The organism is Shewanella holmiensis (genome assembly GCF_025370255.1).
Taxonomy (GTDB): Bacteria; Pseudomonadota; Gammaproteobacteria; order Enterobacterales; family Shewanellaceae; genus Shewanella; species Shewanella holmiensis.
In genome coordinates, this window is the sequence record NZ_JAMTCD010000002.1 from 1 (window position 1) to 115,343 (window position 115,343).

98 protein-coding genes and 2 riboswitches (1 of these 100 running past the window's edge) are annotated in these 115,343 nt (G+C 41.7%); of the genes, 46 read left to right on the forward strand and 52 right to left on the reverse strand.

The genetic code is table 11. The features are described from left to right. The first annotated feature begins 916 nt into the window (after positions 1-916). Positions 917-1,909: a catalase family peroxidase gene (locus tag NE535_RS01610; protein WP_261296954.1), complete on the forward strand. Its 993-nt coding sequence runs from the start codon at positions 917-919 to the stop codon at positions 1,907-1,909. A 75-nt stretch (positions 1,910-1,984) separates the two neighbouring features. Here the strand turns inward: NE535_RS01610 and NE535_RS01615 are convergent, their stop codons facing one another. Continuing rightward, positions 1,985-3,205, reverse strand: coding sequence for a M24 family metallopeptidase (locus NE535_RS01615; protein WP_261296955.1), 1,221 nt, complete (start codon positions 3,203-3,205; stop codon positions 1,985-1,987). A 237-nt stretch (positions 3,206-3,442) separates the two neighbouring features. Between NE535_RS01615 and NE535_RS01620 the strand changes: the two genes are divergently transcribed. Both NE535_RS01620 and NE535_RS01625 read left to right on the forward strand, forming a co-directional pair. Beyond that, complete coding sequence (locus tag NE535_RS01620) at positions 3,443-5,236, forward strand: aminopeptidase P family protein (protein ID WP_261296956.1); 1,794 nt, start codon at positions 3,443-3,445, stop codon at positions 5,234-5,236. A gap of 231 nt (positions 5,237-5,467) precedes the next feature. Continuing rightward, on the forward strand, positions 5,468-6,769 hold the full coding sequence (locus tag NE535_RS01625; RefSeq protein WP_261296957.1) for a DEAD/DEAH box helicase: 1,302 nt from the start codon (positions 5,468-5,470) through the stop codon (positions 6,767-6,769). A gap of 72 nt (positions 6,770-6,841) precedes the next feature. On the opposite strand, the gene NE535_RS01630 is transcribed toward NE535_RS01625, so the two are convergent. Together NE535_RS01630 and NE535_RS01635 are read right to left on the reverse strand one after the other, a co-directional pair. Beyond that, the gene (locus NE535_RS01630; protein ID WP_261296958.1) at positions 6,842-7,216 is read right to left on the reverse strand and encodes a nuclear transport factor 2 family protein; all 375 of its coding nucleotides are present in this window, start codon (positions 7,214-7,216) and stop codon (positions 6,842-6,844) included. Positions 7,217-7,268: 52 nt separating this feature from the next. After that, positions 7,269-7,487 (reverse strand): DUF6500 family protein, encoded by a 219-nt coding sequence (locus NE535_RS01635; RefSeq protein WP_261296959.1) that lies wholly within the window; start codon positions 7,485-7,487, stop codon positions 7,269-7,271. Positions 7,488-7,589: 102 nt separating this feature from the next. Between NE535_RS01635 and NE535_RS01640 the strand changes: the two genes are divergently transcribed. The 5 genes from NE535_RS01640 (at position 7,590) to NE535_RS01660 (ending at position 14,298) form a co-directional block, all read left to right on the forward strand. Then, positions 7,590-8,219 (forward strand): peroxiredoxin-like family protein, encoded by a 630-nt coding sequence (locus tag NE535_RS01640; RefSeq protein WP_261296960.1) that lies wholly within the window; start codon positions 7,590-7,592, stop codon positions 8,217-8,219. A 163-nt stretch (positions 8,220-8,382) separates the two neighbouring features. Further along, positions 8,383-10,404: an ATP-binding protein gene (locus NE535_RS01645; RefSeq protein WP_261296961.1), complete on the forward strand. Its 2,022-nt coding sequence runs from the start codon at positions 8,383-8,385 to the stop codon at positions 10,402-10,404. A gap of 23 nt (positions 10,405-10,427) precedes the next feature. Continuing rightward, positions 10,428-12,731, forward strand: coding sequence for a bifunctional diguanylate cyclase/phosphodiesterase (locus NE535_RS01650; protein ID WP_261296962.1), 2,304 nt, complete (start codon positions 10,428-10,430; stop codon positions 12,729-12,731). Positions 12,732-12,829: 98 nt separating this feature from the next. Continuing rightward, entirely contained in the window at positions 12,830-13,459 is a 630-nt protein-coding gene (locus tag NE535_RS01655) for a DUF2913 family protein (RefSeq protein ID WP_261296963.1), read from the forward strand. Between the two features lie 134 nt (positions 13,460-13,593). Beyond that, positions 13,594-14,298, forward strand: coding sequence for a substrate-binding periplasmic protein (locus NE535_RS01660; RefSeq protein ID WP_261297226.1), 705 nt, complete (start codon positions 13,594-13,596; stop codon positions 14,296-14,298). Positions 14,299-14,311: 13 nt separating this feature from the next. Here the strand turns inward: NE535_RS01660 and NE535_RS01665 are convergent, their stop codons facing one another. Next, positions 14,312-14,881, reverse strand: a complete 570-nt coding sequence (locus NE535_RS01665) for a DsrE family protein (protein WP_261296964.1) — start codon at positions 14,879-14,881, stop codon at positions 14,312-14,314. Positions 14,882-14,971: 90 nt separating this feature from the next. On the opposite strand from NE535_RS01665, the gene NE535_RS01670 reads away from it, so the two are divergent. Genes NE535_RS01670 through NE535_RS01685 form a run of 4 tightly spaced genes read left to right on the forward strand, consistent with a single transcriptional unit; the run spans position 14,972 to position 16,625 of the window. Further along, on the forward strand, positions 14,972-15,478 hold the full coding sequence (locus tag NE535_RS01670; RefSeq protein WP_261296965.1) for a GNAT family N-acetyltransferase: 507 nt from the start codon (positions 14,972-14,974) through the stop codon (positions 15,476-15,478). Positions 15,479-15,481: 3 nt separating this feature from the next. Further along, complete coding sequence (locus NE535_RS01675; protein WP_261296966.1) at positions 15,482-15,829, forward strand: DMT family protein; 348 nt, start codon at positions 15,482-15,484, stop codon at positions 15,827-15,829. A 17-nt stretch (positions 15,830-15,846) separates the two neighbouring features. Beyond that, the gene (locus NE535_RS01680) at positions 15,847-16,104 is read left to right on the forward strand and encodes a DUF2960 domain-containing protein (RefSeq protein ID WP_261296967.1); all 258 of its coding nucleotides are present in this window, start codon (positions 15,847-15,849) and stop codon (positions 16,102-16,104) included. A gap of 11 nt (positions 16,105-16,115) precedes the next feature. After that, the gene (locus NE535_RS01685; RefSeq protein WP_261296968.1) at positions 16,116-16,625 is read left to right on the forward strand and encodes an RDD family protein; all 510 of its coding nucleotides are present in this window, start codon (positions 16,116-16,118) and stop codon (positions 16,623-16,625) included. A 92-nt stretch (positions 16,626-16,717) separates the two neighbouring features. Here the strand turns inward: NE535_RS01685 and NE535_RS01690 are convergent, their stop codons facing one another. From NE535_RS01690 to lptF, 3 genes are read right to left on the reverse strand one after another with little or no spacing between them, the layout of a single operon-like run. Then, complete coding sequence (locus tag NE535_RS01690; RefSeq protein ID WP_261296969.1) at positions 16,718-17,158, reverse strand: hypothetical protein; 441 nt, start codon at positions 17,156-17,158, stop codon at positions 16,718-16,720. 48 nt (positions 17,159-17,206) lie between these two features. After that, positions 17,207-18,271, reverse strand: a complete 1,065-nt coding sequence (gene lptG, locus NE535_RS01695) for an LPS export ABC transporter permease LptG (protein ID WP_261297227.1) — start codon at positions 18,269-18,271, stop codon at positions 17,207-17,209. Beyond that, positions 18,271-19,383, reverse strand: coding sequence for an LPS export ABC transporter permease LptF (lptF, locus tag NE535_RS01700; RefSeq protein WP_261296970.1), 1,113 nt, complete (start codon positions 19,381-19,383; stop codon positions 18,271-18,273). Before lptF ends, lptG begins: the two co-directional genes overlap by 1 nt. 274 nt (positions 19,384-19,657) lie before the next feature. On the opposite strand from lptF, the gene pepA reads away from it, so the two are divergent. The 6 genes from pepA (at position 19,658) to NE535_RS01730 (ending at position 30,187) form a co-directional block, all read left to right on the forward strand. Next, a complete protein-coding gene (gene pepA, locus NE535_RS01705; RefSeq protein WP_261296971.1) occupies positions 19,658-21,166 on the forward strand; it encodes a leucyl aminopeptidase in 1,509 nt (502 codons plus the stop codon). 157 nt (positions 21,167-21,323) lie between these two features. After that, positions 21,324-21,773, forward strand: coding sequence for a DNA polymerase III subunit chi (locus NE535_RS01710; RefSeq protein ID WP_261296972.1), 450 nt, complete (start codon positions 21,324-21,326; stop codon positions 21,771-21,773). Positions 21,774-21,805: 32 nt separating this feature from the next. Further along, a complete protein-coding gene (locus tag NE535_RS01715; protein WP_261296973.1) occupies positions 21,806-24,718 on the forward strand; it encodes a valine--tRNA ligase in 2,913 nt (970 codons plus the stop codon). A 169-nt stretch (positions 24,719-24,887) separates the two neighbouring features. Then, positions 24,888-27,896 carry an ImpA family metalloprotease gene (locus tag NE535_RS01720; RefSeq protein ID WP_261296974.1) on the forward strand — a complete coding sequence of 1,003 codons (3,009 nt, stop codon included), beginning with the start codon at positions 24,888-24,890 and terminating at the stop codon, positions 27,894-27,896. Between the two features lie 247 nt (positions 27,897-28,143). Next, the gene (locus NE535_RS01725) at positions 28,144-28,479 is read left to right on the forward strand and encodes a PBPRA1643 family SWIM/SEC-C metal-binding motif protein (protein WP_261296975.1); all 336 of its coding nucleotides are present in this window, start codon (positions 28,144-28,146) and stop codon (positions 28,477-28,479) included. A gap of 175 nt (positions 28,480-28,654) precedes the next feature. Beyond that, complete coding sequence (locus NE535_RS01730; protein ID WP_261296976.1) at positions 28,655-30,187, forward strand: MFS transporter; 1,533 nt, start codon at positions 28,655-28,657, stop codon at positions 30,185-30,187. 213 nt (positions 30,188-30,400) lie between these two features. Here NE535_RS01730 and NE535_RS01735 read toward each other — a convergent pair whose 3' ends face one another. From NE535_RS01735 to NE535_RS01745, 3 genes are all read right to left on the reverse strand, one after another. Continuing rightward, positions 30,401-32,689: an OmcA/MtrC family decaheme c-type cytochrome gene (locus NE535_RS01735; RefSeq protein WP_261296977.1), complete on the reverse strand. Its 2,289-nt coding sequence runs from the start codon at positions 32,687-32,689 to the stop codon at positions 30,401-30,403. A 320-nt stretch (positions 32,690-33,009) separates the two neighbouring features. Beyond that, on the reverse strand, positions 33,010-33,978 hold the full coding sequence (locus tag NE535_RS01740) for a LysR family transcriptional regulator (RefSeq protein WP_261296978.1): 969 nt from the start codon (positions 33,976-33,978) through the stop codon (positions 33,010-33,012). Between the two features lie 505 nt (positions 33,979-34,483). After that, positions 34,484-35,206, reverse strand: a complete 723-nt coding sequence (locus NE535_RS01745) for a 16S rRNA pseudouridine(516) synthase (RefSeq protein WP_261296979.1) — start codon at positions 35,204-35,206, stop codon at positions 34,484-34,486. A 78-nt stretch (positions 35,207-35,284) separates the two neighbouring features. Here NE535_RS01745 and glnD point away from each other — a divergent pair, with 78 nt between their 5' ends. The 3 genes from glnD (at position 35,285) to NE535_RS01760 (ending at position 39,238) form a co-directional block, all read left to right on the forward strand. Further along, on the forward strand, positions 35,285-37,933 hold the full coding sequence (gene glnD / locus NE535_RS01750; protein ID WP_261296980.1) for a [protein-PII] uridylyltransferase: 2,649 nt from the start codon (positions 35,285-35,287) through the stop codon (positions 37,931-37,933). Between the two features lie 265 nt (positions 37,934-38,198). Further along, positions 38,199-38,699, forward strand: a complete 501-nt coding sequence (locus NE535_RS01755) for a YcxB family protein (RefSeq protein ID WP_261296981.1) — start codon at positions 38,199-38,201, stop codon at positions 38,697-38,699. Between the two features lie 182 nt (positions 38,700-38,881). Next, positions 38,882-39,238, forward strand: a complete 357-nt coding sequence (locus NE535_RS01760; RefSeq protein ID WP_261296982.1) for a hypothetical protein — start codon at positions 38,882-38,884, stop codon at positions 39,236-39,238. 86 nt (positions 39,239-39,324) lie between these two features. On the opposite strand, the gene NE535_RS01765 is transcribed toward NE535_RS01760, so the two are convergent. The 6 genes from NE535_RS01765 to NE535_RS01790 form a co-directional block, all read right to left on the reverse strand. Then, positions 39,325-40,110 carry a CsgG/HfaB family protein gene (locus tag NE535_RS01765; protein ID WP_371931121.1) on the reverse strand — a complete coding sequence of 262 codons (786 nt, stop codon included), beginning with the start codon at positions 40,108-40,110 and terminating at the stop codon, positions 39,325-39,327. Between the two features lie 28 nt (positions 40,111-40,138). Beyond that, entirely contained in the window at positions 40,139-40,540 is a 402-nt protein-coding gene (locus tag NE535_RS01770) for a curli assembly protein CsgF (protein ID WP_261296984.1), read from the reverse strand. A 10-nt stretch (positions 40,541-40,550) separates the two neighbouring features. Continuing rightward, complete coding sequence (locus NE535_RS01775) at positions 40,551-40,922, reverse strand: curli production assembly/transport protein CsgE (RefSeq protein WP_261297228.1); 372 nt, start codon at positions 40,920-40,922, stop codon at positions 40,551-40,553. A 274-nt stretch (positions 40,923-41,196) separates the two neighbouring features. Then, positions 41,197-41,580 (reverse strand): MAPEG family protein, encoded by a 384-nt coding sequence (locus NE535_RS01780; RefSeq protein WP_261296985.1) that lies wholly within the window; start codon positions 41,578-41,580, stop codon positions 41,197-41,199. Positions 41,581-42,009: 429 nt separating this feature from the next. Continuing rightward, entirely contained in the window at positions 42,010-42,819 is an 810-nt protein-coding gene (locus tag NE535_RS01785; protein WP_261297229.1) for a cobalamin-binding protein, read from the reverse strand. A 132-nt stretch (positions 42,820-42,951) separates the two neighbouring features. Then, complete coding sequence (locus NE535_RS01790) at positions 42,952-43,968, reverse strand: DUF2235 domain-containing protein (RefSeq protein ID WP_261296986.1); 1,017 nt, start codon at positions 43,966-43,968, stop codon at positions 42,952-42,954. A gap of 132 nt (positions 43,969-44,100) precedes the next feature. Between NE535_RS01790 and NE535_RS01795 the strand changes: the two genes are divergently transcribed. The 8 genes from NE535_RS01795 to NE535_RS01830 all read left to right on the forward strand — a co-directional run bounded on the left by NE535_RS01795 (position 44,101) and on the right by NE535_RS01830 (position 52,106). Continuing rightward, the gene (locus NE535_RS01795) at positions 44,101-44,643 is read left to right on the forward strand and encodes a hydrolase (RefSeq protein ID WP_261296987.1); all 543 of its coding nucleotides are present in this window, start codon (positions 44,101-44,103) and stop codon (positions 44,641-44,643) included. Between the two features lie 56 nt (positions 44,644-44,699). Continuing rightward, positions 44,700-46,046 (forward strand): ABC1 kinase family protein, encoded by a 1,347-nt coding sequence (locus tag NE535_RS01800; protein ID WP_261296988.1) that lies wholly within the window; start codon positions 44,700-44,702, stop codon positions 46,044-46,046. A 68-nt stretch (positions 46,047-46,114) separates the two neighbouring features. Then, positions 46,115-46,969 carry a DIM/SIM/IMP family subclass B1 metallo-beta-lactamase gene (gene blaDIM / locus NE535_RS01805; RefSeq protein ID WP_261296989.1) on the forward strand — a complete coding sequence of 285 codons (855 nt, stop codon included), beginning with the start codon at positions 46,115-46,117 and terminating at the stop codon, positions 46,967-46,969. Between the two features lie 57 nt (positions 46,970-47,026). Next, positions 47,027-47,404, forward strand: a complete 378-nt coding sequence (locus tag NE535_RS01810) for a VOC family protein (protein WP_261296990.1) — start codon at positions 47,027-47,029, stop codon at positions 47,402-47,404. Positions 47,405-47,513: 109 nt separating this feature from the next. Beyond that, positions 47,514-47,894 carry a VOC family protein gene (locus NE535_RS01815; RefSeq protein ID WP_261296991.1) on the forward strand — a complete coding sequence of 127 codons (381 nt, stop codon included), beginning with the start codon at positions 47,514-47,516 and terminating at the stop codon, positions 47,892-47,894. A 183-nt stretch (positions 47,895-48,077) separates the two neighbouring features. Beyond that, positions 48,078-49,784: an RluA family pseudouridine synthase gene (locus tag NE535_RS01820; protein WP_261296992.1), complete on the forward strand. Its 1,707-nt coding sequence runs from the start codon at positions 48,078-48,080 to the stop codon at positions 49,782-49,784. Between the two features lie 323 nt (positions 49,785-50,107). After that, positions 50,108-50,530 carry a DUF4339 domain-containing protein gene (locus NE535_RS01825; protein WP_261296993.1) on the forward strand — a complete coding sequence of 141 codons (423 nt, stop codon included), beginning with the start codon at positions 50,108-50,110 and terminating at the stop codon, positions 50,528-50,530. Positions 50,531-50,591: 61 nt separating this feature from the next. Continuing rightward, a complete protein-coding gene (locus NE535_RS01830; protein ID WP_261296994.1) occupies positions 50,592-52,106 on the forward strand; it encodes a DUF4339 domain-containing protein in 1,515 nt (504 codons plus the stop codon). Between the two features lie 760 nt (positions 52,107-52,866). Here the strand turns inward: NE535_RS01830 and NE535_RS01835 are convergent. From NE535_RS01835 to NE535_RS01875, 9 genes are all read right to left on the reverse strand, one after another. Beyond that, complete coding sequence (locus tag NE535_RS01835) at positions 52,867-54,045, reverse strand: patatin-like phospholipase family protein (protein ID WP_261296995.1); 1,179 nt, start codon at positions 54,043-54,045, stop codon at positions 52,867-52,869. An 870-nt stretch (positions 54,046-54,915) separates the two neighbouring features. Then, entirely contained in the window at positions 54,916-55,542 is a 627-nt protein-coding gene (gene cobO, locus NE535_RS01840) for a cob(I)yrinic acid a,c-diamide adenosyltransferase (protein ID WP_261296996.1), read from the reverse strand. Beyond that, positions 55,542-57,125 (reverse strand): cobyric acid synthase, encoded by a 1,584-nt coding sequence (locus NE535_RS01845; protein ID WP_425347435.1) that lies wholly within the window; start codon positions 57,123-57,125, stop codon positions 55,542-55,544. Before NE535_RS01845 ends, cobO begins: the two co-directional genes overlap by 1 nt. Next, the gene (cobU, locus tag NE535_RS01850; protein WP_261296997.1) at positions 57,122-57,727 is read right to left on the reverse strand and encodes a bifunctional adenosylcobinamide kinase/adenosylcobinamide-phosphate guanylyltransferase; all 606 of its coding nucleotides are present in this window, start codon (positions 57,725-57,727) and stop codon (positions 57,122-57,124) included. Before cobU ends, NE535_RS01845 begins: the two co-directional genes overlap by 4 nt. Next, a complete protein-coding gene (locus NE535_RS01855; protein ID WP_261297231.1) occupies positions 57,727-58,509 on the reverse strand; it encodes an adenosylcobinamide-GDP ribazoletransferase in 783 nt (260 codons plus the stop codon). The genes cobU and NE535_RS01855 overlap by 1 nt, the downstream gene beginning before the upstream one ends. Positions 58,510-58,516: 7 nt before the next feature. Beyond that, positions 58,517-59,563, reverse strand: coding sequence for a nicotinate-nucleotide--dimethylbenzimidazole phosphoribosyltransferase (gene cobT, locus NE535_RS01860; protein WP_261296998.1), 1,047 nt, complete (start codon positions 59,561-59,563; stop codon positions 58,517-58,519). Between the two features lie 49 nt (positions 59,564-59,612). After that, on the reverse strand, positions 59,613-60,689 hold the full coding sequence (locus tag NE535_RS01865; RefSeq protein WP_261296999.1) for a FecCD family ABC transporter permease: 1,077 nt from the start codon (positions 60,687-60,689) through the stop codon (positions 59,613-59,615). Continuing rightward, positions 60,686-61,588, reverse strand: a complete 903-nt coding sequence (locus NE535_RS01870; RefSeq protein WP_261297000.1) for an ABC transporter ATP-binding protein — start codon at positions 61,586-61,588, stop codon at positions 60,686-60,688. The genes NE535_RS01865 and NE535_RS01870 overlap by 4 nt, the downstream gene beginning before the upstream one ends. A gap of 126 nt (positions 61,589-61,714) precedes the next feature. After that, positions 61,715-61,842, reverse strand: a riboswitch (cobalamin riboswitch). Between the two features lie 6 nt (positions 61,843-61,848). Continuing rightward, a complete protein-coding gene (locus NE535_RS01875; protein ID WP_261297001.1) occupies positions 61,849-62,571 on the reverse strand; it encodes a histidine phosphatase family protein in 723 nt (240 codons plus the stop codon). A 191-nt stretch (positions 62,572-62,762) separates the two neighbouring features. Here NE535_RS01875 and metH point away from each other — a divergent pair, with 191 nt between their 5' ends. Further along, entirely contained in the window at positions 62,763-66,479 is a 3,717-nt protein-coding gene (gene metH / locus NE535_RS01880; RefSeq protein ID WP_261297002.1) for a methionine synthase, read from the forward strand. Between the two features lie 136 nt (positions 66,480-66,615). Here the strand turns inward: metH and NE535_RS01885 are convergent, their stop codons facing one another. From NE535_RS01885 to pbpG, 3 genes are all read right to left on the reverse strand, one after another. Next, complete coding sequence (locus NE535_RS01885; RefSeq protein ID WP_261297003.1) at positions 66,616-67,806, reverse strand: GGDEF domain-containing protein; 1,191 nt, start codon at positions 67,804-67,806, stop codon at positions 66,616-66,618. Positions 67,807-67,891: 85 nt separating this feature from the next. Next, positions 67,892-68,536 (reverse strand): cupin domain-containing protein, encoded by a 645-nt coding sequence (locus tag NE535_RS01890; RefSeq protein WP_261297004.1) that lies wholly within the window; start codon positions 68,534-68,536, stop codon positions 67,892-67,894. A 286-nt stretch (positions 68,537-68,822) separates the two neighbouring features. Beyond that, the gene (pbpG, locus tag NE535_RS01895) at positions 68,823-69,710 is read right to left on the reverse strand and encodes a D-alanyl-D-alanine endopeptidase (protein WP_261297005.1); all 888 of its coding nucleotides are present in this window, start codon (positions 69,708-69,710) and stop codon (positions 68,823-68,825) included. A 323-nt stretch (positions 69,711-70,033) separates the two neighbouring features. On the opposite strand from pbpG, the gene NE535_RS01900 reads away from it, so the two are divergent. Both NE535_RS01900 and rpiA read left to right on the forward strand, forming a co-directional pair. After that, entirely contained in the window at positions 70,034-70,285 is a 252-nt protein-coding gene (locus NE535_RS01900; protein ID WP_261297006.1) for a hypothetical protein, read from the forward strand. A 248-nt stretch (positions 70,286-70,533) separates the two neighbouring features. Then, positions 70,534-71,196 (forward strand): ribose-5-phosphate isomerase RpiA, encoded by a 663-nt coding sequence (gene rpiA, locus NE535_RS01905; protein WP_188840390.1) that lies wholly within the window; start codon positions 70,534-70,536, stop codon positions 71,194-71,196. 67 nt (positions 71,197-71,263) lie between these two features. Here the strand turns inward: rpiA and NE535_RS01910 are convergent, their stop codons facing one another. The 3 genes from NE535_RS01910 to rsuA all read right to left on the reverse strand — a co-directional run bounded on the left by NE535_RS01910 (position 71,264) and on the right by rsuA (position 74,611). Continuing rightward, on the reverse strand, positions 71,264-73,126 hold the full coding sequence (locus NE535_RS01910) for a methyl-accepting chemotaxis protein (RefSeq protein WP_261297007.1): 1,863 nt from the start codon (positions 73,124-73,126) through the stop codon (positions 71,264-71,266). A 325-nt stretch (positions 73,127-73,451) separates the two neighbouring features. Beyond that, positions 73,452-73,688, reverse strand: a complete 237-nt coding sequence (locus NE535_RS01915; RefSeq protein ID WP_261297008.1) for a cytochrome c3 family protein — start codon at positions 73,686-73,688, stop codon at positions 73,452-73,454. 230 nt (positions 73,689-73,918) lie between these two features. Continuing rightward, complete coding sequence (gene rsuA, locus NE535_RS01920) at positions 73,919-74,611, reverse strand: 16S rRNA pseudouridine(516) synthase RsuA (RefSeq protein ID WP_261297009.1); 693 nt, start codon at positions 74,609-74,611, stop codon at positions 73,919-73,921. A 546-nt stretch (positions 74,612-75,157) separates the two neighbouring features. On the opposite strand from rsuA, the gene NE535_RS01925 reads away from it, so the two are divergent. The 4 genes from NE535_RS01925 (at position 75,158) to NE535_RS01940 (ending at position 79,349) form a co-directional block, all read left to right on the forward strand. After that, a complete protein-coding gene (locus NE535_RS01925) occupies positions 75,158-77,254 on the forward strand; it encodes a M13 family metallopeptidase (RefSeq protein ID WP_261297010.1) in 2,097 nt (698 codons plus the stop codon). Between the two features lie 140 nt (positions 77,255-77,394). Beyond that, positions 77,395-78,192 (forward strand): RelA/SpoT domain-containing protein, encoded by a 798-nt coding sequence (locus tag NE535_RS01930; RefSeq protein WP_261297011.1) that lies wholly within the window; start codon positions 77,395-77,397, stop codon positions 78,190-78,192. 222 nt (positions 78,193-78,414) lie between these two features. Next, on the forward strand, positions 78,415-78,816 hold the full coding sequence (locus NE535_RS01935) for an SMI1/KNR4 family protein (RefSeq protein ID WP_261297012.1): 402 nt from the start codon (positions 78,415-78,417) through the stop codon (positions 78,814-78,816). A 32-nt stretch (positions 78,817-78,848) separates the two neighbouring features. Beyond that, positions 78,849-79,349 (forward strand): DUF4447 family protein, encoded by a 501-nt coding sequence (locus tag NE535_RS01940; protein ID WP_261297013.1) that lies wholly within the window; start codon positions 78,849-78,851, stop codon positions 79,347-79,349. 72 nt (positions 79,350-79,421) lie between these two features. Here the strand turns inward: NE535_RS01940 and NE535_RS01945 are convergent, their stop codons facing one another. Both NE535_RS01945 and NE535_RS01950 read right to left on the reverse strand, forming a co-directional pair. Beyond that, on the reverse strand, positions 79,422-80,054 hold the full coding sequence (locus NE535_RS01945) for a glutathione S-transferase family protein (protein WP_261297014.1): 633 nt from the start codon (positions 80,052-80,054) through the stop codon (positions 79,422-79,424). A gap of 104 nt (positions 80,055-80,158) precedes the next feature. Next, on the reverse strand, positions 80,159-82,747 hold the full coding sequence (locus NE535_RS01950) for a TonB-dependent receptor plug domain-containing protein (protein WP_261297015.1): 2,589 nt from the start codon (positions 82,745-82,747) through the stop codon (positions 80,159-80,161). Positions 82,748-82,980: 233 nt separating this feature from the next. Between NE535_RS01950 and NE535_RS01955 the strand changes: the two genes are divergently transcribed. The 3 genes from NE535_RS01955 (at position 82,981) to NE535_RS01965 (ending at position 86,863) form a co-directional block, all read left to right on the forward strand. Further along, positions 82,981-84,264, forward strand: a complete 1,284-nt coding sequence (locus tag NE535_RS01955) for an Nramp family divalent metal transporter (protein ID WP_425347436.1) — start codon at positions 82,981-82,983, stop codon at positions 84,262-84,264. A 269-nt stretch (positions 84,265-84,533) separates the two neighbouring features. Further along, complete coding sequence (locus NE535_RS01960) at positions 84,534-84,998, forward strand: YehS family protein (RefSeq protein WP_261297017.1); 465 nt, start codon at positions 84,534-84,536, stop codon at positions 84,996-84,998. A 176-nt stretch (positions 84,999-85,174) separates the two neighbouring features. Further along, complete coding sequence (locus NE535_RS01965; protein WP_261297018.1) at positions 85,175-86,863, forward strand: NAD-dependent malic enzyme; 1,689 nt, start codon at positions 85,175-85,177, stop codon at positions 86,861-86,863. Between the two features lie 84 nt (positions 86,864-86,947). On the opposite strand, the gene NE535_RS01970 is transcribed toward NE535_RS01965, so the two are convergent. Both NE535_RS01970 and NE535_RS01975 read right to left on the reverse strand, forming a co-directional pair. Beyond that, on the reverse strand, positions 86,948-87,376 hold the full coding sequence (locus tag NE535_RS01970) for a DUF3069 domain-containing protein (protein WP_261297019.1): 429 nt from the start codon (positions 87,374-87,376) through the stop codon (positions 86,948-86,950). Positions 87,377-87,394: 18 nt separating this feature from the next. Continuing rightward, complete coding sequence (locus NE535_RS01975; protein ID WP_261297232.1) at positions 87,395-87,907, reverse strand: phosphatase PAP2 family protein; 513 nt, start codon at positions 87,905-87,907, stop codon at positions 87,395-87,397. A 286-nt stretch (positions 87,908-88,193) separates the two neighbouring features. Here NE535_RS01975 and NE535_RS01980 point away from each other — a divergent pair, with 286 nt between their 5' ends. Further along, positions 88,194-90,071, forward strand: coding sequence for a GGDEF domain-containing protein (locus NE535_RS01980; protein ID WP_261297020.1), 1,878 nt, complete (start codon positions 88,194-88,196; stop codon positions 90,069-90,071). Here NE535_RS01980 and NE535_RS01985 read toward each other — a convergent pair. After that, positions 90,068-90,847, reverse strand: coding sequence for a substrate-binding periplasmic protein (locus NE535_RS01985; protein WP_261297021.1), 780 nt, complete (start codon positions 90,845-90,847; stop codon positions 90,068-90,070). The two genes, NE535_RS01980 and NE535_RS01985, sit on opposite strands and share 4 nt — an antisense overlap. 144 nt (positions 90,848-90,991) lie before the next feature. On the opposite strand from NE535_RS01985, the gene queG reads away from it, so the two are divergent. After that, positions 90,992-92,185: a tRNA epoxyqueuosine(34) reductase QueG gene (gene queG, locus NE535_RS01990; protein WP_371931120.1), complete on the forward strand. Its 1,194-nt coding sequence runs from the start codon at positions 90,992-90,994 to the stop codon at positions 92,183-92,185. A gap of 79 nt (positions 92,186-92,264) precedes the next feature. Here the strand turns inward: queG and metE are convergent, their stop codons facing one another. Then, a complete protein-coding gene (metE, locus tag NE535_RS01995) occupies positions 92,265-94,556 on the reverse strand; it encodes a 5-methyltetrahydropteroyltriglutamate--homocysteine S-methyltransferase (RefSeq protein WP_261297023.1) in 2,292 nt (763 codons plus the stop codon). Between the two features lie 154 nt (positions 94,557-94,710). On the opposite strand from metE, the gene NE535_RS02000 reads away from it, so the two are divergent. After that, positions 94,711-95,616, forward strand: coding sequence for a LysR family transcriptional regulator (locus tag NE535_RS02000; protein WP_261297024.1), 906 nt, complete (start codon positions 94,711-94,713; stop codon positions 95,614-95,616). Here NE535_RS02000 and NE535_RS02005 read toward each other — a convergent pair. The 6 genes from NE535_RS02005 to NE535_RS02030 form a co-directional block, all read right to left on the reverse strand. Further along, positions 95,596-96,336, reverse strand: a complete 741-nt coding sequence (locus NE535_RS02005) for an HDOD domain-containing protein (RefSeq protein ID WP_261297025.1) — start codon at positions 96,334-96,336, stop codon at positions 95,596-95,598. The two genes, NE535_RS02000 and NE535_RS02005, sit on opposite strands and share 21 nt — an antisense overlap. 204 nt (positions 96,337-96,540) lie before the next feature. Beyond that, a complete protein-coding gene (locus NE535_RS02010; RefSeq protein ID WP_261297026.1) occupies positions 96,541-98,520 on the reverse strand; it encodes a TonB-dependent receptor in 1,980 nt (659 codons plus the stop codon). A 121-nt stretch (positions 98,521-98,641) separates the two neighbouring features. Further along, positions 98,642-98,833, reverse strand: a riboswitch (cobalamin riboswitch). Positions 98,834-98,961: 128 nt separating this feature from the next. Next, positions 98,962-99,627, reverse strand: a complete 666-nt coding sequence (locus NE535_RS02015; RefSeq protein WP_261297027.1) for a hypothetical protein — start codon at positions 99,625-99,627, stop codon at positions 98,962-98,964. Positions 99,628-99,784: 157 nt separating this feature from the next. Next, positions 99,785-100,093, reverse strand: a complete 309-nt coding sequence (locus tag NE535_RS02020; protein ID WP_261297028.1) for a DUF3622 domain-containing protein — start codon at positions 100,091-100,093, stop codon at positions 99,785-99,787. Positions 100,094-100,169: 76 nt separating this feature from the next. After that, positions 100,170-102,083, reverse strand: coding sequence for a peptidase U32 family protein (locus tag NE535_RS02025; protein ID WP_261297029.1), 1,914 nt, complete (start codon positions 102,081-102,083; stop codon positions 100,170-100,172). Positions 102,084-102,205: 122 nt separating this feature from the next. Next, positions 102,206-102,772: a phosphoribosyltransferase gene (locus tag NE535_RS02030; protein ID WP_261297030.1), complete on the reverse strand. Its 567-nt coding sequence runs from the start codon at positions 102,770-102,772 to the stop codon at positions 102,206-102,208. 179 nt (positions 102,773-102,951) lie between these two features. Between NE535_RS02030 and NE535_RS02035 the strand changes: the two genes are divergently transcribed. Then, positions 102,952-103,608: a DNA-J related domain-containing protein gene (locus NE535_RS02035; protein ID WP_261297031.1), complete on the forward strand. Its 657-nt coding sequence runs from the start codon at positions 102,952-102,954 to the stop codon at positions 103,606-103,608. A gap of 146 nt (positions 103,609-103,754) precedes the next feature. Beyond that, positions 103,755-104,411, forward strand: coding sequence for a thiol:disulfide interchange protein DsbA/DsbL (locus NE535_RS02040; RefSeq protein WP_261297032.1), 657 nt, complete (start codon positions 103,755-103,757; stop codon positions 104,409-104,411). 76 nt (positions 104,412-104,487) lie between these two features. Here NE535_RS02040 and NE535_RS02045 read toward each other — a convergent pair whose 3' ends face one another. From NE535_RS02045 to NE535_RS02070, 6 genes are all read right to left on the reverse strand, one after another. Next, positions 104,488-105,069, reverse strand: a complete 582-nt coding sequence (locus NE535_RS02045) for a hypothetical protein (RefSeq protein ID WP_261297033.1) — start codon at positions 105,067-105,069, stop codon at positions 104,488-104,490. Between the two features lie 118 nt (positions 105,070-105,187). Continuing rightward, positions 105,188-105,703: a cytochrome b/b6 domain-containing protein gene (locus tag NE535_RS02050; protein ID WP_261297034.1), complete on the reverse strand. Its 516-nt coding sequence runs from the start codon at positions 105,701-105,703 to the stop codon at positions 105,188-105,190. Positions 105,704-105,707: 4 nt separating this feature from the next. Continuing rightward, on the reverse strand, positions 105,708-106,229 hold the full coding sequence (gene hemG, locus NE535_RS02055; RefSeq protein ID WP_261297035.1) for a menaquinone-dependent protoporphyrinogen IX dehydrogenase: 522 nt from the start codon (positions 106,227-106,229) through the stop codon (positions 105,708-105,710). Between the two features lie 204 nt (positions 106,230-106,433). Then, positions 106,434-108,059, reverse strand: coding sequence for a di-heme oxidoredictase family protein (locus NE535_RS02060; protein ID WP_425347437.1), 1,626 nt, complete (start codon positions 108,057-108,059; stop codon positions 106,434-106,436). A 73-nt stretch (positions 108,060-108,132) separates the two neighbouring features. Further along, positions 108,133-109,296 (reverse strand): imelysin family protein, encoded by a 1,164-nt coding sequence (locus tag NE535_RS02065; RefSeq protein WP_261297036.1) that lies wholly within the window; start codon positions 109,294-109,296, stop codon positions 108,133-108,135. 57 nt (positions 109,297-109,353) lie between these two features. After that, positions 109,354-110,769 (reverse strand): OprO/OprP family phosphate-selective porin, encoded by a 1,416-nt coding sequence (locus NE535_RS02070; RefSeq protein WP_261297037.1) that lies wholly within the window; start codon positions 110,767-110,769, stop codon positions 109,354-109,356. 197 nt (positions 110,770-110,966) lie between these two features. Here NE535_RS02070 and NE535_RS02075 point away from each other — a divergent pair, with 197 nt between their 5' ends. Both NE535_RS02075 and NE535_RS02080 read left to right on the forward strand, forming a co-directional pair. Next, on the forward strand, positions 110,967-112,181 hold the full coding sequence (locus NE535_RS02075) for an MFS transporter (protein WP_261297038.1): 1,215 nt from the start codon (positions 110,967-110,969) through the stop codon (positions 112,179-112,181). 35 nt (positions 112,182-112,216) lie between these two features. Further along, a complete protein-coding gene (locus NE535_RS02080) occupies positions 112,217-113,044 on the forward strand; it encodes a TIGR03899 family protein (protein WP_261297039.1) in 828 nt (275 codons plus the stop codon). A 23-nt stretch (positions 113,045-113,067) separates the two neighbouring features. Here the strand turns inward: NE535_RS02080 and NE535_RS02085 are convergent, their stop codons facing one another. The 3 genes from NE535_RS02085 to NE535_RS02095 form a co-directional block, all read right to left on the reverse strand. Next, complete coding sequence (locus NE535_RS02085) at positions 113,068-113,676, reverse strand: hypothetical protein (RefSeq protein WP_261297040.1); 609 nt, start codon at positions 113,674-113,676, stop codon at positions 113,068-113,070. A gap of 201 nt (positions 113,677-113,877) precedes the next feature. Next, positions 113,878-114,555 carry a type 1 glutamine amidotransferase domain-containing protein gene (locus NE535_RS02090; RefSeq protein WP_261297041.1) on the reverse strand — a complete coding sequence of 226 codons (678 nt, stop codon included), beginning with the start codon at positions 114,553-114,555 and terminating at the stop codon, positions 113,878-113,880. Positions 114,556-114,610: 55 nt separating this feature from the next. Beyond that, positions 114,611-115,343, reverse strand: the 3' portion of a protein-coding gene (locus NE535_RS02095; RefSeq protein ID WP_261297042.1) for an NADP-dependent oxidoreductase. Its footprint extends 302 nt past the window's final position; 733 of the gene's 1,035 nt are visible here — the last part of the coding sequence; its start codon lies beyond the right edge, outside the window; it ends in the stop codon at positions 114,611-114,613.

Here is a 115,343-nt window from a genome sequence, read left to right on the forward strand (position 1 = left end):
TGAGTTACAGACACCCACAGTCTAATTCATTTATCTCTGCTCAATTATGGAAGACCATAGCGTCAATCTAACCCATTGCCTGCCGCAGGGATGTTCAGGATGAACAAAATGTCGCGATCACATGGATGTGAAAGAGCGACATTATGTGCAGATAATCCAGCGAGACGCCGCAAGCGCATCCATGTGGGCTTAACCAAAACATCCATGTTTTGGATACTCGCTGGCTCATCTGCACCCGAAATTTTCACATCTTCGATGTAACTTCATTCGTAACAATTCCATAAGAAAAGCTTGGATGTTCGGTTTGAATTGAGGTCATCGAAAAAAAGGCTGTGAGCTTGGCATGGATGCCACGCTAGCTTTCGTTGGGCCATGGACGGCCCATCGGAAGCGTTAGGATATTTTTTATATTAGGTGACAATGGCCGAAGCGGACTACATTTGAGGTTTAAAGCTGGATCGTACCCCATCGAAAATTATGCGCTTTTCAGCATTTTTCGTCTGGGGCGCTGAGGGTTTCCAAAGGGCTTCTTTTGTAAAAAAAGCGTGCGTTTTGCCCCTTTGGTCTGGTGTGGGCGAAGCGCCACGACGTTAGTGGCCGTAGGCCATATTCCAAACAAAAAGTGGGGCATAACCAATTCCAACGCAGCTAGACACTAAACCAAAACTGCTCACACTGCTCACACTGCTCACACTGCTCACACTGCTCACACTGCTAACTCTGCTAACTCTGCTAACTCTGCTAACACTGCTCACACTGCTCAGCCAAACATAAAAAATATAACAAACCAACATTACTTATCATGGTAAGTTTAGATTGTTTGTCATCAAGCATTTTATTTTTGTAATGGTGAAATAAATATCACCTTAAGCCTTTCTTTATCCTGTACCCAGAAAAACTATGCAAAAGGATTACTATGCAAACTCGCACACTGTCAATGCTAGTCAAAGCAAGTCTGTTTACTGCCATTCCCATGTTGATGTTACCTGCTGCAGCCACAGAAAGAACAATCTCTGAATTAGTTGATGCCGTAAACGGTACCCCTGATAACCTCAGTCGCGATGCGGGTAAAAAAGTGAAATTACGCAATCATGCCAACGGATTTTGTACTTCTGGTGTGTTTAAGCCCAATCCTCAAATCACTGATACATTCGCGATTGAGTTTTTCACGCAAGCCAATATTGATATCGTTGCCCGTTTTTCATTAGGTGGCACCAATCCCCAATCATCAGATAAAACTGCAGGTCGCTTCATGTCACTAAAGCTAAATGGTGATACTGAAAGCCTACAGTTTGTCACCTCAAATGCCGAGGTGTTTTTTGCCAGTAATCTTGAGGATTTTTTTACATTTCAAACCAAAGTAAAACAAGGTAATGATGGCAAACAATGGTTGATTGACAATAAACCTGATGCTAAGGCTTTTTTTGATTATATAAAAAAGCTGCCGCCGACGATCAGTTATGCAGACAACCGCTATTTTGGTGTCAATAGCTTTATGTTCAACTCAAAAAATGGTGCACCAGTTGCCGGAAGATGGATTTTTGAGCCAGCTAATGGCGTGATAACCGCATCAGCCGATGAGCTAGCTCAAAAGCCAGATAACTTTTTACACAAGGAATTGATTGAGCGTATTAGCACGACACCAGCAACCTGGGATCTGTTTGTTCAACTTGCAGAAAAACAAGATAACGTCAATGATCCCACCATAGTTTGGCCTACCTCTAGACCACGACTATTAATCGGCCAAGTGATTATTAACGGTCAGCATGACGATGCAAAAGCCACGCTTGAGTGTGATAAAGGTATTTTTAACCCACTACAATTGCCTAAAGGCATAGCGCCGTCGGCTGATCCGATATTGAATGCTCGCTCCGCTGCTTATATTGAATCTTTTATTAGACGTAACTAAACAACGCACCAGATAAAAAGCCTCCATCAACTTAGGCTGATGGAGGCTTATATATTGCCAATTGACTCGCGTTAGTTATCCAAGGTAAAAAGGATCATCAATCGATTTGGCGGGTAAGGTAAACCACTTAGCCCCATCTGCAGTCATGTAAAAATGATCTTCATGACGAATACCAAATTCCCCTGGTACGCATAACATAGGTTCATTACTAAAACACATCCCCGCGGCTAAAGGCGTGCGATCGCTTTTCACCAAATATGGCCACTCATGAATATCTAAACCTATACCATGGCCAGTACGATGCGGTAATCCTGGTACGGCATAGCCAGGGCCAAAGCCTGCTTTTTCTAATACTTGTCTTGCCGCCGTATCAACATCACCACAGGGTAAATCAACTTTAGCGATATTAAACGCCGCAAGCTGAGCTTGTTGTTCTAATTGCCATAATTCACGTTGACGGGCACTGGGTTCACCAAACACATAAGTACGGGTGATATCTGAGTTATAGCCTTCTAACTGGCAACCTGTATCAATTAGCACCGTATCATTTTTGGATAAAGCTTTAGGCGACTTAACGCCATGTGGATATGCGGTATCTTCGCCAAACAACACAATGCAAAAATAAGAACCACGACTCGCCCCCACTTTTCGGTGCGCAGCATCGATAAAGGCTGCCACTTCATCAGTTGTAATGCCTTCGTGTAAAATACTGGCCGCAGCTTTATGCACCTCAAGGGTCATATTCATCGCCTGTTGAATCAACGCTAGCTCTGTCGATGATTTAATCATCCGACAACCTGCCGTAACCGTTTTAGCATCAACCAGGGTTAATTGTGGCGCGGCTTTAGCAATACCATTACTGATAAAATAGGATGTTGACTCATCGATGGCTAATTTTGCCCGAGTAATATCAAACCCCATTTGATTAAGCCTCGTCGCAACTAACACATAAGGACTTTCATCTTCATGCCAGGTATTCACCTCGCCTTTTACCACCATGAAGCCCTGCAATGTATCAAGCTCAAAAGCTGGAGCAATATATTGCACCTTTCCAGTAGCCGGTAAAATGGCACCCACTAAGCGCTCGCTGGCGTACCAACGGGTTCCGGTAAAGTAATAAAGATTGGTACCCGCATTTAAGTAAACCGCATCAATACCTTGTTGCTGCATAATAAGCTGCGCTTTGGCGATACGCGCCTCAAACTCTGATAAGGCAATAGGTGCAACATCTTGAGTCATATTATTTAAGCCATCAAGGGCTTGTTGTGGACTAACACCGCCAATACCTATTGTCATTTTTACTCCAATATAAAGTGAATAAGTAACTGATATCCTCTGTTCAAACTACCATATACAGGTGTTTGATGGGGGATAATAATACTATGTGTTGTACGATTGAAATTGTATACAATATAAAGTTACAATTGGTTAGGTCAAGTTAAAATACAGTTAACTTGCAACATAACATCCGAGCTTGAGATAATCAGGCCACGTTACTTTCTTGCTCAATCCTACCACTGGAGCCAACTCTTTATGTCCCAATCAGCTGTTATTGCAGAACGTTTAAGCGCTATTCGCCAGCAACTTACCCTAGAAAATATCGATGCTTTCATTATTCCTCGCGCTGATGAATATCTCGGTGAATACGTTCCAGTGAGAAATGAACGACTTCGTTGGGCCACAGGTTTTACAGGCTCTGCAGGCATGGCCATTGTGTTAAAAGACACAGCGGCCATCTTTACTGATGGCCGTTATACCGTTCAGGTTCCGCAGCAAGTTGACGGTACTTTGTTCCAGTATTTAAGCCTTACTGATGACCCTCAGATTGAGTGGCTAGTTGACACATTAGGCGCGGGAAGCAAAGTGGGTATTGATAGCCGTTTACATACCTTAGCCTGGTACCAACAAGCTAAAGCGCAATTTGATAAAGCTGACATTGAGTTAGTCGATGTAAAGCAAAACCCGATTGATGTGCACTGGCAAGATCGTCCACAACTGCCAACCTCTCCTTTCACACTTTTCAGCCATGAGGGAGCAGGAAGAAACAGCCTAGATAAGCGTCAGCAAATAGGCGCTTTAGTTAAAAAACAAGGTGCTGATGTCGCGCTTATTGCTGCACTAGATTCTTTTTGCTGGTTACTTAATATTCGTGGCAACGATGTCCCTCGCTTGCCGGTGATTTTAGGTAGCGCATTACTCGCAACCAATGGCGACATGACCTTATTTACCGACCTAAGCAAAGTGCCTAGTGGTTTTACTGAACACGTAGGTCAAGGCGTAACAGTAAAAGATGAAGCCGAACTGGCAACAGCATTAGCCGCATTAACAGGCGTAAAATTACTAGCCGACCCGCATTCAGCCAACGCATTTTCACAGCTGCAAGCTCAGGCTGCTGGCGCAAAACTGATTGCCGGACTTGATCCTGTTGCTTTACCCAAGGCACAAAAAAATGCTGCTGAGCTAGCGGGAATGAGAGCTTGTCATGTGCGTGATGGCGTTGCCGTTTCACGCTTTTTAGCTTGGCTAGATAACCAAGTTGAACAAGGCATTATGCATGATGAGGCCGTATTAGCCGCGCAATTAGAGAGTTATCGTTTACAAGATTCACTTTACCGCGAGCCAAGCTTCGACACGATTTCAGCTACTGGTCCAAACGCTGCGATGTGCCATTACAATCATAATAATGGCACGCCTAGCACCATGACAATGAACAGTATCTATCTAGTGGATTCTGGTGCGCAATATTTAGATGGCACTACGGATGTTACCCGCACAATTGCCATTGGCGATGTCAGCGACGAACAACGAAAAATGGTCACCTTGGTGTTAAAAGGCCATATTGCATTAGATTTAGCCCGCTTCCCTAAAGGCACTTCAGGTCAACAGCTTGATGCCTTTGCACGCCAACACTTATGGCAACATGGTTTTGATTATGATCATGGCACTGGGCACGGTGTTGGTCACTTTTTAAGTGTACATGAAGGCCCACAGCGTATCGGTAAAAACGTCAACAATGTCGCTTTAGTACCTGGCATGGTGTTATCGAACGAGCCTGGTTACTACCGTACAAATGGCTTTGGTATTCGTATAGAAAACTTGGTGATAGTACAACACTGCGCGGCGTTAACTGGTAGCGAGCGTGAAATGTATGAGTTTGATGCAATTACATTGATCCCAATAGACGCCCGTTTGATTGACAAGTCATTACTCACTACAGCTGAAATCAACTGGTTTAATCAATATCACGCCAAAGTACGTGAAACCTTAACACCATTTATGCAAGGTGATGATTTAAAATGGTTAAATAAAGTAACCGCGGCAATTTAAGTCGATAAAATTTATCAACACACCACGGCGATCCTCATCAGATCGCCGTTTTTATTTGATAAAGCGCAAGAACTATACAAACTCTATCCAAAAGTTTGGTATACTCCGCGCCCGTCAAAAACGAACAGTTATGGCATGAATATGCCAAGCTATGACGTGATATATACACAAAAATGCCAACATCCCCGCCGAATAGACAGTCGGCTTGCTGCTTAATTAGGAACTGAAACCATGAAATTTGAATCTTTTAGCTTCGCACCTGAACTACTCCGCGCGATCGCTGAATGCGGTTATCAGACAATGACCCCTATTCAGCGTCAAGCCATTCCAGCCATTCGCCGTGGTTCGGATGTGTTAGCCAGTGCCCAAACAGGTACAGGTAAAACCGCTGCATTTGCTTTACCTATCTTACAAAAAATGATGGAAAAGCCTAAAGATAGAATCGCCTCAAACACCCGCGTACTGATTTTAACGCCAACACGTGAATTAGCCGCTCAAGTTGCTGACAACATTACTGCCTACGGTAAATACATGGATATCAATGTATTGACCATTTATGGCGGCGTAAAAATGGACAGCCAAGCCGTTAAAATGAAACGGGGTACCGATGTGATTGTGGCAACACCAGGTCGATTACTAGAACACATTTTATCGTGTAACTTAAGTTTATCCCATGTCGACTTTTTAGTATTAGATGAAGCAGACCGCATGTTAGATATGGGCTTTAGTGCCGATATTGAAAAAATTATGCAAGCCGTGAATAAAAATCGTCAAAACTTACTGTTTTCTGCCACCTTCTCTACCGCGGTTAAAAAACTGGCGAATGAGATGTTAGACAAGCCTAAAATTATTGCGGCGAACGACCAAAACAGTACCGCTGACACTATTAGTCAGGTGGTTTACCCTGTCGAGCAACGTCGCAAACGCGAGTTATTATCTGAACTTATCGGCACCAAAAATTGGCATAAAGTCATGGTTTTTAGCGCCACACGAGAAGACTGTGACCGCTTAGTAACTGAACTTAATTTAGATGGTATTCCTACCTCAGTGGTTCACGGCGAGAAAGCCCAAGGTAGTCGACGCCGTGCATTACGTGAGTTTACGGAAGGTAAAATCCGCGTCTTGGTTTCAACCGAGGTGGCGGCTCGCGGCTTAGACATTCCTGATTTACAGTACGTTGTAAATTACGACCTACCTTTCTTAGCCGAGGATTATGTCCACCGTATCGGTCGCACAGGCCGTGCTGGAAAATCAGGTATTGCTATCTCATTTGTAAGCCGTGAAGAAGAACGTACCTTAGCTGATATTGAAAAACTCATCGGTCAAAAAATTCGTCGCATTACTGTACCTGGCTATGAAGTGAGTAACCGCGAGTTGTTACTGAAGCAGATCCAAAAACGCCGCAGCTTTGCAAAAAGTAAGCAACGTGATGACGGCGCTAGCGCACAGATGATTGCAGAAAAAAGTATGCAAGGTCGACGTGTTACCGTGGGTAAAACCAAAGATTCGGTAAAATATAAAAAGATTAAGTAACTTCAATCTTGGTTGAATTAAGCTATAAAGCGCGACCTTTGGGTGGCGCTTTTTTATTATAAAAGCATATGGTTAGCCCATAAAAGTTACTCGCCGAATAAGACCATGTTCAACTTCATAGGCGGCAATCACTTTGACACTTCTATCAATGTTATTTTCATCTTCACTGGCAGACTCAGCTAACTCATGGTCAACCAAATACTGGCCATGTACAATCCGGGTTAGTGATGTGGCATGTAAATATTTAAGCCCAGCAAACTTAGCAGCGTATTTTGCTTTTAAGATCTCCTTGCCCTGATATTGCAGCCCACCGACTAAAGTAAAAACTTCAATTTCATCATGATAAGTAGCCACAAAGGCTTCAATATCTCTGGCATTGTAAGCATCTAACTGTTTGTCTATCAGTGCAATAGTCGCTAACTCCTGTGCACTATAATCGCTTGGCATCTATCATATTTCCTTAATGGTTAACCCACAAAAATCATTTATCTTCATTAATCTATTTCCCATCTTTAACCAAAGCCATAATCTTTACCGCCTTTTCAAAATGGTCTAGTTGATGGGTTTGTATCCACCAAGTAGCCGCCTCCATTAACAGTTCAGGTTGATCATTTTTATTGGCAAAAAAGGCATAAAAGGATAAGCCAACATTGTCACCTTTTTGCTGGATTTTACGCTGACACACGGCTATCACAGTTTTTCTTAATGTTTGACGCATTTTATCTCCTTGTTGTCATCAATTTTTACTATTGCTGAAAGTTTTTATTCCATCTTCTGGTCTATAGCATTAATCCACACTTTTACACTTTCAGGACACTGTATGCTTTCTAAATTAATCATCACTGCTGCGATAGCGCTTTCTAGTTTCATCACCATAGCCAAACCAATCGCAATAGATGAAAACAATATAAGCCCATTGCTAAACGGTCATGAGATCCCAAACATCAGCTTGCAAACCGTTGAAGGTGAAGATGTTAATTTAAAAGAGTTAGTTAGCCATAAAAATACCGTATTGTTTTTTTACCGTGGCGGCTGGTGTCCGTTTTGCAACGTTCAAATGGGACAACTGCAAGCCATTGAATCTAAGTTGTTGGCAATGAATATCCAGTTAGTGGGTATTTCTCCTGACTCTCCAGAAAAACTCAAAGCTTCAATTACCAAAAATAAACTCAATTATCTATTGTTGTCCGATGAAAAAATGCAGGCAGCTCAATCATTTGGCTTAGCATTCTATACTAGTGATAAGGTCACAAAAATGTATCAGGCAAAGTTAGGGGTTTCTAACACCTTATTTAACCTGCCTACGGGGGAAGCGCGATTAGTGTTACCTGTACCTGCTATTTATATGAGCGACAAAACAGGTCTTATTCAATTTATGTATGCCAATCCAAATTACAAGGTGCGCCCCGCACCAGAGTTGATTTTATCGGCAGCCCGTTTACTAAAATAACCTAAACACTGTTTAAGGAAATAACCTCAAATTCCACCTCACTTCCATGCTCCACTTTGGGTATAACAACAGTATTTGTTATACCTTTTTTTTGTGTTTATTTTATTTCCTTTTAAATATCCTTTGCTACACTTAAGCCATTCAATATTCTACAAATATGGCTATGGCTCGCAAATCAATCCTGACCCAGCTTAACAAGGTCTTTATTTCGATTACATTACTGGTCATTCTTATTGCCAGCATTTTTGCTTTTACAAGCCAAAAAATGCTGCTAACCAGTAATGCCATTTTGCATGCAGATTTACCACTAGAAATCGCCATCACATCGATGAACTCCACGCTAAAAGGTATGCAAACCAATGCTGCCTTGTATCTGCTTGGTTATGAAGATCAAAAACAGCAGTATCAAGTTAATTTAAGCATTCTACAATCGATTAAAGATAACATTTCCCAACAAAAGCTATTAACCAACGATGAACAAGTAACCGCTTTTAACCATGTCAATCAATTGAGTAATACACTCAATAATCTATATCAAACGCTTATATTTAATACTTACAATCCTGTCGATGAAAGAGCCGCTAAAAACATTGCGACCAACTTACTCGAGACGACCGCGACACCATTAGAAAAGATTCTGGATTTACGGGCAAAAGATGAAATAAAAGGCTCTCAAGAAAGTTCGGATGAGGATGAATTACGCCACGATGATATTCCTGCCATTGAATATTATCTTCGGTTAGTCGATGACGCTGGCGACATGCAGAATGCATTAACACGCTACTTACTGAATGATAAGAATGCGCAACAAGAATTTGATGAGAATGCACAAGAGTTTGTTAAATGGCTAAAACTGCTCGAACCCTTAGAGCAAGATGATGATGAAATAGCTGATATAGCTTATATAAAGCAGCTATTTAAGCAGTTGCTTGACGACGGGCATCGATTATTTAAATTATATAACCCTGAATCATTGTCATCGGCAACCCATGCATTTCATAAAATGAAACAAACACAAATCGCTGACATTGAACAACAAATGACATTACTCATCAACAGCACATCTAACCAAGTTATTAACCAGCTTGAAGATCTAAAAAGTACGAATGTCGGCAGTATTATTTTGTTAGCACTGTGTGCCATGATAACTATCATTTTATTAATATCATTAAGTTTTTATACTAAACGAACAATTTACTTACCGATAGAAAAACTGGCTAAATCAGTCGATGCTTTACGCCTTGGCGAGCGAAACATTCAATTTATCCATAATGATGATGAGCTAGGTGATGTATTCAATAATGTCGAAAAGTTTCAGCAGGACTTACGTCAGCTTGACGAATTACAACACAATGAAACTCAATATAAACAGCAACTAGAACTTGAACGCGACAAGTTACAGCAAGCGTTAAATACCTTACAACAAGCTCAGAAAAAATTGATAAATAGTGAAAAAATGGCCGCTCTCGGGGCATTGGTCGCCGGCATAGCTCACGAAATTAATACTCCGATAGGCATTGCGGTAACCATTAGCTCAACATTTGAATCCCGAGTAAAAGAGTTCGTGACTCAAGCCAAAACGGGACAACTAAATTTATCTGATTTAGAAATGTTCGAACAAGAAAGTCTGGAAGGTTTGGTGATCATGCAGCGAGCACTTAATCGTGCAGCTGAACTAATCCATAGCTTTAAACAAGTGGCAATAGATCAATCAAGTGATAAACGTCGAACATTTTTACTCGATGACATGCTCAATGAAGTGTTCAATACCTTAAAACATCAAATTAAGCGTTCTACTTATACCATTTCAATTGATTGCCCATCAGACATTATGATGGACAGTTTTCCTGGGCCTTTTGGTCAGGTCATCACCAATTTATTTAATAATGCCATTATTCATGGATTTGATGGCGCAAAAAATGGTGACATCAATGTCAAAGTTAACCTGGAACAGAACGATAGAATAAAGCTGCAATTCAGCGACAATGGCGTTGGGATCCCCGCTAGTCACATAGATAAAATATTTGATCCCTTCTTTACCACCAAACTTGGTCAAGGTGGATCGGGTCTCGGTATGAATATTGTCTATAACATAGTTAATAATATTTTAGGCGGCGATATTAGTGTCGCTAGTCACAATGGCACCACCTTTACCCTTATTATACCTATCAGTGCACCCAAGTAATTACCGCACAAGGAGCGTGAGTAATGAGCGATTTTTTCTTAAAAATAATCAACGATAAACCAGATAGTACTGATACACCGGCATCGACAAACATCATTGAGCAACAAACAGTACAAAAAGCTGAACCTTGGATTATCGGGATTATTGATGATGAGCCTGGCATGCATGAAGTGACTAAACTGGCGTTATCTCGGGTAGAAATACTCGGGCGACCTTTGGCATTTGTGAGTGCCTATGATGCCACTGAAGGCTATAACATCATCAAAGATAATCCCAATATGGCATTGGTACTGCTTGATGTAGTGATGGAAACCGATGATGCAGGTTTAAAGCTAGTAAAACGTATTCGGGAAGAGCTTAAAAACAAATTCGTGCAAATCATTTTACGCACAGGTCAACCTGGTTTTGCCCCCGAAGAAAAAGTCATTATTGATTATGAAATTAATGCCTACAAAACCAAAAGCGAACTTACACGTGCCAAACTCTTCACCGCACTAGCTACTGGCATTCGCAGTTATCGACAAATCACCGCGTTAGAAAAAAGCCGTCAAGGGTTACGCGCCATTATTGATGCTTCATCCAATTTACTGCAAGAGCGCTCTGTTTTTGATTTCTCTAGCGGCGTATTAAATCAAATAGGGGCACTATTTGATATTGAAGCAGAAAGTATTTTTTGTGTATCTCAGCGGCCGCAAAATGGCCCGTCAGCCATTATTAGCAGCCAAAGTGATGATTATGTCGTGGTGGCGGCCAGCCATAAATATCAACCCCTCTTTGGTAAAGGGTTAACAAAGCTAGATAGTGAAGACCGTGCTATTCAAGCGGTACATCAGGTACTAAAGCAAAAAGCGCATCTTTTTAATGACGACTTCAGCTGCCTGTATTTGTCGACACCTTCACTTTGGGAAGGTGTTATTGTGGCTGAAAAAGCAGCAAAGCTAAAACTTGTTGACCAGGAGCTATTGCAGGTTTTTTGCATGAATGTCGCTGTAGGCCTAGAAAATGCCAAATTCTTTAACTATTTGAACAAAGCCGCCTACTATGATGACGTAACTGGTTTGTACAGCCGCGCAGGTTTTATCGATTATGCGCGCGCCTACCATCACCAACATGGCGATAATATTTGCCTATATTTAATTGATGTTGATTACTTTCATAACATTATTGAAAGTCTGGGCTATGAGTTTGGTAATAAAATCCTCAAACGCATCGCAACCCACTTAATATCATCTTATGGTGATGAAGTGTTGCTCGCCCGCTTGCATTCTGATGTGTTTGCATTGCTACTGCCCAACGGCCGAACTAAAGCACAAGATATAGCCCTAAGAAGTTCATTCCCTTTCAACATTGACGAACACTCCATTCGTTTAGGTGTCACGGTTGGTGCCGCTCAGTATTCTAAAGAATATATTCAACATCCACCTCAAGATAGTCGTCATGATATTGAGCCCAGTTTTGATGCTGGGTTACTGCTTCGCCATGCTGAAATTGCATTGAAAGTTGCCAAAGAAAACCGCAGAGGCTCTGGCGAGCTGTTTGATTCTGGTTATGAAGTTGACTCCTACAATAGAATGAACTTACTCAACGACTTGCGTAATGCAATTACCCATCAAGAACTCTTCTTAGTGTTACAGCCTAAAGTTCATACACCAGATGAAACTATCATAGGTTATGAAGCTTTACTGCGCTGGAATCATGCAGAAAAAGGCGCTATTCCACCAGGTGCATTTATTCCCGCTGTCGAGAAGTCAGGCTTATATTATGATGTCGATTTATACGTGGCTAAAGCCACCTGCAAAATGCTTAATGACTACCCTCAAATTACCCATCCTATTTCAATTAACTTGTCAGCAAATTCACTTAACCATGAAACCTTTGTTGATGATCTTTTCGCTATTTTTAGACAGGCCAATATTGGTTTAGATAGGGTGGAGCTAGAAATCACTGAGAATGCCTTAATTCATTCTGATTCCGCGATCAGAGAATTAGACAGACTGGCGGATTATGGGTTTACTGTGTGCCTGGATGATTTTGGGGCTGGTTATTCATCTTTAGGGTATTTACTAAGATTACCTTTAAATACCATCAAAATTGACCGTGCATTTGTGTCTCATTTAGTCGACAACAAAAATGCCCAAATCGTTCTAGAGGGTATTATTCATATGGGCGTCAAACTTGGCAAAGAAATGATTGTTGAAGGCGTCGAAACAGAGCAGCAACTTGCCGTTGTCAAAAAGATGGGCGTTAATGTGATTCAAGGTTTTTATTTTTTCAAACCATTAACTATCGAACAAGTTCTCAACTTATCAGCACAATATCAGATATAAGCATGTCGAAATGAATCCACTCAAAGTACACTATGCATCATATAACCAAACCGACTATGCATTAATGATAAAACATCTGCATTGGAATAGATAAAAGCATGATTGAAACTTATAACGCAGCAGTACTCGAATTGGCTTTAGCGGGTATTCACGATTTAACCGAATCCAATAAATCGCATAAAGGCCAACGTACCTTAGCACAAGAAAGCCACTTTTTATGCAGTTGGATGGTCGATGCCCTTAAAACAAAACGTTTTTCAAAACTGGTAGCTGATGATTTAACTCAGTGGATTCGTTTAGGTCGAAGTCAAGGTGCTGGAGCACAATTGAAGCTGCTTCTTGAGCGCATCATTTTGCAATATCAAACCGCTAAAACGACAGAACTAGCGATGGCCTTAGAGGCAATGCTTGCTGACTTTAAACAACAAAATTGGTTAGTGGTGACAGATACACCATTATCAACCAAATTAAAGTTAGAAGGTGATGGGCAATCAAGTGTCGTTATTTGTAGTGAACAACTTCAATTGCACTGTAAAGAGTCTCAAATCATTAAACCTATCGCACTTTATGTTAGAGGTAATGAAAACACACTAGCAAAAAATGCTTTAGCTCACGGATTGTTGCTAAGTCAGGCGAATAAAAAGAACAGTCTCATCAAACATCACAAAACTTACTTAGTCACCCCCCAAAACCAACACCAAAGCCTGTGTTTATTAGCGATAGAGTAAGACCAAAGTGAGTATAACCAACAACTAAAAAGGTTGAATATTTATCTTAAACTGATATACCTAATACATAGGTTGTTTTCAAAAAAGGATAATCATTGAAACCTTTATTTTGTGCCTTAGGGTCATTTGTACTTATGCTTGTCTGCAGCAACGCTGTTGCAGACGTCGTATTAAAATATAATATTAATGGCTCGAGTAGTTGGGTGCCTTATTACATCCCAAACCAACCAGAACAACCTGGCATTTTAGCGGAAATTGTCCCGCAAATTTTAATGTTGGCACAAATTAAAAATGAGAAGCATAACTACCCCCCCAAGCGCACTAATCAAGCGTTAGAAACTGGTTTATTGGATTTTGATTTAGTCAGTCCGAGTTGGTTTCCAAATGAAGATATGGGCACAAGCTTTGTTCAATCAGATGCAATCATTCAAATAAAAGAAAACGTCATTACCCTTGAAGAAAATGAACAGAAATGGGCTAATATTCAAGTCATAAAAGATCAGCCCATCGGTACGGTCAGGGGGTACCTGTATCACGATGACAGTCTGTTTACTCGGGTTGATTTTACCTCAGAAAGAGAACTGATTAAGGCGTTACACAAAAATAGAATTCAAGCGGCTATTTCTGGCGACCTGCCAGCGCTTTATTGGAGCAATAAACTTAATCAAAAAGTGGTCCTTGCTGCAGTACATTCTAATGGCGTGCTAGTGATGCGTTTGCGCAAAGAACATCAGGGATTATTACCGCAAATCAATACGGCCATTGCCCAACTTAAAGCAGATGGCACCATTGATACCATTATCGATAAGTACACCAAGAAAATAGTCCTCACTCAGTAATCCATTTTGATGGTTAAAATGGATTTAGACTATAACCTTGCTGAGCCAAAATTGCGTGGGCAGTTAATGCCGATAACGCCATATTGACACCAGGAAGTAAGTCCTCGACATCGATTCCATAATACGCAGCAGTTTGTCCACACACATAAAATCTCACCTGATGCTTAGTTAATTCAGCGATTAAAGCTTGATTAGCATTTAAGGTACCTTTATTACGCTTTTGATATAAATTCCCTGTCATATCCATTGCCGCTTTACCATGAACAACCATAGCCAACTCTATATCCTCCAATTTAACCCCATTGGCCACATGCATATTGATAAACCGAGCTAAAGTGTCTATTTGTCGATTAATTTTCCCTTCATCCGCAGCCAGTCCCAAATCAAACGCCACCTTAAATTTCATATCTTCAGGAATAGGTAGCTGATTATTTACCGCCGCTATCCTGCCAAAATCTTTGATCACCGTTCCGGGGTTAAATGCCGAAAGTCCAGACTCCGCATGACTCCCAATACTGAAAGTTAACAAGATTAAATAAGCAAGATTAAGTATTTTATTGACGGTTTGAGGCAAAGTTTTCATCGTGTTCCTTGAATGCATTAAAGGGCCAGTTGTTTATCCGTTATCATCAAAGATATACTAGCAGCTGATTTTTTGATGTGTAGTACTAAAATGAACATAAGACAAATTACCGCTAACGATTGGCCTGCAATAATGGCGATACAGCAAAATTGTTATCACGATATTGCTCCAGAATCACTTCAAAGCATGCAGAGTAAATGGTTAGTGTCACCAAATTCTTGCATGGTGTATGAACACCAGAATCAAATAATGGCTTATGTGTTGACTCACCCCTGGCAAAAAGGCGATGCCCCTAAGCTAGATAGTGTTTTTACCTCTATTGAAGATGCCTGCTCCCTGTATATTCACGACATGGCCGTATCACCTTCCGCCCAAGGTTTAGGGGTTGCCAAAAAAATGATAAGTCATGTTGTTCAAATATCAACAAGATTAGGGTTTTCTGGTATTGGCTTAATCGCTATTCAAGGAGCAACCGAGTTTTGGCAACGCTTTGGCTTTCAGCCTGTTAATAACGTTAGTGAGCCTTTATTAACATCATTAGCCAGTTATAGTGATGATGCCTGCTACATGTACCTACAAGCGGATAAGGCTAAATAAGGCATGCACCCCACTGCAATAACCATAGGTCTTCTTTGCCTGAGCAATATCTTTATGACATTTGCTTGGTACGGACACCTCAAAACGATGAACAGCAAACCCTGGATTATCGCAGCGTTAGTTAGCTGGGGAATTGCGTTATTCGAATATTTATTACAGGTTCCTGCAAATCGTATTGGTTATACGGTTATGAACGTGGGACAATTAAAAATTCTGCAAGAAGTAATTACATTAAGCATATTTGTGCCTTTTGCGGTCTGGTACCTCAAAGAGCCGCTTAAACTAGATTATCTTTGGGCAGGTTTATGCATTCTCGGTGCAGTGTATTTTATTTTTAGAAGCGATATGTGATCGCGTGAGGATTGTTAATGGCACGCCAAGTAATTTATACCTACAAAGGTAAAACAAAAACCATAGCCTTTAGTTACGACAAACACCATGACCTATACGAAGCGGCAGCTGAGGCTGAAGGTATCGACTTAACGGGTTTTCTTGCGATGGAAAAACAAGTGGCATTAACCTCTAAAAAAGGCGCCAAAGCGGAAAAAGAGTTTCGACAAACCGAATTTAGCCGTTTTGGTTTCACCAGCATCAAATTTGTTCGCGATGAAGATGAAGCGAAATAAGGCGCATTAATATGTTAAATACAGAACATGCCAATTTCCCTCGCGCGAGTTTTTTTCGCCGCCTAGGGGCTATGATTTATGATTTATTGCTGGCAGTTGCAGTTTATATGATTGCTGGGGCATTAGGTTTTGGCATTTTTTACGGTTTACATACCATGGGAATTGTCTCACTCGGCGGCTATGAACATATCTCTGACACCTTGAATCATACGCCGATGTACAAAGGAATTTACCAGTTATGGCTGGCATTATGGGTATGTGGTTTTTATGCGCTATTTTGGAGTAAAGGCGGTCAAACCCTAGGGATGCGAGCTTGGCGATTGAAAGTACAGCATCCTAATGGACAAAACCTCAGTTTCATTACGGCTTGTGCCCGTGTGGTATGGTCTTTAGCGGGGGTAGGCAACCTGTTTATTCTACTAAATAGTGACAAACTCGCGCTACAAGATAAGCTAACCCGCTCTGAAGTGGTGGTGTTGTCTGTTGAAGCGAACCAAATGCGGAATTGGCGCGGAGCTTAACATCCTAGCCTAAAAACTCATGGCTTCAAAAATGATAAACAATAAAAAACGCGCATTAAGCGCGTTTTTTATTGTTTCAATAGTTTGATATTTTAACGTTTTAAAATATCGATAATTTCACGTGTGTTTTCCATGACACGAATGACAGTGCCATCGACATTTACCGATACTCTTCCATCTCTATCTCGGGGAGAAACAATTTCACCGCGAGAGAAAATATCACGACTTAATATATCCCCTTTAGCGAGCTTTTTTTGCCAACCTGGTGGTAATGGCTTGCCTTCAGCAACCTTTTTCTGCAACCCTGGTGGAAGTGATTTATTGTTATCGTTATAATCATCTCTGTCATAACGATCGTCTCTTTCTTTGTCTTTCTTTTTATCTTTCTTTTTGTCGTTATCTTTCTGTTTATCGCTATATTTTTCGCTGTATTTGTCACTTTTCTGGTCGTTTTGTTTGTCGTTTTTAGCCATAGCTGCAGGCATCATTAATGCAGCGATAACAACAGCGACACAAGAGTAATAAATTTTCATGCCAATTTCCCTTTGACTAAAGTTTTAACCGATGTGAATAAGTTAAGACTATTTTCGAATGTAATACAAAGCAATGCCAGTAAATAAGATACTCGGCGCAACCGCCCCAACCATTGCGGGTAAGTTATATACCATGCTCATTGGACCAAAAATTTGGTTACTTATGTAAAAACTGAACCCCGCAACCACACCGAGTAACACCCTCGCCCCCATGGTAACTGTGCGTAATGGGCCAAATACAAACGACAAGGCAACCAGCATCATCACCGCAACTGTGACTGGCTGCATAATTTTACGCCACAGGGCTAACTCATATCGACTGGCGTCTTGTTGGTTGACTTCTAGGTATTCTAAATATCCTAATAGCCCTTGAATAGATAAAGCTTCTGGTTTTACTGATACGACACTGAGTTTGTCAGGCGTTAAGGTTGAACGCCATTGTTCAGAAGATGTCTCAACCAATTCAATTCGCTCATCTGATAACAGTGTGGTGGTGACATCGGTTAAACGCCACTCATCTTTTTCATGTTCAAACTGAGCTTTTTTTGCTTGGGTTAATTGTACTAATTTCGATTGTGAATCAAATTTATATAAGGTGATATTATTTAATTTATCAATATCTTGTACTTCAGAAATATTAACAAATAAATCGCCATCTTTAGCCCAAATCCCGCGTTGTGACTTAATTAAACTGCCACCCGATATCTTTGTTGCCTGCAGATCTTTGGCAGATTGCTCCGCTACTGGAGCGCCCCACTCGCCTAATGCCATCACCATAATCATCAAAGGAATAGCCGTTTTCATGGCTGACTGAGTGATTTGCAACCTAGACATGCCGGACGCCTGCATTACCACTAGCTCTGAATTTGACGCTAACATCCCCATACCAATTAAGGCACCAAGTAACACCGCCATAGGGAAGAACATCTCAACATCACGAGGGATTAAATACAGTACATAAACGCCAGCGTCCATCATGGTATAGCTGCCGCGACCAACAACCCTCAGCTGATCAACCCATTTAATAATGCCCGATAACCCGGTGAGTACCAGTAAACACAATGCTGACGTACTGAGAATGACACGTGAAATATATAAATCGATAATGTTCATCATGCCACCTGCTTGTTGGATTTAAACAGGCTAAGTAACTTCAATTTTGAAGGGCGCTCTTTACCCAACAGCAAAATCCCCATAATTAGCGCGCAAGCATGGATCCACCACATACCTAAATAAGCAGGAATAACCTCATCTTGTAGTGCTTTACGACCAGCTACCATTAAGCCAAAGTACCCTAGGTATAATAGAATCGCAGGGAACATTTTCGCAAACTTCCCCTGACGTACATTAACCCTTGCTAATGGTACTGCAATGAGAGTCAACAGCGGAATAGACAATGGAATAGCTAAACGCCACTGAAATTCAGCAACGGCTTCAGGGCCTGTAGAATCCAGTAACTGTTCAATCGGCATCGCGGAAAGCTTACGGCCGCGCTCATCGACCTCTTGTTCTTTAATTTCCATTTTATAACCACCAAACTCAATAATTTGATAGTTCATGGCATTAGGACGGCCTTGATATCGCAAGCCACTTTTAAGTTGTAACTGTTGACTACCATACTCATCTTCAATCACCTTACCTTGTTGCGCGACAACAATATTCGTTAAACCATTTTCATCATTTCCATCTGGCAACTGAGCAACAAAAACTTTATCTAACTGATTGTCTTTGCTTATTTTCTCAACAAAAAGCACCGCACGGCCGTTAGGGCTGGTTTGAAAACGGCCTTGAGTTAATGCCGCTAACCCCGCTTCAGATTGAGCATGCTCAAGCACTTGGTTTTGCCTTTCTTCAGCCCAAGGGGCCACATAAAGCGCTAAATATGCTGTGAACAGCATATTTACAACAGCAAGGATTAATGTCACACGAGTCACGTACCATTCGCTGACACCAACACCATGCAATACCACCATTTCATTTTCGGCATACATTCGCCCGTGGGCCAATAAAATACCCAAAAAGAAACTTAACGGTAAAATTAATACAGTAAGTTGAGGCAGATTTAGCCCCAATAATGTCATCACTAATGATGCCGGAAATTCGCCATCTGAGGCATCGCCTAAAACACGGACAAATTGTTGGCTAATAAAAATAGTTAACAGCACGCTAAGTACGGCTAATTGTGCTTTTAAAACTTCGCCAATCAAGTATCTAAATACAATCACAAATAGGATCCAAGGGCTAAACGTATCTTTTTACTGGTATCAGAGTTACTTTCATGTAAACTGTCTACTTTTAGCAGTTTTGATAGTTTTCTGACCAGCTCGGAAGGTGCTAAACAGCTAAGGTTCAGGCCAATTAAGTCGTCTCAGTTATAACGCTTATTTTGCCTACATGCCAGTAGCTTATCACTTTAAAGTTGATCTGCGGCCATTCGGCCCGAAAGCAAACATTATCTTATAAATATAAAAATTTGTCTTTAAGAATCTAGGAGTGCTCATGGAGTTTAGCGTAAAGAGCGGTAGCCCCGAAAAGCAACGTTCAGCGTGTATCGTTGTTGGTGTATACGAACCTCGCCGTCTATCTGGTATCGCAGAGCAGTTAGATAAAATCAGTGAAGGTTACATTAGTAATCTTCTTCGTCGTGGCGACCTAGAAGGTAAGCCAGGGCAAATGTTATTACTACACCACGTACCTAACGTGTTGAGTGAACGTGTATTACTAGTTGGATGTGGCAAAGAGCGCGAGTTAGACGAGCGCCAATACAAACAAATTATCACTAAAACCATTAATACATTAAACGAAACAGGCTCAATGGAAGCTGTGTGCTTTTTAACTGAGCTGCACGTTAAAGGTCGCGACACCTATTGGAAGGTTCGCCAAGCGGTTGAAACCACTCACCAGAGCTTATACAGCTTTGATGCATTGAAAACCCGTAAAGGCGAAACTCGTCGTCCGTTACGTAAAATGGTATTTAATGTTCCTACTCGTCGTGAATTAACCATTGGTGAAAAAGCGATTGAGCATGGCGCTGCAGTATCTGAAGGTATGACACTGTGCCGTGATGTGGCTAACATGCCACCAAACATCTGTAACCCAGCCTACCTTGCTTCTCAAGCTCGCCAAATGGCAGAAACTTACGAAACACTAAAAGTATCAACCGTAGGTGAAGAACAGATGGCTAAACTAGGTATGAACTCATACCTTGCAGTAGGCCGTGCCAGTGCTAATGAATCCATCATGACTATTATGGAATATCAAGGCGCTGTCGACAGCACTCAGAAGCCGATTGTCCTTGTGGGTAAAGGGTTAACCTTTGACTCAGGTGGTATCTCATTAAAACCAGGCGAAGCCATGGACGAAATGAAGTACGACATGGGTGGCGCAGCAGGTGTTATTGGTGCGATGAAAGCACTGTGTGAAATGAAGCTGCCAATTAATGTTATCGGCGTGCTTGCGGGTTGTGAAAACATGGTTTCAGGTAGTGCGTACCGCCCTGGCGATATCCTTACTACTATGTCAGGTCAAACCGTAGAAGTATTAAATACTGACGCTGAAGGCCGTCTAGTGCTATGTGATGTATTAACCTACGTTGAACGTTTTGATCCTGAGTTAGTAATCGATACAGCTACCTTAACCGGTGCTTGTGTGATTGCACTGGGTAAGCATGCTTCAGGTTTATTCAGCTCACATAACCCGCTAGCCCATGAGATTTTAAATGCCGGCGAGCAAAGTGGTGACCGCGCATGGCGTATGCCGTTATGGGATGAGTACCAAGATTTGTTAGACAGTCCTTTTGCTGACATGACTAACTTAGGTGGCCGTCCAGCGGGTTCAATCACTGCAGCGTGTTTCTTGTCTCGCTTTGCTAAAAAGTACAACTGGGCACATTTAGATGTGGCAGGTACTGCTTGGAACAGCGGCGCAAATAAAGGCTCAACAGGTCGTCCTGTGCCGATTTTGACTCAGTTCTTGATTAACCGCTCAGGCATTGAAATCAACGAATAAGTTGATTTCAATATAAAGCGACATTTTGTGAAAGGCGAAGAGTTAACTCTTCGCCTTTTTTATTACCTTTAAAAGCATGCTGTTTCCCCCATTAACCCCATTACATTTTTAGTGTAAACTCTCCCATACCGAATTAACCTGTAAAAGCATCAACACAATGTCACAAACCGTGTTTTACCTTATGCCTGATAATCATAATCAAATGAGTGCATTAGATGCGGTCTATTTAGCAGCCTGCCAATTAGCAGAGCAACATTATAGGCAACAAAAACAGGTGTATATTCACTGTCAAACTAAGCAACAGGCATACGCCATTGATGAACTATTATGGCAATTTGAACCAAACTACTTTGTACCGCACAACTTAAAGGGTGAAGGCCCGGTTACCGGTGCCCCTGTTGAAATTGGCTTTGATACCCTTGGCCCGAATAAAAGTCGCCAAGTTCTGATTAATCTTGCAGACCAAGTACCGCAATTTGCGGTAAACTTGGCGCATATTATCGATTTTGTGGCTAATGATGACACACTAAAAGGCATCGCAAGAAAGCGCTACCGTGATTATCAAACCCTTGGGTGCCAAGTTTCTACCCAAACTTTAGCCGAATAAACACTAAATTTAGATTGAGATAAAACGCCCCCATGGAAAAAACATACGATCCTAAGTCTATCGAACAAACGCTTTACCAAAACTGGGAAGAGCAAGGTTACTTCAAGCCACATGGTGATGAATCACAAGGCAATTATTGCATCATGATCCCGCCGCCAAATGTGACAGGTAGCCTGCACATGGGTCATGCATTCCAAGATACCATCATGGATACCCTTACCCGCTATCAGCGTATGAAAGGTAAAAATACCCTATGGCAAGTGGGTACAGACCATGCAGGTATTGCGACTCAAATGCTAGTTGAGCGTAAAATTGAAGCCGAAGAAGGTAAAACCCGTCATGACTTAGGCCGTGATGCGTTTATGGATAGAGTATGGGACTGGAAAAAACAGTCTGGCGGTACCATTACTAAACAGCTTCGCCGTATGGGCGCATCGGTGGATTGGGATCGCGAGCGTTTCACTATGGATGAAGGCTTATCAAAAGCGGTACAAGAAGTGTTTGTACGCTTGTATGAAGATGACCTGATTTATCGTGGTAAGCGTTTAGTCAACTGGGACTGTAAATTACACACCGCGATTTCAGATCTTGAAGTTGAAAACAAAGAGAAACAAGGTCATATGTGGCACTTCCGCTACCCATTAGCAGAAGGCGCATTAACCGCGGATGGTAAAGACTACCTTGAAGTTGCCACCACTCGCCCTGAAACCATGTTAGGTGACAGCGCTGTAGCGGTACATCCAGATGATGAGCGTTATCAATCATTAATAGGTAAATTTATTCACTTACCTATCGTTAACCGTTTAATTCCGATTGTGGCAGATGACTATGTCGACATGGAGTTTGGTACGGGTTGCGTAAAAATCACCCCTGCGCACGACTTTAACGACTATGAAGTCGGCAAGCGTCATGCATTACCTATGTACAACATCTTTACCTTAGATGCCGCTGTACGTGAGTATGTTGAAGTGATTAACACTGACGGCACCCCAAACAAAGATATCGAAATCGCTTTACCTGAGCGTTATGTTGGCCTTGACCGTTTTAAAGCCCGCACAGCAATTGTGGAGGAATTTGAAACCTTAGGTTTACTTGAAAAAGTTGCTCCACATGGTTTGAAAGTCCCATATGGTGACCGTAGTGGTGTCGTAATCGAACCGTTACTAACAGATCAATGGTATGTTGCCGTTGCCCCTATGGCAAAAACTGCACTAGAAGCCGTTGAAAATGGCGACATTAAGTTTGTACCGCAGCAATACGAAAACATGTATTACTCGTGGATGCGCGACATCAATGACTGGTGTATTTCACGTCAGTTATGGTGGGGACACCGTATTCCGGCTTGGTACGACCAAAATGGCAAAGTGTATGTTGGCCGTAACGAAGCTGAAGTCCGCAGCAAACACAACCTTGCAGATACCATCACTTTACGCCAGGACGATGACGTATTAGATACTTGGTTTAGTTCTGCATTATGGACCTTCTCAACCTTAGGTTGGCCTGACAACCTTGAAGATTTAAAAACCTTCCACCCAACCGATGTGTTGGTAACAGGTTTTGACATTATCTTCTTCTGGGTTGCGCGTATGATCATGATGACCATGCACTTCATTAAAGATGAAGACGGCAAGCCACAAGTACCTTTTAAAACCGTTTATGTAACTGGTCTTATTCGTGATGAAGCAGGTAACAAAATGTCTAAATCAAAGGGCAATGTTCTTGACCCATTAGACATGATTGACGGTATTGACCTTGAAAGCTTAGTGAGCAAGCGTACTGGCAATATGATGCAGCCACAGTTGGCCGCAAAAATTGAAAAAAGTACCCGTAAAGAATTTAGCGATGGCATTGAAGCCCATGGCACTGATGCGCTACGCTTTACCTTAGCGGCAATGGCGTCTACAGGACGCGATATTAACTGGGACATGAAACGTCTTGATGGTTATCGCAGTTTTTGCAACAAGTTATGGAACGCATCACGTTATGTGTTAATGAATACCGAAGTTCAGGCCGACCCTGAAAGCAATGAAGCAGGTGAACCATTAGATTGTGGTCAACTATTAGTTGATGGCAAGCCTGGTGAGATGAAGCTTTCATTAGCAGATCGTTGGATTATTGGGTTATTCAACCAAACGGTGAAAACCTTTGAAGATCACATGGCAGCATACCGTTTTGATCTAGCCGCGAATACCTTATATGAGTTCACATGGAACCAATTCTGTGACTGGTATTTAGAATTAACTAAGCCTGTAATGCAAAATGGCAGCGAAGCAGAGCAACGTGGTACTCGTCATACTTTGGTTACCGTGCTTGAGCAAATGCAGCGTTTAATGCACCCAATTATGCCATATATTACCGAAACCATTTGGCAACGTGTTAAGCCTTTGGCCGGAGCGACTGGTGATACCTTGATGCTAGCAAGCTTCCCAACGTATCAAGCGGATAAAGTTGATGCTGCGGCAATGGCAGATCTTGAATGGGTTAAGCAAGTGATTGTAGCGGTACGTAATATTCGTGCCGAGCTGAATATTGCCCCATCAAAGCCACTTAATGCATTACTGCGAGGGGTGAGCTACGAAGACCGTATTCGTCTTGAAGCTAACCAGCCATTCTTTGCTAGCTTAGCCAAATTAGAGTCAATGACGATTCTGAATGAAGGTGAAACTGCGCCAATGTCGACCACCCAGTTAATCGGCAATATGGAACTATTGATCCCGATGGCAGGTTTAATTGATGTAGCTGCCGAAATGGCCCGTATCGATAAACAACTTGAAAAGTTAAGCCAAGAAGTTAGCCGTATTGAAGGTAAATTATCAAACCAAGGTTTTGTGGCAAAAGCTCCAGCTGCGGTTATTGATAAAGAGCGTGAAAAAATGACTGGTTTAAGTCGTGATATTGAAAAATTAAACGAACAAAAAACTGAGCTGGCTAAACTAGAAGGTTAACAATAACTTATAGTTACCCCAAGCCAAAAGCCAGTACATTTGTACTGGCTTTTTATTTATTTAAACAAATGCAACAAACTGTAACACACTAAGTTAATTAGCTATTTAGTTTTGCACTCGCTTCCCCCAAGCGGCATAATGCTGCAAACATGTTAAATAAGATGGCGATATGAAACAACATTACGCATTTACCACTCCTGCACTTTTGTTACTGTTAACGGCATGCGGTGGAGGAGAATCATCTGAGCCATCAGTGACGCCTCCCATTGTTCCCCCACCAGTCACTCAGCCACCAGCAGAAACCGCTGCACCAACAATTGCCACCATCGCCCCATTTACCGAGTGGAATGAACAAGCGATTACCCTTAGCGCAAATGTAACCCTTGATCCCAGTGTGACTGCGACTTATCAATGGCAACAAACTGCAGGAGCGGAAGTTATTCTGAGTGGTGCTGATAAGCAGACTGTAATTATTGATGCTTCACAATTAGAAAATGACACCGCCATCACACTTAAGTTGACCGTCACAGACAGTAAAAATAAAACGGCTTCAACTTTGGTTAACATCAACCTAAACGATCGTATTTCTGCCGCCATGAAAACCGGTAATGTCAGTGATATTAACGGTCCTCTAGTAACGAGTTTAATTAAGCGCCTTGATAAGGATTTTATTCATTCTCAGCAGTTACAAAGTGATTTTTTAAACACCATTTTTAGTACTGATGCCATCGCATTTGAACCTGGTCAGCATTCACAATTGATTGAGATTAATAATGCAATTCATGGATACCCTAATAATCCAACCTTTGAGTTACTTAAAGGTAATCAGGGGCGTATATTAGCCGCTGCGACCGCACAACAGGGCGTTAACCACGCCGCATTTGGTACCGATATTTTTAATCGACTCAATGCTGGACACTTCCCTGAATTTGAAGCTAGCTTCAAGCGTTTATTAGCTTGGCAAATGCAACAAACATTAACTGATACATCGACTAACCGCATCAGTATTTTTGGCCTAAATGACTCAGGTGCAAGTTGGGTTAAAACTTGGTTTGCCAGTCAATACCCTAATATGACAGTCAGCCATTGCGCTGATAGTTCAGCAACAGATGAAACCTTAACAACATGCGTTAATGACAGCGACTTAGTGGTAGTGGCGTCTGATGAAGTCTTTACAGATCTTCAGATTAATAGCGTATTAGATTCAGCTTTAAGTCAAAAAAAACCATTGTTATATACCCATAGACACTCCTGGAATAGTAAACCACAAACCGCAATCGTACTTGGTAAAATTCACTTTTCAATGCAAGCACCAGGCGGCCCAGGTAATTATTTCAGTAATGATAAAGCCAATTGGAATACCGTTGCCGATATGCAGCAGGCCTCACCGTTATTCAGTGATGAGCAAAAGTGGGTTAAGGGATTTTTACAGCAAGAGTTTCCATTTAATTTCAGCCTTTGCCAAACAGAATGTGAAGCACTCTATAGCGATAATTACCGTCCAAGTTTACAAGCGATAAAGCAGCGAATTAATCAATTAGATCAACATAAAGTGACACTTTTTGAGCAACCTGATAGCCATGCAATTTATAAAAAGCTGGTACTGCTAGGCGATATTTATCGCCAAGAGATTAACTATCCAATGAATGTCGCCAGCTTGGACAACTTAAGCTTTGCCAAAGCCTATTTTGCTGACCACAGTGTGTTTTATACGCGCTCATTTAGCATGGTACCTCATTCGCTAGGTAACTTTAGCCGCACAGACTTTAGCCATGTAACACCTAAAGACAAGCAGGTTAGCATTACCAGTAAAAGTGGCTTCCGCTCTGCAGGGGTTTATCACATCCCTGGTAAACCAATGAGTATCACGCGCTCGGACAATAACGCCGTCCGTACATGGATATTTATCAATACCCAACGCTCAGCATCGACCAAAGAGTTTGGTGAAAATAGTTACAACAGACCTAAATATCTGCAATCACCGCAAATTGAACTCAAAAAAGGCGAAACGGTTACCCTAAACAGCGCCTACGGTGGACCAGTGCAAGTTCGCTTTGATCAATCAGATATCAACACCCAGTTCAGCTTTAGTAATATCGGCGAACATCCATATTGGCGTGATGGCCTAGATGCTAATACTTTTGCAACGGCGCTTGCCCAAGCTGATTATGATTGGGCAGAAATAGCCAGCCCGCATTTTGAAGTCCATTCGCAAACCGATAAAATGCAGCAAACGATGACACTTTATTCGCGCTGGAATACTGCGGACACCATGGCTGAAGCCATGAATAATAACTTACATAATTTGCCGCACGTACTCGCTGGATTTCAAGGTCCGAATATCGACACTGTTGCTGAAATCGTTGATTTTGCCAGTAGCCACAACTTAACAGTAGCTCAGTTAAATACGGTAAAGCACATGAATGCTGATCAGGCGACTTGCGGCTCAGGCTGTTCAGGTAACCCTTACGATGCGTTTTGGAATTTCAACCCACTGGGTCATGGTGATATTCATGAACTCGGCCACGGATTAGAGCATTCAAAACTGCGTTTTGATGGTGTCGATGGTCATGCGTCAACCAACCCATATTCTTATTACACTAAGTATATGAACTACTTATCTTTAGGTGAGTTACCAAACTGCCAATCATTACCGATTAAAAATGAGTTTGATTTACTACAGCAAAGTGCCCAAACGGCTGATCCTTTCGCCTTTATGAAAGCTGCAAATCTAAATGGTTGGAGCCAAGGCATGTCAATAATGGTGCAAATGTACGCTACAGCACAAAAGCAAGGTGCTGTATCTAACGGCTGGCATTTATTACCTAGGTTGCACATCATTTTGCGCGAGTTTGAAGCTAACAAAAATGATCTGAATAAGTGGGATGTTATTAAAACCCAACTTGGCTTTAGTCTTTTTGATCAAACTGAGGCTAAATCAATTAGCAATAATGACTTTCTCGCCATTGCCATGAGCTATGCAACTAAACTGAATTACCTTCCGCTGTTTGATATGTGGGGATTAACGGTTTCAGATAAAGCCAAGTTACAAGTGGCCCAATTTGGCTACACTGCAACCATAAAACAGGTTTTTGCATTTGAAAAAGATGGTTATTGCTATGGCTTAGACTTGCCAGTCGTTGCTATTGATGGTGTTCAAACCTGGCCTTTCAATTAGAAAAGTGACAAACCAAATAAGAGAATTTGAGGGTTAATAAATTTAGCCCTCAGGTTCGCGAGTACACCATTCCATTACCTCACTTTTTTAACGCTTTGAATAATGAAGAACCTAATTCACCTGGCTCATATTAAAGCGGCCAGCCATTGGGACATTGCGCAAAAAAGATCAAAATCACTGGTAAAACAGCTTTAATTACTGTAAAAGCTTCAGCCAAAATCATCATCCAATCAAACGGTATACCACTATGTCAGATAAATTCTTTTTTAAAGGTCGCAGAACCCCAAAACCGGCCTATGGCGAAAGTGGATATAACACCAAGCGCCAAACTAAAGTTGGCACTGAAGCAAGTCCGCTGCAGTTAACTGTTCAAACAGAAAAACGTAAGCAAGCGGTGCAAAATATGGTTGATGAACAGCAACTTTTTGCCATTATTACTGTAAACAGTGACGTTGAAGAAAACATCATTCAACTAGAAGGGATTTTAAATAAACCCAAAGCGGTTATCGCTGAAGCGAAAATTAACCGTAACGATCCTTGTACCTGTGGTAGCGGTAAAAAATATAAAAAATGTTGTGGTTAGCCAGTATAAAAATGAATCAAGCGAGCTTATAGCTCGCTTTTTTGTTTAAAAAATTGTTATTCCTCTTCTATTTCATCAGAGTTATTTTGTAATTGGCACTAAGTTAGGTAAAGTGTCTGCCGACCTATTTTGATTAAGAATAGTTAATAAAAACCAAAATAATAAAGGGTAACTTATGAGTGCTAATTCACACTCAGGCAATGACCTAAGTGAAGTAAAACAACTTGGTATGTGGGCATCCATTACCAGCCTTGGCTATATTTTCTGGCTAGTAGGCGGCATGGAACTGGTTGAACGAATTGCCTATTATGGTGTTAAAGCCAGTGCAGGTTTATATGCTAAATCGCCAGAGTCTGAAGGTGGTTTAGGGATAGATCTTCACGACTACGGTATTATTCTCGCGGCTTGGGCTTTACTGCAAACCTTCATTCCTGTTTTAACGGGTGGCATATCCGATCGCGTCGGCTACAAAGAAACCATATTTGTCTCAACCATTATTAAAATCATGGGTTATCTAACCATGGCATTATTCCCAAGTTTCTGGGGATTTTTGATAGGAGCAATGTTGCTAGCTGCCGGTACTGGGGTATTTAAACCTGGGATCCAAGGCACATTGGTTCTATCGACTAAACGAGAGAATACCTCTATGGCATGGGGTATTTTCTATCAAGTGGTTAATATTGGTGGATTTTTAGGACCACTGGTTGCTGTGCATATGCGTCAGTTATCTTGGGATAACGTGTTTTATGCGTGTGCGGCTATTATTTCATTGAATTTTTTATTTTTATTGGCCTACAAAGAGCCAGGTAAAGATGAACGAATTGAACGAGCACGTAAAGTAAAGTCTGGCGAAATACAACAAGACGCCTTATGGAAAGACGCCCTGCATGAGCTTAAAAAACCGGTAGTAATTTACTATATGTTAGTGTTTGCTGGCTTCTGGTTTTTATATAATTCTTTGTTTGATGTGCTACCTATTCATATTGCTGAATGGGTGGATACCAGCATTATTGTCACCTCATTATTTGGCCCAGAAGGAACCAGTAACGGTATTTTGCAATTCTGGCTCGGGTTAAATAACGACGGCACCAAAGTCATGCCTGAAGGTATGCTTAACTTGAATGCAGGTATGATTATGACAACCTGCTTTTTAGTGGCCGCTTTTACTGCTAAGTATCGTATTACTACCGCCATGCTTGTTGGCTGTATTTTAAGCATTGTCGCCATCATGTTAGTAGGGGCATTTAATGCAGCATGGATGATGGTGTTAGCGATTGTGATGTTTTCTTTTGGTGAAATGATGATCAGCCCAAAGAAAAATGAGTTTATGGGTAACATTGCCCCTGAAGGTAAAAAAGCCATGTACTTAGGTTTTGTGATGTTACCGCAAGGAATTGGTTGGACATTAGAAGGGTATTTTGCACCTAAGCTTTATCAAATCTATGCATCAAAAGAAATCATTTCCCGTAATGAGCTCGTCACTCGCGGCATGAGCCAAACCGATGTGGATGCCATTCCTCAAGGTGAAGCCTTCATGCGCTTAGTCGATTTTACCGGTATTGAAGCACAGCCATTAACTCATATGCTTTATGAAGCCAATAACATTGGTATGGCTTGGTATATTATTGCTGCGATTGGTATTATTTCTGCTGTGGGCATTTTCATCTACGGCAAATGGTTACTGCAAATGCAGCGTCAGCAAGCATAACGATATAAAATGGGTCTTTGAACGAGTCACACCCTCGTCAACAAACACACATAATAAAGGGAGATGCATTTGCATCTCCCTTTCGTTTGGTTGAAGTTTCAAGTAGCTATTTCGATAGCACAGCAATGATAAAATAGAATGTCATTGCTTACCTGTGTACTTCGTAGATTGTTTAATAAGTCATTCTAACCTTACATAGTGCGCTGTTCTGGATTAATGTGCACCTCCCATATGGACCTTATCGATACCATAAGTTTTACCTTCTGCGTGACAAGTCGCACATGACTCAACAGGTAAATTAGCGGTTGTTGCAGGATTACCTTCGACATATGCGCCATTACTTTCAAAGTGAGCTAATGCAGAACCTTTAATGTGACAAGAGCGGCAAGATTCAGCAATTGGCGAAATATACTCTGTCGCACTCACTTGAATAGAACGTTTACCAGACGTTAACCCACCATCATCAGCAAACAAGGTTGCGCCTTCTTTATGACACGCCTGACAATCTGTTGCTAAGGCAGGATAACCTACTGTGTTCATGTTTTTATCAAAGTATATTGCCCCACCGTCCCACGCACCGCTGTGGAATCTGTGCGCAACAGTAACAAGATCTCTGTTACTGAAACTTAGGCCATCGACATTGGCGAAAATCGGTTTACCGTCAGCATCAACCGTACCGGTATCGTAGGCTACATCACCATGGTACGAACCAGGATAACGGTTATTGTGACAATCCATACATTGAGTAAATTCGGTTGTCCCGTGAGTACCTTTTACATGGGTAAGATTACCATGACAGGTATTACATTGTGCTTCGCTAACCGTGATACGGGCTGGATCATCAACACGGGCTATGACTTCATCTGCTGTTGGGTCTGATAAATTGAAGTACTTGATTGGTGCATTATTTGCCACACCAAGTTGTTCAATATCGCCATCGGCATTTTTAGTACATTTAACAATTTTGTCAGCTTCAGCACAAACCTGAACTTCTGCAGTGACATATATGGGTCCCATTAAGCGGCTTGTATCAAAGTCTTTGGCAAAGGTCATCACCCCACCGGTTAAACTTTTTGCATCAGTGACAACTGACATACCTAAACCACGAAGTGGAGTACCATCAGCTTCTAAGTTACCAATTAACAAACCACGTCTAGTGCTGGTCATGTACTCGCTTAAATCAGTACCATCGGCAATGGCTACCCCATTTAACATCACTTTAGCGGTTACCGTTAAGGTAGACATTAAAGGATCAGCGGTGGTCGTTGCTACTGCAGAGGTAAAGTCAAAGGTTAAGCCATCGGCGACTCTATCTCGATCACCCACATTATGCGCTTGCATAGGGCTTAACGAACCAGCACCATGACAACCTGAACACACAGCATCGCTACCAGGAACAATACCACGATGGTTCTCACCCGTTGCTAAGTCAACATTAACGTGACACGACAAACAAGCTTCAGCATACACATTATCATTCCATGCGGTGCCGTTATCATGACAAGTGGTACATTGATTAAGCTCTGCTGGGAAACCGATTTCACCGAACATTTCTTTGGCTTCGCCGGTTAAATCATCCGCAATATGATGACCCGCGTGAATGGTATGGATCATCGCATTAAAGTTAGCGTTAAAGCCTTTTTCAGGATCGTCCTGTCCACCTGCATAAGCTGGATTATGGCACGCAACACAGTTTTCTACTTTTTGGTAATTATGGTGAGCACCGATATTTGCAATTCGCAGATCGGTAGCAGCATAACCATCCATTGGGCTATGGCACTGAATACACGCCGCATTCGACACAGTATCTTTAGCTGAAATAGCTAACTCGCCAGTTGCAGGAATAAAATCCACTGGAGTAGACATTATCTTATCTGATACGCCAGTACCATCAGCCATGGTAACGTCATAGGCGCGAATAAATACCCGCACAAGATCATTGGCATCGCCAGCCGCTAACACCACAGGCGCATTACCTTCGTGGGCCCAAGTACCAGTATAGGTGCCAGGGTTAGCTTCATCTTCAACTAAGGTACAAGCATCAACTTCAGCACCACCTCGGGCGGCGGCTTTACCTGTTGATGTACAATACATGCTACTACCGAATTCATTTGCTAACGTATGGTTTACCCACAACATTGGCGCGCCGGTATCTGTGGTATTTTCAGATTGGCTCATGACATACAGCGCCACTTTCTCTAAACCAGAGAATGCTTTTGCATTACCCGCTGCATTTTTACCTGTTGCAGTAAATTTAAGGGTAAATGGGCTGTCACCAACCACAACAATATCTTCAGGCATAACAGAAACAACTAAATCAGCTGCTGAACTCACAGTAGTCACAACATCACCTGCGGGTGTGCCGGGTGTGCCTGGAGTACCTGGTTGACCTGGGGCGCCAGGTGCTCCAGGGGCACCATCTGAACCGTCAGATCCACACGCGGCTAAACCGAATGCAGAAATAAAGGCGATGGCGATTAACGATTTATTATAGGTTTTCATTTTAAATCCCCCGATTTAATGAAATATGCTTTTGCATACTTAAAATATAATGAAAACCTTACTGTTTGCGTGGATTACGTATCGAAGATGTGAACGGAGGTTAAAGTTTCGTTAAATGAAATTTACAATTTCAAAATTGCGGATTGCAGATCCTCTAATTGGTGATTTCCACTTTTGAAATTGATGACACACTAAATTGTTATTCAAATACGCGTGAAATATCACCAATTAGGTACACAATTAAATATTTAGTTGTAAAACAATACGATATAAAGACTGAAGTTGCTTCTTTATCTTTTGAGGAGGTATAAGTGTTTTATTTACGAAACAGTTAAAAACAACTTATTAATGAGAGTAATTATTATTCGCTTGGACTCTTCAGAATATCGGCGATATTGCTCATCACCTTCAAAAAAACAATAAACTGGGAAGTTCATCACCTTCTTTAATTTGTTTAGCTCTTTCGTTGGCAAAGGTTGCGAACATACCCTAGGTATATCATTTGCTATCAGCCCCTCAGGCATTATCGTTAATGACACACTGCCCATTGTCATTAGATGCCAATACCAATCATCTAATCCTGAAACATATTCGATATTTGTTAAGAAATGGCCACTTTCTTGGCAATACAACTCTAACGGATCAATACGGTGGTTATAGCCATGACATTTTAAATACACATAATCAAACTCAGCAATATCTTCTATCGAAATAGGGCTTGGGCATTGCCAGATAGGATGATCTTTATTAGCGACAACATATAAACTGCTGACCTCAATGATTGGGGTCACATTTAATCCATGTTGGTTTTGTTCATCAAAGCCAATTCCAAAATCAATTTCACCTTTATGAATTTTCTCTTCAGTATCATTTTGCCAAGGATGTAAGCGTAAAGGCCCAAAGTGGTTAAAAAACTCAGGTAAACTCAGCGACATTGCCAAACTGGTAATGATACTGGGTGACACTGCTACATTAAGTACTGGCTTTAATGGATTGCGTTTAGTTTGTTGTGCGACCGATTCAATTTGATCTATGGTATCGCTAAACTGACAGATAGGCTGATATAGCTGTTCCGCTAAAGGGGTAGGCTTTAACCCTTGCTGGCGACGATAAAATAACTCATCGTCAAATGTATTACGCAACGAGGTTAAACAACGGCTGACTTTAGGTGCGGACACTCCCAACGCTTTAGCGGCCAAATTGGCATAGCCCGTTTCATAAATGGTTTTAAAAACCAATAAACAAAAAACATCTAACTCGCTTATTTTTTTTATTACTTGAGTATCCACATTTTTTCTCAGTGTTCGGCCAATACATTCAAGCTAACATTTCATTCAGGTTAAAAAATTGATCTGTCTCGCTAAATGAGTATCTACTGATTTAAGCTTGATGAGAAAATAAGACTATAAACGAAGATTGATACACACATTATATGTTTCATCACAAACTGGCTCATTAAGAAATATCATTTCTACCGCCGACTGACTTATTACACTGACACAACATATGTAGTTTGAATGGTTTGAATGACGCTGACGAAAAAGTAGCTATTGAGATGGATGATAATATTGCCGTTTATTGCACAATAACTACCATTATTTATTTGAATATTCTCCAAGTGTTTCCACCAAATGTTAATTTACGCTTCCTAGCAATAATTGACAGAACCAACAATCACCAGCAGAACGAGTTAACGTCAAACATATGATGAATAAACTATTATGCTAAACACTCACAATGCCAATAGATGAACTTTTATCGCTAAACAATACCACAAACCTGCTGCATCAATTATCAAACAGACGCATTGACGTTGATTGAGTGAATCTCCGCTGTCGACAAGGCTCTAAACTCCCCTTCACCCAGTTCGTCATCTAAACGGATTTCACCAACCGATTCACGGTGCAATTCAATCACAGGGTTTTGAAAACGACCAAACATACGTTTTATTTGGTGATACTTTCCTTCTTTTAGCTCGACCATGGCCTGATGCTTTGAAAGCACAGTTAGCTTAGCGGGTTGAGTGGTTATGCCCTCATATTCAAACCACATTCCTTGAGCAAAAGCCGCTACATAGGTTGAATCTATCGGGTTAGCTAAGGTGACTAAATAGCGTTTTGTTACTTTACTTTTAGGCGCCATCAACCTTTGAGACCATTTGGCGTCATTAGTGATTAACAATAATCCGGTCGAATTTAGATCTAGCCTTCCGGCAATGTGTAGCAAGTCTTTATCGATACCAGCTAATAAATCTAATGCCGTAACATGTTGATTATCAATCGTGGCGCTTACCACGCCTTTGGGTTTGTTAAGCATCCAATAAGCGCGCTGCCTTTGTTGCAACACATTGCCCTGACACTCAATTAGACTGAATTCATCAATTTGAGTATCTGCCGTTAATACCTGATGCCCATCGATAAATAACTGCTCGGAAGCAATCAAATTACGAACCATTTTTTTAGGTATTTGCAGGCGTTTAGCTACAAAAGTGTCAATTCGACCACGCTTGGAAACCATAAGTTATCGATTTATCAAAGTTGAGTTAGGTTACATAATACCTTACCCTGTAAGAGGAAAAAACCAACAAGGAGTAACATGATTTCGCAACCTGCTAGTACAGAATTGCGCTCTGGGATGAATATTAGTGAGCTTAAACAAGCCATTTCATCATTAGATAAGTTTTTAGAAGACAACATTCTACATTGCTCAATTAACGAAACGCTGACCAATCGCGCTCACTTTTTTGATCAATTACTCAGCCTACTTTGGCAACAACATCAATTTGATGTCGATACTATCTCACTTAATGCCGTTGGCGGTTATGGCCGTCAGACCTTGCATCCTTTTTCTGACATCGACATTTGCATTATTCACGATGCCCCTTTAAATCAGCAAGACTCAGCTAAAGTCAGTGCATTTTTAACCCAACTATGGGATTTGAATCTAGACTTAGGCCATGGTGTTCGCTCGCTTCAAGACACTTATCAAAGCTGTCGCGATGATGTCACTATCGCCACCAGCCTATTAGAAATTAGACATATTATAGGTAAAGAAGAACATGCACTTAAGGTACTTAAAGCCTTATACAGTGATGAATTATGGCGCAGCGATACCTTCTTTGAAGCCAAATTGGCCGAACAACAGCAGCGTCACACTAAAGCTCAAGGAACGGCATACAGTATTGAGCCAAATTTAAAAACCAGCCCAGGCGGTATGCGTGATTTACAAACCTTAACTTGGGTAGCACGCAAACACTTTGGTGTCGCAGATATGCTGACCTTAAGACGTCGCGGCTTTTTTACCAATGACGAATATGCCGAGTTAATGGAGTGTCAAAACTTTTTGTTAAGGGTGCGTTTTGCTCTGCATCAAGCCGCAGCTAGGCCAGAAAACCGCTTATTACTTCAATATCAGGCTGAAGTGGCTAAGTTAATGGGCTTTGGTGAAGGCAGCTCATTAGGCGAAGGTGGCAATATTGCCATTGAAAAAATGATGCGCCAAATATTTAGAGCAATGAAGCGCATACGTGAGTTAAACCAACTACTTATGGCTTATTTTGCCCGTGAAATAGCGCCCAATGCGCCATCTCACGTTATCCCGATTAATGATAAATTTGAAATCGTTGACCAACATATTCATGTCCGCGATGAAGATGTGTTTATTGACCGTACACAAATTATGGCGCTGTTTTTATTGATAGCCACACACCATGACCAAATTATCGGTATCAGCCCTGAAACGCTGCGCTTACTTCGACAGGTTCGACGACGCTTAATGGGTGATCTACAAGATTTTCAAGTTTGCCGACAAACCTTTAAGCAAATTTTTAATCACCCTGAAGGTATGGGGTTGGCAATCACCCTTATGCATCAACATGGTATTCTGGCGTCATACTTACCACAGTGGCGTGAAGTCGTCGGTCAAATGCAATTCGATCTTTTTCACGCCTATACCGTGGATGAACATACCCATAAGGTGCTTAAAAACATCTATCGATATGGTACAGATATTCAAAACGGCACGATAGACAAAGATAGACAGTTAGCCGCTGATATTTATCAAAAAATGTCGAACAAATCATCACTACTTTTTGCAGCATTGTTCCATGACTTAGCTAAAGGGCGTGGTGGTGACCATAGTGAATTAGGTGCTGTTGATGCGCGCTTATTTGCTAAGTTTCATGGACTTAAACTTTCTCAAGAACGATTAATTTGTTGGTTAGTAGAAAATCATCTACTGATGTCAATCACTTCACAGCGCATGGATATTCATGACCCAGATGTGGTTAATCGCTTTGCCAAAGCTGTCGGCAGCCAAACACGACTAGATGCCCTGTATTGTTTAACCATTGCCGATATTCAAGCAACCAACGATGATTTATGGAATAACTGGAAAGCGGCACTGCTAAAAGAACTCTATCTTGCTACCCGTAAAGCACTTCATAACGGCTTTGAAAATGTGCAACAATTACGGGCGATTGTGCGCGATCACAAACAAGATGCATTGCAATTGTTACTCGCTGATGGCGGTGAGATTGACACCATTAAAGCACTATGGAAACGACTTCCATTATCATTTTTTAGCCATGCTGAAGCCGATAATATCGCTCGTTACAGTAAAGCCTTAATCAAACACCAGTTACAACCCGACTACGATAGTCAATTTGAAACCTTAATATTAATCGACAACGTTACCGTGAAAGGTTGTAGCGATGTGTTCGTTTACAGTAAAGACCGACCGGGGTTATTTGTTAAATTATTCAACGCCCTTGCCACTTTAAAAATCTCGGTAAAACAAGCACAAATATCGAAAACAAAAGACGGGTATGTGGTTGAGTCATTTAAGGTATTGGATTTTGATGATATGCCTATTTTCAGTGAAACGCGTCGCAATCAAGTGCTACAAAAACTCTATCGAGTGCTCGACCATGATGCAAAACTGCCTAAAATTCGCCAACCACGCACCCATAAAAGCTTTGAAAATCAGCTGAGCATTGAGTTTTTATATTCCCGCCAATCTACGCGCACAGTACTCAATGTGTCAGCCTTAGATACCAGCGAATTTATGGAGCAAATTTCGAGTGCATTTAGAAAACAGGAATTGACCATTCACAGTGCCAATATCAGTACCGTGGGTGAAAGAGCAGATAACGTGTTTTTACTATCAAATGCCCAAGGTCAACAGCTCGACTATGCTGAACGCCAACAATTGACAGAATTACTTAATCAAACCGTAGGTGATTAACAATCTTAGACAAAGTAATTAACGCTGATAATAGCTGCTTATTCTCGGCGTTTTTATTTTTAGACAGCCAAAAAACTGAGCTTTCAAGGTTACTTTGACTGCAAATACCAACAGCCCTAGCCATTCAAATCAGTTGTGAGATAATAGCCGTTTGTATCATACCCATGAGATCAATGATGAGAGCCATTGCGTTTTCATTGACCGGCAACCTATTGAAATCATATTGGCCATAACCCAAAGTACACCTGACTTAGAGCTAACAACTATGACAAAACCATTCTCATTCAGCCATGAATTCACTCTTGATAAAAGCTATTTTGCCGAAACATATGATGCTTCAATAGACCCTAAAATCAAAGGCAAAGACTTTATCAAAACGGCTACTTTTGCTGTTATTGGTTTAGGTATCTTACTGTCAACAAACCTAGGTAATAATGAACTAGCCCATAAAAATACTTACTATTTAGGTTACTTTTTCATTGGATTAAGTGTGGTAGAGGCGCTGAGTATAAAGTTTAAGCGCACTTGGTGGTTGTGGCGTCAAATGATGAGTAAAGCCGCCAATAACAATGCCTCGTTAACCTTAAGTGATGAGGGAATATTAATTGAGTCAGTTTATGTTAATCAGACCACCAAATGGACTGATGTTTACCGTATTAGTGAAATGAATACAGGCTTTATGATCACCCTAGCTAACGCTAAAAGTTACTTAAGCAAACGGGGATTATCTGAAGAAGCCATCGCTTTTGTCCGCACCAAAATATAAAAGTATCCATCAAGCAAAAACTCTTACTGTGCAGGGTATAGTTAATTTGTTGAAGTTATATTAATATTTAGTTAACAGCATTCAGTATAAGTAACTGAACAGCGACGCGTGTTTTAGCATGACGGGTGCTGATGAATCACACCAAAATAATGATAAAGTGCTATCGAAAATAGGACATTAAAATGAAATACCCTGCTATTAGCTTGTTTTGCTCCACTATAATGTTATTTTCGGCTGCCGTTAACGCTCAGCCTCAGGCACAGTTAAAAGATATTATCTCGCTGAAAGCCGCCTGCGCTGCAATCGCTCAAGAAGACTCTTTACCAGAAAATGAAATCCCCTCTTTTTTACTCGATTGCGTCAATGACCAACTTAATGAACGCGGTTACGAGAGAGTCGAATACCTAGAAGGTGTCACGCCTAGTGAAAACGGCGCGGTCGATACTGATAATGCATCACCTGGAACACAGGAAAATCAAAAGTCCTTAGTTGAAGCCTTGTCTGAAGAAGACACATTACCGGAAGAAGTTAACCAGTAAGAAACGCAGCAAACATAACACCTACTGTTTTGGTAGGTGTTATTATGCACTTGAATTATCTTAATTTTACAGTTTTTGGCGCGAGATCAACTTGCCTCAATACTTGTCATGCTAGCTTGACTATCATCAACCGCTTGCCAATAGCCTTGTTTAATCCCCTTCTCAATCATCTCAGCAACCGCTAACTCAATCGCTTGCAATACACAAAACTGTACTGGCTCATTAGTAGTAAAGCCCACTTCCGCTTCTGCCAATCGATTCAAACTCGTGAAACGAAATAATCCAGCGCGCATTTCTTGTGATAACACACGTTTCGTCGTCGATACCGACATCATCACTTTACCTGTGTGCACATCTACAGCACGTAAATAAATGGTAACCTGATCTTCTCGGTACATTTCAGATGCACCTATACCATAATACTCAACACCAGCACCACCAGTACTCGTGTTGGTTTCATAACTAATAATTCCCCCCTCTAACAATAAACGTGCATTAGATAAACTCGGAACATCATCATCCTTTGTACCCTGCTTTTTACTGATTTTACGTTCTGTTAATAGATTTTGAAGCCCCTCTCGTTCAACCGGAATAAACCACTTAGATTCTAATAGGGTTTGTATCAACATTGATGTTGCCCCCTGAGTCACAGCGGTTGAAAATGAGCTCACGTTTGCTTGAGGTTTATATTGACCAGTTTGATCTCTAAAGGAATACACGGCAACAGGGATCGGATATTTAGGCCCTGATTGAGCTTGAAGAGCAAGCATAGTTTCACTTGTTGGATTAACTTGTGCAGCTGTTAAATTAAGATCAGGTTTGGGGATCAAGCTACAACCTGACAATAATCCTAAAAAACACATCAGAGCGATTGATTGGGAGAATAATTTTGTCATCAAATTACACCCCATAAGTTGGCATTTCAATGACTGTGACATCACCCGATAGCAAGTTTGTGATAGTTAACATCACACCATTTCCAGTAGACACAACCTCAATACGAAAGTCTCCGGTGTCATATATTCCGTCGGTAATATCACCATCTGCTACGCCACGTGTGATGGTATTAATAATATTTCTTTCTAATGACTCTTTAAACCTTGTCACAAAGTCTTTTTCATTAGTAGGAGATTGATTATCATTCTGCGCATTGGCTTTATTGAGCAAAAACGATCCATTTAAAGCCGAGCCGCCAAAGCTGGGATTAACCGGAGTATAGACTAATTCTGTAGCCGATAGTCCATTCATAAAAAAAGCACTAATACAAAGTGTATAAAGTGGTATTAACATCCTGTTTTTCATTATTTTTATCCTAAAATCCGTCTGATGAACTAGCCATATCCGTTGTTACAGCATTTGCCTTTATTTGGGCAATGTAATCGATGGTTATTAATACTGCTTGCTCTGCCCGCTCTTTAATTGGCATTGCACGCCGACCAAAGTGGGTACGATATATTTGCGTACCATTGATCTCGAGCGTTAATAGGGTACCAGCCTGTGGGTAAACAGTTTCATACAAGGTAACATTGAAGCCTTGAGTAAAAGGAAGGTCGCGCCAATAACCGGAATAATAGAAACCAAAATCTTTCCCAAAACGCGTTAACGTCCTATCAATAACTAAGCCACTAATTTCAATATCAGACTCTTCAGCAAACACTTTAGAAGGTATGGCTATTGCCATCATTAAACTGAGCAATAAACTGCCAACAAAGCAATGCACGCTTAATGAATAAAAGTAGCAACTCTTTCCTGTCATTGGTGGGTAATCCTTCCCCTAAATATAGAAAGGCTACATTAACAATATCCACCTAGCTACGTCATCCTTCAATGGGTAAAACCCGCCTAAATTAGCCCATTTGTCTAGGTCAAAAGTAGTAAATTAGTACTTTTGGGTAGGGCTAAATATTGAAAAAGCAGCGAAGAGGCTGCTTTAGAATCAAACGTAAAAATCGATATGATTACAGTGCCTGAACAAAAATCCCGATAGACGCGCCGATTGCCACAAACCAAGATAATGACCGTAACGTGCCATAATTTAATAAATATAAAACATGATAAACCACTCGAGCAATGACATGGATAATCGCCAATAGGCTAGAGGTTTCATTCGCAGTATCGGTTGCAATTACCGTTAATACCGCCAAACCAAAAATCAACAATGATTCGAACGCATTTTGATGCCCTGCTAACGCCCTTGCACCAAACCCGGTGAGTTTGGCTTGTTGGGCTCGAGGATGGGCATTGTCATAGCCGCCTAATTTTGCCATCGCCACTGCGACCGGCATTTTAGCCAGATACGGTAATAGCATCGCAATAAATAAACAGATTATTAAAATATTCATTTTCAGTCCTTATTGTTATGTATGTTTGATGAGGCCGATTCAATATATCAAGGCGTTCTCATCTGTGCTAATTAGCATGCAGTCATAATAAATATGCTAATTAAAATGAATTCTGGGCTTGTAAAATGCAATCAAATTCGAATTCCCCCCCCACACAAATCAGCTACACAGCAATCAGCTACACAGCAGCAAAGCCACATTCAGGTTAGAAAACATAGTAGTTAAAAATACTGATGATGAAATTAGCGCTTAATTTGCCACAAAAGACCCTGATTTATGGCGGGTTTCACTTGAAATTGAATATCGAAATTTATTGGCCGGTCAGCCAACCTCAGCATGCCTAAAACAAAGACAAACCAAGACTGGACATTTTCCATTACAAATCAATTAATTAAAACATCACTCTTCTTATGAGCATAACAATATTATCTAACGGGCGTTATCTAATGCCTCACATAAAGCGGCCACCCCTAAAATGGCTCTAGGTGAAGCACGGTGCAGTAAATCAGCATTAAGTTGATAAATATGCTTGTTTTTCACCGCGGGTAATTCAGGCCAAGCAGACCAATCTACGCCTAAAATATTGCCCTCATCTTGGCTTTGTAAAATTACCTCTGCTTGAGTTAACAGTACATTCTCGATACTAATTTGTGGATACTCACTGGCGGCGTCATAAAACACATTATCACCGTGACATGCTGCAATACTGTGTTGTATCCAGCTACCTTTAGCCACTGTCATTAAGGGGGTTGACCAGAGTTGATAAAATACTTTCACTGACGGTTTATTGAGGTTTCGCTGGCGAATATCGGCTAATTGAGCTCGATAGTCAGCGGCAACCTGTTCAGCCTGGGTTTGTAACCCCGTAAGCTCACCCAGTTGCACTAATTCGGCTGCTACATCATCCAATGACTTAGGATCGCTATTGAACACCTTAAAGCCTAGCTGTTGAATTTGATTAATATCTTCAAGCTTATTACCGCTTTGCCATACCACTACCAAATCTGGGTTAAGCTCAATAATCCGTTCAATTTGAATACCATAAAAGCCACCAATGCGTGGGATAGATTTCGCAGCTTCTGGGTAATCAGCATAATCAGTGGTCGCCACAATCTTATCTCCAGCCCCAATAGCAAATAGCATTTCAACCCCATGGGGAGACAAGGCGACAATCCGCTTTACCGCTGAAAAATCATTTGATTGCTCTGCCGCTAACACTGCGCCGCCCGTAAGGGCCATAAACAACATGAACACTCTAGTTATTTGGTTAATCATAAAATGTGGCAAACTAAAATCCTTGTTAGTAAATATCATCAGATAAACTAAATAGATGGGTTTATCGCCCTGTATTGCAACGACTAAACATACCTATCACCAACCCTGTAACTGAGCAAATGGCATTAAATTATCGGGACGATATTGTTCATCTTGCTGCCAACGTTGCTTAACTGAATCGTGCACTTTTATGGTGTCTGCAACTTCAATTGGCCGTAATAATTTTTGCTTTAAACGATAAAACCGACGCCGTGAATGGGTTATCTTGGCTAGCGGGTTAAGCACAATACCATCTAATAAATGATTTTCAATGCTTAGCCCACTCAACTCAGCCTGCTGCATCATCCATTGTAATGGAATATCTGATAACGCTGTACCATCCGCATCAGGCGGATAACTGCCCCCCACATTACAGTGTGCCCCGGCAAACCACATTTGTTCAATACTGACACTGTCTTTTGGTGACCATATCGTAGGAGCAAAGTCTTCACGGTGTTCATCAATGGCCAAAGCATGGCGCGCCACTTTGACATTGCCACCAATCTTAGTGTCATAAAACTCATCTTTGTCTTCAAATAACCCTAAAAATGAAAATGGGATCCCCATGGCGCCAACCGTATCCCAAACACCAATAAAGGCGACATCTCTTGAGGGATGAGAGTATTGCTCTCGAAAGGCTATCGATTGACTGCCATCTGGGGCGTATTTGGCGGCTTGAGTTTTATAATGATCAAACGCCTTTTGAATGTATTTGGCTTCGGGGCGCTTAACAATGCCACAATTATTAATTAAGCCAGATAAACAGCGCACAGTATAGGCGCCGCGGCTAAAACCGAATAACCAAATTTCGTCCCCAGGCGAGTAATTTTGTACTATGTAGCGATAACCATCGACAATATTTTTGTGCAACCCTCGCCCTGTTGCACCACCAATTAAAGCATCATGGTACGAACCTATTCCCCAATCATAAAATACTTGTTGCGGCTTACCGTCAGCAGCAAAAGGTTTGATAGCTCGGGCAAACTTAAGCACATTGGTAGCATAATCTTTGGCAACATCCTGCTCTGGTCGATTCCACGTGCCGTCGGCACAAACCACAATTCTTTTATTCATAGTGACAAATCCATTTAACCCTATTCCTGTTAGACTAAGGCCCTATTGGAAACTTGTCTAAAAAACCATCTACTGTCATAGTTATTGCAGCGATATTTTATTCTTACCACTTACCCTAAATCGAGTCCAAATATGATAAATCCAGCAGATTGCATACTCATGGTGGTTGATGTTCAAGGTAAGCTAGCACAGGTCATGCAGCATTCCGGCCAATTACATCATCAATTAACCACACTGATTAAAGGTACAGCCCTATTTGGTATGCCTGTTATTTGGCTAGAACAATTACCTTATAAGCTAGGGAAAACCTCAACTGAACTTGCTGAAATACTCACACCACTTTGTCAGCCTATCGCCAAACAGCATTTTAGCGGCTGGCAGTCGGCACAAGTACAAACTTTACTTGCCAAAAACGGCCGTAAGCAAGTCATTTTATGCGGTATTGAAACCCATGTCTGCGTTTATCAAACCTGCAAAGATTTACTCCTGCATGATTTTGATGTGCATATTGTTGCTGATGCCATGTCATCGCGTTCAATCGACAATAAAGTCCTAGGCATTCAAATGATGCTAAACCTTGGCGCCCAACTAACTAACGTTGAGTCGTTATTATTTGAGCTGCAACATCAAGCAGAAGGCGACCGTTTTAAAGCCTTATTAAAACTGATTAAATGATCTTTTTCCGCTTAACGGCGTATCATCAATTACCTTAATGCAGTTGCTAGGTTGGTATGAATAAGCAATCCAATTCTTTAAAGGCCGCTAAAATCCCTAGCGGCAGACTTTCTCGTTTTTCTGCCTTTGGCGGTTTAGCAACCCGACTGGCTGGCAATGTGATTAAAGAGGGGGTGAAACAATATAGCCAAGGACAATCACCTAAACTGCAACAACTGATATTGACCCCCACCAATATTAGCCACGTAGCAGATAAATTGGCCCAGCTTCGCGGCGCCGCAATGAAAGTGGGCCAAATGTTATCTATGGACGCTGGTGAGTTACTGCCACCCGAACTATCTGAGGTATTGGCTAAACTGCGTTCTGAAGCAAATTTTATGCCTCACAAACAACTCATCGGCGTGCTAAAAAACCAATGGGGTGACAATTGGCTTGATGTATTTGGTCAATTTGAATTGCGCCCATTTGCAGCAGCTTCGATTGGTCAGGTGCATTTAGCCTACTTAGCCACAGGTGAAAAACTGGCGGTAAAAATTCAATACCCAGGCATTAAAGGCAGCATCGACAGCGATATAGATAACGTGGCCACGTTGTTAAAAATGTCGGGGCTTGTGCCGGATAATGTCAAACTTGATCTGCTTCTGCTGCAGGCCAAACAACAATTGCACCACGAGGCCGATTATCTCCACGAAGCTGCCTTATTAAATCAATACCAAGAATGGGTGAAGCAATACCCACATTTTGTTGTACCAAAGGTGTACCCACAACTCAGTAATGACAGCATTTTGTCCATGGAGTTTATCGAAGGCGTCCCGATAGAGTCGGTTGTTTCACTTGATCAAACCAGCAGAAATAAGATTGCCAGTCAGTTATTACAACTATTTTTAGCTGAATTGTTTACCTTCAAGTTAGTGCAAACAGACCCTAACTTTGGCAATTTTCAATACCAAACTGATACCAACAAAATTGTACTATTAGATTTTGGTGCAACCCGCGCTGTTCCTGAATATTTATCGAATGGTTACAGGCGATTAATGCTAGGCGCGATGACCAGTGACTATGAATTAATTACCAGCGCTGCAGCTGACATTGGCTTTTTTCAAGACAACATTACCCCTGAGCAGCAACAGCTTATCGTAGAGATATTCCATCAAGCCTGCGAGCCATTGCGCTGTGATGGTGAATATGACTTTGCCCAAAGTCAGTTAGCTAAACGCGTTACTGATGCCGCAAAGGCCATGAGCACAAAACAAGACCAATGGCATACACCGCCAATGGACGCCATTTTCATCCATCGTAAGTTAGCCGGGATTTATTTATTAGCAGCCAAAATTAAAGCAAAGGTAAATGTCAGGGCATTATTTTCTGTTCATCAATCTGTCACCAGCGGAAGAAAAGAGTAACATAACCGGTCTATCGTTTTTGGTGACGGCAACCGCCACTCCCGCTATTAAATCTTGTTGAGATATTTATGAATCATGGGTTATCTACTCGTTTAAAAATCGTTTGCTTGCTGGGGCTTTTGGTTAATTCTGCCAGCCAAGCACATTCTGTCGCGCCAAATACAGATAAAAATAGTGCCACAATTGCAGTATCAAACTCTGCGCCCCAAACGGCGAATGCAAAAAAACAAAGCGACAATGCAACACAAAACAATCAACTCGCGATCAAACAAGTTGCCGAAGGTATCTATGAACACAAATCTTATTTGAATGTAACAAACTTTGGTTTAGTTGAGGCCAATGGTTTAGTCGTGGTGCAAGATAATCAAGCATACATTATTGATACACCATGGACAGACAAGGACACAGCCAAATTACTTGAGTGGATTACCCTGCAAGGTTTCACCGCAGTTGCCAGTATTTCAACCCATTCCCATCAAGACCGCGCTGGAGGCATTGGTTATTTAAATAGTCAGGGCATTAATACTATAGTCTCTGAAACTACCCAGCTTATTTTAGCCGATAGCCATAAATCAAAAGCTCAAACCACTTTTACTGGTAAGCATTACAGCGTTAAAGCCGATTTAATTGAGGTATACGATCTGGGTGCAGGCCACACCCAAGATAATTTGGTGGTATGGCTTCCTAAGCAAAAAATATTATTTGGCGGTTGCTTAATTAAGTCGTTAGATTCCACCAATATGGGCTACACGGGCGAGGCAGATATGAAAGCTTGGCCATTAACCCTAAATAAGCTGCAACAACAATTTCCACAAGTTAACTTAGTGATACCAGGCCATGGCGCCAGTGGTGATATGTCATTAGTCAGCCATACTATGGCGCTTATAGCGCAGTACAACCAACAGCATACTCAAACAAAGTAGTAGCCCATTAAAAGTTTATTAAACAAGCTCGATAAGAGCCTTACAAGGAGAGTCACCATGTTTAGCCATGTAATGATCGGTGTTAACGACATTGAAAAATCGAAAAAGTTTTACGATGCTATTTTAGGCGAATTAGGCCATGCACCGGGGACGATTGATGACAAAGGTCGTTGTTTCTACTTCACTCCATCTGGCATTTTTGCCTTAACTAAACCAATTAACGGTGAGCCAGCTACCCACGGAAATGGCACGACCATTGGGTTTGCAGCTGCAACGCCAGAACTTGCCAACGCATGGGAAGCCGCTGGTGTTAAAAATGGCGGCACGGCTTGTGAAGATGCTCCCGGCATTCGTCAGGGCCCAGGGTTTCAATTATACCTAGCGTATTTACGTGATCCTGATGGCAACAAGCTATGCGCGCTACATAGAGTGTAAAACCACTTTAACCACATTGTGCTTTACTCATCCTACATTAGAGTAAAGCACAGTGATTGAATCAATAAACCATTAATCTAGTCCCCTAGTCGATAAGGATAACGCTAAGATGAATTTGAACATTGAAAAAATTGGTCAAATTGCCATTGCCGTGACTGACATCAATCAGTCTGTAGCCTTTTATCGCGATATCCTTGGTTTGAGCTTATTATTTGAAGTCCCATCAGGTTTAGCTTTTTTTAACTGTGGCGGCACACGCTTAATGCTCACCACCTTACAAGGTAAAGCTGAAGACCATAAAACCTCTGTAATTTATTACCAAGTCTTAGATATCCATCAAGCCACAGCTCAACTCAAAGCGAAAGGCATTAACTTTGAACGTGAACCACAATTAGCAGCCAAAATGACAGACCATCATTTGTGGATAGGTTTTTTACGGGATCCCGACCAAAACTTAATCGGCTTAATGGCTGAATTGCCCTTAGCGTAAATCCACAGGTGCTGTGATGGATCTAGGTGTTTTCATCGGGTGTAAAAACATAGCAATAACCGCAACGTCAAATGCTCACCAATGCCATAGCAGTCAAAATAGAAATATACGCAGTTAATGATGCATCCCCTAAACCAACAAGGTAAAATACCTGTCCTTTTTATGCTGTGAGTGGCTTTTACCATGTCTGTTATCGATCCTTGTTTTATCCAATTCAATGACAGTATTGCCCAGCACAGTTTACCCGCCCGTTTTACCTTTCCGTTTTACTACCAACCACATCCAATCTGCTTGCAAGCAGCACAACAATTACAACAAGACTTGTTAATCAACAATCCATGGCAGCATAATTTTGGTTTAGATCCTGAAAATGATCGCGGTATGGTCATAGGTAAAATGTTTGGCGTGTTGGTAGTAAAAAATCACCAGGGACAAATTGGGTTTTTAGCCGGATTTTCCGGCAAACTGGCCGATCAAAATATTCTGCCACCTTTTGTGCCACCAATTTTTGACATGCTCACTAAAGACAGTTTTTTTAGTGCCGAAAACAAACAAATTAACGACATTAACCAGTTAATTATTCAGCATGAATCAACCGCTGAATTGGCCAATTTACAAGTCTTGCTTGCAAAGCAGCAACAACAGGCTGACACGGCATTAGCATTGTTACGTGCCGATATCATCGAAAATCGTAAACATCGCAAAGAAAAACGCGAGCAAGCTGATATTGATTTAGTTCAGGGAAAGCTTAACGCCGAATCGTTTAAAACCCTGTCAATTGAGCTTAGTCGTCAAAGCGTGCAGCAAAAATATCAATTAGCAGAGTTAAAACAACAATGGGCTGCAAAAATTGAGCACACATTTCAACAAGTCGATAAGTACCTACATCAAATTAAACAGCTTAAAAAACAGCGGAAGCAATTGTCTAATCAGTTACAAAAGAAGCTGTTTAATCAATATCAATTTTTAAATATTACTGGTTTAACTCGAGATTTGAATAGCATATTTTTTGATGCACCAAACCATCTGTCACCGGCTGGGGCTGGAGAGTGTGCTGCACCTAAATTATTGCAATATGCTTTTAAACAGCAATTAACCCCGATAGCCATGGCCGAGTTTTGGTGGGGACAATCACCTAAGTCAGAAATAAAACAACACCAAAATTACTACCCTGCTTGCCACAGTAAGTGTCGGCCCATTTTAGGCCATATGCTGTCAGATATGTTGGTCGACCCTGACCCATTACTCATTAATACCGCCGAAGATAAACTTGTTGATATTGTGTATCAGGACGCAGATTTGGCGATTATTAATAAACCCGCTGAAATGCTGTCAGTGGCCGGGAAAAATGTCACCGATTCAGTGCAAACCCGAATGCAACAACACTTTCCTCAGGCAACGGGACCTTTGATTGTGCATCGCCTCGATATGTCGACTTCCGGACTCATGGTTATTGCGTTAACCAAAGAGGCCAATAAAGCCTTACAACAGCAATTTATCAATCGCACCGTCACTAAACGCTATATTGCTTTGGTAGAAGGTAAGCCCAGCCAACAACAAGGCTTGATCACTTTACCCCTGCGAGTCGACTTGAATGATCGCCCCAAGCAATTAGTCTGTTATGAGCATGGAAAAAACGCCGAAACCTTTTGGGAAGTCTATAAAAACAAAGGTGAAAACACCCTATTACATCTTTACCCTAAAACAGGCCGAACCCATCAACTTAGAGTACACTGTGCTCACCACCTCGGTTTAGGTTTGCCAATCGTCGGCGATGATTTGTATGGCCAACAAGCCAACCGATTACATCTGCATGCCGCTTTTATTGGATTTAATCACCCCTCTACTGGCCAATGGATTGAGTTTACTACCTCCGCTGACTTTGAATAATAAGTAAATGGCAAAAAACTCACACACAGATTCGCCTAAAAACCAATCAAATCCTGAATTTATTCCACTGGGGTAAATTAAGCTGAGACATTGAAAAAGATCGATCATTCATAAAGGGTGGTCATGTTAAAAAATATAGGTTAATGTAACCAACTATTTATATTCCAATTGCCGCGCTAATATTTTAATGCTCAAAAAACAAGCAAAAAAATAAGGCTGTTTGAATTAACAATACCTTAAAGTTCAGTAATAACAAAGCAAGCTAAACCCCTGATTAATAGATAATTATAAGTTTAAACACTATTAAGGATAAGAGTGGAACTATGAAAGAGTGGTATTTCTCAAATAATGGTGAAGTTAGCGGACCTTTAGGTCTGGCAGAATCCAACAAGTTTATCGAAAAAAATCCGCATACCTATGCTTGGCATCCATCTTATGCCCAATGGATACCCGTAAGCCACGTTGATGAGTTTGATATTGTTATCACACCGCCACCGCCACCCCAAGCGATCCCTAAAAAACTAGTTGAACGTTTTATTGCTAAAGAGCAAGAGCTTAATACTGAATTAAGCCGCATTGAAACCACCTTGAAGGCGATTACCTCTTCTTTTGCTGATTTTGATCGCGATACCAATAAAACTAAAACAGTCACGCAAAATTTGAATCAAGAAGTTAAAGCCACCATACGTAGCGTCAATGAGCAGTATGAAGCTTTACAACGCAAGTTGGCTGGTGTGGCAAATTAATGTTTTTGATCTGATTACGATCACAACCACTGTTGATAACGACTAAATAAGAATGATAACTATGAAAAAATGGTTTTTTTCGCATGATGGCGACGTTACAGGGCCATTAACCCAAAGTGAAGCTATCGCGTTTTTACAGGCCGAACCTGACTGCTATGGCTGGCACCCTTCATTGACACAATGGCTTCCGGTTAGCCATATTGCTGAGTTCGCAGGCATTGTACCTCCGCCCACGTCACCGGCCCAAATTCCGACTGAATTGATCAATGAATTCAATAAAAAACGTCATGAAATAAATGACACAATCATTGAGATGGATGAGTCTGTTAAGTATTCTAAAACATATCTTTATGAACTAGAACAAGAGATTAACATCTACAAACGCCTTACGAGCAAATTAAGCGATGATGTTAAAAACAACATCAAGGGCATTGAAAACAAATACGAAGGCTATCAAAAGATATTTGAAGAGCTGGTTAATGCCGTTAGCATTGCAAAATCAGAAATAACCGACGTCACTAGCGAGTTTGATAAACGCGTTGCAGATCGAGCTCAAGATCAAGCCGCTATTCCTACGCCGCCACAAGCCTTATCTGATACTGCGCCAAGCATTTCTCTACAGCCTGTTGTTGCTACAGCTTCTGAGCCTATCACTGCGTCTTTAGAACCAGTAGTGACTAAACCTGCTCATGATCCAATATCATCGCCTTTAGATACTGTAGCCACAAAATCGCCTTCTGAGGCTATAACACCATCTATAGACCCAGTCGCAACAACAGCGGTATCTTTAGATCCTATCGCCACACCAAGAACAGCATTAGATTCAATCGCAACAACAGCGGTATCTTTAGATCCTATCGCCACACCAAGAACAGCATTAGATTCAATCGCTAGCCCTAGTTTAAGCCTAGATCCTGTGCCGACAAAATCGCTATCATTAGATCCTATCGCCACACCAAGAGTAGCATTAGATCCGATCGCTAGCCCTAGTTTAAGCCTAGATCCTGTGCCGACAAAATCACTGTCATTAGATCCTGTAGCGGTTAAAGCCACGAATTTAGACAATGTTGCCGAAATCAGACCCAAAACGGCATCTTTAGACCCTCAGCCAATACGCTCATCTGCTAGCTTAGATAACGTTGCAGTGCGCTTAAAGCCGGGGGAATCGATAGATGACATCGCGCCAAAAAAGTCGCAAGAGAAAATTGATAGCATTCAATTTTCTGACGAACTAAAAAACAATATAGAACAAAAGCTGGAAAAAGTTTTCGAACAAAGCCCTGCTGTATCGACTGAAATAGCCAGCACACAACCTGACACTGAAAAAACCAAAACGGTTGCACCAACTAAATTGGGAGTCACCAGTATTTTAAAATCAGTGTTCAGAGGCGACAAAAAAGTTGCCCCTGAGCAAGAAGTGAAACTGGACTCTCCAGTCACACTCGCTCACAGTAATGACAACTTAGATAACGACCACGAAGATCATGATGATCATGAAGAGAAAAATGGTACGACAGGTGGCACATCAACTGACAAAGAAGGCCGTATGCGCCGTCGCAGTAGAAGACGTCGCTAATTTGTTGCAACGATATATCTGCTGTTAAGTCATACAAGAAAAACCAAAGGCCAACTTAGATTAGTTGGCCTTTTTATAGGGCGAGATTTATTCAATTAATATGAAAGCTATAAGCAAATTGATGATTAAATTGCGGGGAAAACAGATTAATCACATTATGCTATTTAGGATAGAAATGAGTCAGTTCACGCATTAATTTAGTGACAAATTAATTAGCCAAATTAATCAATTCAAGTAAGTCTTGATTTATAAAGACCCATGTTACTTGCCCCAAATTAGTGTGCCACTATACAAACCCTTAATCGACAGCGTAATGCTAATTTAGGGGTGTCGAACTCAGGTTTGTAAGCGATAAAAAAGCACTAAGAAATAAGGCATGCTTGATATGAATTTATAGGCCTCTCACGAGGAAGAGGCCTATAAAATGTTTGGCTTTTAACAGAATCAACGTGTAGTGGCATAGTGATTTCGCCTGAGCCATCATGACATAGATATCACTGAATTTTTCTGTGATAAACCCTTGATACACAACAGACTCAAAACTGGCATCTTCATCTATCGTGATAAAGAGTTCGGACGCCTCACTAACAGCCACTAGCTGCATCTCATGGGCTAGCTCGATCGACGTTAAGAGCCATAGCGCTGGTGCTTTTTACGGCCAACGCCAGTGACAAGAGAGCTTTTTATATTCGTACTTTCATGTTAAAAAATTGATTGGTAATAGCTTGTATACCTTAGGGGCCCTTAACTGGACGCCTTCCTAGGGAACTTCAGTTGACCAAAGTTCAGTGGATTTAGCTTTGCTATAACCATGCTGGTACAAGGCTTTCATATACTGTAAGTCGAACATATCTTTTGTCGCTTTAGGTGCGTTAAACTCATCATCCATATAAGTAAATGAAAGTTTTAATCCACTATTTTTACTGAAATAAAGCATTCTATACAGGTCACCTTTAGCTTGTTGAATCGTCATGCTGCCAAGGCTTCTGCTTAATAAGTCAACGCCCTTATCTTCAGTTGCCTGATAGGGAACTTTTAACATACCATTACGAATAACATGTATCTGCGGACTCGTCGTTAATCCCAAAGCCTCATTGATCTTTGCGTAATCAACATTTACCACTTCGAAAAACATTTGCACCGTAAGTCCGCCATCGACGTGAAGCTCTTCTAGGGTCTTGTCACCTTGGTTAACCGTAATAAATTGTGGCGGAAACACCCCTGGTATTGATGAACTCGCAGCCAGAATTTGATGGATCAATGTGACCTTGTTAGGTAGATCACTCTCGGCGATGCGACCAAGGTTCCAAACAACCAGCTCTTCAGAGTCAAAATGGGTGCTGCCAATAAATAACCGACGACCTGACTGATGCTGCACAGCTATCTGCTCAATCATTTCTGCCGTGTAGACGTTCTGGATAAATTCAAACATCTTTTGTCCATCGGTAAATGCATCCTTAATCAGCGCATTGAGAAAATTACGTTTACCTAAAATAAGGTCGTCATTAAGGCTAAGCATGACCTCTTTTAGACGTGGGATCTCATCCCCACCCACAAATACAAATGGCGCCATCAGTGAGCCTGCACTAATACCAGTAACAATGCTGTACTCCTGCAGCTGGTTGCTGTCGTATAAGCCGTTAATAATACCGGCACCAAATGCTCCGTTAGCACCTCCGCCAGACAGAGCAAGAATATTTAGCTGGTCGCCATTCACCTTTAACGGAGTCGTACCATCTTGCGGGTTAAATAAGAAATCCGAAGCGTCATCCCCCCAAACTCGATAGGGTTCAGATGACGCATCAGCAAAACTAGACTCAACCGTTACCGCTCGGTAATTATCTTTTGTGACTCGGTTTTCAAGGGTATGTGTTGAACTACACGCCACAAGAAACAGCGACAAAAACACCACCATAGATAAAGACTTTGTTTGACCCATTACTATCTCCAAATTATTTATCACCACTGTCTGACTGTGATACTGAAAACAACGGACAACAACCTTATGTCCTAGCTATTTAAATGGTACAGATAACATAAAACTTAGTACCAACATTGCAACATACTTGATTGTGGGTATTTTATACTGGTAATTGAGCAGCCATTAATCGCATATGAAGGGTTAAACCCTGCAATCACAACTCAGCTATTTCATCAAGATACTTGACGATGTTCGAAGGGTTTGTCCCTTCAAAGAAAATGTGGGTGATAGCTATGGCTCAGATACATTAACCTTGCCCGATCCGTTTTAATCGTTAGGTCAATCTAATACTAGGTTTGCCCCTGTAAAATAATAAAATTCATTTTATTATTTCCGCTGTTTACGACACGCTGGCTATGGCTACGAAAAGTTCACCGTAGGTAAACTTTTGAAGCCTAGTTTAGCAAACGAGCATCAATGCTATTACAGCATTCTTTAGCCACCCACACTCAGTTCTCGCTTAATCTAAATAACTTAGATGATTGATATTAAAACGAATAAATACAAAAAAGTGTTCTACTCAGCATGTTTTAGGGCTTTCATGCTGTGTTAACGAGTTTGAAAGTAGAAAAACGATGCTCTTCATTCGTTACAATCAACCGGGATGTTGTAAATACCCTTAAAACACAACGATATGGATATAGAAGATGGGGCGAAGCACGACTAAAGGGATTTAGGATTTAGGATTTAGGAGGTAGGGTAACGCATGGAGCGGTTACCGAGGATGCTTGAGCCGAAGAGCATCAAAATTCCATGCACTACCTGACCATATTGATCGCACACCACAGCAAGTTGTTGTCAACTTATGGGCTTAGCAACAGATAGATCCTAATAATCAAACCCAATTTGTGCTTTAACTCCGGCTTCAAATGCATGTTTAATCGGTTGAACTTCACTCACGGTATCAGCTAGCTCAATAATCGCACGGTGACACGCTCTGCCAGTAATGATCACATGTTGCATTGGCGGCCGATTGTTAAGCGCATCCAGTACACGATCAAGCTCGATATAGTGATAGCTCACCATATAAGTGAGTTCATCGAGCAAAATAATATCGATGGTTTCATCTTTGAGCAATGCTTCCGCTGCTTCCCACGCTCCTATCGCCGCTAAGGTATCTTTCTCTCTGTCTTGGGTTTCCCAGGTAAAACCTGTTCCCATCACGTGGAACTCAACACCGACTTTCTCTAGCACTTCACGCTCACCGCAAGGCCAGTTGCCTTTAATAAACTGTACTACAGCCGCCTTTTTTCCATGTCCTACTGCACGGGTAATATTGCCAAACCCACCCGTAGACTTACCTTTACCATTGCCGGTCAAGACCAGTAACACGCCTTTCTCTAATTGCGCTTTAGCGATTTTGGCATCCACTGCGTCCTTCACTTTTTGTTGGCGTGCTTTATGACGTTGGGCTTTTTGTTCGTCAAGCTGATTTTGGTCTTTATTGCTGTCCATTATGAAATCACTCCTATTAACTGTTCGAAATCTAAATGCGCTTCAAGCACATCGGCAAGACGGTTTAGTTGTTGTTCGCGGATTTGGTTAATGTCAATAACTTGAGCCTGTTCAAGTCCTGCCCATTGTAAAATAAGCTGACATGCCGATGGGTTATCTAATAATCCATGGATATAGGTGCCCATAATCAAATTATCTTGGCTCACTTGACCATCGCTTTGTGTCATCGCCCCAGATGTGGTGCCTGAATGATCAACTGAAAAAATCGTCACTGGGTGAGATATTATGCTTGCAGAAAAATGCGATATTCCACAGTGGATTTCATAGCCGTCAAAACTCACCTGTTGTTGATTAAGTTGTAACTGGCCGCTGACTTGAGTCAGTACTTTATTGGCGGTAAGTTCGGTTGTGATATCTAATAAGCCTAAGCCTGCACTACTACCTGCTTTATCTTCGATACCAAGGGGATCATTAATCATTTTCCCTAGCATTTGGTAACCACCGCAAATACCTATCACTTTACCGCCATAGCGTAAATGCTTAAAAATAGCACTATCCCAACCTTGCTGACGCATGAAATTGAGATCTGCACGGACATTTTTACTGCCAGGTAGAATGATTAAATCGGCAGCGGGAAAGGGTTGATGTTGATCTGCCATACTGACATATCGAAACTCAACTTGAGGGTGTAATCTTAACGGATCAAAATCGGTATGATTACTGATCCGTGGCAACACTAACACTAATACCACCAGCTTTTTTTGCTGGGCAATATTGCCAGTAGCATTTGGTGCAGCAATTAAACTGTCTTCGGCATCTAAATGCAGATCGTGCAAATAGGGCAACACGCCCAAAACAGGCTTTTGGGTATAGTTTTCAAGCCAATCAACCCCAGATTGCAGCAAGCTAATATCGCCACGAAAACGATTAATCACAAAGCCTTTCACCCGCGCTTGCTCTGATGGGCTTAACAATGCCAAGGTGCCGACGAGGTGGGCAAATACACCGCCTTTATCAATGTCGGCAATGATAATCACCGGACAATCAGCTTCTTCTGCAAAGCCCATATTGGCGATATCGCCATGACGTAAATTAATTTCAGCGGGACTGCCCGCACCTTCAATGACCACCAATGAATACTGCTGGCGAAGACGACGGAAGGATGTCATCACAGCGTCCAAGGCCATGGCCTTATAGCCCTGACTTTGGGGGCCGAAAAAAGCTTTAGCCTCAAGGGTGGTTAACGCTTTTCCATGAATAATGACTTGCGCGCCAGTGTCTGAGCTGGGTTTAAGCAGTACAGGGTTAAAGTCAGTATGGGGCTTAAGGTTACACGCCACCGCTTGTAATGCTTGGGCGCGGCCGATTTCGCCACCATCTTCAGTTACAGCACTGTTCAGTGCCATATTTTGTGGCTTAAATGGCGCAACCTCAACACCATGACGGGCAAAAACGCGACATAGACCGGCCACTAAAGTACTTTTACCCGCATCGGATGTCGTGCCTTGCACCATTAAGCTGCCAGTTAATCGACTAAGCTGAGTGGTTAAATGTTTAGTGGATAGAGGATTATCTGTGGTCATGAGTTTGTTGATGTTTTTAATGGAAGCGGCAAACCTGCTACAACTAAGGTGACGTGATCCGCCATGGTGGCGATGGCCTGATTTAGCCATCCGGCTTGGTCGACAAATTCTCGGCTAAGTTCCCCCATAGGCACAACGCCCGAACCCACTTCATTGCTCACTAAAACCACATCTGACTGTAGCTTGGGCAATACCGCTAAAAGAGAATCTTTTTCTGTTTGCCAGTCGCTTGATGCTAAATTTGTTGCGAAGTTAGGGATAGCGGTTTCAGCTGCACCACCAAAACTTGTTAGTAACAAATGATTGGTTAAATAGAGGGTAAGGCAATCGACCAAAATCACTTGATTGGCTTTATCAATCCGCGTTAAACACTCGGCTAAAGCCAAGGGGGTTTCTAGGGTTAACCAAGATAAAACACTGGCGGCTCTATCATCTTGATGACGAGCAATTCTGCTTGCCATCTCGTTATCATGGCCTATGGTGGCGGTAGCGATATACACTGGCGAACAAACTTGGGGGATAGAAGCGGTTATTTGGGCCACCCTGCTTTCAGCAAACCGACTTTTACCGCTTCTTGCCCCCCCAAGAACTAAATGGATCATTAACTTAATCCAACTACCAATATGACGAGGTAACACACAATTTCACTGACTTGCTGCGCTGCACCTAAGGTATCACCGGTATAACCACCAATTTGGCGTCTAAATAAATTACCCAGAAGAAAACGCACGCACCAAAGGATAATAAACAAAGCAAACGCTGCAACACCGTTTAACCACAATAGAACAAACAAACCACTGGCTAACAATATCAACAGGTCGTTGATTGATTGTTGCTGTGCTAAAGGCTTGGACTTACCGCTGTCATCACGGACATATTTTTCACTAAAAATCAGACTGGCAGCTAATACACGGCTTAATGTATGCGCCACCACAAAACCACTAATGGCGGCCATTGGGCTATATAGCGCTAGCTCTACCAAGAGTTGCCACTTTAATAACAAAGCTAAACCAATGGCTAACGCGCCGTAACTGCCAAGACGAGAGTCTTTCATAATGCGCAGCTTATCTTCAACGGTCCAACCACCACCAAAACCATCGGCGGTGTCCGCTAAGCCATCTTCATGGAACGCACCTGTTGCTAACACTCCGGCTACCATGGCTAGCAGCACGGCAATATTAGCTGGCAGCACCAACTGAGCTAGCCAAAAAACTAACCCACTAATGAGGCCAATAGCTAATCCTACCACCCCAAAATATCGGCTTGATTGATTAAGTTTTTCAGCATCAATCACCACCCAAGATGGAATTGGCAGCCGAGTAAAAAAACTTAACGCCACGAAAAATAAATTTAACTGTCTTAAACCACGGTATAGATTGAACATACTTTCCTTAGACCACATTCACGACACCAGCATCTTCAAAGCTGGCCATGTCATTATAAAAATTCACTGCGGCTTGTACTATCGGTAGCGCTAATGCGGCTCCGGTCCCTTCTCCTAGGCGTAAGCCTAAAGACAAAATAGGCTGTGCTGCTAGGTGGGTTAACATCAATTTATGCCCCTGCTCTTCCGACTCATGGGCAAACACTAAATAGTCTCTTGCTGCGGGGTGTAATCTTACAGCGACAAGTGCTGCAGCGGTAGAGATAAACCCATCTATTAGCACTAATATTTTCTGTTCAGCGGCCGCTAAAATCGCCCCTGTCATTTGTACTATTTCAAAACCACCTAAATAAGCCAATACATGCACAGGTGAAGCTAATTTAGGCCGATGTAATTTCAATGCTTCATTGATCAACGCTTTTTTCAAAGCAAAGGTTTTATCATCAATACCCGTCCCTCTGCCGACACAAGTATTAACGTCAAACTCTAGCAAAGCCGCCATAATTGCCGCAGCTGATGAGGTGTTACCTATCCCCATTTCACCTAACGCAATAAGGTTACACCCTGACAAGACATGACGTTCAACCACTTCATGGGCCGCTTTAAAACCTTGTTTAACTTGCTCAAGGGTCATCGCTGGGGCTAAATGAATCGCCGCTGTTCCGTTACCTAATCTGTGCTCAGTTACCCCTTTTAAACCTAAGGGAGCAAGCACACCAGCGTCTATCACCTCAAGGTTAAAACCCATTTGTCGGCAAAACACATTCACCGCTGCACCACCGTGAACAAAATTCGCCACCATTTGACTGGTCACTTCACTTGGCGCAATCGACACACCATATTGAGCAATACCATGGTCGCCAGCAAACACCAGTAATCCCGGCTCAGTAATATGCAATTTTTTAGCCTTTGGATCACTGGATAACTGCACTTGTGCAATTTGTTTAGCTAATGTTTCCAACTGACCAAGCGCCCCTTTGGGTTTAGTTTTTTGATCAATTTTATGTTGGATGATGTCGTCGAATTTATGACTTACATGGTCAACTGCAAACATATACGCTCCACAAAAATAACAACGATAAACGCGTTAATGACACAAGCATTTAACGCCTATATCTTAATATAAATAAGAAAAACACACTGCCAATTGCGGCAGTGATAATACCTACGGGTAACTCTTGATTCCCTAATATGCAGCGGGCCACCACATCAATCCACACCATAAATAACCCACCCACAATAGCAGTCACTATCATAGGCTGACGCCCTGGAAACAGTAATCGAACACAATGGGGGATCATCAATCCCACGAAGCCAATGCCACCACAACTGGCCACTAATACCGCGGTAATCAAGGAGCAAAGTAACAGCATATTGAGGCGTAATTTAGCCACATTAACCCCAAGGGTATGGGCGGTTTCATCACCCGCTTGCAGTGCAACAATTTGCCGCTTAAAAACAACAATAATCGCTAAACTGCCCAGCACAATAACGCTGGGTAATATCACTCCAGTCCAGTTTGCTTTAGCAAAACTCCCTAATGACCAAAACAATACAGATGCTGTGGCTTGCGGGCTTGAAAAATACAGCAGTAAACTGGTCAATGAACCGAATAAAAATGAAGTAGCAACCCCCGATAGCAACATACGCTCTATCTGGCTACTGCGGCCCAAACCTGACAAGCTTAACACCAGCAATACCGACAAACTTGCTCCAGCAAACGCCCCTATAGGCAATAACAAATTTTGCCAACTCCACCACTCAAGCTGTCCTAAAGACATGGCAGTTCCCTGTGTTAAGTTAAACAGTCCGCTAGACAAAAAACTGAACACTAATACTGCACCAAAAGAGGCTCCGGAACTAATACCAAACAAATAGGGATCAGCCAATGGATTACAGGTAACAGTTTGTAACACACTACCTGCTAGGGCTAATCCTGCCCCCGCGACAAACGCCAGCACAATGCGTGGAAAACGTAGCTCAAATACAATTCGTTCTGTTATGCCTGATGATTGGGCATTATCTTGCCAAGAAAGATGTTGCCCTATCGCCTGAATCACATCATGGAAACTGATGTTTGCCGCGCCAAAGCTTGCTGCTGCAATAGGGCTTAATGCGGCAAACAAGCTTAACAAACACAGAAATAGTCGATATCTATATTGATCTTTTACTGGGCTCATCGCTGTACCTCGGAATCGCAAAGCGATGAATCTTGTTCGGCCTTAGGACTAGGTTGAAATGGCGATTGGGATAAAGAATGCGACATATAACCGTAAAAGTAATTGACTAAGGGTTTAGCGTGTTGAGGGTGCGGTTTGACCTCACAACAAACCTCAAATACCTTGCCAATTTGAGCTTCGGTCAGTACCGCGCTAGGCGTGCCTTGAGACACCAGGCGGCCTTTATTGAGCAATACCAAAGTATCACACATTGCACTGGCTAAATTTAAATCATGGATGGAAGCGATAACGGTAATACCTAAGCTTTTAACCAATTCTAAAATTTGTATCTGATATCGAATATCTAAATGATTTGTGGGTTCATCGAGTATTAATAATTTAGGGCGCTGCACTATGGCCCTTGCAATTAATGCCCGCTGTTTTTCCCCTCCTGACAATTGGCTATATTGTAAAAAAGCTTTGTCGGTTAAACCCACTTTTTGAATGGCATCGTTTATCAGTTGATTATCTGCGGCGGTATGCCCATCGAACATGCCTTTATGCGGCGTTAATCCCATGGCCACAAGTTGGCTAGTATTCATATCAAAAAATTGCGGCGTATCTTGTTGCACCACAGCCACTTGGGTAGCAAAGGCCTTGCCCTTAAATTGGCTAATATCTTGATCAAATAGGCGAATTTGCCCTTGAGTCGGTGTGATATAACGGTAAAGACATCGAAGTAAACTCGACTTACCCGCACCATTTGGCCCTATCACCCCTAGCATTTGCTTTTTGTTAAGCGAAAAGGAGATATCCGCTAAAATGGCGACATCGTCAACATGCCAACTAATTCCGTTTACGGATAAGGCAAGGTTATCAGACTGAGATGTTACGATCACGGCATCAATACTTGAAGACATCAAACATCGTCTCCTAAGTATAGCCTTGCACCTAAATAAATAAGGCCACCTATAGCAAGGTTGCCCACTATAAAAGCGATCAGAATTTCAAACATATATGCCCCACTGAGTTATCCCGCTCAGGCAAAAAATGAATAGTCTCAAGCTGGTATCTGACTTATATGATTGACCTAATCTAGGCAGGCATCATATTCACAGTTGCGGGTACAGTTCGGGCTTTCCCGATTCCCAATACTCGTGACTATATTTAACGGTTGGCTTTAACCTTGTGTTAAACCACTCAAGGTAGGCCAGTTTAATCTCATACTGAGATTTTTAAACGCGAATGTGTCTTGGTCAATATTGTCAAAGTATTGCTCTTCGACATAAACATCGACATGAAATAGCGCGGCATAAGGTAAATGAAACTGACTAAAAATACCCGCAGCTTGCTCAACACCCAAGATGGCGGCCATTATACATCGCATCACACCACCGTGGGTGACTATTAATACCGATGGTGGTAAGACGGCGTCAAACTGTTCGTTTTTTGTTGCGACTTCAGCCGCAGATTGCTGCAACATCTGCCATACAATTTGCGCCACAGCAACTTGCACTCTGGCACTAAAATCACGTAAATATTCACCCTTTGGCGGCGTGTGCTCTGGCTCCCATGGGTTTGCCCAATATGCATTTAACTTGAGCTCATGGTGTTGATACAAGGTTTGCCATGTTTGACCATCCCATTCACCAAAATCAATTTCTTGTAAATCGTCCAACACCTTGATGGGCAATTGATACTGTTTTGCGATAAGGTCACTAAACTGAAGGCAGCGTTCAAGTGAAGATGAATACACGGTATCGGGTAATTTACCCAAGCTATCAAAGGCCTGCTGCATTTGTATTAGCCCTTGTTCTGACAAGGGCACATTGGTTTTTCCACGCAGAATATCTCCGCCTTGGCAGTGGCCATGGCGCAGGAATACCAATTGAAGATGTTTCATGGATTTCTGCCTTGCCCTAAAGATAACAACTCGCGTATTATGGACGTCTATACGTATAAATGTCCAAACAAAATTCTGCTTGTCGAGTGCCCGCTATTCACGATGCATTAATTAACACTCGATAAAATAATAAGTTAGATAAATTTGGTGCCTTGTTAGCTAAGCACCACTGCATTAAAAGGTAATGAGTTATGCTGAAGTCGACTTCCTACAGTCAGGTTCTTGAACAACTTACAACTACGCTTAAAGAGCGAATTGTCATTCTCGATGGTGCGATGGGCACCATGATCCAAGACTACAAATTGGAAGAAGCTGATTATCGCGGTGAGCGTTTTAAAGACTGGCATTGCGATGTGAAAGGTAACAATGACATGTTGGTGTTGAGCCAACGGCAAATTATCAAAGACATTCATACTAAATATTTGTTGGCGGGCGCTGACATTATTGAAACCAATACCTTTAATGCCACCACCATTGCTATGGCAGATTACGACATGCAGTCGTTATCTGCCGAAATAAACTTACAAGGCGCCCAAGTTGCCCGTGAAGCCGCTGATGAAGTCGCCGCGCAAACTGGTACTCCACGCTACGTTGCTGGGGTACTCGGCCCCACAAACCGCACCTGTTCTATCAGCCCAGATGTGAACGATCCAAGCTTTCGAAATGTTAGCTTTGATGAGCTAGTAGAAGCTTATGTTGAATCAACCACGGCACTGATTGAAGGTGGCGCGGATATCATAATGGTTGAAACTATTTTTGATACCCTTAATGCCAAAGCCGCGCTGTTTGCGATTGAAAAAGTTTTTGATCAACTTGGCGATCGCTTGCCCGTGATGATCTCAGGCACCATCACTGATGCATCAGGTCGTACCCTAACGGGGCAAACTACAGAAGGTTTCTATAACTCACTGCGCCACATCAAGCCTTTATCTATCGGGCTTAATTGTGCCTTAGGGCCAAAAGAGCTGCGCCCATACGTAGAAGAACTATCACGCATTGCCGAATGTTTCGTGTCGGCTCACCCCAATGCTGGTTTGCCTAACGAGTTTGGCGGTTATGATGAAACCCCTGAAGAAATGGCGGAAGTCATCAGCGACTGGGCCCGAGAAGGTATGCTCAATATCGTCGGTGGCTGTTGTGGCAGCACGCCGGCACACATTCAAACAATTCGTGAATCCGTGATCAATCACGAACCACGAACGATTCCGGATATTCCGGTCGCTTGTCGCCTTTCAGGACTCGAGCCTTTAACCATTGATGCCAGCTCTTTGTTCGTTAACGTGGGTGAACGCGCAAACGTGACGGGTTCAGCCAAATTTTTACGTCTTATTAAAGAAGAGAAATTTGAAGAAGCCCTTGATGTTGTTCGTGAGCAGGTTGAAAACGGCGCACAAATCATCGACGTAAACATGGATGAAGGCATGCTTGATGGTGCTGAGTCGATGAAAAAGTTTTTGAACTTAATCGCCTCAGAGCCTGATATTTCCCGTGTGCCTATCATGATTGACTCATCAAAATGGGAAGTCATTGAAGCGGGTCTTAAATGTGTTCAGGGTAAGTCGATTGTCAACTCGATTTCAATGAAAGAAGGCGAAGAAGCCTTTATTAAACAAGCCACGCTTGTTAAGCGTTACGGTGCGGCTGCGATTGTGATGGCCTTTGATGAAGATGGCCAGGCCGATACCCGTGCCCGTAAAACAGAAATTTGTACCCGTGCCTACCGTTTGCTAGTCGACGTAGTTGGCTTTCCGCCAGAAGACATTATTTTCGACCCTAATATTTTTGCGATTGCCACGGGTATTGAAGAGCACGACAACTATGCCGTCGATTTTATCGAGTCCATTAAAGACATTAAATCGACCTTACCTTATGCCATGATTTCTGGTGGCGTATCAAACGTATCATTCTCATTCCGTGGTAACAATCCAGTACGTGAAGCCATCCATGCGGTATTTTTATACCATGCAATTCAAGCGGGTATGGACATGGGTATTGTTAACGCAGGCCAGCTGGCTATTTACGATGACATTGACGCCGATTTAAAAGACAAAGTTGAAAACGTGGTATTGAACCTGCCCTGCCCGGTTGCCGATTCAACTAACACAGAACAGCTACTTGATATCGCCGAAAAATATCGTGGTGACGGTAGCCAAGTGGCTAAAAAAGAAGATTTAGCATGGCGCAGTTTGCCAGTAAATGAACGTTTATCCCACGCACTAGTAAAAGGGATCACTGAATTTATTGATATAGATACTGAAGAGGCGCGCTTACAAGCCACAAGACCGCTTGATGTAATTGAAGGGCCGTTGATGGATGGCATGAATGTGGTTGGCGACTTATTTGGTGCCGGTAAAATGTTTTTGCCTCAAGTGGTAAAATCGGCGCGGGTAATGAAAAAAGCCGTGGCCTATTTAAACCCATTTATCGAACTTGAAAAAGTAGAAGGCCAATCTAACGGGCGAATTTTAATGGTCACAGTCAAAGGCGATGTGCACGATATCGGCAAAAATATTGTCGGCGTGGTACTGGCCTGTAATGGCTACGAGGTCATTGATTTAGGCGTAATGGTATCGGTTGATAAAATTCTGGACGCAGTAAAAGAGCACAATATTGATATTATTGGCATGTCAGGGCTAATCACACCAAGTCTTGATGAAATGGTACATAACGTCAAAACATTCCACCGTGAAGGGCTGACTATTCCAGCCATTATTGGCGGCGCAACCTGTTCTAAAATTCATACCGCAGTTAAAATTGCACCACATTACCCTCATGGGGCAATTTATATAGCCGATGCTTCGCGCGCGGTCCCTATGGTGTCTAAGTTAATTAACAATGAAACACGTCAGGCTACCATTGATGAAGAATATGCTGAATATGATGTCATGCGTGAAAAACGCTTGTCACAAACTAAGCGCAAAACCATCGTACCCATTGAAGTTGCCCGCGAAAATCGCTGCACACATGATTGGCAAAACTATACCCCATTTAAGCCTAATATATTGGGCCGTCAAGTTTTTGATGATTACCCACTTGAAGATTTAGTTGAACGTATTGACTGGACACCTTTCTTTAGAAGTTGGGAGCTTCATGGCCGTTACCCTGACATTTTAGATGATAAAGTCGTAGGTGAAGAAGCGCGCAAACTATTTGCAGACGGTCAAGCCATGCTGCAAACCATCATCAGTGAAAAGTGGTTAACCGCAAAAGCCGTCATGGGATTATTTCCTGCTAACACAGTTAACCATGATGATATTGAATTATATACCGATGAAAGCCGCACTCAGGTGGAAATGACCACCCATCACTTACGGATGCAGCTGGAACGCGTTGGCAATGACAACTTCTGTTTATCAGACTTTGTTGCGCCAAAAGACTCAGGCGTGGCTGACTACATGGGTGGCTTTGCCGTCACTGCTGGACACGGTATTGATGAGCACGTTGCCCGCTTTGAAGCTAACCATGATGATTATAATGCCATTATGCTCAAGTGCCTTGCCGACCGTTTGGCAGAAGCCTTTGCCGAGCGCATGCATGAACGAGTACGTAAAGAGTTTTGGGGTTATGCTGCTGATGAAGCACTGGATAATGAGTCATTAATTCGCGAAAAATATAAAGGTATTCGCCCAGCTCCGGGTTACCCTGCATGCCCAGATCACACAGAGAAAGGCTTACTATGGGATCTATTAAAGCCGGATGAAACCATTGGCTTAAATATTACTGAAAGTTATGCCATGTTCCCAACGGCTGCCGTATCTGGTTGGTATTTTGCTCACCCTAAATCGCGTTACTTTGGGGTAACCAATGTGGGTAAGGATCAGGTTGAAGATTATGCTAAACGGAAGGGAATGAGTTTGGCGGAAACTGAGCGCTGGTTAGCACCTGTGTTAGATTATGACCCAGAGTAATCATCACCAGACTCTTTGAGCATATCTAACCTTAGTGTGAATAAAAAATGTGGCCTTTAAGCCACATTTTTTGATTCGCAAAATCCATTTACGCTCTCTGTAAGCGGATGTAAGCATATCATTCCACTAGAGAGTATTAAGCGCTAAAACCAAATCTATCTAAAGTGATGTTTTTAGCATGTCTACTCTCTACAGCGGGTTCCGCTGCCATAGTTTGCTTTAATTTTTGCTCAGCCTGCTGAAACAGTATTTGCCAACTATGATCATGGGCGCTTTGAATCGAATAGCCAATATTCAAGTTAGTCTGAACACCATTGGGTAATGCTTTCATTTGCATGTTGGCGACTTTTTCAATTAAGCGTTCGCTTAAACGTATTAATTGTTCAACCGTTGCCCCTTCTATCAACAATACAAACTTATTGGTTTGACTTCGAAAAATCCCCCCTTCAATGTGAGTCGTAAATTTCAGCACATTGGCAATATGTTTTATCACGCTATCACTTGCAGGATAACCGTATTGTTCGCTTAATTGAGGTAAATCATCAATCTCAACCACCATAATCGCCAGTGGGGTTGAAGGGGTACTTTGTTCAAACATCTCTTTAGCGCGTTGAGGTAAAGCCTGACGATTAAGCAAGCCAGTTAATGAATCAACTTCAATGGCATCAAATAATTTAAGCTGCTGTTGCCGATAAATAATCAAACAGCAGGATAAAATCATCAGTAACAAAAAGGTCATAACAGCCAAAGTACCCAAGGTTTGTAATAAGTGATCACCGGCAGTCGTTAAAGGCAGCTGATTATCAAATATCACAAAGATATAGCGCACTAATTGTTGGCCAAAAAAGATTAACTCAGCAAACATAAAGGGGTAATAAATTGCATGCAGTTTTTTCGACTTAACTCCCAGAACCACAGTAATAACAGTGTAAACATTGATAGCCATCAGTAAGGGGTAAATATAAAGTAATCTGTAGGTTATCGTTTCTAATAAACCGGGAATGAAATGCGCTAAAAACACCGCGGCGGCAATCCCTAGCATTAAGGACCAATTTGGAGATAATAAAAGATGGCGCCTTAACCCAGCCAGTAAAGCCAGATGAGCCAGAATATAACAGGCGTTGGTTAATGCCGGACCAAGCCAATAGGGAATGTCAAAAAAATAAGAGGAAATGCCCACGGCATTGCTAAAAAAAAATAATCCGCCAGCGATGCTCCAGTCGATAAGGCTACGCTCACGATTACCGACAAAATAAAAAGTGAGTAAACTGACGACCATCATGGCGCTAATAATCGCGGTTGATATATGTAAAGTAAAAGCATCCATTGCTAATATTTATCCTGATATAGGTGAACTGTTAATATATCGTTAAAAATGATTTTTTAAAAGATGCAAAAGCAGAACCTCTCAATTATAAATGTCCTGTCTTTACCCAAATTATAGTGTCTTGTTCAACATAAGGATTATGTTGACTTAAATGGGGGCTGCGTAGCCAAGAGCCTGCTGGATATTGACCAAATTCATCCATAAACACACCACTAATCACGTAAATCTCTTCGCCACCAAAATGGCGATGAGGTTGAAATTTTGCTCCTGCAGGCCAGAACACAAGCGCTGTAGATTCGGTTTTATGTTGATGCAATGGCATTACTTTTAAATCACCGTAACCGGGCAACCAGGGGGTGTTATTAGTATCCACTCTGATTTGCTCTATGTCAGAGCGTTGAAACTGATGTAATTTCACCAGTAATTCACACCCTTGTAGGCTGAAAGGAGCATGACTAAAGCCTTCGGGGTTTCGAAGATAACTGCCGGCAGGATAATCACCTGTTTCATCAGAAAACACCCCCGACAAGACTAATATTTCTTCCCCTAACGGATGCGGATGAGTAGTAAAACTTGAACCCGTATCATACTTAACAATGCTGGTTGCATGACCGCGCTCAGCGTCTTCTCGAGCAAGTCGCTTACGCCATACTCCTGGCGCTGGGCTGGGTTGCCATTGCTCATTAAGTGTATTGATATTGACTCGTTGGCTGAAATCCATATTAAGCATTTTTATCTCCCGATATTCCCTGCTGATGTTATACCGTTTTAACAGGCAAAATGATCACTAAACATCGGCATATCTATCTCTCTTCTCTTGCGTATACGAGTCTATTGCATATAAAAAATCCCAGTTATCAGCATAACTGGGACGAGTAAGGCAGTTCATATTCATTCAATGGTTGAATCTAAATCTACACGAGTAGACAGTTTGAGCATTGAAACCACTGTTGAAGATCAAAGCGTCCTCTAAATAGAGGACAAACCTCAAAAGACTTGCCTGTTCTAATACTAAATCAGCTACTTTGCTTCTGACTTTTGTAGGCTTTGGCCGAAGCAGGAATTGGGGTAGCTTTACCCGTTTCCAACCATTTTTTGAGTCGATTAGCATCAGCCATATGGGTATATTTACCAAACGCATCTAACACCACAAATGCCACTTTACGTTTATTCATTTCAGTTAACATGATTAAACAATGGCCAGCTTTACTGGTGTAACCTGTCTTGGTTAGCGCAATATTCCAACTGTCCTTAGACACTAACTTATTGGTATTATAAAAATCGAGTTTGTATCTTGGGCTACTAAAAATAACGTGCTTTTTGGGTGTAGAACTTAGCTTACCAAGTAAGGGGTATTTTTGACTTTCTTGCAGTAAAATAATTAAATCTCTGGCGCTGGAAACGTTATCAGCAGATAAACCTGTCGGTTCAGCATAATGAGTTTGATCCATCCCTAAAGCTTTCGCTTTGGCATTCATGGCGTTAATAAATGCAAAATATCCGCCTGGATAATGATGTGCCAAGGCGGTTGCTGCACGATTTTCAGATGACATTAGGGTTAGCAACATCATGGTTTCGCGGCTAACAACACTACCCACCCGCACACGAGAATGTACATTACGCATAATTTTTGCGTCACTAATATCGACCGAGATCATTTCATCTAAGGGCAACTTAGCATCTAGAACAACCATTGCCGTCATCAGTTTAGTCACAGATGCAATAGGTACTTGTTGGTTAATATTGCTTGAATACAGTACCTCATTAGTTTTTAAATCCACCAACATTGCGCTACCTGCCGCTAACTCTTGCTGCTCAGACGTGGCAACGGGTTTAGCTGCCACTACAATGGCAGACAAGCTAGCAAGTAAAATGACTGTCGAACAAACGGCTTTGAATGGCATAATAAAGTACATTTAGTGAATAAATAAAATAAAGTATACGCTAAGTAATCATGACTCAGCGAGTCAAATAATCACAAAAACGCGTTTAAATTTAACTTCAATTTCACAACAGCTTTATCTGTCTACTTAGATGGATTTTTTAGGTGCTATTATTGTTACCCAAAGATAACTACATTGGCTTTCAGCCTTTACTATAACTAACCTAATTAATTGTAATAGTGTATATTTTATCTAGCTAATTACACTTAGCTGACTTTTAAAATCTGCTATTGTTTGTATAGCGCTAAAGTCTTTTCATGGATAGTTTATCAAACGGATATATTATGGCTTTAACTCTCAATACTATCGCTGCCCAGTGGCAACAATTCGTCGTTCAGGTAAAAACGATTTTCGCACCACAAAAAATAGAATCAGAGCCCCCCAACAAACTGTCTTTAAAAGCCATAGCGCAAACTTACCCCCACCATGGCACTAGAGGCCAATTAAAGCAGCAATCCTATGCTATACATACTGATAGCATTAGTCCGCTATTAGGCAGAGAGCTGGCTCTGTTCGCCTTATACTTTTCTAAATAAACCGATTAATGTCATTCTTGGAACCGATTTCAGCTTTGGTCAACATTTACAAACCATTACCGTCAAGGCATATGTAATGGATGTACGTTTAGAAAAGAAATTTATCAGCGACATTAATGTAAGAGTATTAGATGCATTTAAAAATGCACAATTTTATGACAGCCAGCAAACGTTTTAACCACAAGTTGCGTTATAATCTTGCTAATTTTTTAAAGTCTTCTTTTTAAAGCCACCAATGGAATAGCCTAATGACTCAAGATGAAATGAAAAAAGCCGCCGGATGGGCTGCACTAAAATATGTCGAAAGAGATACAATCGTTGGCGTGGGTACAGGGTCAACAGTCAACCACTTTATTGACGCTTTAGCGACAATTAAAGATGATATTCAAGGCGCAGTATCAAGCTCTGAAGCATCAACGGCAAAACTTAAACAGTTAGGTATTGAGGTTTTTGATTTAAATAACGTTTCAGAGATTGCTGTTTATGTTGATGGCGCCGACGAAATTAATGACCGTATGGATATGATTAAAGGCGGTGGCGCAGCATTAACCCGTGAAAAAATTGTTGCTGCCGTGGCTAAAAAATTCATCTGTATTGTTGATAACACCAAGGAAGTATCTATTTTAGGTGATTTTCCGTTACCGGTTGAAGTGATCCCGATGGCTCGTTCATACGTGGCCCGTGAGTTAGTAAAGTTAGGTGGCGATCCTGAATATCGTCAAGGTGTTATCACCGATAATGGTAATGTTATTTTAGATGTTCACAACATGAAAATCTTAGACCCTAAAGTCATGGAAACTAAGATCAACGCGATTGTTGGCGTAGTCACTAACGGTCTATTTGCCAACCGTGGCGCAGATGTTTTACTCGTCGGCACACCTGAAGGTGTAAAAACAGTAACATCTAAGTAACTAGCCGAAGTTTAAACAAAAAAACCTAACTCAACGAGTTAGGTTTTTTATTGTTCAATCAAAAGCGCTAGACTTTAAATACGCTAACGGACTTATGCAAACCCGCTGCACGAACGCGTAAATCCTCCGACGCTGCTGCATTTTCTTCAGAGGCATGCGATGATTCATCGGCGATATCACGAATAACCACCACATTTTTATTCACCTCAGCGGCTACCATGCTTTGCTCTTCAATCGCTGCTGCAATTTGCGTGCTCATGTCCATAATATTGGTAACATCATCGTTGATTTGACGTAGTAATGTTCCCGCGCTCGCGGCTTGCTCAGCACTTTCAGTACCTTGTCTTTGACTGGTTTCCATTAACTGAACAATCGAGCGGGTACGAGTTTGTAAGGTACTGATAATACCTGCAATCTCTTCAGTTGATTCTTGAGTTCGCATTGCAAGACTGCGTACTTCATCGGCAACAACCGCAAATCCTCGGCCTTGCTCACCCGCTCTTGCTGCTTCAATGGCCGCATTTAATGCCAGCAAATTAGTTTGCTCAGCAATGCCACGGATTACATCTAATACACTACCAATGGTTTTACTATCTTGCTCTAACTCTGACACAACTTTTGAGGAATCATTAAGCTGGCTCGCTAACAATTCAATTTTAGCGATGGTTTCTTCTACTCCAGTTTGACCCGTTCTAGCGTTGTCATGTGTTTGGCTGGCTTTTAACGCTGCTAATTCAGTATTTTTAGCAATCTCATCAATGGTAGCCCCCATTTCAGTTATCGCCGTGGCAACCATATCGGTTTCATTCAGCTGCCTTAGCACCCCTTCAGAGGCTACATTGGCGTTCTTTGAAAGTTCATGACATGAGGTATTTATTGCATCAACGGCTTCATTAACTTGCTCAATCAACCCCTGAAAAGAACCCACCATACTATTAAAGTGAGTGGCGATGAGTGCTAACTCATCATCGCCAGTGGTATCGCAACGCAGGGTCAAATCTTTGGTTTTTTCAACACCTGAAATGACACGAGTAATATTTTCCACCGGCGTAATAATGCTGCGAATAATATAGTAAGTAAAAATAGACAGGGCTAATGCTATCAGTAAAAAGATGCCGCCACCTAGATAGATTCCATTATCCTCTGCGTCTTGAATTTCAGCTAAGGTTTGGTTTTGAAGCAACTCTCTATCTGTATCAGTTTGATAAATAGCATCACGAAGCTGTTTCATTTTACCGCTAGTTTCAGATAAACCGAACTCTTGTTTTTTATTCACTAAAGCCTGAAAAGCGGTTTGATATTGTTCAATATTGCTTTGCAACTGCGATTTCACATCGGACGATAAATATGAACTATCAACGGCTTGTTTAAATTTACCAACATTCTCCTTAAAGGTGTCGTTGTATTTAATATCGTTGCGAAGCATGAAATCTTTTTCATTACGTCGAAGCTGCAGCATCATCACTAATAATGCATTTTCATTGTTTGCATCTAAAATCGATTCGACATTGTGTACGGCTTCTCTTAATTGGCCATACAGCCCTGTTTTGGGTGTTAAACCAATTTCTTTTTGCAAATCAACAATATCATTAAATGCGTCAAGATAAAGATTAACACTATTTCTTACACCGTCTAGCGCATTTGTGGGAATATTTCGATCGTTTAACACCTGCTCAACTTGGTTAAATAACACCACTAAATCGGCAGAATTCTGTTGATGCTTTTCAAGATAAACGACATCTAACCTGGTTAAGAAATCTTTCTCTTCTTTTCTCAGCGAAAAGATCTCTTTTTCAATTTCCATCACACTTGTCGCGGCTATAGATAATTTTTGCTGAATGTTGACAGTGTATTGTTGTAAAACAAACATCGCCACCAGTGCTGAAATAGACACCACTGCACTCAATACCAGCTTAGAACGGATTAACATACAGTACCCTTCTTATCTAATCTAAAGTTAGCTTTTGAATTTTTTAGTTAAAGTTAATAGTTAATATATAGTCGTTTTTAAACATATAAGCGAATCAGTAAACGAAAATAATCAATCAATAACTGCTGATAACTGAGTTATCGGCAACCAACAATAAAACTATAGGCTGAATAAATCAGCTATCAATGCCACAAGGGGCAAAGCATAAAGTGGAATTGATATGATCCCCTACGACAAACTGGCAACCATTGCACTCAAAAACTCAATAAAAAAGGCCTTCCTAAGAAGACCTTTAATCATTGCTCACTAACCGCAATAGAGGAAATTACTTTTTTTCCATCTCGTGGCAATCAGCACATTCAGTGATTGTCAGTTCAGGGCTGTGCATTTCCATATCGATTTCGTGTGCATCACCAATTGCATGACAATCAGCACATACCGCTAAAGTCGCTTCGTTTTCAACGTGTGATGACAATTCAAAACTTTCATGACACTCAACACAATCAACAGCAGCGGCAGAACCAGCAAAGAATAGTGCAGCAAATAAGATTGAATATTTCATATATACTCCTAAGTCATTTAGGCGCAGGTCAGTATTACGCGTTCCAAAGCTCAACTTTCTCTGCACTCGGTTTATCCATCTATTAACAACTATTTTAGCTTACAGATCAAAAAATAATGTCAAAAACGCTAACAACATCAAAATTTTAAGCTTTATTTCGTAAACCTTAGTCAATATTAACAATATCACAACACTTAGTGCAATTTATCATCAAACAAAATAACGCAATATTAAATAATTGAGTTAATCTCAGCTTGAGTTAAATGGCGCCATTCACCTGGTGCTAAGTCGGAGTCTAACTCAATTTCACCAACACATTCTCGATGTAAATTCACGACTTTATTGCCCACTGCAGCAAACATCCGTTTAACCTGATGGTATTTACCTTCACTAATAGTCAATCGGGCATTGTGACTATCAATAATAGACAACAGAGCAGGTTTTGTTAACCCATCTTCGTTACGTAACTCAATTCCCTGAGCAAAAATCAACACTAAGTCTTCTGCAATCGGATCGGCTAGCTCCACCAAGTAGCGTTTACCACAGTCTTTTTTAGGTGAGGTTATTTTATGCGACCATTGGCCGTCGCTGGTGATTAACACTAAACCTGTGGTATCAGCATCAAGTCGGCCAGCGATATGCAGAGTATCGGCTTTCTCAATGTCCATTAAGCTCAGTACTGAAGGATACACCTCGTCAATCGTAGAGCAGATGGTATCTACAGGTTTGTGCATCATAATATAGCGCTCACCCACTAAAGAAATAACTTGCCCATCTAAACGTACAACGGTTTTATCTGTCACTTTAAAACCTGAATCTTTGACCACAACCCCATCACAGGTCACATCGCTACGATGTAAGGCTTTTTTAGCCATGGAACGACTTAGCTCGGTACTTTCACAAATAAACTTGTCTAAACGCACAATCAATACTCACCACATTAATTTGACTATATTATGAGGGCTTAAATGAAAAATTGAAATGATGCCAATCAGTATAACCATGCAATCACTCAGCAAACGTAAAATCAGCAAGGCACAACATACGACAAAGATCCCGCAATTGTAGTAAGAACCTCCTTTAAAACCAGCTTCAGCAATCTAAAATGACCTACAACACACAGAAAAATAGCCAAGGAAAAACAACAATCCTTAGTTAAAAGCTCACTTAAGCATTTTTAGTTTGTGCCTATTATCGAGCTTGTAAAATGTACTTCCAAATTAACATTATCTTATGCGAATAAGACGACACACTCTTAATCTCACTTTTCGTTACACCTAGTGACAAAATAATCCGATAAAAAACCAGCAACTCACTTGTGTTATGAGACGACAAGCCTTTAACATAGCTGTTACAAAAATAAAAATGTCATATTTCATTTAACTGAGTGACAAAATGAACATTTGATAAAAAGATAATAAATCACCTCGCCTCCATTGATGGGCAACTTTAAATGCAAGGGAAATAACATGAAAAAACTGGTTATTGGTGGGCTATGCGCTTCACTAATCGCAGGCTTAAGCGCTTGTAATAATGATACAAAGTCAACCACTGAAACAGTAGCAAAAGCTGAAGTGGCCAAAACAGCCACTGCAACAGCTGTAGAAAAAGCACTGACATCAGGTATTACTTTCGACAATATGGATAAAAATGTTCGTCCACAGGATGACTTTTATTTATATGTGAACGGCGGCTGGATGAATACCGCTGAGATCCCAGGCGATCGCACAAATATTGGTGCTTTTTATGACTTACGTGAAAATGCCCGCGATGACGTTAAAGCGATTATTGAAGACCTTAGTAAATCAGCCAATTTAGCTGAAGGTACAGATGAGCAAAAAGTGGCTGATCTATATCGCTCATTCATGGACGTTGAAACCCTAAATAAGTTAGGTGTCACTCCTCTTCAAGCTACATTTGATAAGATCGCCGCGTTAAAAGACAAAAACGAATTGGTTACTTTTTTTGGTGAAAACCAAGTTAATGGTGGCGGCACACCACTGGCATTTTATATCAACGTTGATGCTAAAGACTCAACCCGTTATGCAACGCATATTTGGCAATATGGTTTAAGCCTGCCAGAAAAAGATTATTACTTTAACGAAGGTGAGCGTTTCGTCAATATCCGTAAAGCCTTTGTTGAACACATTGAAAAGATGTTCACTTTAGCAGGTTTACCTAATGGTAAAGCCGCGGCTGAATCTGTATTAGCACTTGAAACGGCCATTGCAGAGAAACATTGGGATGTTGTTGAAACTCGCGACAGCACAAAAACCTATAACAAATATCAAGTTAGTGAGCTAGCAACTTTAGCACCAGATATTAACTGGAACGGTTACTTGGCTGCTTTAGGTGGTGACAAGCAAACCGATATCATCATTAACCAACCTAGCTATATTCAAGGTCTAAATGAAGTTCTTAAAGCCAATGATTTAGCCACTTGGAAAACTTACATCACCTGGCAAGCGCTAACGCACTCAGCAAGCAACTTGTCAGAAGCTTTAGATACTGAAAACTTCGAGTTTTTCTCTAAAACGTTAAACGGTCAAGCAGAACAAGAACCTCGTTGGAAGCGCGGTGTGACTGCTGTTAGCGGCACCTTAGGTGAGGTGGTAGGTAAAGTGTATGTTAAACGTCACTTCGTACCTGAAGCAAAAGATCGTATGGAAGGTTTAGTTGAAAATCTTCGTAGCGCTTACGGCTCAAGTATCGAATCACTTGACTGGATGAGCGACAGCACCAAATTAGCTGCAAAGGATAAACTGGCTAAATTCAACCCTAAAATTGGTTATCCAAAAAAATGGGCAGATTACAGTAAACTATCAATCAAAGCTGATGATTTAGTGGGTAATGCCACACGTGCCTCAGTCGTTGAGCATAATCGTAATGTGGCTAAGTTAGGTCAACCTATCGATAAAGATGAGTGGCACATGACTCCTCAAACGGTTAACGCTTATTACAATCCAACAATGAATGAAATTGTATTCCCTGCTGCAATTTTACAGCCTCCATTCTTTAACTTAGAAGCTGATGATGCTGTTAACTACGGTGGTATTGGTGCGGTTATCGGTCATGAAATGGGCCACGGTTTTGACGACCAGGGCGCTAAGTTTGACGGTGAAGGTAACATGCGCGACTGGTGGACTGAGGCTGATTTAAAAGCGTTTGAATCCAAAGGCAAAGCACTTGTTGCTCAATATGATGGTTACCAAGTATTTGATGATTTGCACGTAAATGGTGAACTCACTTTAGGTGAAAACATCGGTGACTTATCAGGCGTGACCATTGCTTATAAAGCTTACAAAATGTCATTAAACGGCAAAGAAGCACCAGTCATCGATGGATTGACTGGGGATCAACGTTTCTTTATGGGATTCAGCCAAATTTGGCGCGTAAAAATGAAAGAAGAAGCCATGCGTAACCGCGTAGCCACTGACCCTCATTCACCAGGTCACTTCCGTGCACTTGGCGCATTATCCAATATGCCAGAATTTTACCAAACCTATGACGTGAAAGAAGGCGATAAAATGTATATCGCGCCAGAATCACGCGTTAAAATTTGGTAAACACTCGCTTATAGATCATTAAGGGCGCCTATGGCGCCCTTTTCTTTATCCTTTAACATCAAATAGAAAGACTGATTCAGTATTGGTACAGCTTGGTTAAGTTAAAGTGGCTTTAGGCTAACAGCTTGGAGAATTTAGCATTGAATAAACTTTTTCGTACTCTGTTCATCTTTTTAATTTTATTAACGACCCGCCAAGTTACCGCACAACCACTGGTGTCAGTTAATGGACCCACAGATAAAGCCCCATATGGTTTAAACCTAAGTGGAAGCCTTCCTAGTGCTGAAAATGCATTAGATAATCTTTACGCCATTCCCGATTATCAGGCGTATGTTCCAATGCAGCAATCTGCCGACTTAAATCAATTAATGTTACAAGCTGAATACGCACAGCAGGAACTAAGCCAGCTGTTATCGGCAATCAGCTATAACGCCCAAGTAGATATGTTACTGCCGCTAACGAAAAGCTATGACCGTGCGCTACAAAAAGTGAAAAACAAGTTTAATGGCGATGCCCGCTTAATTACCGATATCGCCCGCGGCAGTATTGTAGCCAACAATGTCGATAACCTCATGGCGAGTTATCAAATGTTGCTTGAAAACAGCGAAATCATTCAAATTAAGAACCGTTTTGCCAATCCCAAAGCATCTGGTTACCGAGATTTAAATGTGTTGGTTAAATTGCCAAAAAGTCAGATGATTGTTGAAGTGCAATTACATTTACAAACCATTGCCGCGATTAAAAGCGGTCAAGATCATCAAGATTATGAGCAGATTCAGAGTATTGAAAATAAAGCAAATCAAGAGCACCGCGCACTAAGCGAGCTTGAAATGCAAAAAATTACTCAAATCCGTCAACAATCACACAAGCAATATCACAAAGCTTGGTTAGGCTATAAACGCCAGGCAATTACCGCTAGCTTTCAACAAGCCGCCTAATTATACCTACTTTCCACCCACCTTTTGCGCTCATATGAGCGCATTTTTTTGTCTAAAGCATTCAAACATTGCATCAAACCATTGCTAACAAACTATTGCTAACACACCATTACTTTACATATAGTTAGCCAGCATAAAAACCCGATTACTGATTACATGATTATTTCTGCTATAATCGCGCCCAATATCGCATTGATTGCCATTGCGACTTGAGGATCCCCAATGCACGAAATTATTGACCAGCTACAAGAGTTAAGTGAAACCGTTCCAGTTCCGCTAGAGTTGCCTACGTTTGAACAACTGGTTGAAGTTGAAGAACAGATTTTAATAGGCCTGCCTGCTGAATTGAAAGAGTATTTACTCCATGCCAGCAATGTGATTTATAGCGCTTATGAACCCGTAACCGCAGCAGATCCCTACTCGCATACTTTTCTGCCAGAAGTTGCCAGCTATGCTTGGTCTATTGGGTTACCAAGAGAGCAAATTCCAATTTGCCAAATAGGTGACAGCTTTTACTGCATTGAAGAAAATGGTCAGGTGCAATTTTGGCAAGACGGTGACTTTACCGATGAAGTCTGGGAATCGTTTTGGGATTGGGTTGACGACGTCTGGCTTGCTCAGTAAGTTGTTTTGCGAATTTTTTTGTAGGAAATATCATGTCTAAAGAATCAGGCTTAAATGCCATTGAAATGTTGTGTTTACGCCAATCATTTGGATTAAGCGTTGAGCAAGTTGCCCTTATCACTAACACCACAGCTGAGGCTGTTACAGCCTGGGAAGCCGGTGAAACTTCAGCGCCTGTACCTGCGCAAAAAAAGCTGCTCGAAATAGATGACATTATTGAAATGCAGGTACTAAACACGACTGATGGCATTGAAGAATTATTTAAAAAAGAACCTAAGCGCCGTTTAGCATTTGTGGTCTACCCAACCCAAGCGCTGTATAACCAATACAATCCTGAGTTTTTAAGCTCTTTGCCGTTAACTGAGTTATATAACACTGCAGCTTGGCGGATCAAAAAAGAATGTAAATTAGTGCTTGAAGTCGATGTGAGTTTAATCGCATTAGATGCAGAAGCTTATAAAGCTTACCGTGCAGATAATGGTATGAGCGAAAGTCGTGAAAGCCGTGCTAAATGGGCCGCAACTCAGCTTTAATCATTTGTAACCTTGTTTGCGAAAATGATAAAAGGGAAGCATGTGCTTCCCTTTTATATTGGTTCCTTCAGATTATTGCGCAGCTTTAGCAATGGCTTCTGTTTTTTCTAATACCGCAACCAATGCTGGACGAGTTTGTACCCGCGCTAAATAAGCTCCTAGTTTAACTGGAATCGTCTGTTTAAAGGCTGTCGCCCACATTAATGTTTGCGTTAACAACACATCAGCAACGGTAAATTGCTCACCGAGTAAATAGTCAGACTCAGGCACCCAAGACTCAGCTATCTTTGCCGCCCGATCAAATTCAAATGTGGCAACCGGAAGCATAGTGGTTAACCGCTGCTCTTCTGGCAAGGCAAAGCGATGCTTGCCCATAGACCATAATGCTTGTTCAAGCTCACAGATAACAAAGCTGACCCACTCTTCATGTTTCGCCGATTGCGCGGTACCAGGTTCGGGTAAAAATTGCCCTTTACCATATTTTTCAGCTAAATAACGTAAAATAGCCGCCGATTCGGTTAACACTAAATCACCGTCTTCAATCACTGGCATTTTGCCACTAGGATTTAACGCAAGAAAATCCTTGCTGCGGTTATCTCCCTTTGCAAAATTAATGAACCTAAACCGCCATTCAACGTTTAATTCTTCAAGTAACCATGAAACCCGTAATGCACGACTGCGGGGTGTACCATGTAAAGTGATCATATAACGTCCTTTATAGAATGTAGGTCCAGTGTTAAATACCATTAAAAAGCGGCCGAAGCCGCTTTGTGTTTAGCCTGCCAAGACTTGACAGGTATCAGGCTAGATTAAAAACGATAGCTTGCTTTAGCATACCATAGCGCACCAATAGCACTATGAGTGCCTTGATCATAACCCATAAAATCAGCACCGCTAAAAGGGGGTTCTTCATTTAAGATGTTATTTGCACCTAAGGTTAAATTCCAGTGATCAAAACCGATATATGATACATTCATATCAAGGGTGATCATTGAATCAATGGTCCCTTCGGCACCAGCATCAATATTATCTTGGAACTCACCAATATAGTTTAGTCGTGCACTGGCTTGCCATGCATCTACGCCCCAATCCATCGCAGCTGTCCAGCGGTAATCTGGGTGCTGATATTCACCAGCGAGTTCACGCTTGGTGCCATCCTCACGCACTTGGTCGAAGCTATTCACCCAAGTAAGGTTATAACTAAAGCCAAAGTCACCGGCACTTGCGGTAGAGAATTTGTACGCCATATCAAAATCAATACCATCGGTAGTTTGACTACCTAAGTTGCCAAATTGGTCATAAATTTCAATAATACGCCCAGGTACACCACCCGCTGACGGCTCACGCTTAACCACGGCAGGATCATCACCTTGTGTGTTAACAAGATACTGAGTATCAGACGTGATCAAACCATCTTGATCATAATTCCAATAATCGACCCCAACGCTGAGCTCATCAGTCATCTGCCATACACCGCCTAGGTTATACGACGTTGACTCTTCAGGTTGTAAATTAGGGTTACCGGAGAAAATCACTGTACGTTCCTGCGCGGTACAATCTTCAGGTAAATTGGTTTGCGGACAACGAACCGTATCCACTAAACCAGGCGACTCTTGTGAAGGGCCTAGTCCCAACTGTACTAATGATGGCGCACGGAATGCTTCTCCCCAGCTGGCACGGATAGTCACATTATCAAGCGGCGTATAACGTAAAGCGACTTTAGGGTTGGTGGTATCACCAAAGTCACTGTAATCTTCGTAACGTACCGCTAATTGCGCTTCTAATTGCTCAAATAATGGTACGGCAAACTCTACAAATAATGATTTTTGATCACGTTCGCCACTGGCTTCTGTTGCTTCGGTACCAAAAATTTCACCGCGCTTAAATAACTCGTCGGGATTGTCTGATAACTTCTCTTCGCGGTATTCAAAACCGACCGCCATTGACACAGCGCCCGCTGGCATGGCAAAAACTTCACCCGCTATTTTACCGTCTACCGCATTGGTCGTTGATTTACCGCTACGGGTAGTGTTTACGCTAATTTGATCTATCACATCGCCCATTTGTGTGGTTGCTAATGGGTTAAACGCACCAGAGTTAATTGCTTCTTGAAGGCGTGGGGTCCATACAAAACCTTGCTCGCCATACTCATGATTACGGTTATAAGAGTAGGTATAAGCCACCTCCCACTCCCAATCAGACAAGAAACCGTTTAGCCCCATCACCACACGTGCGCTATCTGACTCAGATGACTTTTGACGCGGTCCCGTTTCAGTTAAACGACGACGCATTGTGAGGTCTTCACCTGCAAATGGATTTGTTGCTGCCCCGCTAGTAAATAACGGATTGCTATTAAGCATATAAAACTCGCCAAATGACGGGCTCGCAGCACCTTTCACTACGCTTTCATTATGCTGATACATCATTTCAGCAAACAGTTTTAATTCGTCATTAAACTCATAATCTTGGAAAACAGATAAACCAACACGGGTTGATTCTGGAGTTGATGTCATCACAGGGGCGTAATCGTAACGGCAATACGCACCTTTGACATCAGCTGCAGGGCAATTCACATCGGGAGTCCAAGAAAATTGATCTGACTTAGGGGTAATAGAGCCATCCGCACCAATAGTGGCAGGAATATATGAGCCAGGATTACCGGCAGATGAACGGAAATCGGAACCACCGTTAGCGGTTTGGTTTGCCGATTTAGAGTAATCACGATCGCCAAATAAGGTTTCGCGCTCTTTGAAATAATCAAAAATGACTGTGGTATGTGCTTTGCCGTTAGCGGCATCGGTACCAAAAAGAATCGATCCTGATTGCTGCCCACCACCATCTTCAACGGTTTCGGCAACCTTGCCATTCACTTCAAAACCTTCAAAATCTTTCTTCAAAATAATGTTGATAACGCCAGCAATCGCATCCGAACCATAGGTTGCAGAGGCACCATCTTTCACAATATCAATTCGCTTAACTGCAGAAATAGGGATAGAGTTAATATCCACAAATGCGGTATCGATAGATTTAGCAAATGATGACACCGCAATTCGGCGACCATTTAATAGCACTAATGTCGAGTCAGCACCTAAGCCACGAAGTGATACCGCAGCACCGCCGTTAGCGGTGTCGTCAGAGTTGTTACCTTGAGTAGAAAACGTACCACTGCCCGATACTGGTAACTTACTCAATAATTGAGAAATATCCTGCGCGCCGCTTTTAGCTATATCTTCCGCCGTTAACACTGTCATTGGCGAAGCACCTTCCATATCGGTCCGTTTGATATGGGTACCTGTGACTTCGATTCTTTCGAGTTCTTCAGCAGAAATGGCTTGTGGGGCTAGGATAAACGAGATAGCAACAGCACATGCGCTGCGCAATAGTTGAGGTCTTTTCATGATCTTCCTTAATTTATTTTGGCATTTTTATTTTTTATTTAAGTTACCTGACATCACTTTCAGGTAATGACTTGATAGTTATTACAAGCTTGAACTAAATTAGAGCCTTATTATAGAAAGTCAATCATCAAAGCATTAAATGCTACCTTTATGTAACAAACAAAGGGTTTTACTTAGCAACATCTTATGGCAATCTAACCTTATAAAATAAAAGAAAAATATCCCCATAAAAAATGAAGATAAACACAGTAAAAAAGTCACCGACGCCAATAAAATCAGCAAACACCACAAAATTGTTACATTTAGTATCTGGGCTTGGACCAGGTATTCTAATGGCTGCCGCCGCAATTGGCGCATCTCATTTAGTCGCATCTACCCGAGCAGGAGCTGAGTTTGGTTGGCAATTAGCTTGGTTAGTGTTGGCGGTTAATCTGCTCAAGTATCCTTTTTTTGCAGCAGGGGCTCGCTATACTGCGGCAACCGGCGAAAGTTTGCTGCATGGATATTTGCGTCAAGGCAAGGGTTATCTTGCTTTATTTACTGGGCTAAATGTGCTTGCTGCTATTGCGAGTACCGCTGGGGTTTGTATGTTAACCGCAGCCATGTTGACTCAATTTATTCCCCTTTCAATTGATATTCTGGCCTTTTTGGTACTGGTTAGCTCACTTCTGCTACTCATCTTAGGCCATTACAAATGGTTAGATGGCGTCACTAAAGTGATCATGCTTATCTTAACTCTAACCACATTAATCGCCGTTTCACTGGCGGTAAGCAATCAATGGGGACAAGTAACACCAACGACGGCAGCGGACGCCTGGCAATGGGCAAATGTGGGTTTTCTGGTTGCTATGATGGGCTGGATGCCTGCACCAATAGAGGTAAGCGCCTGGAACTCTTTATGGCTGCTCGAAAAGCAAAAAACGCAATCGGTTACACCAGATCAGGCGCTATTCGATTTCAATTTAGGCTATATCACCACCGCTATTCTCGCGATTGTGTTTTTGGCATTAGGCGCTTTGGTTATGCACGGTTCTGGCGAACAGTTTTCCGATTCTGGCGTTCAATTTGCTAATCAATTGATCCGTTTATACAGCCAGGTGATGGGCGAAGACACACGCTACTTAATAGGCATTGTGGCTTTTTTATGTATTTTCAGTACTACTGTCACGGTAATAGATGGTTACAGCCGCACCCTGAATATGGGCTGGCAACTATTAGCCAAACAACCAGATAACCCAAACAGACTCAATCTGATTATGCTAGCGGTCAGTGTGCTTGGGTTAGGATTAATCTTGTTTTTTAAGGGCGCATTACTTCCGTTATTAGAGTTTGTAATGATACTGGCGTTTATGACCACGATTATTTTTGCGGGACTCAATTTTAAACTAATGATCTCGACACATTTAACTGAAGCACAACGCTATGGTACTAGAATGCGTATTTTATCATGGATAGGATTAATCTACTTGATCAGTTTCGCCTTGGTATTTGTTTACTGGTACAGCACTAAAAATTAAATGAGTGTGCGTCACCAACAATTTAAAGCGTACAAATATTTGTCATAGCGGCATGCATGATTGAGTTTATTTTTAGCCGACACTTTTAAACATTGCTGGAAATAAACTGAAGTGAAAGCGCCAGAAACAATCGTCTCGGTTATCTGGACTAGATCACCCTCGCTATTCAGAAAAGAGCATAATTCATAAGCAAGCTGGGTAAATTGAGATATACTATAACGGCAAATTAGTGCATCCACATAACTCGCGCAGCCGCGCCAGAGAGAACTATGATAAACAACGATATTCTTCGCCGTATTCGATTCATCTTCGACTTGTCTAACGCCCAGGTTAGCAGTGTTTTTGCTAAAGCCAATGCTGAGGTCGCCACTGATAAAGTGATTGCGATGCTAAAAAAGGAAGAAGAGGAAGGATATCAAGCAATTAATGACACATTAATGTGCCAATTCTTAGATGGTTTTATCATCCACAATCGTGGCTTACAAGAAGGTGCTGAGGTGCCTAAGCCCGTTAAAAACTTGACCAACAACCTGATGTTTAAAAAATTACGCGTGGCACTGACCTTACGTGAAGAAGATATTTTAGCAATGTTAATGTTAGCTGATTTCAGTATGACTAAGTCTGAATTAGGTGCACTATTTCGTAATCCTGACCACAAAAACTACAAAGCCTGCGGCGATCAAGTATTGAGAAACTTCCTTAAGGGATTGTCAATCAAACATCGTGGTAAATAGATTTTAAGCAAAAATGCACAGCCTGAGCTGTGCATTTTTGTCTTTTGGATTAAATTCAAACAGTATGCTATCAAAAAAAGTGTGAAATTCATCACTTAACAGACCACAATAAATGCTAGTCATGTTAATCTATTCGTCTATTGAACCTATCAAACAACTCACAATAAAGGTTACCCATGGACGATACTAAACGCCCCCTCTATCTTCCTTTTGCTGGCCCAGCCATTTTAGAGTCTCCGCTGCTGAATAAAGGCACTGCGTTTACTGAAGATGAACGAATTTCGTTTAACCTTGAAGGCTTATTACCTTGGGTAATTGAAACCATTGACGAACAAGTCGCCCGTGCGTATCAGCAGTTCACTAATTTTACCAATGACTTAGATAAGCACATTTATCTACGTAATATTCAAGATACCAACGAAACACTTTTTTACTCATTGGTGCGAAATAACATCAGTGAAATGATGCCTATCATTTATACACCTACCGTGGGTTTAGCGTGTGAGCGTTTTTCAAAAAACTATCGTCGTAATCGTGGCTTATTTATTTCTTATCCTAACAAAGACCGCATCGATGATATTTTAAATAACTCAACCCGTCACAAAGTCAAAGTGATTGTGGTCACTGATGGTGAACGAATTTTAGGCTTGGGTGATCAGGGCATTGGTGGCATGGGGATTCCGATTGGAAAACTGTCACTTTATACCAGCTGTGGCGGGATCAGTCCGGCCTACTGTCTTGCAGTAACCTTAGATGTGGGTACCGATAACCCACAATTACTCGAAGATCCTATGTATATGGGTTGGCGCCATCAGCGTATTGGCGGCGATGAATATAAAGAGTTTGTTGAAGCCTTCATGCAAGCCGTTAATCGTAGATGGCCTGATGCATTGATTCAATTTGAAGATTTCGCACAAAAAAATGCCATGCCGTTACTTGAGCGATACAAAGACCAATATTGCTGCTTTAACGACGATATTCAAGGGACTGCTGCGGTTACGGTAGGCTCATTATTAGCGGCCAGTAAAGCGGCTAATACTCAATTAAGCAAACAACGCATTGTATTCTTAGGTGCGGGTAGCGCCGGTTGCGGTATCGCCGAAGCGATTATCGCCCAAATGGTGTCTGAAGGTATCTCGGATCAACAAGCCCGATCGCAAGTCTTTATGGTCGACCGTTGGGGGTTATTGCTCGACAATATGCCTAACTTGCTACCATTTCAAACTAACTTAGCGCAAAAGTTAGATACCGTTGAAAAATGGGACAATTATAGTGATAACGTCTCGCTATTAAATGTGGTCAATAATGCCAAACCCACGGTACTAATTGGGGTGTCTGGTGCACCAGGATTATTTACTGAAGACATTATTAAAGCAATGCACAGCCATTGCCCTCGTCCAATTGTATTCCCATTATCAAACCCAACCAGCCGAGTGGAAGCCACGCCAAAAGACATTTTGCACTGGACATCTGGCCAAGCACTTGTTGCCACTGGCAGTCCATTTGAACCTGTGGTCGTTAATGGTGAAACCTTCGAAATTGCCCAATGTAATAACAGCTTCATCTTCCCAGGCATTGGCTTAGGCGTATTATCATGCGGTGCGACTCGCGTTTCAGATGAAATGTTAATGGCATCTAGCCGTGCATTATCTGAGTGCTCACCACTAGGTACAACGGGTGAAGGTTCGTTATTACCTAAACTAGAAGACATTCACAAAGTCAGTAAGTACATTGCTTTCGCTGTGGCGAAAGTGGCTATTGAACAAGGTTTAGCCTTACCTTGCACTGATGAACTATTACAACAGGCGATTGATAATAACTTCTGGCAGCCAGAGTATCGTCGTTACCGCCGTACGGCATTCTAATAGCCTGCTCAAGTAACGATAAAAAATCCCAGCCATTAATGACTGGGATTTTTATTTAAACCAAGAGATATTGAACAAAGCAGTTTATTTGGCCATAACCTTTTTGAAGCTATTCAGCATAACTCTGTCTGTGCGGGCTTTTTTCAGTTTACGTAAACATTCTTTTAATGATTGCTCCGCCAAACGACCAAACACGCCATCATATTCTTTATCGTTCATTTCTTCTTCAGTATCATTGCTATCTGCAATTTCTTGGGCAACACGGCTCAATTGCATCCAAGCATTGGCAATATAAAAACCATGAAACTCGGCCTGAGACATAAGCTTTTGTGCGCTGGCTGGAAGTTTACCCCATGCCAAGCTAAATGCTTGCGCCTTATCGGCAATTAGCTCTTCAAACATGCCTTCGTAAGCTTCTTTTAAACCATCAGGCAACTGATCCATCGGCAGCACTTTATTTGCTACGTTATAACAAACTGTTTTTGCCGTTTCTTTATAAGTCTGCTCAACCATAATTACACCTTCTTTCAATTAAAAACGCCCGCTAATAAACACACCATAAGTGCCATTATTCGCCAAAGGGATGATACTAATATCTTCATAAGGGTCGGTAAAATACCACCCCGCTAGCATACCTATCGCCGCGCCAGCGAGCACGTCCTCAACATGATGCTTATCACTCGCCACCCGAGTGTAAGCCACATAAGATGCTGCAATATAAGACGGCACTCCATATTCCCAACCATAGCGTTGATTTATAAAAGTTGCGGCGGCAAAACTGTCGGCTGTATGGCCTGATGGAAAAGAATCATCGCCACTGCCATCGGGTCTTTGTTTATCAACGCCCCATTTTAATGCTTCAACAGCTAGCCGACTAGACACACCTGCTTGGACTAATTGCCATGTCCCTTGATAGTCATCCTCAACGGTCAAGGCTGCAACTAGAGCGGCTGCAGGCAATGCGATGTGAAGCGCATCTCCCGAGGTTTCAAGATTGCCTTTGGCCTGCCCAGAAAATGAAGCCAAACACAAAGTCATCAACATCAAGCGCACACTAATCGTAAAAATCATATCAACAGTCTTTCAAAAGCAAGTAAGATAATCGCGACGTTATACGCGCCAGAGCATTAAATTGCAAACAGCGACATCAATAACAGATGATCAAACAGAACCAAGCTCTAGAAGCCTGTTACACCAAGGTAGCGCTAGCGTTAAATTTGTTAAATCAAAGATTACCCGTTAGAATTAGTTTGTAATACCTTAAATATGCTTGAACAATCTTAAATGTTTAAAATAAATAAAATAAAAAATCATTAAGTGGCCAATAATATTGAATAAACGACTGTGTATTTTTTTTAGCATTAACCTGCTATTAACTATTATTTTATCCCACCCCGCGAAGGCCGAATATTACGAAAATGCTCGTGCGGATGAGATTTATCAAAAGTTTGATCTTGTTGATTACACGGCAGAAGAGGCCAATGCCTTATTAACTGAATACAAAAGTATTATCGACAATGATGATGAAATCCGTCAAAAACTATTAGTCCGCTTAACTTGCTGGAATCAACCATCAGAGACTCAAGCTGAACTAGACAAAGCCATTCAATACGCAGAACAACAACTGCTTATTTATGCAGAGCCCTACCCTTCAGAAATCAATACCGATTTATTACTATGCTTAGGTTATTACAAACAATATGTAGGCCAAATGGATGGCGCATTTAAAGATATCTCTACAGCCATTAGCAATGCTTACCAGCTTGAAAATCCCAGATTAATTGCCGATGGCCGCAGTATTCGTGGCGCGATGGAATCTTACCAAGGTGATTACGCCACAGCTTTAGAAGATTTAATTACCGCACAGCACCTTTATGAAGGGCTCAATATCACCTACTGGGCAAACGATAATTTAAATAATCTCGCGGCCAGCTATCGACGCTTTGGTGACCCTGAAACCGCAATAAAATATCAAACAAAACTGGAACAAACATACTTAAATTCCGGCATGTTGTTTGAAGCCGACAACGCTAATGTCCAAATTGCTTTTTCATTAGAAGAACTAGGGCGTTTCAAAGAATCTAATGAGCGCTTTTATAAATCACTCAAATTTTGGCAATCTCAAAAAGAAACCAATGCCATCGCTAGCACTCAAGTGAATATTGCAGGCAACCTAATTAAGCAAGGTGAAGTAGACAAAGCGCTAGCGTTGTTGATACAGGCTGAACCAAATATTCCAGTGGAGTATGACGGCCAACACAGCTTTATGAGTTTGTTTTTTGCCAAAGCATATTTAGCTAAAAATGAACTTGATAAAGCGCTTGAGCACAGTCAAAAAGCCTCTATCGACTTCAAACGCGGGGGGAATCGACGCGGTGAAAGTCAAAACCTGAAACTACAAAGTGAAATTTATTATGCCAAAGGTGATATAGAAAGTGCCTATAAAAGCTTGAGTGCTTTTTTAGAAATGCACCTTTCGTTAGACAAGCAAATTATGTCTGACCGAAATGCCGAAATGCAAACCCGATTTAATACCGATAAAGTACTGGCTGAAAATGAAAATTTATTGAAAGTGAGTACAGTTAAAGAATTACAATTGCAGATTATGCAGCGAAACGAAAGTTTGCAAATCGTGATTATTATTTTGGTAGCCATTATTTTAATCATAGTGTCTGTTTTTGCATATAAACAGCTTAAACGTAAGCGTAAATACCAAAGTTTAGCCCTAACGGATGAACTAACTCGCTTATCTAATCGCCGTGCTATTTACGCTCAAAGCGAACACTTCATCAAACAGGCGAAACTCTCTAGCCAGCCATTTTCGATTATCTTATTTGACGCGGATCACTTCAAACAAGTCAATGACAAATTTGGTCACGATGTTGGCGATAAAGTATTAATGAAACTGGCATCATTAACCATGGGAATGATGCGTGAAAGCGATGTTGTAGGCCGTGTGGGCGGCGAAGAATTTTTAATTCTATTACCCAATATCGCACATAATACCGCTATGGAAATTGCTCAGCGATTATTGGATTGTATTGCCAATTATGAATGGAGTCATATTGCGCCGAGTTTGGTACAAACAGTTAGCGCAGGGGTCGCAACCCTTGAGCATGAAACTGAATTATCCCCATTACTATTGAAAGCAGATAGCGCACTATATAAGGCTAAATCTGCTGGTAGAAATTGCGTTATAAGCGCTTAATGACTCACCGCAAATATCTTTGGTTGATTTGGGTGTAAATCAGTTTCAAACCACTTTTGATACAAAGCTGTATATTCAGGGGTTTGCATGTATTGACCGAGCGCTTGATGCCATTGCCGAACAAGCTCAGGAGAGGTCCCGTCAGAGAAAGCCAAATAAATTGCGAGTGGTTTGATTTGATATGCCATTCTAACATCTGATTTATTTTTACCTATTTGATTTAAGGTATAAGGCACGCCCAAATCTGCCTGACACCAAAAACGCACTCTAGATAACAATAGTTGCTTTGCCGTTTGCTCGGGATAGCTCGCCACGGCTAGCTGTGTGGCATGAGTTTGATTTAGTGTTTGCTGACAATCACCATCACGATACACTCCAATATTCCCCTGGTTAGTCAAACCATTTAAATTTTTCAATTGAATAGCATCATCTTTTCGAACAAATATTCCCATACTGCCTTCGGCTATAGGACCCACAAATGAAAACTGATTCACTCGTTGTGGGTTTTTGGACATCGCAATTAACAGCACATTTTTACGCGATTGACCTAATTGATTTGCCCTTGCCCAAGGTAAAAACACAATGGGATCGGTTTGGGATAATTGTAGCTGCAAGGTCTGAATTAGCTCAACCGCATAGCCTGTAGGTTTATCATTGATACGATAGCTCATCGGTGGCCAATCTTCGGCAATCACCATCAACGATTCATTAGCTGTGGTGTGATAGCTAAACAATAAAACCAATATAAAACTTAACGAACAAGTAAGTTGCTTCAATAACGACTCCGAAGTCTGTAAGACAGAAACCACATCAGTCCGCTTGATGAAAAAAAACGATAGTCCGTTACAGATAGCGTATAATCAGCAGGAAAATTCACTCAAATTGAACGATTAACCATGTCTGAAAGTACAGTCTCTTTGATGCCCCAAATGCCACATTCAGTATTAAGTGTAAACCAACTTGCCAAGCTTGCTCGACAAATTAAGCAATGGGGCAAAGAGTTGGGTTTTGCGCATATTGGCATTACCGATGTCGACCTATCTGAACATGAAGCGGATCTGCAAGCTTGGTTGGATAAAGGCTATCACGGTGACATGGGTTACATGGCTAATCACGGTATGATGCGTGCCCGGCCTGCAGAGCTGCATCCCGGTTGCATTAGGGTTATTAGTGCTCGCATGGATTACTTGCCGCCTGATGCAGGTTTTGCCAGTAATTTAACTGATCCCAACTTAGGCTATATCTCCCGTTACGCTGGCGGGCGTGATTATCATAAACTCATGCGCCAACGTTTGAAAAAACTCGGCGAAAAAATCGATGTTTATTGTAAAGAGCTTGATGTTGACCACACGGACTTTCGCCCTTTTGTTGACTCAGCACCGATATTAGAACGCCCCCTCGCCGAGAAAGCGGGACTTGGCTGGACGGGTAAGCACTCTTTAATTTTACACCCCGATGCTGGCAGTTGGTTTTTTTTAGGTGAGTTATTAATTAATCTCCCCTTACCGACAGATATTCCAATAGCTGAAGGTTGTAATACTTGCGTGGCGTGCATTAAATCATGTCCAACTGACGCCATAGTCGCACCCTATGTGGTTGATGCTAGACGATGTATTTCCTATTTGACCATTGAGTTGCAAACAGCCATTCCTGAAGAATTTAGGCCATTAATCGGCAACCGTATATATGGGTGTGATGATTGCCAATTAGTTTGCCCTGTCAACGCCAAAGCCCCCCTAACCAAAGAAACGGATTTCTATACTCGGCCAACACTGCTGCAACCGGATCTGCTTAGCCTTTTTTCATGGTCAGAAAAAACTTTTTTAAGTCTCACCGAAGGTAGTGCTATTCGTCGAATTGGCCACACATTGTGGCTACGCAACATTGCCGTTGCATTAGGAAATGCCCCCGCCAATTTGAATATCATTGAAGCGCTGCAGCAAAAAGCGCTTGAAGCAGATATAGGGGAATTAGTACTGGAACACATTGAATGGGCAATTAAACAACAGCAAGCCAAATTAGCGGCACAAGATATTCACCCCATTACGCCACTAAGCCGTAAAACCCAAAGGGTTATTCGCAGCATTCAAAAAGGCTTACCACGTGATGCATAAACCTTTAGCAAATTTGAATTAGAGGAGATCTTGGTGCAGTTGACTAAACCGTATCAACCACATCTAAAATCAGGTTATGTTAAAACTGACGGCGTAAAATTTTAGTCGCTTCAACTAGGTTTTTCAGTGCGGGTTCGACTTCATCCCAGGTGCGTGTTTTTAATCCACAATCCGGATTCACCCACAGCTGTTTTACCGGAATTTTATCAGCGGCTTTACTCATTAACGTAACCATCTCTTCAACCGACGGGATATTAGGTGAATGAATATCATATACCCCTGGGCCAATATCATTTGGATACGCGAAGCTTTCAAATGCGTTTAATAACACCATATGCGAACGTGATGTTTCTATGGTTATCACATCAGCATCCATCGCCGCAATCGCTTCAATCGTGTCGTTAAACTCGCTGTAACACATATGGGTATGAATTTGTGTTTGGTCTTCAACTCCTGCGGCTGACAGTCTAAATGCATCCACCGCCCAATTTAAATATGTCTGCCACTCAGTTTGCTTGATGGGTAAACCCTCTCTAAACGCCGGCTCATCAATTTGAATAATACCGATACCAGCTTGCTCTAAATCGACAACTTCATCTCGAATCGCCAACGCGATTTGATTCGCAATAGTTTCACGACTGATATCTTCACGGGCAAACGACCAATGTAAGATAGTCACAGGCCCCGTTAACATTCCCTTCACTGGCTTTTCAGTCAAACTTTGAGCATAGGTAGCCCACTCAACTGTCATGGCTTTTGGACGGCTTACATCACCGTAAATTAATGGTGGTTTAACACAGCGTGATCCGTAACTCTGTACCCAACCGAATTGGGTAAAACCAACGCCATTGAGATATTCGGCAAAATACTCCACCATGTCATTACGTTCAGCTTCACCATGCACTAACACATCAATGCCTAACTTTAATTGACGCTCAATGGTGTCTTTAGTCACCAACTGTAGCTGGCTTTGATATTTTTGGTCGCTCACCTCGCCCTTACGCCAACGGCTTCGTAGTCCTCGTATCGCTGGGGTTTGTGGGAAAGAACCTATGGTAGTCGTGGGTAGTAATGGTAATTTTAGTTTTTGATGTTGGGCAAATATCCTGTTTGAAAACTCACTATCACGCTCAAAATCACTCGCTTTTAGTTTTGCAACACGGTCAATGACTTGCAAATCGGCATTAGCGGCCTTAGCTTTGCGGCGAGATTGGCAGCGCGCAATAATCAACTGTTTAGCCTGTTGATCAGCATTGCTTAATAAAACCTGTAAATCGTTTAACTCAAAAAGCTTTTGTTTAGCAAAAGCCAATTGCCCCTGTAATTCTGGAATTAATTGCTGCTCACTATCTAAATCAACCGGAGAATGCAGTAATGAACAGGACGGCGCTATCCATAATCTATCCCCTAAATCGGTTGCCACTGATTGTATTTGTTCGGCAATCAAATCGACATCTGCTGCCCACACATTACGACCATTAATCACCCCTATCGACAACACTTGCTCCGCTGATAATGTGGTAGTAAATAACGCCAGTTGGTTTTTATCACTGATTAAATCCAAGTGAAGCCCTTCAACCGGTAAAGCGCTGACTAAGGTGTGATGATGGGCAATAGAACCATAATAGCTGGCTAATAATAGGCTTACTGATTGCGGTTTATGCTGTGCCAAAACCTGATAACTATGACGTATCGCCTCTTGCCAATCAGCCGATAAATCAGCGGCTAGAATAGGCTCGTCTAACTGTACCCAACTGACACCTTGCTCAGCAAAACGGGTTAAAATTTGTTGATAGGCTTCGAGTAATTGCGGCAATAAACTTAACTTATCAAACTCACCGATCGTTTTCGACAAATACAGATAAGTCACAGGCCCCAATAACACCGGCTTAGCTTGATAGCCAAATGATTGCGCCTGATCCACCTCATCAAAAACTTGCGTGTAGGCAATATTGAACTGCTGGTCTTGGCTCAGTTCAGGCACTTGGTAGTGATAATTGGTATTAAAAAACTTGGTCATTTCTGCCGCGCAAGCATGCTGACCGCTGGGTGCCCTACCACGTGCTACGCGAAATAATGTGTCTAAGTCGATTGGGGATTCATTACCTTGGCTATCAACACCTCGGTGACGCTTAGGCACAGCATTCAATGTTGCACTAAGGGTAAGCACCTGATCGTAATAAGCAAAATCACCCACGGGCAATAATTCAACTCCAGCCTGTGATTGCCAATCCCAATGCAATTTTTTTAGCTCATCAGCCACTTGAACTAACTGACTTTGATCGATTTCACCACGCCAATACTTCTCTAAAGCAAATTTAAGTTCACGTTGACGACCAATACGAGGGAAACCGAGATTTGTAATTTTCATACTACTTTCCTTGTGGATGAGCAAATTGTTGTTACCTTAATGTAAAAAAACTACACAGGCGTCTGGACGTCTAGAAGTTTATTGTGCTAACCTGCAGCCAGGCAATCGAATTGATTTCATCGGTAAGTTGAGTAAGTTTCATGTGGAGTGAGTAATGATAGAACTTAGACACCTTCGCACCTTAATGGCGTTAAAGGAAAGTGGCAGCTTAGCGGGAGCGGCTAAGAAACGCTTTGTGACCCAATCGGCACTTTCTCATCAGATTAAAGAATTAGAAACCCGAATTAACTCCGCTATTTTTGTGCGTAAAAGTAAACCGTTAGCCTTTACCCATGAAGGTGCCCGTTTACTGAATCTTGCTGAAGAAATTCTGCCGAAGGTAATTGCTACCGAATCAGACTTAAAGCGTGGCTTAGAAGGTGAAAACCAACAGCTGAAACTAGGCATTGAATGTCACAGTTGTTTTAGGTGGTTAATGCCAGTGATTGAGGCGTTTAAGCAGCAAGCGCCTGACGCGCAGATTGATATTTCAAGCCGTCATCTTTTTGATTCGTTAAATGCGCTTGAAACAGGCGGACTCGACATAGTGTTAACGTCAGATCCTGTACCTGGGCATACATTGGCCTATCAACATCTTTTTGATTTTGAAGTAAAACTTGTGGTTGCTAACGATAATGCATTGGCTGCGCAGGCATTTATTAGCCCGGCAAACCTTGCAAAACAGACGTTATTAACTTATCCAGTGCCACTGACTCGCTTAGATATTTACAAGCACTTTTTAGAACCAGCAGGCATTGAAATTGGTGAGCAAAAGCAATGTGATTTAACGTCAATGTTGCTTCAACGTGTGGCGTGTAATGATGGAGTGGCCGCGTTACCGACATGGTCGATTAAAGAAAGCCAAGGCTTAAATCTCACCTCGGTAAAATTAGGCGCTGAAGGATTAAAACGTCCGCTATTTGGAGCGTACAGACGTGATGCCACTAATGCTAACTTAATTCAAAAATGGTTAGAGTTAGTGGCTCAGGAAGGGTTGCAACTACAAAGGGTTAATCAGTAAACCACGTTTTGACAACACACGACGTAACAGCAGCCCTGCTGAGTCAGGGTTGGTTGTTTGTTGCAGATTATGTGCAATCAAAAATTCATTGCGTAAATCATCATCTAGCCCTAATGATTCAAATGCCTCAATAGACAATGTCTGTTGATGACTATCAATTAAACTTTTTATGACTTTCAGCGAGATAGGTTTTTCTTGTTCGCTGTTTAAATAAGCAAATGCTGTTAAAGTGATGACCTGTCCAAACACACTAAATAGGGCTAAGGTTTGCATTTCATCAGCATCAATTTTTAAAGCGTTACCTTTGTCTGTTTCTTCTCTTAACAATGAGACAGAATCAACCGCAATGACTTCATTGAGCTTCCAGTAGCCTTTTACCAATTTTTTATAAGGTTCCTCTAATTCATCTAAACGTTCTTTTAGATAAAAAGAAAACGCATAACGATAGATATTCACCTGACCTAAACGGATCAGCGCGTCTTTTATACTGCGATTTTTTGTCGATACCAGACCCGCTGAAACTGCAGTATTACTGCGTAACAGCAAATGGGCTGCCAACGCGGGATCTTCTGACACAATATCAATAATAATCTTAATATTAGCTTCATTGATTAGTGCTTTTTTTAACGGCACAAGAATGCCACGACGTCCGATCACCTGTTCTTCATTACTAATAATCGCACTGACTTGAGTTAATACTCTTTGCTCAAGGTTTGTCATAAGCCACTGTCACCTTAATTATTCATTCGTATTTTGGCTGTTCGGAAAACAATATCATAAAAAAGCCAACAAAAAACTTGTTGGCTTAATAAAGTATAGTCGCTTTATAAATTAACCTAAATTTTGATTAATAAATCTATCTTAAGCGGCTATTTTCTACATTAACTGGATTGAATTAACCATTTTAGTATTTAAAAACAGCGCTTAAAAACGATATCCAGCAGTTAAACGAATATTACGCCCATCACCTGGGTAATAACCACTGCCCCATGCCGAATAATAACCTGCACTAACATAGTCCTCATCCAGTAAGTTATCAACGCGTAAACTTGCTGACCACTGAGATTGTGTATAATTGAGGGCAATATTGGTCAGCACATAGCTATCTAATTTAGCATCAACATTGGCATTATCGCCTTCCATAAAGCGCTCGCCGGTATAAATACCTTCAGCAAATACTTGCCAGTTTTCAGCAAAATCATAACTGATGTAACCTCTGCCGCTGTGTTTAGCGACCCATGACAGCGCTTTGCCATCATTCACGCCTTCGGTAAACTCTGCATCAATGTAATCATAGGACAAACCGAGTAACCAGTTTGGCGTGATCTGCACATCATAGCTTGGGCTAATACCATATCGACGTGAAGCGTCGGCGTTTACGTTAGCACCATTAAAGCTGCCGCCAATCGGTTTAGGCGCACTGGGGTCCCAAATAATTTCATCTTCTAAATCAAGTTGAAACACATTTAGCTTAAGGCTGTGAATGTCATTGATATAATCCCATCCAGCCTCATACGAGCGACCCACTTGTGGTTTTAATCCCACTGTGCCTGGAGAGGTATAAGCTTGCTCGTCAACTTTAGCAAAACGGAAGTTATCATCGGCGCGAACATATAAGCGATGCGCGTTGTTTGGGCGATAATTTAACCCCAACTCGAATGCATTTTCATCTTGATCCAAATCGATCCCATTTGGATACACATTGCCATCAACTAACTCATCTTCAGCTTTAGCATAACGACCACCAACGACATAAGACAATGAAGTCGTTAAAGGTACGCTGGCCTGAATATAAGCACTGCTTTGAGTTTGTTGATTACTTCTGCCCCAGCTGAAAATAGACTCACCAAGGTTATAATCGATACCTGTGATGATCTTTAACTCGCCATTTTTAACTTGATAGTTGGCTACCGCTTTTGGAGAAATCGACAATAGCGTTCGGTCATTACGGCCATAACTTCCCCATTGGAAATTGGTATTATTACTGTCGCTATAACTCACATCAGCGCCTAGCGTCCAAGTATCAGAAATTTGATAATGATAGCCGCTGCGCAAAGCTGTGGTCATTTCATGGAGAGAATCCCCTTTATTCCAAGGATTCGATTGACGTGGATTCTGTTCCAGCTGCTCCTTTGATAATGATCCAGGTGTTTTGCGATTATTATCAAAATAGTTTGCTTCAACATAAAAATCTTCAACTTGAGTTTTATATTGTAAACGGCCTAAAATAGAGCTGGTTTTATTATCATTATCATCACGATAATTATCCGATTCGTTATAATTACCCGCGAGGTAATATTGCCAAGTATCATTAATGGCTCCTGACACATCCCCTTTTGCTTCAAACGTATCAAAGCTACCACCTGACAATGCCAAACCACCACCAGTGTTAGTCGGGCTTTTGGTAATAATGTTAATGACGCCGCCAACGGCTTGATCGCCGTATAACACCCCTGAGCTACCCGCTAAAATTTCCACACGTTCAATTTGGTTTAATGAAAGGGCACTGATGCTTGGCGCCGCTATATCAATGTTATTCAGTCTGCGTCCATCAACCAAAATAAGGGTGTTATTTGCAGCTTGTGAAGCGCTAAAACCTCGCATTGAAAATACTGGACCAGTATTGTTATTGGAAATTTGGATTCCGCTTTGTCCACGTAATAGATCACCTAAGTTTGTTGCACCACTCATTTGAATGTCAGCAGCATCAATAACGTTTACATTGGCAGCAATGTTTAAGGGTGAATCAACACTACGGCCTATTACCACCATAGTCTCTTCAGATTGACGCGAAGCATCATTTGCGTTTGATGGCGCATCGGCGGCAAACGTAGGCAAAGAAAGACTTGAAAGTCCGAGAATAGCGCTTAATGACAAGGCTAATTTTGTTGGATTAATACCCATTTACCTTTAACTCCTAAAAGGGAAAATGGGGCAGTTGCGTCGCAATAAAACGCTTTCAAATTAACACGCGCAATAGTATTTGAAAATAGCTTATTACATCTTAAGATCTGCCCACCGAAATCTCAAAATCATCTTTAGGGCCGGTATCCGGACTGAGGTATTTTGTAAGCATAATGCTTTTTACAAACAAGCCATGTGATATTACACATCGCCCTAACCTTTCACCGTTGCGGGGGCAGTATCAGATTTACACTGATTTCCCGATTATCCACACGCCAGTTAAACGTATGGCACCACAAAAGATTGACTAGTCATCATGACCATAAAATCGCGGCAATTATACGTTTTATACTAAGGATTAGATATATGCACTAGGAGGTTCAACAACAGATTGTCATTATAATTATTCAGCATAAGCTGAAAAATGAATCAAAATTAGGATTAATTGTTTGCCATAAACTCACGATAATTATTGGCATTAATTGGAGGTTCATCTTCTCTAAACACGGATTGTCGAATCGACTTGTGCAATAAATACAAATCTTGCGAGCCACTGACTACCGTAAAAAATCCAATTTCGCCTTTAGGAATACTGGCAAAATCTTTTTCAACAAAAACCGAGGCGTGATGAATGTTTGGCATCACTGTACAACCTAAAATACCGTGTACCGCATCCAAACCTTCAACCTTGGATGTGCCTAAAACGGTATAAACCACTTTACCCTCGCAGTTTTCGGCATAAGTGTCGGCCATCCCATCAAGAAACTTTTGCGGCTCAATGTCGTTAGCCAACCCTTTAAAACCTTGCATACATACAAGGCCACTCCAATCATTTAATGATTCATTAGCTGGAATAAACTCAGCCATAAACATATCGCCCTGCATTTCATGAAATGCCAGCTTCCAATTAAGTGGGGGTAAAAAGCCAAATTTAGAGGCAAAGTCTGTTAATTGCTGTACATCTTTAGGCATTTCGACTTTGCCAATACTCTGGTTATCATCACCAAAAATCGTATTGATAGGAAAATATGGTTTTGCAAACAGCAAAGCACATGGCACCAGACACACTAGCCCCAACCAAAGCTTTTTTGCAGCAAACAATTTCATTTCACATTTCCCTTTAAAAAAAACATCAACACCCTTTGATGAGGCCATTTTGATATTGATACAAAACAGCCGAGATTATCGACCAACTATATATCACAACAGCCATTTCTTGAAACTTATCTTTAACAATTTACAGCATATTCAACAACAAGAACAATTAACCAAGCTCTTCATCGTCATCTTCTTGAATATCTTCATCAGACTCACCTGATTCAGCCGCGATTGCAGCAGCAATACTTTTTGCTTTTAAGTGCTTCTCTGTTTTACGTTTATTGCGTTCAGCTTGTTTGCCTAAGAAGCCTTTTAATGCTTCCTCGCCCCATGCTGTTGCTTCTGCTTCTGTCGCAAAACCGTCATGACTTTTTGACACAACCGTTTTAGTTGCTGTCATACGGCGAGTGATTTCTGTTTTCCAGCCGCTATCAGCTTGAAACACACGAGATGCATACTTTTTACTTTGACTCATTTGTCTATTTTTCCTAGTGAATTAACGCTTTAATAGGCATAGCCTAATTTTTCTTTACGGGCAGTTGATAAACAACTTAACTTTTTACCATTTGATTTGAGCCAACAATCATCATCTCGCATTTTTGGCAATCAAACACTAATTTCAATTTATCTTTACCCACATCTAAAAACATGGGATCCGCTTTTATGCCTTCAACTTCTTTAGGGCATAAATTGAAGCTGTAACGCAAACAATGCTTAGTCACCATTAATGGCGCATCATGCAGTACTTTATTTTTTTCGTAGGTGTCTTCCATTTGAATAACACCGTGTTGCTCATAAAAGCTACGCGCTTGCTCATTCGCCACATTGGATAAAAAGCTAAGCGATTTTTGTGGGAAGCGCGCATTTTTATCGTGTAACCAACGCGCTGGACGCTGATAAGCATTGGCCCTTGCCAACATTAAGGCATCAACCGCATCACGTCTTAATTCGTTAACCACTGACGATGGTAAAAACCATACTTGCTCAGCGAGTAAATTAATTTTATTGGCAACAAAATCTGTACTGCCTAATTTACCTAACTGCTTTTTAAGGTTTGCAGCCGATTTAGCCTGATCGTTTGCAGCTTGCTTTTCACACTGCAAACTTACACTCGCGCTAATACCATGCGCATCGGTTAGCGATATAGCCACTCCGTCATCTGTATCAAAAAACTGCATATCAACACTGATTTTACGGCTAGCAGAATCTTTGTTTAACGTTGACTCAAATTTATGGTCAAAGTTTCTGAACATCATCACGCCAACTTTTAAATCTTTTGGTACTTCAGTGAGGTATAAAGTATTGCCGTCAGCTCGGTTAACTCGTGTGCCAGCAAGTTTATCATCAGATAAACGTTGGGTTTCATAATGTTCAACAAAAAAGCACAAACCGTCACCATTGTTAAAGACAATATCCTTACCGCTCTCTGTGGTATCGATTTTGATAAAATCTTTACCCACCTGAGTAATACGTCCTACTTTTTCACCAATAAACTTTGGTGAACTGAAGTGCTCAATCGCTTCGGTACGTTGATTAACAAAGTAATCCGTTTTACCTCGGTTAAAGCTTTTATCTGGGTCAGGGGTAAAGTTAAACTCACAACGCCCATGGGAAATTGACCCTAAATCACTGCGCTTATCAATAATCGCATCAAGCTGCTTACGATAATGGGCGGTGACGTTTTTCAAATAAGTAATATCTTTTAACCGCCCTTCTATTTTAAACGAGGTGACCCCCGCATCAATTAAGGCTTCTAGGTTATCGGTTTGGTTATTATCTTTTAGTGATAATAAGTGCTGATTCTCGGCTAATACATCACCATCACGCGTGGTTAAATTGCACGGCAAACGACACATTTGCGAACATTCACCTCGATTGGCACTGCGATTTGAGTAAGCATGGCTTAAATTACATAAGCCGCTGTAACTCACGCACAAGGCGCCATGAATGAAAAACTCTAGTTTCATTTTGGTGCTAGCGGCAATGTCTCGAATTTGAGGAATATTCAACTCACGGGCCAACACCACCTGCGAGAAACCAACTTGCTCTAAAAAGACTGCTTTTTCAGGGGTACGGTTATCCATCTGCGTACTGGCATGCAAGGCGATTGGCGGCAAATCTAATTGCAATACGCCCATATCTTGAATAATCAGCGCATCTACACCAGCATGGTATAAGTCCCAAATCAATTGCTGTGCTTTAGGCAGTTCGTCATCCATCAAAATAGTATTCAACGCCACAAACACCTGGGCATGATAACGATGGGCAAACTCAGCAAGACGGGCAATATCTTCAACACTATTTCCTGCATTATGACGCGCGCCAAAAGCAGGCCCACCAATGTATACAGCATCTGCGCCATGACGAATGGCTTCGATACCATAGTCGGCATTTTTGGCCGGAGCTAACAACTCAAGCTGACGCTTTTTGACAGGGGCTGGGGTAAATAATTCAACAGAAGCCATAAGGGTAATCAATTCTTCTTGTTTAGCAAAAGTCGGTGGATAAAAAAGTGCGCCAACAAAGTTTGTTGGCGCACTAGTATAATGTTTACTATTCTAGCAAATTTGTTGTAAAAATACCCAGTTTAGATAAATAAATCTTGGATGTTTTTAAAATCACCTTTACCGTTTGCAATTTCTTCAGGGGTTAAACCCGTGACTTCATGTGGGAACACTAACCACTCATCAGATTCATGAATGAAATAATCAGGTTTTAATGGCACTTTCGTGTTGCTTGGCTTGTAGTATGGGCAAGCTACGCGAATATCACTGGGAATATTTAAACGCATAAACTTTTGCAATTTACCAATTAAGGCATGAATGCTGCGACCAGAATCAAACACATCATCAACGATCAATAAACCATCACTAGCATTGGCATTTTCAATAATATAATGCAAGCCATGTACTTTAATATTCTTATCTTGCTTGTCTGTACCAATGCCGTAATAAGATGAAGTACGCACAGCGATGTGGTCTGTTTCCACTTTTTTGAAATCAAAATATTCTTGAACAGCAATACCAATTGGCGCGCCGCCTCGCCAAATGCCAACAATAAATTGCGGTCTAAAGCCAGATTCATAAACTTGCGCGGCTAAACGAAATGAATCTTCAAGTAATTGTTGTGCGCTTATATAGTGTTTGTCTGTCATTGGTCTGTGCCCCCATTTTTATTGCGGCGAATTTTATACCAAATTAGAATACTTTGCCTGCATTGTTCGCAGATATTGCGTAATTACTCAGATATTAACGGCGTAAAAATCTGCTTTTCCTTGCATCATCACTATGGCATAGTCTTTTTTATCGCCAAATCAGGATGAAGACGCTTGTCATGTTATTTGAAAAACATTCAACTGCCGCGTTAACAGAGCCATCTTCAAAGATGACGGCTCAAAAAGGTGACAACCCACTTATTTGGCCGTTGTTAAGTGTACTGCAGTCGTCAAACCAAAGCTGGAAAGTGCACCATCTTGCTACTGAATTACAAAATAAAGGCTTAATGCACGACTTAGATCCCCTGCCTGAAAAAGACCTATTTAAACGTAACTTCTTATTGATGAATGCTTTGTATGAATTACAAGACATTTTGTTGCCAAAACAATGGCTTCAAGTCAAATCTATGGAAATCCAATTATTCCGGATTGTCCCGGGTAATGCCGACTTGTTACATCGTCAAGACGCTGCGCTGCGTGACTACTACCTAGATTGGAAAAATTACGATACCTGCGTCAATGTGGTGCGTGAAATGCTGGAATCCTTCTGGAGTAGCTACCAGGAATACATTGGGATAAATATTCAGTTAATGAATAAAGGCCATGCGTTAAAAGTATTCGAACTGGATGAAACCGCGTCCGATAGAGACATCAGAAGACAATGGAAAAAATTGGCCTTAAAGTGGCACCCTGATCGTGATCAGGGTAACGCAGATCGCTTTAAAGAAGTGTGTGAAGCCTGGCAAACTCTGCGCGACAAAAGCTTAGTAGCCTAACGCTTAACATCACAAAGCTGATTAGCAAATGCGAATATTTGTCGCAAATCACAACTGGATCACACAAATATAGCCGCCGACTTTGACAAAATATGTCATCATTAGCCCAGTAAATACTATTGATAAACATACTTTTTGAGGTTTTCATGTTTAAACATTTAGCACTAGCCGTTACCTTAGCCATTGCTCCTTTGAGCACCTTTGCCGCTCAATTTGTTGAAGGCAAACACTATACTCAAATTTCCAATAAAATGGTTCCTAGCGAGCCTAAAGTGACCGAGTTCTTCTCTTTTTATTGTCATAACTGTTTCAATATGGAAACCAAGTACTTACCTGAAATCAAAGCGGGTTTAGACAAGCAAGTCACATTCGACACCAAGCACGTTGATTTTATGAATAGCGACATCGGCACCGAGGTTATGCGGGCATTAGCCGTTATTCACACATTCGATAACCAAGAAGCCTTAAAAGTGGCGATGTTTGGGGCGATTCAAGGTGAAGGCAACGACTCAGGCCACGACCATAGCGCGCCAGGCCATGAACACGCACCAGAAATAAATAGCCGAGATGATATCAAAAAAGTGTTTGCTAAATTTGATATCGATGGCGCGAAATATGATGCATTAGCTGATAGCCCTGAAACCGAGAAAAAACTGAGTTTATGGCGTCAACAGCAAGTGATGTTCCGCATTCAAAGCGTGCCAACATTCATTGTTAACGACAAATACGCTATCAATATGAACGAAATGCGTACTCTTGATGACTTAGTCAATGTGATGAACTATTTGGCGCTGAAAAAGTAACACCCTGGGCCTGTATATGGTCTGGGCCATGCAAACCGATATTGTGTTCACAATATCGGTTTTTTATTGGCGCAATTTAGAAGTTTCGCGGTTGCTCTTCAATGTACATTTGCTCAACAAGCCCTTTGCCTGCACGTTGTTGATATTTAGCTTCAGCTTGCGACATACGATTACGACCACTGTTGACTAAACTTTGTCCCTGCTCAATGGCACTTTCGCCTTCGGCTAGCTTAGTATTGCCATCTTCAATCAGCTCTTTGCCATCAAGGTACTTTTCGTCGGCATCTTCCCAAAGATCGCTAATATCTTCTAGTTTCTGCAACATTTCTGCGGCGCGCTTACCCGATTGTGCCCCTTGCAAGTTACTTGCAAAAGCTTGAAAAGTCTGGCGATGACGCTCTGCAGCCAATTGCGCTTCTGCCATTAATCGTTCACCTTCGCGGATTTCAAGATTCCCCTCTTGCACTAACTGACGGCCTTCCCTTAATTGCTCACTTCCAGTCTTAACATCTTTATCGCCTTGTTCCCATTGCTGAGATAAATCAAGGTGTTGTACACCTTCAGACTTCACTTTTGAGGCAAAGGTGTTTGGAGTTGCACTGCAACCGCTCACACTTATCACGCCTAAAAGCAATAAACAACAAAGGGCAGTTCGCATTTATCCATCTCCAAAAATATGCTAAAAAGCGGCGCGATTAGACCTCTCGACAACATAAATAGCAAGGGGGAGGAATTAAATAATGTTAATTAATGGTAAAAATAAGCAGATGAGTGAATTAACCGAAAAAATCGCGAATATGCAGTAGTGCCAACAGCACATGAATGACAACAAATCCAATAAAGCCTTGCGCCAATACCTGATGATAACTGCGCCACATTAAGGCATCACTGGGATCCGCCAGATACCAAATTACGCCAGATAAGGCCACCAGCAACAGCAAGATAACACCAACACCTTCAATCACACTCAGTAGACCTTTACCACCTGACAGCGGTAAGCGACCTTTTACCATGCCAGAAATATCGGCGTTAAGTTGATTAAAATCAGCCACTAACCAAGGGAAAAACAAGCGCCATTGACCTTTCACACACACTTTGATGGCAAATAGTACCGCAATCACTGCAGTGAACAGTCCACCATAAACATGAAATATGTCCCAAAATCCTGCGTTAGATCTAAGTTGTTTACCAATCAATATCCACGGACTCGTGCACACCAATGTTAGTGCCATCACTAACACAATCCCATGCAACTTTGTTTGAATGCTACGCCAAATAGGCAACAACGCCATTGAGTTATGCCTCTACCATTTGTCGTGCAAAAGCATCCACTTTTTGCCAGTCTGTGTATTCAACTTTTGTATTTGGGTCAGTTGGTCCTTTAGTGATCCACATAATAAAGCGAATAATATTACGATCCATTGGCCCATAACCTTGATAATCTAAATTACCGGCAAACGTTTGTAGTAATTTGGGTGTCCAAACCGTTTGCTGCAAAAAAGCTTGCATATAGGCATTAGTTTCAGGGGTATTTTTGTGGGGTTTACGGGCCACTAAACTGACCGAGAAAAAACCGCTGGGTTTGGTTTCAAGTTGTACCTGATGACGCTGAATAAATTCGTACAACGCTGGCCGATGCTTACCGTGGCGAATACTGGCACCTATGTAAATTTTATCAAAGCCAGAAAGGTCAGTAACGTCATCTAAAGCGGCTAAGGTCACTTGATGATCAGACTGCTGTACTTTTTGTTGAATGTATTCGCATATTTTGCGCGTTTGTCCATGCACACTGGAATAAACAAGAAGGATCTGAGTCATAAGGCCGCCTAATCAAGTCATTAATACTGTTATATTACTTGATAAAAACCATCGTGACCTTGAAACAGATCACGTGATTAACATCAAAGTAAGATCAAAAAAAACAAGCAAGGTAATACCTTGCTTGTTTTAGTCTAATACCTGTTACTCTTTCCAAGTTGTTTGCTGCAAATTGGTGGCAAGTAAACGCTTCGGCTAAAACCGCTAAAGCGACATTAAAAACGCGATCACTTGCTCACGCTCTGCCAGGGTTAATGCCATAAACGCCTGCTGGCTTTTTCTAGCTTCACCGCCATGCCATAAAATGGCTTCTTCCAACGTTGCTGCGCGGCCATCATGTAAAAAGCCTGCTTGCGGATTAACGGTTTGTGTTAACCCTATGCCCCATAACGGACGAGTGCGCCATTCATTCCCATTGGCCAAAAAGTCAGGACGACCATCAGCCAACTCATCACCCATGTCATGCAATAACATGTCAGTGAAAGGATATATCACTTGACCTTTTAAGCTGTCGCTCATCGGCTCGCCGCCAATGTCGCCTACGGTTTTGGTGGTAAAAGATGCCACATGACAGCCTGTACAATTAATATGTTCAAATAAGCGTGCGCCCTCTCGTACATCACTATTGTCTACATTGCGTCTTGCGGGCACGGCTAAGGTTTCTGCATAAAAAGTCACAGCATCACTAAAGGCTGCATCGGCTTCTGGCGCGCCATTTTCATCGCTACCAGTATCCACAAACCCAGTACGAGTTAAATACGCATCATGCAAACTGGTGCCGGCAATGCTTTCATCAGGGAACAATGGATTAGTGATACCAATATCACCTCTTAATGCCCCGAGTGATTGCACTCTGACACTGGGCGTATTGGCCTTCCAACCAAAACGCCCAAGTGATACAGGATGCTCGACTCCATCTCTGGCTTTTATAGCATCAAATACCCAGTTAGCGCGGCCAGATATGCCATCACCATTAGCATCGTTTTCGTCCGTGTTAGCTAAAATATCTGCCTCGGGAATGGCTTCTAATAAACCCAACCCGAATACAGGCATGCCATTACGCCAGCCCATCAGTACGTCATCTTGCAGTAAGTTAGAGGTCACATTGGCACTTTGTTTGGTTTCGCCAGGGGCATCATAGGGGTTTTCAACCTCAAACAATGGCCTTTTCAATTTAACGACTTTGCCATCGGCATAGGTGATTTCGCTACGTTCATAAGACAAGTACACATCAGCCTGACCGACAAAAGCGTTACTTTCCCAATCGGATCTCGCCTTTAATACGCCGCGATGAAATAGTTGTCCGCCAAAATCAGGCACGGCAATAGGGGCACAATAGTTATTGTCTGCTGTCCCTTGCGTACATACCTCATCAGGCGCTTTACTGATCCTTAAAAAGATCCCAGCGGCAGAGCCAAGTTTCACTCGGGTTTCATTTGCCGCTAAAAATGGCGTTGAATTACGGCCATCGCGTTGATGACAAGAGTTACAATCTGCATTATTAAATACTGGGCCTAAGCCATCTAATTCTGGGTGCTCGGTATTTGGCGCTGTGGTAAAAGATGCTTCAAAATTAACGTCGCCCTCTAAATGCAACGCCAGTTCATTTTCTGACAAGTTCGGTGCAGGGGTTGAAAAGCCGTGGCCAGAATTATTGGCATTATAGGTGGTCGTTGCACCCCCGGCGGCAGTCATATCGGTAAACGCTGGGTAAGTAACAACAGGAGGTTCAGGGGGCACGGTAGTTTCATCACCGCTACCACCACATCCAATTAACCCTATTGTCATCATCACTGACATTAAGGTGTTAGATTTACGTGTTATTTTCATCATATAACTCACACTGTGTTATGTGTAAAAAAAGCCCCTGCTTCAATAAAAGCAGAGGCTAATGAGTGCAGTGTTAACTGGCTTTCCATTTAGATAACAATGGCAATACGTCTGACTCTAAAGACGTTTGTAATTTAGATAACGCGTCCACTGCAACTTGCACACGGGTACGGCCATCGGCATCCAAAATCGCTTGACGGAATGGCAAGTCATTACTGCCCTTGATCGCTTGAATTTTTAAAATCACATCATCAATTTCACTGGCAATTCGGGTTGCTAAAGTGGCATCGGCGGCGGCAACAAAGTCGATAATGCCTTGCTTGTCTGCTGCACCTGTATATTCACCCTGGTACACGTTACGTACACCAATAATGTTATTAGCGAAGTCTGTTAATGAGTTCCACGAGTATTGAGACTCTACTTTTGAGGTGTCTGCAGTGGCTAATGAGTCACCAAATGGATCAGCAATTTTACCGTTACCAACTTCATCAACAATGCCTATCATGCCGTTAACCAACTCTTCAATCACCGCAAGTTCAGATGAGTAAATCGTGTTGTTCACCGTGCCAGAGCCCTTTAATAACTCCGCATACGGTAATGCATTGGCATCTTGTGGGTTATGGCTAATTTGCCATGCATCATCTAACTGCTTAGTGTAATCACGAAACACTTCAGCTAAGGCCACTAAATATTCGCGCTCGCGCACAGTCAGCTCAGTAATGTCTTTGTTGTTATCATTGACACCATCACCAAATAATAAATACTCCATGGTGTGGAAACCCTGTACGTCATCATTCCAACCTTTAATGGTTTCAGCATCAAAACCTGCCGCGCTGTTTAACTGTGTTTGCAAGTCAGAAGTGTTGAGTGGCCAACTGTCTAAATGCGGATCAATACTTAACGAGTCAACAGGACCAAAAATATGCGATTCGCCCTGCTCCCATGGCTGACGAGCGGCTTTCCATGCCGCTTGTGCTGCCACTAAGTCGGCTTGCGAGTTAGTGTTAATCAAACTTTGTGTGGCTAATAATAATGCCTCACCTTTTGCGGCTAAATCGGCATACCCCGCAACAATAACGTCATCAGTTAAGTTGGTAATCATCTCTGTTGCCACAAATGAAAAACGGTTATCTGGTACAGTTGGGGTCGTCGGGGTGGCTTCATCTGAACCAGAACCACCACAAGCCGACAAGCTGATAACTAAAGATAGTGCAACGGCTGAATAGGTAAATTTCATAATAACTCCATGTATATCAATTAAATGTGTCGTGAAAACAAATAGATGCTTAATGGTTTATAGCGAGAATTGGTAACCCACGCCTAAAGCAAAAAAGTTTGTGTCTGGAATACTGGCAACCGCCACTTGATGTAAACCGCCCTCAGCTTTAATCACCACTTCAGGAATTGGGAAGTAGTTCACCCCTAGGCTGCTCCAGGTATTTTCAAAACGCTTGGTGGCAGTGCCCGTTTCGACAGCCATTAATGGGTTTGAGTAATCAATATTGGCAAAAACAGTGACAGGAATATTGAACCAACTATCAAGCTTCACACCCGCTTCAACAAAGAAGGATTGTGATTCAGACCCTAACTGGGCAAAGTTACCAGGACGTAAACCAGGGGTGGTTTTATTGGCTTGGGTAATGGCATCAGTATTATCTAAGGTGCCGTAAAGGTATTGGCCGCGTAAAATCCATGGGCCTTCTACAAATGCCCCTGCAACTGAGACAATGCTGATCGCACCATCAACATCTAACTTGTTGCTTTTATGGCGGTTGCCTGAAGTATTGCCATAGTAATAGGCGACACCCACAGCACTTCCTGTTTTAAAGTTGCCGTAATCTAAACGGCCAGCAAAAGCTAAGTCGTCACCATTCACATGTTCAAAACGTTTTTGGTGGCCTGATGCAGACCAATCATAAGTGCGGAAATATTCAGAATTTAAGCCACTGACAATTTGGGCTTGATAATGAAAATCACTGACTTGGCCATAAACGCCAATACCATTTTCATTCCAAACCGCAGGTAACATTGCGGCTTCGCTTTTATGGCGTTGCACAGTAAGATACTGATTAGGTTTATGTAATATGCTTGTTAAACCAATTGGCAAATGAATATTACCAAACTTAACCCCAAAGGCTTCGCTTGGGCGATAACGTATTTCAGCTTTTTCAACAATGACTTCCCCGCCCGCTTCTACCTCAGATTCAAACTCACCAAACTCATCAAAACCATCATACTCAAGTGATGAACCCGTACCGCCATGTTCGTATTCAATTTCAACTTCCATGCTCCACTCATCAGTAAATTGATAACCAAATTCAGTGACTATGCGTTCTAAGTCAAAACGGTTACGACGCTCAGGCGTGGTGTCCTGGACGTTATCGAAGTACTCATCGCTAGTGTAATTAGCCGTGCCGTAGGATTTAAAGCTGAATCGGCTGAAACGATCCTGAGCACTAGAAACCTCACCAGCAACCTGTTCAACTTTTGAGGTTAAGGTATCGCGTTCAACTTGTTGTTGAGCAGACTGTGACTGCTGCTGTTCTGTGATTAGCTTCAACTGCTGCTTTAACGCGGCTATTTCTGCCTCTTGCTTTGCAATGGCTTTAGCAAGTGCATCAGTTTCATTAGCTGCATTTGCACTGGCAAACGAACCTAACCCCATAACACTCGCTAAAGTCATCGCCAATAGTGAGATTTTGCTGTTCATATCAACTCTCCACTTACACCTAAATAATTAAGGTTATTTTAATAATCGGCAACATATTAATCTAATTGATAATCATTTGCATTAAAATTTAGATCTTTTTTCGTAATACTATTTACAAATAAATTACACTTCCCATAAAAATGTTTTTTTGCGACTATGGTTAGATATTCTCCATTGTTCGCTATTTCAGGTGTTTTATGGCTTCGCCTACTTCGCAATTACTCGACACTTCACCAACAACAAATTACCAAGCAAACCCGCAGCATTTATTGCTATGGATGACCTTTGTGATGTCGATGGTTTTTGCGGTTTGGCAGGCGTTGTTAAACAACTTTGTCATTGAAAGAGCGGCATTTACTGGGGCTGAAATTGGCATATTGCAAAGCCTGCGAGAAGTCCCCGGATTTTTAGCCTTTACCGCCGTTTTTGTGTTGCTACTGATCCGCGAACAAGCCTTTGCCTTACTATCGCTGGCCCTGTTATGCATTGGCGTGGCCATTACAGGCTTTTTCCCCCAAGTTATTGGCCTGTACTTAACCACTATTTTAATGTCTGTGGGTTTTCATTATTTCGAAACCATCAATCAGTCACTCACTCTGCAATGGGTTGATAAAGCTGAAGCGCCCGGATTTATGGGTAAGGCATTAGCATGGCGCTCAGCCGCGGCCTTGATTGGTTATGGCAGTATTTGGGTTACCATGACATGGCTGAAATTAGACTATGTGTGGATGTATGCCATCATAGGATTACTTGGGTTAAGCATGGTGCTGATGATGAGCGTTTATTTTCCGCGCTTTACCATTCATGCCACCCAACATAAACATTTGTTACTGCGTAAGCGTTACTGGCTGTATTACCTACTGACGTTTTTTTCAGGGGCGCGTCGGCAAATTTTTATGGTATTTGCAGGCTTTATGATGGTCGAAAAATTCGGTTATTCCGTCACAGAAATCACCGCACTCTTTCTAATCAATTATGTTATCAACTTATTATTCGCCCCCGCTATTGGCCGTTTGATCGGTCGTATAGGTGAACGTAATGCCCTGATATTCGAATACCTTGGGTTAATTATCATTTTTATCAGTTATGCATACGTTGAAAATGCCCAAGTCGCAGCAGGCTTATATGTTATCGACCATCTATTATTCGCAATGGCGATTGCCATGAAAACCTACTTTCAAAAAATCGCCGATAAACAAGATATAGCTTCCACTATGTCGGTCAGCTTTACCATCAATCACATTGCCGCGGTCGTCATTCCTGTACTGCTTGGCATGCTGTGGTTAAGCTCCCCTAAATATGTGTTTTTCATCGGCACAGGCTTTGCGGTATGTTCATTATTACTGGCCTTTAATGTGCCTCGCACGCCAAAACCTGGTCAGGAAACCTATTGGCCCAAAGCCCCTAAATAGATTACCCACAACATTTTTGGTAGATGGATAAAAATATGGCTGAGCCCGATAAAAAAATAACTGAAACAACTGATATTTCCGCACGCAAAAAAACATTATTGCTGGGCAGAATGTTAGGACTTGCCAGTGAAGACGATTATCGTCCATCTACTGCATCGGTCGCTGAGCGAGCGCAACATCGTCAGCGTAAATTGCTCAGCGCCCATCAAGCTAACCTTGAAACAATTTTTGCACTGGCGCTTAATTACACGCCATCGGATGTGACGGGAGTGGATTTAGATGCCGACTGGGGATATCAATTTTTTCAAATGGCAGAGCAAATTCATAACCCTAAGATGCAAGATTTATGGGCCAGAATTTTAGCCAGTGAAATTGTTTCACCGGGTAATTTCAGCCAGCGCTCACTCGCGGTACTAAAACAATTTACCTTTCGTGAAGCAATATTATTAGAAAAAGCCTTGGGGATGTCAGCACGAATAGGCACTGATAATCGCTATAAATTACTTAGCGGATTTCGCACTAACGGAGGATTGAAGCAATATTTCAGAAAAAACAACCACATTAATATTCCCCTGTCACAACACGGATTGCCATATTCCAATATTTTAACCTTAATGGATGCAGGCATTTTGCATAATAGTGAGTTTGAAACAGGCTTGCTTGATACCAAAGAAAAATTGCCGTTACAGTTCGTGCATGACCGTTTTACCGTGCAACCCAACAACCCGCACCTGCTTTTTACCTATTACCGATTTACCGCTATTGGCGATGAGATTTGCCAGTTAATTGCCGCAAAACCCGACGCTAACTTTATCAGCGTGTTGAGAAAATTATTAGAAAGGGACTTTAAAATAGAAAGTTAACTGGGACTATATAAAAAGTTAAGTTAGATTTTGTATAAGTGGGAGTATTTCGCTTTGTGTGCGCTAAACAAAAACTGTCTTAACGCTTCTCTCGCCTCACCATGGGCATTAATTTTAGCCGCCATAATGCCATTTTCAGCACGAACAGGTTCAAAATCAACATCCACTTCTAGACCGTTACTTAGCATTAATTTACCTGACTTTGGCATGTCTGCATGCGTTTCATGACGCATTTTGATGGTTAAGCCCGAACTGGATAATGATAACACTTCAACTGGCTGATCGGCATTATCAACCACGGTAACATCTTTTAAATCCGTGACTCGCCAACTGCGCTCACCACCAAGAATATCAACGACTTCTGGTACGCCTAACACAGGGATAAATTGCCCCAACTCATCACGTTTTAACACTAACGGAAACCACAAGCGGTAATGGCTAATTTCAGCCAGTAAAGTCAATTTCGCCTCGCCTAAAATATTGGCAAGCACCTGAGGGATCTCTGTAGACACACTTAAAGCGTTGTCAGCCATCACATCTGCATCGGTTTTTGCATGCAACAAGCCACCCGTTTTACTTGAAGTAAATAGGTCGCTAAAACAGGCTAACTCTTCTTCGGTCAACGAATTCATTGGGTTAACGTAATCCTTTAATCTACAGGGCTGAAGTAAGGTGCATAATATAGCATTATTTTTACATCTGGATAAACTTTAACCACAAGATGGATGATATTTAATGTGTTACCCAACTATAGACTGACATTTTCGGCTGATAAAACAACAAAGCAAACCTAACTTTGCTTTGTTGTTTTATCAGCCAATAACGATGTAAATTTAGCCCAAAATCGCCAACATATGCTGCGCCACTAGCTCAGATGATGCTGGGTTTTGGCCTGTGACTAACTTACCATCCACCTGGGCAAACGGGTGCCAGTCAGCTGCCTTGACATACTGTGCGCCATTTGCAATCAACATATCTTCGACTAAAAATGGCACTATGTTAGTTAATTGCACAGCATCTTCTTCGCCATTGGTAAAACCTGTGACTTTTTTGCCTTTAACAATTGATGTGCCATCAGCATTTTTAGCCTGCTTTAGCGCACCAGGAGCATGACAAACCAACCCTAATACCTTGTTTTGTTTTAGCGTATTTTCAATTAACGCAATTGATGAGCTATCTTCAGCTAAATCCCATAATGGTCCATGACCACCAGGGTAAAATACCGCATCATAGTCGGCTACATTGACCGTCGATAATACGAGTGTGCTAGCCAATTGTTGTTGTGCATCGCTATCTAATTTAAATCGTTTAGTGGACTCAGTTTGAAAATCGACTTCATCACTTTTAGGATCTAACGGTGGTTGACCGCCTAAAGGAGATGCCAGAATCACTTCAACATTGTTGTCTTTAAACACGTAATATGGCGCCGCTAACTCTTCAAGCCAAAAACCGGTTTTATGCCCTGTATCACCCAATTTGTCGTGCGACGTTAATACTATTAACACTTTCATTTAATTTTATTCCTACGGGTTAATTTATTAATTTCGCTTTAAATGACCGACTAATTTAAACGGTTAGCGGCTCATTCAGCTTAATCACTAACTTGCCAAAATTCTCACCTTTTAACAGGCCGATAAACGCCTTGGTAGTGTTCTCTATTCCATCGACCAAATGCTCACGGTATTGGATCTCGCCATTAGCTAACCATTTGCTCATATCCTTGGCAAACTCAGGGTAACGGTGACCATAATCATCAAAAATAATGAAGCCTTGCATTCTAATGCGCTTCACCAATAAGGTGCCCATCAATAACGACAAACGATCCGGTCCCGCAGGCAAAGAGGTGGCATTGTATTGTGAAATCAATCCACATACAGGCACACGTGCTCCCGTATTTAACAAAGGTAAAACGGCATCAAATACTTTGCCGCCAACGTTTTCAAAATACACATCAATACCCTTGTCACAATGGGCAGCTAATTGCTCAGCAAAGTCGACGGCTTTGTGGTCAATACAGGCATCAAAACCTAGCACTTCAACCGCATGGCGACACTTTTCAGCGCCACCGGCAACACCAACCACTTTACAACCTTTAAGCTTACCAATTTGGCCAACGGTAGCACCCACTGGGCCTGTTGCCGCAGCAACGACTAAGGTTTCACCCGCTTTAGGCGCGCCAATATCCAATAATCCCATGTAAGCGGTAAACCCTGGCATGCCCATGATGCCTAGCGCATAAGATGGCATGCTTGGGCTTGCACCTAAATGCATTAAGCCTTCACCATTTGATACGCAGTAA

Excerpts from the sequence above, each read along its gene's own strand:
- pepA (WP_261296971.1), top strand. The coding sequence starts at position 19,658 with ATGGAGTTTAGCGTAAAGAGCGGTAGCCCCGAAAAGCAACGTTCAGCG.
- NE535_RS01720 (WP_261296974.1), top strand. The coding sequence starts at position 24,888 with ATGAAACAACATTACGCATTTACCACTCCTGCACTTTTGTTACTGTTA.
- NE535_RS02045 (WP_261297033.1), bottom strand. The coding sequence starts at position 105,069 with ATGCGAACTGCCCTTTGTTGTTTATTGCTTTTAGGCGTGATAAGTGTG.
- NE535_RS02050 (WP_261297034.1), bottom strand. The coding sequence starts at position 105,703 with ATGGCGTTGTTGCCTATTTGGCGTAGCATTCAAACAAAGTTGCATGGG.
- NE535_RS02060 (WP_425347437.1), bottom strand. The coding sequence starts at position 108,059 with ATGAAAATAACACGTAAATCTAACACCTTAATGTCAGTGATGATGACA.
- NE535_RS01730 (WP_261296976.1), top strand. The coding sequence starts at position 28,655 with ATGAGTGCTAATTCACACTCAGGCAATGACCTAAGTGAAGTAAAACAA.
- hemG (WP_261297035.1), bottom strand. The coding sequence starts at position 106,229 with ATGACTCAGATCCTTCTTGTTTATTCCAGTGTGCATGGACAAACGCGC.
- NE535_RS02090 (WP_261297041.1), bottom strand. The coding sequence starts at position 114,555 with ATGAAAGTGTTAATAGTATTAACGTCGCACGACAAATTGGGTGATACA.
- NE535_RS01965 (WP_261297018.1), top strand. The coding sequence starts at position 85,175 with ATGGACGATACTAAACGCCCCCTCTATCTTCCTTTTGCTGGCCCAGCC.
- NE535_RS01835 (WP_261296995.1), bottom strand. The coding sequence starts at position 54,045 with ATGGGTCAAACAAAGTCTTTATCTATGGTGGTGTTTTTGTCGCTGTTT.
- NE535_RS02015 (WP_261297027.1), bottom strand. The coding sequence starts at position 99,627 with ATGAAATTGTTTGCTGCAAAAAAGCTTTGGTTGGGGCTAGTGTGTCTG.
- NE535_RS01940 (WP_261297013.1), top strand. The coding sequence starts at position 78,849 with ATGTCTAAAGAATCAGGCTTAAATGCCATTGAAATGTTGTGTTTACGC.
- NE535_RS02025 (WP_261297029.1), bottom strand. The coding sequence starts at position 102,083 with ATGGCTTCTGTTGAATTATTTACCCCAGCCCCTGTCAAAAAGCGTCAG.
- NE535_RS02010 (WP_261297026.1), bottom strand. The coding sequence starts at position 98,520 with ATGGGTATTAATCCAACAAAATTAGCCTTGTCATTAAGCGCTATTCTC.
- pbpG (WP_261297005.1), bottom strand. The coding sequence starts at position 69,710 with ATGCCATTCAAAGCCGTTTGTTCGACAGTCATTTTACTTGCTAGCTTG.
- NE535_RS01915 (WP_261297008.1), bottom strand. The coding sequence starts at position 73,688 with ATGAAATATTCAATCTTATTTGCTGCACTATTCTTTGCTGGTTCTGCC.
- blaDIM (WP_261296989.1), top strand. The coding sequence starts at position 46,115 with ATGAATCATGGGTTATCTACTCGTTTAAAAATCGTTTGCTTGCTGGGG.
- NE535_RS01785 (WP_261297229.1), bottom strand. The coding sequence starts at position 42,819 with ATGGCCCTTACGGGCGGCGCAGTGTTAGCGGCAGAGCAATCAAATGAT.
- NE535_RS01790 (WP_261296986.1), bottom strand. The coding sequence starts at position 43,968 with ATGAATAAAAGAATTGTGGTTTGTGCCGACGGCACGTGGAATCGACCA.
- NE535_RS01795 (WP_261296987.1), top strand. The coding sequence starts at position 44,101 with ATGATAAATCCAGCAGATTGCATACTCATGGTGGTTGATGTTCAAGGT.
- NE535_RS01615 (WP_261296955.1), bottom strand. The coding sequence starts at position 3,205 with ATGACAATAGGTATTGGCGGTGTTAGTCCACAACAAGCCCTTGATGGC.
- NE535_RS01680 (WP_261296967.1), top strand. The coding sequence starts at position 15,847 with ATGGCACGCCAAGTAATTTATACCTACAAAGGTAAAACAAAAACCATA.
- cobT (WP_261296998.1), bottom strand. The coding sequence starts at position 59,563 with ATGTTTGCAGTTGACCATGTAAGTCATAAATTCGACGACATCATCCAA.
- NE535_RS02075 (WP_261297038.1), top strand. The coding sequence starts at position 110,967 with ATGGCTTCGCCTACTTCGCAATTACTCGACACTTCACCAACAACAAAT.
- metH (WP_261297002.1), top strand. The coding sequence starts at position 62,763 with ATGCTGAAGTCGACTTCCTACAGTCAGGTTCTTGAACAACTTACAACT.
- NE535_RS01725 (WP_261296975.1), top strand. The coding sequence starts at position 28,144 with ATGTCAGATAAATTCTTTTTTAAAGGTCGCAGAACCCCAAAACCGGCC.
- NE535_RS01625 (WP_261296957.1), top strand. The coding sequence starts at position 5,468 with ATGAAATTTGAATCTTTTAGCTTCGCACCTGAACTACTCCGCGCGATC.
- NE535_RS01760 (WP_261296982.1), top strand. The coding sequence starts at position 38,882 with ATGAAATACCCTGCTATTAGCTTGTTTTGCTCCACTATAATGTTATTT.
- NE535_RS01675 (WP_261296966.1), top strand. The coding sequence starts at position 15,482 with ATGCACCCCACTGCAATAACCATAGGTCTTCTTTGCCTGAGCAATATC.
- NE535_RS01775 (WP_261297228.1), bottom strand. The coding sequence starts at position 40,922 with ATGATGGCAATAGCCATACCTTCTAAAGTGTTTGCTGAAGAGTCTGAT.
- NE535_RS02085 (WP_261297040.1), bottom strand. The coding sequence starts at position 113,676 with ATGAATTCGTTGACCGAAGAAGAGTTAGCCTGTTTTAGCGACCTATTT.
- NE535_RS01845 (WP_425347435.1), bottom strand. The coding sequence starts at position 57,125 with ATGACCACAGATAATCCTCTATCCACTAAACATTTAACCACTCAGCTT.
- NE535_RS01945 (WP_261297014.1), bottom strand. The coding sequence starts at position 80,054 with ATGATCACTTTACATGGTACACCCCGCAGTCGTGCATTACGGGTTTCA.
- NE535_RS02000 (WP_261297024.1), top strand. The coding sequence starts at position 94,711 with ATGATAGAACTTAGACACCTTCGCACCTTAATGGCGTTAAAGGAAAGT.
- NE535_RS01975 (WP_261297232.1), bottom strand. The coding sequence starts at position 87,907 with ATGTTGATGACTTTGTGTTTGGCTTCATTTTCTGGGCAGGCCAAAGGC.
- NE535_RS01745 (WP_261296979.1), bottom strand. The coding sequence starts at position 35,206 with ATGGTTTCCAAGCGTGGTCGAATTGACACTTTTGTAGCTAAACGCCTG.
- NE535_RS01865 (WP_261296999.1), bottom strand. The coding sequence starts at position 60,689 with ATGAGCCCAGTAAAAGATCAATATAGATATCGACTATTTCTGTGTTTG.
- rpiA (WP_188840390.1), top strand. The coding sequence starts at position 70,534 with ATGACTCAAGATGAAATGAAAAAAGCCGCCGGATGGGCTGCACTAAAA.
- NE535_RS01735 (WP_261296977.1), bottom strand. The coding sequence starts at position 32,689 with ATGAAAACCTATAATAAATCGTTAATCGCCATCGCCTTTATTTCTGCA.
- NE535_RS01640 (WP_261296960.1), top strand. The coding sequence starts at position 7,590 with ATGCTTTCTAAATTAATCATCACTGCTGCGATAGCGCTTTCTAGTTTC.
- NE535_RS01935 (WP_261297012.1), top strand. The coding sequence starts at position 78,415 with ATGCACGAAATTATTGACCAGCTACAAGAGTTAAGTGAAACCGTTCCA.
- NE535_RS01660 (WP_261297226.1), top strand. The coding sequence starts at position 13,594 with ATGCTTGTCTGCAGCAACGCTGTTGCAGACGTCGTATTAAAATATAAT.
- NE535_RS01925 (WP_261297010.1), top strand. The coding sequence starts at position 75,158 with ATGAAAAAACTGGTTATTGGTGGGCTATGCGCTTCACTAATCGCAGGC.
- lptG (WP_261297227.1), bottom strand. The coding sequence starts at position 18,271 with ATGAACATTATCGATTTATATATTTCACGTGTCATTCTCAGTACGTCA.
- NE535_RS02035 (WP_261297031.1), top strand. The coding sequence starts at position 102,952 with ATGTTATTTGAAAAACATTCAACTGCCGCGTTAACAGAGCCATCTTCA.
- NE535_RS02030 (WP_261297030.1), bottom strand. The coding sequence starts at position 102,772 with ATGACAGACAAACACTATATAAGCGCACAACAATTACTTGAAGATTCA.
- NE535_RS02005 (WP_261297025.1), bottom strand. The coding sequence starts at position 96,336 with ATGACAAACCTTGAGCAAAGAGTATTAACTCAAGTCAGTGCGATTATT.
- NE535_RS01875 (WP_261297001.1), bottom strand. The coding sequence starts at position 62,571 with ATGAAACATCTTCAATTGGTATTCCTGCGCCATGGCCACTGCCAAGGC.
- NE535_RS01630 (WP_261296958.1), bottom strand. The coding sequence starts at position 7,216 with ATGCCAAGCGATTATAGTGCACAGGAGTTAGCGACTATTGCACTGATA.
- NE535_RS02065 (WP_261297036.1), bottom strand. The coding sequence starts at position 109,296 with ATGAAATTTACCTATTCAGCCGTTGCACTATCTTTAGTTATCAGCTTG.
- glnD (WP_261296980.1), top strand. The coding sequence starts at position 35,285 with ATGATTTCGCAACCTGCTAGTACAGAATTGCGCTCTGGGATGAATATT.
- NE535_RS01810 (WP_261296990.1), top strand. The coding sequence starts at position 47,027 with ATGTTTAGCCATGTAATGATCGGTGTTAACGACATTGAAAAATCGAAA.
- NE535_RS01970 (WP_261297019.1), bottom strand. The coding sequence starts at position 87,376 with ATGGTTGAGCAGACTTATAAAGAAACGGCAAAAACAGTTTGTTATAAC.
- NE535_RS01780 (WP_261296985.1), bottom strand. The coding sequence starts at position 41,580 with ATGAATATTTTAATAATCTGTTTATTTATTGCGATGCTATTACCGTAT.
- metE (WP_261297023.1), bottom strand. The coding sequence starts at position 94,556 with ATGAAAATTACAAATCTCGGTTTCCCTCGTATTGGTCGTCAACGTGAA.
- NE535_RS02040 (WP_261297032.1), top strand. The coding sequence starts at position 103,755 with ATGTTTAAACATTTAGCACTAGCCGTTACCTTAGCCATTGCTCCTTTG.
- NE535_RS01960 (WP_261297017.1), top strand. The coding sequence starts at position 84,534 with ATGATAAACAACGATATTCTTCGCCGTATTCGATTCATCTTCGACTTG.
- cobU (WP_261296997.1), bottom strand. The coding sequence starts at position 57,727 with ATGATCCATTTAGTTCTTGGGGGGGCAAGAAGCGGTAAAAGTCGGTTT.
- NE535_RS01610 (WP_261296954.1), top strand. The coding sequence starts at position 917 with ATGCAAACTCGCACACTGTCAATGCTAGTCAAAGCAAGTCTGTTTACT.
- NE535_RS01620 (WP_261296956.1), top strand. The coding sequence starts at position 3,443 with ATGTCCCAATCAGCTGTTATTGCAGAACGTTTAAGCGCTATTCGCCAG.
- NE535_RS01690 (WP_261296969.1), bottom strand. The coding sequence starts at position 17,158 with ATGAAAATTTATTACTCTTGTGTCGCTGTTGTTATCGCTGCATTAATG.
- NE535_RS01655 (WP_261296963.1), top strand. The coding sequence starts at position 12,830 with ATGATTGAAACTTATAACGCAGCAGTACTCGAATTGGCTTTAGCGGGT.
- NE535_RS01955 (WP_425347436.1), top strand. The coding sequence starts at position 82,981 with ATGAAGATAAACACAGTAAAAAAGTCACCGACGCCAATAAAATCAGCA.
- NE535_RS01800 (WP_261296988.1), top strand. The coding sequence starts at position 44,700 with ATGAATAAGCAATCCAATTCTTTAAAGGCCGCTAAAATCCCTAGCGGC.
- NE535_RS01685 (WP_261296968.1), top strand. The coding sequence starts at position 16,116 with ATGTTAAATACAGAACATGCCAATTTCCCTCGCGCGAGTTTTTTTCGC.
- NE535_RS01820 (WP_261296992.1), top strand. The coding sequence starts at position 48,078 with ATGTCTGTTATCGATCCTTGTTTTATCCAATTCAATGACAGTATTGCC.
- NE535_RS01645 (WP_261296961.1), top strand. The coding sequence starts at position 8,383 with ATGGCTCGCAAATCAATCCTGACCCAGCTTAACAAGGTCTTTATTTCG.
- cobO (WP_261296996.1), bottom strand. The coding sequence starts at position 55,542 with ATGGACAGCAATAAAGACCAAAATCAGCTTGACGAACAAAAAGCCCAA.
- NE535_RS01910 (WP_261297007.1), bottom strand. The coding sequence starts at position 73,126 with ATGTTAATCCGTTCTAAGCTGGTATTGAGTGCAGTGGTGTCTATTTCA.
- NE535_RS01885 (WP_261297003.1), bottom strand. The coding sequence starts at position 67,806 with ATGGATGCTTTTACTTTACATATATCAACCGCGATTATTAGCGCCATG.
- NE535_RS01665 (WP_261296964.1), bottom strand. The coding sequence starts at position 14,881 with ATGAAAACTTTGCCTCAAACCGTCAATAAAATACTTAATCTTGCTTAT.
- NE535_RS01670 (WP_261296965.1), top strand. The coding sequence starts at position 14,972 with ATGAACATAAGACAAATTACCGCTAACGATTGGCCTGCAATAATGGCG.
- NE535_RS02020 (WP_261297028.1), bottom strand. The coding sequence starts at position 100,093 with ATGAGTCAAAGTAAAAAGTATGCATCTCGTGTGTTTCAAGCTGATAGC.
- queG (WP_371931120.1), top strand. The coding sequence starts at position 90,992 with ATGCCCCAAATGCCACATTCAGTATTAAGTGTAAACCAACTTGCCAAG.
- NE535_RS01650 (WP_261296962.1), top strand. The coding sequence starts at position 10,428 with ATGAGCGATTTTTTCTTAAAAATAATCAACGATAAACCAGATAGTACT.
- NE535_RS01715 (WP_261296973.1), top strand. The coding sequence starts at position 21,806 with ATGGAAAAAACATACGATCCTAAGTCTATCGAACAAACGCTTTACCAA.
- NE535_RS01815 (WP_261296991.1), top strand. The coding sequence starts at position 47,514 with ATGAATTTGAACATTGAAAAAATTGGTCAAATTGCCATTGCCGTGACT.
- NE535_RS01710 (WP_261296972.1), top strand. The coding sequence starts at position 21,324 with ATGTCACAAACCGTGTTTTACCTTATGCCTGATAATCATAATCAAATG.
- NE535_RS01855 (WP_261297231.1), bottom strand. The coding sequence starts at position 58,509 with ATGTTCAATCTATACCGTGGTTTAAGACAGTTAAATTTATTTTTCGTG.
- NE535_RS01755 (WP_261296981.1), top strand. The coding sequence starts at position 38,199 with ATGACAAAACCATTCTCATTCAGCCATGAATTCACTCTTGATAAAAGC.
- NE535_RS01950 (WP_261297015.1), bottom strand. The coding sequence starts at position 82,747 with ATGAAAAGACCTCAACTATTGCGCAGCGCATGTGCTGTTGCTATCTCG.
- NE535_RS01870 (WP_261297000.1), bottom strand. The coding sequence starts at position 61,588 with ATGTCTTCAAGTATTGATGCCGTGATCGTAACATCTCAGTCTGATAAC.
- NE535_RS01635 (WP_261296959.1), bottom strand. The coding sequence starts at position 7,487 with ATGCGTCAAACATTAAGAAAAACTGTGATAGCCGTGTGTCAGCGTAAA.
- NE535_RS01890 (WP_261297004.1), bottom strand. The coding sequence starts at position 68,536 with ATGCTTAATATGGATTTCAGCCAACGAGTCAATATCAATACACTTAAT.
- NE535_RS01900 (WP_261297006.1), top strand. The coding sequence starts at position 70,034 with ATGGCTTTAACTCTCAATACTATCGCTGCCCAGTGGCAACAATTCGTC.
- NE535_RS01830 (WP_261296994.1), top strand. The coding sequence starts at position 50,592 with ATGAAAAAATGGTTTTTTTCGCATGATGGCGACGTTACAGGGCCATTA.
- NE535_RS02080 (WP_261297039.1), top strand. The coding sequence starts at position 112,217 with ATGGCTGAGCCCGATAAAAAAATAACTGAAACAACTGATATTTCCGCA.
- NE535_RS01770 (WP_261296984.1), bottom strand. The coding sequence starts at position 40,540 with ATGAAAAACAGGATGTTAATACCACTTTATACACTTTGTATTAGTGCT.
- NE535_RS02070 (WP_261297037.1), bottom strand. The coding sequence starts at position 110,769 with ATGAACAGCAAAATCTCACTATTGGCGATGACTTTAGCGAGTGTTATG.
- NE535_RS01825 (WP_261296993.1), top strand. The coding sequence starts at position 50,108 with ATGAAAGAGTGGTATTTCTCAAATAATGGTGAAGTTAGCGGACCTTTA.